This window comes from Streptosporangium amethystogenes, from assembly GCF_000721075.1.
Lineage (GTDB): Bacteria > Actinomycetota > Actinomycetes > Streptosporangiales > Streptosporangiaceae > Streptosporangium > Streptosporangium amethystogenes.
Genome location: NZ_JOEQ01000009.1, coordinates 57,207 through 169,134, shown reverse-complemented (window position 1 = coordinate 169,134; position 111,928 = coordinate 57,207). Strand labels below are relative to the sequence as shown.

Annotated in this window: 110 protein-coding genes, 1 tRNA gene and 1 riboswitch (1 of these 112 running past the window's edge); of the genes, 61 read left to right on the top strand and 50 right to left on the bottom strand. The window is 69.5% G+C overall.

Annotated features, from left to right (window positions below; genetic code table 11):
- Positions 1-88: 88 nt before the first annotated feature.
- Positions 89-508 carry a PepSY domain-containing protein gene (locus IG98_RS46905; RefSeq protein WP_051752148.1) on the top strand — a complete coding sequence of 140 codons (420 nt, stop codon included), beginning with the start codon at positions 89-91 and terminating at the stop codon, positions 506-508.
- 112 nt (positions 509-620) lie between these two features.
- Here IG98_RS46905 and IG98_RS0115700 read toward each other — a convergent pair whose 3' ends face one another.
- The gene (locus IG98_RS0115700; RefSeq protein ID WP_030912131.1) at positions 621-1,283 is read right to left on the bottom strand and encodes a hypothetical protein; all 663 of its coding nucleotides are present in this window, start codon (positions 1,281-1,283) and stop codon (positions 621-623) included.
- Between the two features lie 126 nt (positions 1,284-1,409).
- Here IG98_RS0115700 and IG98_RS0115695 point away from each other — a divergent pair, with 126 nt between their 5' ends.
- Both IG98_RS0115695 and IG98_RS0115690 read left to right on the top strand, forming a co-directional pair.
- On the top strand, positions 1,410-1,622 hold the full coding sequence (locus IG98_RS0115695; RefSeq protein ID WP_030912128.1) for a hypothetical protein: 213 nt from the start codon (positions 1,410-1,412) through the stop codon (positions 1,620-1,622).
- Positions 1,623-1,755: 133 nt separating this feature from the next.
- Positions 1,756-2,028 carry a hypothetical protein gene (locus tag IG98_RS0115690; RefSeq protein ID WP_245651578.1) on the top strand — a complete coding sequence of 91 codons (273 nt, stop codon included), beginning with the start codon at positions 1,756-1,758 and terminating at the stop codon, positions 2,026-2,028.
- 214 nt (positions 2,029-2,242) lie between these two features.
- Here IG98_RS0115690 and IG98_RS0115685 read toward each other — a convergent pair whose 3' ends face one another.
- Positions 2,243-2,872 carry a nucleoside/nucleotide kinase family protein gene (locus tag IG98_RS0115685; RefSeq protein ID WP_030912122.1) on the bottom strand — a complete coding sequence of 210 codons (630 nt, stop codon included), beginning with the start codon at positions 2,870-2,872 and terminating at the stop codon, positions 2,243-2,245.
- A gap of 294 nt (positions 2,873-3,166) precedes the next feature.
- Here IG98_RS0115685 and IG98_RS50540 point away from each other — a divergent pair, with 294 nt between their 5' ends.
- On the top strand, positions 3,167-3,559 hold the full coding sequence (locus IG98_RS50540) for an isoamylase early set domain-containing protein (protein ID WP_051752146.1): 393 nt from the start codon (positions 3,167-3,169) through the stop codon (positions 3,557-3,559).
- A 147-nt stretch (positions 3,560-3,706) separates the two neighbouring features.
- Here the strand turns inward: IG98_RS50540 and IG98_RS0115675 are convergent, their stop codons facing one another.
- Complete coding sequence (locus tag IG98_RS0115675; RefSeq protein WP_030912116.1) at positions 3,707-4,819, bottom strand: acetate/propionate family kinase; 1,113 nt, start codon at positions 4,817-4,819, stop codon at positions 3,707-3,709.
- A gap of 206 nt (positions 4,820-5,025) precedes the next feature.
- Here IG98_RS0115675 and IG98_RS0115670 point away from each other — a divergent pair, with 206 nt between their 5' ends.
- On the top strand, positions 5,026-5,394 hold the full coding sequence (locus tag IG98_RS0115670; protein ID WP_037970398.1) for an STAS domain-containing protein: 369 nt from the start codon (positions 5,026-5,028) through the stop codon (positions 5,392-5,394).
- Between the two features lie 53 nt (positions 5,395-5,447).
- Here IG98_RS0115670 and IG98_RS0115665 read toward each other — a convergent pair whose 3' ends face one another.
- Entirely contained in the window at positions 5,448-5,666 is a 219-nt protein-coding gene (locus IG98_RS0115665) for an EF-hand domain-containing protein (protein ID WP_030912110.1), read from the bottom strand.
- A gap of 156 nt (positions 5,667-5,822) precedes the next feature.
- On the opposite strand from IG98_RS0115665, the gene IG98_RS0115660 reads away from it, so the two are divergent.
- From IG98_RS0115660 to IG98_RS0115645, 4 genes are all read left to right on the top strand, one after another.
- A complete protein-coding gene (locus tag IG98_RS0115660) occupies positions 5,823-6,305 on the top strand; it encodes a GNAT family N-acetyltransferase (protein ID WP_030912106.1) in 483 nt (160 codons plus the stop codon).
- Positions 6,306-6,665: 360 nt separating this feature from the next.
- A complete protein-coding gene (locus IG98_RS0115655) occupies positions 6,666-7,679 on the top strand; it encodes a lytic polysaccharide monooxygenase auxiliary activity family 9 protein (protein WP_051752144.1) in 1,014 nt (337 codons plus the stop codon).
- Between the two features lie 110 nt (positions 7,680-7,789).
- On the top strand, positions 7,790-8,299 hold the full coding sequence (locus IG98_RS0115650; RefSeq protein WP_030912100.1) for a cellulose binding domain-containing protein: 510 nt from the start codon (positions 7,790-7,792) through the stop codon (positions 8,297-8,299).
- A 298-nt stretch (positions 8,300-8,597) separates the two neighbouring features.
- A complete protein-coding gene (locus IG98_RS0115645) occupies positions 8,598-10,976 on the top strand; it encodes a Tex family protein (protein ID WP_030912097.1) in 2,379 nt (792 codons plus the stop codon).
- 108 nt (positions 10,977-11,084) lie between these two features.
- On the opposite strand, the gene IG98_RS0115640 is transcribed toward IG98_RS0115645, so the two are convergent.
- The 3 genes from IG98_RS0115640 to IG98_RS0115630 all read right to left on the bottom strand — a co-directional run bounded on the left by IG98_RS0115640 (position 11,085) and on the right by IG98_RS0115630 (position 14,223).
- A complete protein-coding gene (locus IG98_RS0115640) occupies positions 11,085-12,527 on the bottom strand; it encodes a WGR domain-containing protein (protein ID WP_030912094.1) in 1,443 nt (480 codons plus the stop codon).
- Between the two features lie 141 nt (positions 12,528-12,668).
- The gene (locus IG98_RS0115635) at positions 12,669-13,319 is read right to left on the bottom strand and encodes a DUF998 domain-containing protein (RefSeq protein ID WP_084195373.1); all 651 of its coding nucleotides are present in this window, start codon (positions 13,317-13,319) and stop codon (positions 12,669-12,671) included.
- Positions 13,320-13,548: 229 nt separating this feature from the next.
- Entirely contained in the window at positions 13,549-14,223 is a 675-nt protein-coding gene (locus tag IG98_RS0115630; protein ID WP_030912089.1) for a hypothetical protein, read from the bottom strand.
- 135 nt (positions 14,224-14,358) lie between these two features.
- Here IG98_RS0115630 and IG98_RS0115625 point away from each other — a divergent pair, with 135 nt between their 5' ends.
- Together IG98_RS0115625 and IG98_RS0115620 are read left to right on the top strand one after the other, a co-directional pair.
- Positions 14,359-15,522 (top strand): sensor histidine kinase, encoded by a 1,164-nt coding sequence (locus IG98_RS0115625; RefSeq protein WP_051752142.1) that lies wholly within the window; start codon positions 14,359-14,361, stop codon positions 15,520-15,522.
- 25 nt (positions 15,523-15,547) lie between these two features.
- Entirely contained in the window at positions 15,548-16,198 is a 651-nt protein-coding gene (locus IG98_RS0115620; RefSeq protein ID WP_030912082.1) for a response regulator, read from the top strand.
- Here IG98_RS0115620 and IG98_RS0115615 read toward each other — a convergent pair.
- From IG98_RS0115615 to IG98_RS0115585, 7 genes are all read right to left on the bottom strand, one after another.
- The gene (locus tag IG98_RS0115615) at positions 16,192-16,635 is read right to left on the bottom strand and encodes a peptidase associated/transthyretin-like domain-containing protein (protein ID WP_030912079.1); all 444 of its coding nucleotides are present in this window, start codon (positions 16,633-16,635) and stop codon (positions 16,192-16,194) included. The two genes, IG98_RS0115620 and IG98_RS0115615, sit on opposite strands and share 7 nt — an antisense overlap.
- Positions 16,635-17,315 (bottom strand): protocatechuate 3,4-dioxygenase subunit beta, encoded by a 681-nt coding sequence (gene pcaH / locus IG98_RS0115610; RefSeq protein WP_030912076.1) that lies wholly within the window; start codon positions 17,313-17,315, stop codon positions 16,635-16,637. Before pcaH ends, IG98_RS0115615 begins: the two co-directional genes overlap by 1 nt.
- Entirely contained in the window at positions 17,312-18,487 is a 1,176-nt protein-coding gene (locus tag IG98_RS0115605) for a 4-hydroxybenzoate 3-monooxygenase (protein ID WP_030912073.1), read from the bottom strand. The genes pcaH and IG98_RS0115605 overlap by 4 nt, the downstream gene beginning before the upstream one ends.
- A gap of 62 nt (positions 18,488-18,549) precedes the next feature.
- Positions 18,550-19,296, bottom strand: coding sequence for an IclR family transcriptional regulator (locus IG98_RS0115600; protein WP_030912070.1), 747 nt, complete (start codon positions 19,294-19,296; stop codon positions 18,550-18,552).
- Between the two features lie 24 nt (positions 19,297-19,320).
- Positions 19,321-19,764: a hypothetical protein gene (locus tag IG98_RS0115595; protein WP_030912067.1), complete on the bottom strand. Its 444-nt coding sequence runs from the start codon at positions 19,762-19,764 to the stop codon at positions 19,321-19,323.
- 23 nt (positions 19,765-19,787) lie between these two features.
- Positions 19,788-20,693 carry a phosphotransferase enzyme family protein gene (locus IG98_RS0115590; RefSeq protein WP_063766221.1) on the bottom strand — a complete coding sequence of 302 codons (906 nt, stop codon included), beginning with the start codon at positions 20,691-20,693 and terminating at the stop codon, positions 19,788-19,790.
- On the bottom strand, positions 20,693-22,141 hold the full coding sequence (locus IG98_RS0115585; RefSeq protein WP_030912061.1) for a helix-turn-helix domain-containing protein: 1,449 nt from the start codon (positions 22,139-22,141) through the stop codon (positions 20,693-20,695). The genes IG98_RS0115590 and IG98_RS0115585 overlap by 1 nt, the downstream gene beginning before the upstream one ends.
- Before the next feature lie 232 nt (positions 22,142-22,373).
- Between IG98_RS0115585 and IG98_RS0115580 the strand changes: the two genes are divergently transcribed.
- Both IG98_RS0115580 and IG98_RS0115575 read left to right on the top strand, forming a co-directional pair.
- Positions 22,374-22,658 (top strand): hypothetical protein, encoded by a 285-nt coding sequence (locus tag IG98_RS0115580; RefSeq protein WP_030912059.1) that lies wholly within the window; start codon positions 22,374-22,376, stop codon positions 22,656-22,658.
- 267 nt (positions 22,659-22,925) lie between these two features.
- Positions 22,926-23,654, top strand: coding sequence for a glycosyltransferase family 2 protein (locus tag IG98_RS0115575; RefSeq protein WP_030912056.1), 729 nt, complete (start codon positions 22,926-22,928; stop codon positions 23,652-23,654).
- Positions 23,655-23,892: 238 nt separating this feature from the next.
- Here IG98_RS0115575 and IG98_RS0115570 read toward each other — a convergent pair whose 3' ends face one another.
- Positions 23,893-24,477 (bottom strand): HD domain-containing protein, encoded by a 585-nt coding sequence (locus IG98_RS0115570; protein ID WP_030912053.1) that lies wholly within the window; start codon positions 24,475-24,477, stop codon positions 23,893-23,895.
- Positions 24,478-24,708: 231 nt separating this feature from the next.
- On the opposite strand from IG98_RS0115570, the gene IG98_RS0115565 reads away from it, so the two are divergent.
- On the top strand, positions 24,709-25,599 hold the full coding sequence (locus IG98_RS0115565; RefSeq protein ID WP_030912050.1) for a nucleoside hydrolase: 891 nt from the start codon (positions 24,709-24,711) through the stop codon (positions 25,597-25,599).
- Positions 25,600-25,636: 37 nt separating this feature from the next.
- Here IG98_RS0115565 and IG98_RS0115560 read toward each other — a convergent pair whose 3' ends face one another.
- Together IG98_RS0115560 and IG98_RS0115555 are read right to left on the bottom strand one after the other, a co-directional pair.
- Positions 25,637-26,002 (bottom strand): STAS domain-containing protein, encoded by a 366-nt coding sequence (locus IG98_RS0115560; RefSeq protein ID WP_084195372.1) that lies wholly within the window; start codon positions 26,000-26,002, stop codon positions 25,637-25,639.
- A 99-nt stretch (positions 26,003-26,101) separates the two neighbouring features.
- On the bottom strand, positions 26,102-26,476 hold the full coding sequence (locus IG98_RS0115555) for an STAS domain-containing protein (protein ID WP_051752139.1): 375 nt from the start codon (positions 26,474-26,476) through the stop codon (positions 26,102-26,104).
- A 99-nt stretch (positions 26,477-26,575) separates the two neighbouring features.
- Here IG98_RS0115555 and IG98_RS0115550 point away from each other — a divergent pair, with 99 nt between their 5' ends.
- On the top strand, positions 26,576-27,808 hold the full coding sequence (locus tag IG98_RS0115550) for a RodZ family helix-turn-helix domain-containing protein (protein WP_030912042.1): 1,233 nt from the start codon (positions 26,576-26,578) through the stop codon (positions 27,806-27,808).
- Positions 27,809-28,142: 334 nt separating this feature from the next.
- Here IG98_RS0115550 and IG98_RS0115545 read toward each other — a convergent pair whose 3' ends face one another.
- Positions 28,143-29,483 (bottom strand): APC family permease, encoded by a 1,341-nt coding sequence (locus IG98_RS0115545; RefSeq protein ID WP_030912040.1) that lies wholly within the window; start codon positions 29,481-29,483, stop codon positions 28,143-28,145.
- Between the two features lie 133 nt (positions 29,484-29,616).
- Here IG98_RS0115545 and IG98_RS0115540 point away from each other — a divergent pair, with 133 nt between their 5' ends.
- Positions 29,617-30,012, top strand: a complete 396-nt coding sequence (locus tag IG98_RS0115540) for a hypothetical protein (RefSeq protein WP_030912037.1) — start codon at positions 29,617-29,619, stop codon at positions 30,010-30,012.
- A 208-nt stretch (positions 30,013-30,220) separates the two neighbouring features.
- On the opposite strand, the gene IG98_RS0115535 is transcribed toward IG98_RS0115540, so the two are convergent.
- The gene (locus IG98_RS0115535; RefSeq protein ID WP_030912034.1) at positions 30,221-31,345 is read right to left on the bottom strand and encodes a glycosyltransferase family 4 protein; all 1,125 of its coding nucleotides are present in this window, start codon (positions 31,343-31,345) and stop codon (positions 30,221-30,223) included.
- Between the two features lie 45 nt (positions 31,346-31,390).
- Here IG98_RS0115535 and IG98_RS0115530 point away from each other — a divergent pair, with 45 nt between their 5' ends.
- Genes IG98_RS0115530 through IG98_RS0115520 form a run of 3 tightly spaced genes read left to right on the top strand, consistent with a single transcriptional unit; the run spans position 31,391 to position 36,760 of the window.
- The gene (locus IG98_RS0115530; protein ID WP_051752137.1) at positions 31,391-32,239 is read left to right on the top strand and encodes a PIG-L deacetylase family protein; all 849 of its coding nucleotides are present in this window, start codon (positions 31,391-31,393) and stop codon (positions 32,237-32,239) included.
- 34 nt (positions 32,240-32,273) lie between these two features.
- The gene (locus tag IG98_RS0115525; protein WP_030912027.1) at positions 32,274-33,335 is read left to right on the top strand and encodes a lysylphosphatidylglycerol synthase transmembrane domain-containing protein; all 1,062 of its coding nucleotides are present in this window, start codon (positions 32,274-32,276) and stop codon (positions 33,333-33,335) included.
- Positions 33,336-33,388: 53 nt separating this feature from the next.
- Entirely contained in the window at positions 33,389-36,760 is a 3,372-nt protein-coding gene (locus IG98_RS0115520) for an ATP-binding protein (protein WP_030912023.1), read from the top strand.
- 6 nt (positions 36,761-36,766) lie between these two features.
- Here the strand turns inward: IG98_RS0115520 and IG98_RS0115515 are convergent, their stop codons facing one another.
- Positions 36,767-37,315: a hypothetical protein gene (locus IG98_RS0115515; protein ID WP_157594351.1), complete on the bottom strand. Its 549-nt coding sequence runs from the start codon at positions 37,313-37,315 to the stop codon at positions 36,767-36,769.
- 155 nt (positions 37,316-37,470) lie between these two features.
- Between IG98_RS0115515 and IG98_RS0115510 the strand changes: the two genes are divergently transcribed.
- The 3 genes from IG98_RS0115510 to IG98_RS0115500 all read left to right on the top strand — a co-directional run bounded on the left by IG98_RS0115510 (position 37,471) and on the right by IG98_RS0115500 (position 39,778).
- Positions 37,471-38,013 (top strand): DedA family protein, encoded by a 543-nt coding sequence (locus IG98_RS0115510; RefSeq protein ID WP_030912017.1) that lies wholly within the window; start codon positions 37,471-37,473, stop codon positions 38,011-38,013.
- A 205-nt stretch (positions 38,014-38,218) separates the two neighbouring features.
- Positions 38,219-39,157: a D-alanyl-D-alanine carboxypeptidase family protein gene (locus tag IG98_RS0115505; RefSeq protein WP_245651577.1), complete on the top strand. Its 939-nt coding sequence runs from the start codon at positions 38,219-38,221 to the stop codon at positions 39,155-39,157.
- A gap of 132 nt (positions 39,158-39,289) precedes the next feature.
- Complete coding sequence (locus IG98_RS0115500) at positions 39,290-39,778, top strand: RidA family protein (protein WP_211263990.1); 489 nt, start codon at positions 39,290-39,292, stop codon at positions 39,776-39,778.
- Positions 39,779-39,781: 3 nt separating this feature from the next.
- Here the strand turns inward: IG98_RS0115500 and IG98_RS0115495 are convergent, their stop codons facing one another.
- Together IG98_RS0115495 and IG98_RS0115490 are read right to left on the bottom strand one after the other, a co-directional pair.
- On the bottom strand, positions 39,782-40,657 hold the full coding sequence (locus tag IG98_RS0115495; protein WP_030912008.1) for a TrmH family RNA methyltransferase: 876 nt from the start codon (positions 40,655-40,657) through the stop codon (positions 39,782-39,784).
- Entirely contained in the window at positions 40,650-41,459 is an 810-nt protein-coding gene (locus IG98_RS0115490) for a DUF4184 family protein (RefSeq protein ID WP_245651576.1), read from the bottom strand. The genes IG98_RS0115495 and IG98_RS0115490 overlap by 8 nt, the downstream gene beginning before the upstream one ends.
- 166 nt (positions 41,460-41,625) lie before the next feature.
- Here IG98_RS0115490 and IG98_RS0115485 point away from each other — a divergent pair, with 166 nt between their 5' ends.
- From IG98_RS0115485 to IG98_RS0115440, 9 genes are all read left to right on the top strand, one after another.
- Positions 41,626-42,252 carry a cation diffusion facilitator family transporter gene (locus IG98_RS0115485; protein ID WP_063766225.1) on the top strand — a complete coding sequence of 209 codons (627 nt, stop codon included), beginning with the start codon at positions 41,626-41,628 and terminating at the stop codon, positions 42,250-42,252.
- 211 nt (positions 42,253-42,463) lie between these two features.
- Positions 42,464-44,245, top strand: coding sequence for a substrate-binding and VWA domain-containing protein (locus IG98_RS0115480; protein ID WP_245651575.1), 1,782 nt, complete (start codon positions 42,464-42,466; stop codon positions 44,243-44,245).
- A gap of 190 nt (positions 44,246-44,435) precedes the next feature.
- Positions 44,436-46,178, top strand: a complete 1,743-nt coding sequence (locus IG98_RS0115475; RefSeq protein ID WP_169750119.1) for a sigma-70 family RNA polymerase sigma factor — start codon at positions 44,436-44,438, stop codon at positions 46,176-46,178.
- A 521-nt stretch (positions 46,179-46,699) separates the two neighbouring features.
- On the top strand, positions 46,700-47,827 hold the full coding sequence (locus tag IG98_RS0115465) for a GNAT family N-acetyltransferase (protein WP_030911991.1): 1,128 nt from the start codon (positions 46,700-46,702) through the stop codon (positions 47,825-47,827).
- A gap of 153 nt (positions 47,828-47,980) precedes the next feature.
- Positions 47,981-48,811, top strand: a complete 831-nt coding sequence (locus IG98_RS0115460; RefSeq protein ID WP_030911988.1) for a glycosyltransferase family 2 protein — start codon at positions 47,981-47,983, stop codon at positions 48,809-48,811.
- A 2-nt stretch (positions 48,812-48,813) separates the two neighbouring features.
- A complete protein-coding gene (locus tag IG98_RS0115455) occupies positions 48,814-49,755 on the top strand; it encodes a glycosyltransferase family 2 protein (RefSeq protein ID WP_030911985.1) in 942 nt (313 codons plus the stop codon).
- A complete protein-coding gene (locus IG98_RS0115450) occupies positions 49,752-50,555 on the top strand; it encodes a polysaccharide deacetylase family protein (RefSeq protein ID WP_030911982.1) in 804 nt (267 codons plus the stop codon). The genes IG98_RS0115455 and IG98_RS0115450 overlap by 4 nt, the downstream gene beginning before the upstream one ends.
- Positions 50,556-50,813: 258 nt before the next feature.
- Complete coding sequence (locus tag IG98_RS0115445; protein WP_051752136.1) at positions 50,814-53,639, top strand: hypothetical protein; 2,826 nt, start codon at positions 50,814-50,816, stop codon at positions 53,637-53,639.
- 95 nt (positions 53,640-53,734) lie between these two features.
- Positions 53,735-54,964 (top strand): DUF418 domain-containing protein, encoded by a 1,230-nt coding sequence (locus IG98_RS0115440; protein ID WP_051752134.1) that lies wholly within the window; start codon positions 53,735-53,737, stop codon positions 54,962-54,964.
- A 2-nt stretch (positions 54,965-54,966) separates the two neighbouring features.
- On the opposite strand, the gene IG98_RS0115435 is transcribed toward IG98_RS0115440, so the two are convergent.
- Both IG98_RS0115435 and IG98_RS0115430 read right to left on the bottom strand, forming a co-directional pair.
- The gene (locus tag IG98_RS0115435; protein ID WP_245651574.1) at positions 54,967-56,217 is read right to left on the bottom strand and encodes a GH39 family glycosyl hydrolase; all 1,251 of its coding nucleotides are present in this window, start codon (positions 56,215-56,217) and stop codon (positions 54,967-54,969) included.
- A 363-nt stretch (positions 56,218-56,580) separates the two neighbouring features.
- On the bottom strand, positions 56,581-57,606 hold the full coding sequence (locus IG98_RS0115430) for a phosphotransferase family protein (protein WP_030911971.1): 1,026 nt from the start codon (positions 57,604-57,606) through the stop codon (positions 56,581-56,583).
- Positions 57,607-57,804: 198 nt separating this feature from the next.
- On the opposite strand from IG98_RS0115430, the gene IG98_RS0115425 reads away from it, so the two are divergent.
- Entirely contained in the window at positions 57,805-58,893 is a 1,089-nt protein-coding gene (locus IG98_RS0115425; RefSeq protein WP_030911968.1) for a GNAT family N-acetyltransferase, read from the top strand.
- Here the strand turns inward: IG98_RS0115425 and pdxR are convergent.
- Positions 58,847-60,322 (bottom strand): MocR-like pyridoxine biosynthesis transcription factor PdxR, encoded by a 1,476-nt coding sequence (gene pdxR / locus IG98_RS0115420; protein WP_245651573.1) that lies wholly within the window; start codon positions 60,320-60,322, stop codon positions 58,847-58,849. The two genes, IG98_RS0115425 and pdxR, sit on opposite strands and share 47 nt — an antisense overlap.
- 67 nt (positions 60,323-60,389) lie before the next feature.
- On the opposite strand from pdxR, the gene IG98_RS0115415 reads away from it, so the two are divergent.
- The 7 genes from IG98_RS0115415 (at position 60,390) to IG98_RS0115385 (ending at position 66,691) form a co-directional block, all read left to right on the top strand.
- A complete protein-coding gene (locus tag IG98_RS0115415) occupies positions 60,390-61,034 on the top strand; it encodes a pyridoxamine 5'-phosphate oxidase family protein (protein WP_030911964.1) in 645 nt (214 codons plus the stop codon).
- A 206-nt stretch (positions 61,035-61,240) separates the two neighbouring features.
- Positions 61,241-62,911, top strand: a complete 1,671-nt coding sequence (locus IG98_RS0115410) for a serine/threonine-protein kinase (RefSeq protein WP_030911962.1) — start codon at positions 61,241-61,243, stop codon at positions 62,909-62,911.
- Positions 62,912-62,930: 19 nt separating this feature from the next.
- Positions 62,931-64,349: a protein kinase family protein gene (locus IG98_RS0115405; protein WP_030911960.1), complete on the top strand. Its 1,419-nt coding sequence runs from the start codon at positions 62,931-62,933 to the stop codon at positions 64,347-64,349.
- Between the two features lie 55 nt (positions 64,350-64,404).
- Complete coding sequence (locus IG98_RS50535; protein ID WP_030911958.1) at positions 64,405-65,508, top strand: DUF2510 domain-containing protein; 1,104 nt, start codon at positions 64,405-64,407, stop codon at positions 65,506-65,508.
- A gap of 21 nt (positions 65,509-65,529) precedes the next feature.
- On the top strand, positions 65,530-66,132 hold the full coding sequence (orn, locus tag IG98_RS0115395; RefSeq protein ID WP_030911956.1) for an oligoribonuclease: 603 nt from the start codon (positions 65,530-65,532) through the stop codon (positions 66,130-66,132).
- 76 nt (positions 66,133-66,208) lie between these two features.
- A tRNA-His gene (locus IG98_RS0115390) sits at positions 66,209-66,284 on the top strand.
- 152 nt (positions 66,285-66,436) lie between these two features.
- The gene (locus IG98_RS0115385) at positions 66,437-66,691 is read left to right on the top strand and encodes a helix-turn-helix domain-containing protein (protein ID WP_051752132.1); all 255 of its coding nucleotides are present in this window, start codon (positions 66,437-66,439) and stop codon (positions 66,689-66,691) included.
- Here IG98_RS0115385 and lat read toward each other — a convergent pair.
- From lat to trhA, 3 genes are all read right to left on the bottom strand, one after another.
- Positions 66,633-68,039, bottom strand: a complete 1,407-nt coding sequence (lat, locus tag IG98_RS0115380; RefSeq protein WP_084195370.1) for an L-lysine 6-transaminase — start codon at positions 68,037-68,039, stop codon at positions 66,633-66,635. The genes IG98_RS0115385 and lat overlap by 59 nt on opposite strands.
- 239 nt (positions 68,040-68,278) lie before the next feature.
- Positions 68,279-68,659: a PPOX class F420-dependent oxidoreductase gene (locus IG98_RS0115375; RefSeq protein WP_030911950.1), complete on the bottom strand. Its 381-nt coding sequence runs from the start codon at positions 68,657-68,659 to the stop codon at positions 68,279-68,281.
- A 10-nt stretch (positions 68,660-68,669) separates the two neighbouring features.
- Positions 68,670-69,338, bottom strand: a complete 669-nt coding sequence (trhA, locus tag IG98_RS0115370; protein ID WP_030911948.1) for a PAQR family membrane homeostasis protein TrhA — start codon at positions 69,336-69,338, stop codon at positions 68,670-68,672.
- A gap of 157 nt (positions 69,339-69,495) precedes the next feature.
- On the opposite strand from trhA, the gene IG98_RS0115365 reads away from it, so the two are divergent.
- Positions 69,496-70,344 (top strand): spermidine synthase, encoded by an 849-nt coding sequence (locus tag IG98_RS0115365; RefSeq protein WP_030911945.1) that lies wholly within the window; start codon positions 69,496-69,498, stop codon positions 70,342-70,344.
- Positions 70,345-70,421: 77 nt separating this feature from the next.
- Positions 70,422-71,408 carry a pirin family protein gene (locus IG98_RS0115360; protein WP_030911942.1) on the top strand — a complete coding sequence of 329 codons (987 nt, stop codon included), beginning with the start codon at positions 70,422-70,424 and terminating at the stop codon, positions 71,406-71,408.
- 20 nt (positions 71,409-71,428) lie between these two features.
- On the opposite strand, the gene IG98_RS0115355 is transcribed toward IG98_RS0115360, so the two are convergent.
- The 6 genes from IG98_RS0115355 to ngcE form a co-directional block, all read right to left on the bottom strand.
- Positions 71,429-71,998 (bottom strand): superoxide dismutase family protein, encoded by a 570-nt coding sequence (locus tag IG98_RS0115355; RefSeq protein ID WP_051752130.1) that lies wholly within the window; start codon positions 71,996-71,998, stop codon positions 71,429-71,431.
- 150 nt (positions 71,999-72,148) lie between these two features.
- The gene (locus IG98_RS0115350) at positions 72,149-72,439 is read right to left on the bottom strand and encodes a 4a-hydroxytetrahydrobiopterin dehydratase (RefSeq protein WP_030911936.1); all 291 of its coding nucleotides are present in this window, start codon (positions 72,437-72,439) and stop codon (positions 72,149-72,151) included.
- The gene (locus IG98_RS0115345; protein WP_030911933.1) at positions 72,426-73,028 is read right to left on the bottom strand and encodes a hypothetical protein; all 603 of its coding nucleotides are present in this window, start codon (positions 73,026-73,028) and stop codon (positions 72,426-72,428) included. Before IG98_RS0115345 ends, IG98_RS0115350 begins: the two co-directional genes overlap by 14 nt.
- Positions 73,029-73,136: 108 nt before the next feature.
- On the bottom strand, positions 73,137-74,015 hold the full coding sequence (locus tag IG98_RS0115340; protein ID WP_030911930.1) for a carbohydrate ABC transporter permease: 879 nt from the start codon (positions 74,013-74,015) through the stop codon (positions 73,137-73,139).
- A complete protein-coding gene (locus tag IG98_RS0115335) occupies positions 74,015-74,926 on the bottom strand; it encodes a carbohydrate ABC transporter permease (protein ID WP_030911927.1) in 912 nt (303 codons plus the stop codon). Before IG98_RS0115335 ends, IG98_RS0115340 begins: the two co-directional genes overlap by 1 nt.
- 6 nt (positions 74,927-74,932) lie before the next feature.
- The gene (gene ngcE, locus IG98_RS0115330; protein WP_030911924.1) at positions 74,933-76,387 is read right to left on the bottom strand and encodes an N-acetylglucosamine/diacetylchitobiose ABC transporter substrate-binding protein; all 1,455 of its coding nucleotides are present in this window, start codon (positions 76,385-76,387) and stop codon (positions 74,933-74,935) included.
- A 332-nt stretch (positions 76,388-76,719) separates the two neighbouring features.
- On the opposite strand from ngcE, the gene IG98_RS0115325 reads away from it, so the two are divergent.
- From IG98_RS0115325 to IG98_RS0115300, 6 genes are all read left to right on the top strand, one after another.
- Positions 76,720-77,367: a class II aldolase/adducin family protein gene (locus IG98_RS0115325; RefSeq protein WP_030911922.1), complete on the top strand. Its 648-nt coding sequence runs from the start codon at positions 76,720-76,722 to the stop codon at positions 77,365-77,367.
- 68 nt (positions 77,368-77,435) lie between these two features.
- A complete protein-coding gene (locus IG98_RS0115320; protein ID WP_030911919.1) occupies positions 77,436-78,656 on the top strand; it encodes a DUF4032 domain-containing protein in 1,221 nt (406 codons plus the stop codon).
- Between the two features lie 144 nt (positions 78,657-78,800).
- Positions 78,801-79,181, top strand: a complete 381-nt coding sequence (locus tag IG98_RS0115315) for a hypothetical protein (RefSeq protein ID WP_030911916.1) — start codon at positions 78,801-78,803, stop codon at positions 79,179-79,181.
- A gap of 4 nt (positions 79,182-79,185) precedes the next feature.
- Entirely contained in the window at positions 79,186-80,064 is an 879-nt protein-coding gene (locus tag IG98_RS0115310; protein WP_051752128.1) for a MarR family transcriptional regulator, read from the top strand.
- Between the two features lie 61 nt (positions 80,065-80,125).
- Positions 80,126-80,512: a roadblock/LC7 domain-containing protein gene (locus tag IG98_RS0115305; RefSeq protein ID WP_030911909.1), complete on the top strand. Its 387-nt coding sequence runs from the start codon at positions 80,126-80,128 to the stop codon at positions 80,510-80,512.
- A gap of 12 nt (positions 80,513-80,524) precedes the next feature.
- Entirely contained in the window at positions 80,525-80,896 is a 372-nt protein-coding gene (locus tag IG98_RS0115300) for a hypothetical protein (RefSeq protein ID WP_030911906.1), read from the top strand.
- A 100-nt stretch (positions 80,897-80,996) separates the two neighbouring features.
- Here the strand turns inward: IG98_RS0115300 and IG98_RS46895 are convergent, their stop codons facing one another.
- Together IG98_RS46895 and IG98_RS0115290 are read right to left on the bottom strand one after the other, a co-directional pair.
- Positions 80,997-81,764, bottom strand: a complete 768-nt coding sequence (locus tag IG98_RS46895) for a hypothetical protein (protein ID WP_245651572.1) — start codon at positions 81,762-81,764, stop codon at positions 80,997-80,999.
- Between the two features lie 232 nt (positions 81,765-81,996).
- Positions 81,997-82,148, bottom strand: a riboswitch (cyclic di-AMP (ydaO/yuaA leader).
- A gap of 394 nt (positions 82,149-82,542) precedes the next feature.
- Positions 82,543-83,343, bottom strand: a complete 801-nt coding sequence (locus IG98_RS0115290) for a DUF4253 domain-containing protein (RefSeq protein ID WP_245651571.1) — start codon at positions 83,341-83,343, stop codon at positions 82,543-82,545.
- A gap of 405 nt (positions 83,344-83,748) precedes the next feature.
- Here IG98_RS0115290 and IG98_RS0115285 point away from each other — a divergent pair, with 405 nt between their 5' ends.
- Positions 83,749-84,693, top strand: coding sequence for a sugar kinase (locus IG98_RS0115285; protein WP_030911897.1), 945 nt, complete (start codon positions 83,749-83,751; stop codon positions 84,691-84,693).
- Between the two features lie 33 nt (positions 84,694-84,726).
- Here IG98_RS0115285 and IG98_RS0115280 read toward each other — a convergent pair whose 3' ends face one another.
- Both IG98_RS0115280 and IG98_RS0115275 read right to left on the bottom strand, forming a co-directional pair.
- On the bottom strand, positions 84,727-87,729 hold the full coding sequence (locus IG98_RS0115280; protein ID WP_030911894.1) for a DUF6493 family protein: 3,003 nt from the start codon (positions 87,727-87,729) through the stop codon (positions 84,727-84,729).
- 255 nt (positions 87,730-87,984) lie between these two features.
- A complete protein-coding gene (locus IG98_RS0115275; RefSeq protein ID WP_030911891.1) occupies positions 87,985-88,302 on the bottom strand; it encodes a hypothetical protein in 318 nt (105 codons plus the stop codon).
- Between the two features lie 276 nt (positions 88,303-88,578).
- On the opposite strand from IG98_RS0115275, the gene IG98_RS0115270 reads away from it, so the two are divergent.
- Positions 88,579-88,962: a DUF427 domain-containing protein gene (locus IG98_RS0115270; protein ID WP_030911888.1), complete on the top strand. Its 384-nt coding sequence runs from the start codon at positions 88,579-88,581 to the stop codon at positions 88,960-88,962.
- A 117-nt stretch (positions 88,963-89,079) separates the two neighbouring features.
- Here the strand turns inward: IG98_RS0115270 and IG98_RS0115265 are convergent, their stop codons facing one another.
- A complete protein-coding gene (locus IG98_RS0115265) occupies positions 89,080-89,532 on the bottom strand; it encodes an NUDIX domain-containing protein (RefSeq protein WP_030911885.1) in 453 nt (150 codons plus the stop codon).
- Between the two features lie 224 nt (positions 89,533-89,756).
- On the opposite strand from IG98_RS0115265, the gene IG98_RS0115260 reads away from it, so the two are divergent.
- The gene (locus IG98_RS0115260) at positions 89,757-90,194 is read left to right on the top strand and encodes a Fur family transcriptional regulator (RefSeq protein ID WP_030911883.1); all 438 of its coding nucleotides are present in this window, start codon (positions 89,757-89,759) and stop codon (positions 90,192-90,194) included.
- 32 nt (positions 90,195-90,226) lie between these two features.
- A complete protein-coding gene (katG, locus tag IG98_RS0115255) occupies positions 90,227-92,458 on the top strand; it encodes a catalase/peroxidase HPI (protein WP_030911880.1) in 2,232 nt (743 codons plus the stop codon).
- A 231-nt stretch (positions 92,459-92,689) separates the two neighbouring features.
- Here katG and IG98_RS0115250 read toward each other — a convergent pair whose 3' ends face one another.
- Positions 92,690-93,346, bottom strand: a complete 657-nt coding sequence (locus tag IG98_RS0115250; RefSeq protein WP_030911877.1) for a glycosyl hydrolase family 28-related protein — start codon at positions 93,344-93,346, stop codon at positions 92,690-92,692.
- Between the two features lie 311 nt (positions 93,347-93,657).
- Between IG98_RS0115250 and IG98_RS0115245 the strand changes: the two genes are divergently transcribed.
- Both IG98_RS0115245 and IG98_RS0115240 read left to right on the top strand, forming a co-directional pair.
- Positions 93,658-94,185: a GNAT family N-acetyltransferase gene (locus IG98_RS0115245; RefSeq protein WP_030911874.1), complete on the top strand. Its 528-nt coding sequence runs from the start codon at positions 93,658-93,660 to the stop codon at positions 94,183-94,185.
- A 205-nt stretch (positions 94,186-94,390) separates the two neighbouring features.
- The gene (locus tag IG98_RS0115240) at positions 94,391-95,329 is read left to right on the top strand and encodes a tyrosine-type recombinase/integrase (RefSeq protein WP_030911871.1); all 939 of its coding nucleotides are present in this window, start codon (positions 94,391-94,393) and stop codon (positions 95,327-95,329) included.
- A gap of 36 nt (positions 95,330-95,365) precedes the next feature.
- On the opposite strand, the gene IG98_RS0115235 is transcribed toward IG98_RS0115240, so the two are convergent.
- On the bottom strand, positions 95,366-95,689 hold the full coding sequence (locus IG98_RS0115235) for a cyclophilin-like fold protein (protein WP_030911867.1): 324 nt from the start codon (positions 95,687-95,689) through the stop codon (positions 95,366-95,368).
- 98 nt (positions 95,690-95,787) lie between these two features.
- Here IG98_RS0115235 and IG98_RS0115230 point away from each other — a divergent pair, with 98 nt between their 5' ends.
- Complete coding sequence (locus IG98_RS0115230) at positions 95,788-96,942, top strand: alpha/beta hydrolase (protein WP_245651570.1); 1,155 nt, start codon at positions 95,788-95,790, stop codon at positions 96,940-96,942.
- On the opposite strand, the gene IG98_RS54280 is transcribed toward IG98_RS0115230, so the two are convergent.
- On the bottom strand, positions 96,876-97,310 hold the full coding sequence (locus tag IG98_RS54280; protein ID WP_169750118.1) for an MmyB family transcriptional regulator: 435 nt from the start codon (positions 97,308-97,310) through the stop codon (positions 96,876-96,878). The two genes, IG98_RS0115230 and IG98_RS54280, sit on opposite strands and share 67 nt — an antisense overlap.
- Positions 97,311-97,387: 77 nt before the next feature.
- On the opposite strand from IG98_RS54280, the gene IG98_RS0115225 reads away from it, so the two are divergent.
- From IG98_RS0115225 to IG98_RS0115205, 5 genes are all read left to right on the top strand, one after another.
- The gene (locus IG98_RS0115225) at positions 97,388-97,789 is read left to right on the top strand and encodes a (R)-mandelonitrile lyase (protein WP_030911861.1); all 402 of its coding nucleotides are present in this window, start codon (positions 97,388-97,390) and stop codon (positions 97,787-97,789) included.
- Positions 97,790-97,856: 67 nt separating this feature from the next.
- A complete protein-coding gene (locus IG98_RS0115220; protein ID WP_030911858.1) occupies positions 97,857-98,879 on the top strand; it encodes a zinc-dependent alcohol dehydrogenase family protein in 1,023 nt (340 codons plus the stop codon).
- Positions 98,880-98,895: 16 nt separating this feature from the next.
- Positions 98,896-99,417 carry a cyclophilin-like fold protein gene (locus tag IG98_RS53330; protein ID WP_245651568.1) on the top strand — a complete coding sequence of 174 codons (522 nt, stop codon included), beginning with the start codon at positions 98,896-98,898 and terminating at the stop codon, positions 99,415-99,417.
- Positions 99,350-100,057 carry an SDR family NAD(P)-dependent oxidoreductase gene (locus IG98_RS0115210; RefSeq protein WP_245651582.1) on the top strand — a complete coding sequence of 236 codons (708 nt, stop codon included), beginning with the start codon at positions 99,350-99,352 and terminating at the stop codon, positions 100,055-100,057. The genes IG98_RS53330 and IG98_RS0115210 overlap by 68 nt, the downstream gene beginning before the upstream one ends.
- A 165-nt stretch (positions 100,058-100,222) precedes the next feature.
- The gene (locus IG98_RS0115205) at positions 100,223-101,659 is read left to right on the top strand and encodes an ATP-binding protein (protein ID WP_030911847.1); all 1,437 of its coding nucleotides are present in this window, start codon (positions 100,223-100,225) and stop codon (positions 101,657-101,659) included.
- Between the two features lie 112 nt (positions 101,660-101,771).
- Here the strand turns inward: IG98_RS0115205 and IG98_RS0115200 are convergent, their stop codons facing one another.
- The 6 genes from IG98_RS0115200 to IG98_RS44925 form a co-directional block, all read right to left on the bottom strand.
- Positions 101,772-102,194: a VOC family protein gene (locus IG98_RS0115200; RefSeq protein ID WP_030911844.1), complete on the bottom strand. Its 423-nt coding sequence runs from the start codon at positions 102,192-102,194 to the stop codon at positions 101,772-101,774.
- A gap of 290 nt (positions 102,195-102,484) precedes the next feature.
- Positions 102,485-103,423, bottom strand: coding sequence for a MerR family transcriptional regulator (locus IG98_RS0115195; RefSeq protein WP_030911841.1), 939 nt, complete (start codon positions 103,421-103,423; stop codon positions 102,485-102,487).
- A 225-nt stretch (positions 103,424-103,648) separates the two neighbouring features.
- Complete coding sequence (locus IG98_RS53325; RefSeq protein WP_245651581.1) at positions 103,649-103,939, bottom strand: MerR family transcriptional regulator; 291 nt, start codon at positions 103,937-103,939, stop codon at positions 103,649-103,651.
- Between the two features lie 1,094 nt (positions 103,940-105,033).
- The gene (locus tag IG98_RS0115185) at positions 105,034-105,240 is read right to left on the bottom strand and encodes a DUF397 domain-containing protein (RefSeq protein ID WP_030911835.1); all 207 of its coding nucleotides are present in this window, start codon (positions 105,238-105,240) and stop codon (positions 105,034-105,036) included.
- Between the two features lie 45 nt (positions 105,241-105,285).
- Positions 105,286-105,492: a DUF397 domain-containing protein gene (locus IG98_RS0115180; RefSeq protein ID WP_030911832.1), complete on the bottom strand. Its 207-nt coding sequence runs from the start codon at positions 105,490-105,492 to the stop codon at positions 105,286-105,288.
- Positions 105,483-106,310: a helix-turn-helix domain-containing protein gene (locus IG98_RS44925; protein ID WP_037970390.1), complete on the bottom strand. Its 828-nt coding sequence runs from the start codon at positions 106,308-106,310 to the stop codon at positions 105,483-105,485. The genes IG98_RS0115180 and IG98_RS44925 overlap by 10 nt, the downstream gene beginning before the upstream one ends.
- Before the next feature lie 292 nt (positions 106,311-106,602).
- On the opposite strand from IG98_RS44925, the gene IG98_RS0115170 reads away from it, so the two are divergent.
- Complete coding sequence (locus tag IG98_RS0115170; protein WP_030911829.1) at positions 106,603-106,893, top strand: hypothetical protein; 291 nt, start codon at positions 106,603-106,605, stop codon at positions 106,891-106,893.
- 176 nt (positions 106,894-107,069) lie between these two features.
- The gene (locus tag IG98_RS48685) at positions 107,070-107,510 is read left to right on the top strand and encodes an ATP-binding protein (RefSeq protein ID WP_051752125.1); all 441 of its coding nucleotides are present in this window, start codon (positions 107,070-107,072) and stop codon (positions 107,508-107,510) included.
- A gap of 49 nt (positions 107,511-107,559) precedes the next feature.
- Here IG98_RS48685 and IG98_RS0115160 read toward each other — a convergent pair whose 3' ends face one another.
- Positions 107,560-109,848, bottom strand: a complete 2,289-nt coding sequence (locus IG98_RS0115160) for a hypothetical protein (RefSeq protein ID WP_030911822.1) — start codon at positions 109,846-109,848, stop codon at positions 107,560-107,562.
- 14 nt (positions 109,849-109,862) lie between these two features.
- Positions 109,863-111,928, bottom strand: the 3' portion of a protein-coding gene (locus IG98_RS46890) for a calcium-binding protein (RefSeq protein ID WP_157594349.1). Its footprint extends 7,456 nt past the window's final position; 2,066 of the gene's 9,522 nt are visible here — the last part of the coding sequence; its start codon lies beyond the right edge, outside the window — the gene reads right to left on this strand; it ends in the stop codon at positions 109,863-109,865.

Here is a 111,928-nt window from a genome sequence, read left to right as displayed (position 1 = left end):
CCATGCGCTGAACCGACCGGCGGACCTTAACCTGCTTTTAGGGTTGGCGCAGCGTGCCGCTAATGGGGCGCCGGGCAAGCTCGGGGACATGCGAAACATTACGAAACTCACCATCGCCGCCACCGGACTTCTCGCCGTCATCGCCGGAGGCGGCGCGGTCGCCTCCGCCGGAACCCTGACCCCCACCCCTGCCCCCAGCGACACCGCGACGACGCCCGACACCGAGAGCACCCCCGCGCCCGGCGAGGCGGAGGCCAAGATCTCGCGGGACGAGGCCGTCAGGATCGCCCAGGAGAAGGTGCCCGGCGCCAAGCTCGTCGAGGTCGAGTTCGACGGCGACGAGACTCCCGCCAACTGGGAGGTCGAACTCCGCGAAGGCGATGTCGAGTACGACTTCGACGTCGACGCCACCACCGGCGCGATCCTGGAGCAGGACCAGGAGGCCGTGGACGCCGACGACAGCACCACCGACGACAAGGACGACAAGGACGACCACGACGATGACTGAGCGTGAGAAGCCCGTGGCGCCCCGGTGCCACGGGCTCCCCCACCGAAGGGCCGCGGGGCACGGTCCTCGACACCCCGCCTGCCCGTGAGGGCGGCTACGGAGAACGCGACCGTCAGCGCCGCCGCACCCGGTAGACCAGCGCCGCGAGGGCGGTGACCCCCAGGAGCCCCGCGACCAGGTACGAGGGCCGCCACCAGGAGCCGCGCTCCACGACCGCCACGGTGGTCATACCGGCGGCTGGACCCCCCGCGGGCGCCGCCGCCGGGGTGGCGGCGGGCGTGGCCGGAGTGCCGGAGACGAGATCGCCCAGGGGGACGGCCGGCGGCCGGATCGCCCCCCAGTGCTCCTGCGGCGGCTGGCCGGCGATCGACTGCCTGAACTCGCTGGGAACCGGGGCGATCTCCAGCCCTCCCGGCACGCTGAGGGTGCCGATCCGGTAGGGCGCGAACCAGCCCTGGATGGCCTCCACCTCCCATGTTCCCTTAGGCAGCGAGATCGCGGCGGCGTAGTGGGCGGGCTCCGTCAACTCCACCCCGACGAACTTGAGGCTCTTCTTCCCGTCCGTGAACCTCAGCGCGACCTCGCCCAGGTCGTCGCCCAGGTACGGGTGGGTGCCGTGCTGAAGCAGCCAGAAGCCGAGCGTGTACGTCGTGTCCGGGTCCGTCTTCGCGGGAACCGGGTCCATCACGGTGATCGCCCAGCCTCCGGCCCGCGCCGGTGCGGCCAGGGTCAGCAGGGGGACGATGAACGCCAGGAGGATAAGGATTCGTCTCATGCGGGAGGTACACCGGCCGGACCGGTCAGGTTCCCGTCACCGGGCGGGCGCGAGATCGGAGCGGTGGGCCCGGCGAAGACGGACACGGCCGGGAGTCGAGGCCGAAAGCAGGGGTATGGACAGCAGATGAGCCTTCAGGAAGAACTGCGGCAGGTCGAAGAGGATCTGGAGAGACTGCGTAACGAGGTCACCGAGATGCGCAGGCAGGTCGGAGAGCTCGGCCCCACCGACCCCGTCGAACGATCAATGATGATCAACCAGGCCGACGAGCAGGAGATCCTCGTCAGCGAGCTCGATGCCAGGCGCGAAGACCTCCTCAAGCGCCTCGGCAAGGAGTGAACGGCACGACGGGGCCCTGGCGATAAGAGACCTCTGCCTGCGGTTCGTCACATTTGGTTATCTCTGATTTCCCAGGGTAACCATAACAGCGAACCACCATCAGGGGGATGAAATGATCAGTACGCTTCACAAAATGGGCGTGAAGTCCAACGCGATGTACATCGCCGGAATCGCCTCGGTCGGCCTGTCCTTCGCGGCGTGGCTGGCATCGAGCTCGGCGGAGAAGGCGGGCATCGACCGGGCGGACCGGTGGGGGATCTTCATCGGTGAGTGGGCACCCACCTTCTTCGGGATCGGGATCGCGCTGCGCATGGAGGAGACCCGCGACGAGATGCGGCCGGCGGAGCAGGAGATGCTGCACGGCACGTATTCCGAGGGCAGAATGCCCTCGCGCGCGGGTGTCTAGGTCCTGTCCCGCGGGTCTTGCCGTGGCGAGGATCGGTCAGGTGGCGCCTCGCGGGGCGGCGGAGGGAGTCGCGGTGTGCCGCGGTGACCGACGGCAACGCGGCGAGGCATCACCAGACCGTGCCGTTGGATGATCGAAGGCGGGGCGTGTCCACCAGGACGCGCCCCGCCTTCGTGCCCGGTCCTCATTCCCGCTCCGCCCGCCGGAGGACGGGTCACGGCGCTGTGACCAGTGCCGGATGTCTCGGGTCGTCGACGCGGACGACCAGGTCGGCGACCCGCCCCGGCGCGACCTCCGCCTCGTAGCGCGCGTAGGCGGGCAGCGTCCAGCGCTCCTCGTCCGGGGTGCGCCGGGCGAGCGCGCCCGGCGAGAGCCTCAGGTGCACGGTCAGGTCGAACGGCAGTCCCCTGCCCAGCAGCAGGGGACCGGCCAGCAGCAGCACCCCACCTGGGGCGACGGTGACGTAGGGGGCGCGGGTGGCCCGATCGATCGTGCTGTCCCACAACGTGGGCAGCACCTTCCCCGACCGGCCGGGAGCGAGCGGCCCCAGAACCTCGCGGGCCAGCCCTTTGTAGTCGAACCAGTCGGTGTAGAAGGAGTCAGGATCGGTCCTGCCGTACTCGAAACGGAGCGAGGCCGGACGCAGGAAGTCGGCGGAGAGGACACGGAGCACCTCCCGGCCGCGGAGCCGGAGCGGGTCGACCAGCGCGTCGGCGAGATCCCCGGGCCGGGCCGCCGGTGCTCCGTCGAGCGCGACGCGCACCCAGGAGTCGCGGGGCTCCGCGTCCACCCGGTCCGCGACTTCCTCCACCAGTGACGACGGAGAGATCGGCGTTATGTCCACTCCACCATCCTGGCCGACACCCGACCTGTCTCCGACCGTGGATCGGCCGACAGCCATGCCCGGGTCAAGGTCGGACGTGATGCCGATCAAAAGTCGGCTTGCCCGGGTTGTCCTGCCGCTACGGGCGGTAACGATCCATATGGGATCGACGGCTCGGCCGTGACCGAGCGTCGGCCTCCCGGTCGCGCCACGTCCCTGTCGGCGTGACCCGGTAGTTGGCGTGATCTTCACGTCTTTCCGCAACCGAGATCACGGCACGTTACGCACGGAGACAGCGATGTCAGGAGGATTTCAGTGATCAAGCGCGGTAAGCCGACCAAGAACGGCCAGGTCAAGCTGACTTTCACCATAGCGGAGGGCCCGGCCAGGGGAGGGGTTTCACTGGTCGGCGACTTCAACGGCTGGGACCCCTACGCCCACCCCATGCAACGCAAGGAGAACGGCACCTACCAGGTGAGCCTGACCGTCCCCGCACGGCAGCCCATCCGTTTCCGCTATCTCGCGGACGGCGGCGTGTGGTTCGACGACGCCGACGCCGATCATCACGACGAGCACGGTGGCCGGATCAACCCGGTGGACGTCCAGGAGGCGCCGGAAGGAATCACCTCGGCGCCCAGTGTCGGCAAGCCGATGCGGCAGACGCTCACGGCGGGGCAGCCGGTCACGAACTCGGTATCCGCCTCGTAAGGTCTGGCAACCACGCATGTAACGGAGTCCCGCTCATGGGACGGACCGTTGCGCCGTCTCCGCGATCATCGGGGCGACCTGCCCCTTCCCGTCCCCGCGAGGGCGCGAAAAGGCAGGCCGCTCCGCCCGCGGACGGTGACCGGGTTCTCACGGATGACCGCCGAGCACGCCGAGGGTGTCGCGGGCGAGTTGAAGCTCCTCTCTCGGGCGGATCCCCAGTACGGGCACGGCCGCACCGGGTGCGCTGACCATCCCGTCTACGTCAAGGTCGGTGCGGGCGGGCGGCTCGACCCCGAGCAGCGCGAGCCCGCGGCAGACGGCTTCGCGGACCTCCGGCTGATCCCAGCCGATCTCCCCGGTGAAGACGAGCGCGTCCAGCCGGTCCAGGCTCGTCGTGGCCGCGGCGATCTCCCGGCTCACCCGGTACGCGAACACCTCCAGGGCCAGGGCCGCGGCGGGGTCGCCGGAGGCGACCAGTTCCCGGGTGTCGCCCGACTTCCCGTCCGAGAGTCCGAGCAGCCCCGACCGGTGTTCCAGGCCGTCGCGCAGTTCGTCGAGCGTGAGCCGGGAATCGGACAGCAGCCAGAGCAGCATGCCGGGGTCGACACTCCCCGAACGCGTGCTCATCGGCACTCCCTCCAGCGGGGTGAAGCCCATCGAGGTGTCCACGCTGCGGCCCTCGCGCACCGCGCACACCGAGGAGCCTCCGCCGAGGTGGGTCAGGACGACCTGGAGTGCGCGAACGGGCCGGTCAAGCAGTTCCGCGGCCCGCCCCAGCGCCCAGGCGTAGGACAGGCCGTGGAAGCCGTAACGGCGCAGGCCGTACCGGCTCCGCCACTGCGCGGGCAGCGCGTAGGTGGCGGCGCGGTCCGGGAGCGCGGCGTGGAAGGCGGTGTCGGGGCAGAGCACATGCGGAACGCCGGGCAGCCGGCGCCGGGCGGCCTCGACGAGCGCGAGCGCGGGCGGCACGTGCAGCGGGGCCAGGTCCGCGTACTTTCCCACCGCGTCCAGCACGTCGTCATCGACGACCGTCGGCCTCCGTACGGCCTCGCCGCCGTGTACCAGCCGGTGGCCGACCGCGGCGAGGTCGCCGTCCGGGGCGTCCGCGAGGAAGTCCCCGATCGTCCGCTCCGCCGACCCGGTGTCGGGACTCCGCTCACTGTGCTCGGTGCGCAGGACCTCGCCGTCGCGGACCAGGTGAAGCTGGAGGCTCGACGATCCCGCGTTGACGGTGAGCACTGCCAGGCCGGTGGTTCCCATTTTCCCGGCCTGCCCGGGAGCGGGACGGGCAAACGACACCTCCCGAGCCGGTCCACTTCGCGTCGGGCGCCGTCCTGACATCCGGCGGTTCACAGTCACCCGTTGAACTGTCACAAGCCACGGGCGTACGGTGGTGTCAATGGCACCAGTCCTTGCACGGCTCCCGACAGGGCGCTGTCTCCAACTGCCGTAGACAGCGGGGCGATATGACTCGGCTTTCCGTCACCGTGGACGCGCGTCCGCAGTTCTCCGTAGTGACCCTGGTCGGCGATCTGGACAAATCATCGGCTCCGCTGCTGGAGGAGAGGATCGCGGAGTTCATGAGGCGGGGCCATGTCTGCCTGGTCGTCGACACGACGGGGCTGGAATTCTGCGACTCCACGGGCATCTGGGTGCTGCTGACGAGCCTGCGGCGTGCCTACGAACGGAAGGGCTGGCTGCGTCTCGTCGGCGTGCATGGATTCCTCGGCCGCCTGCTCGATCTGACCAAACTGCGAGACGCGTTTCCCATCGCCCCCACGGTCGAGGAGTCGGTGCGTGAACTCTCCGGTGGGAGCGTCATCGTCTCCCGGTGATCGGCCCCGTGGAGCCGGGCACGCCCGCTCTCCGAGAAGAGCGGGCGGGCGGATCAGTCGCGGTAGACCAGGCGGACGAACTCCTCAAACGAGAAACGGCCGTCGCCGTCGGAGTCAGCGACCCGGTTCAGCGACCCGATGGCCTCCGCGGGCAGGTCAGGGAAGTGCCCGCGGAACTCCGCCTCCGTGATGAATCCGTCACCGTCGGCATCGATGGCCGCGAACGCCTGCCTGAGTTCCGCCAACCGCTCCTCCGTGGGCTCTGTCGACATGGTGACCCGCCTCTCTCAACAACCCGCACTTCGATCAGCAGCCAACTTACGGGAGGAGCCGCTCACACAGCTACACCGCCACATATGTCATGTTTTATTACCAAAAATCCGCTTTGCTGGCGCGGTCCCTCCGCACCCCGCACCTAGACTGCGAGCATGATTCGCCCCGCAACACCGGATGACATTCCGATGATCATCGACATGATCCACGGCCTCGCGGAGTACGAGAAGGCCCCGGATCAGGTCAAGAACACCCCGGACCTGCTCCGTGAGGCGCTTTTCCGTCCCTCCCCCAGCGTGTTCTGCCATATGGCCACCGACGGGGACAGCACCACGGGGTTCGCGATCTGGTTCGTCTCCTACTCGACCTGGACCGGCACGCACGGGGTCTACCTCGAAGATCTCTTCGTCCGCCCCGAGCACCGGCGTGGCGGGTACGGCAGGGAACTGCTCACCGAACTGGCCCGCATCTGCGTGGAGCGCGGCTACGACCGGTTCGAGTGGTCGGTGCTCGACTGGAACGCCCCCGCCATCGACTTCTACCGGTCGCTCGGCGCGGAACCACAGGACGAGTGGGACAGGTACCGGCTCGCGGGCCCCGCGCTGGAGAAGCTCGCCGCGACGGAGAGAAAGCGGTAGTCACACCGGGTCCGTCATCGCCGTCAAGACCGGCCGGAACATCGTTCCGGCCGGTCTTGACGTTTTTCGCGTGGCATTCCCCACGCCACCGGAAGCCCTCGCGTGAAAACCTCGACGGAACATGCTCAGGCTGTGAACCTTTCATCTCGCAAAACCGCCCTCAACCCCTCCGACCTGCCACGACATCCTCTTATCCGACCCCGGGAAAGGCACTTCGTTTACACCCCTGGATCGACGACCTAGAGTCCGTCTCGCGTGAGCGCCTCACCGCCATTGATCATCTACTCGTCACCCCTCGAAAGGGAGGGTAATGCTGTGAGTAAATGGCGAAGTATGGCTGTCGCCAGTGTGGCCACATTAATGACCGCACTGCTCGCCGTCGTCCTCATTCCCCAGTCGGCCTCGGCGCACGGCGCCATGATGACGCCTGGCAGCCGGACCTTTTTCTGCTGGCAGGACGGCCTGTCCCCGCAGGGGAACATCGTGCCCATCAACCCGGCCTGCTCGGCGGCGGTGGCCCAGAGCGGGGCCAACTCGCTCTACAACTGGTTCAGTGTGCTGCGCTCCGACGGCGCCGGGCGGACCCAGGGGTTCATCCCGGACGGACAGGCGTGCAGCGGCGGCAACCCCGGCTACAGCGGGTATGACCTGCCGAGCGCCGACTGGCCGGTGACGCACCTGACCTCGGGCGCGCAGATCCAGTTCAAGTACAACAAGTGGGCCGCCCACCCCGGCTGGTTCTACCTCTACATCACCAAGGACGGCTGGAACCCCAACCGGGCACTGACCTGGGGTGACCTGGAGAGCACGCCCTTCCACACCGCCGACCACCCGCAGAGCGTCGGCTCGCCGGGCACCAACGACGCCCACTACTACTGGAACGCCACACTGCCCTCGAACAAGACGGGCCGCCACATCATCTATTCGGTGTGGAAGCGCTCCGACAGTGCCGAGACGTTCTACAACTGCTCCGACGTGGTCTTCGACGGCGGCAACGGCGAGGTGACCGGCGTCGGCCGGACGGGCTCCACCCCCCAGCCGACCGTGACGCCGACCACGACACCGCCGCCGGGGAACGCCGCGTGCACCGCCTCCTACAAGACCGTCAGCTCCTGGTCGGGCGGCTTCCAGGCCGAGGTGACCGTGAGCAACCCGGGTTCCGCCGCCATCAACGGCTGGACCGCGACGTGGACGCTCGGCAGCGGCAGCACCATAAACAGCCTGTGGAACGGCACGCACACCACATCGGGGTCCACGGTCACGGCCAAGAACGCCGACTGGAACCGCACGATAGCCGCCGGAGGCTCGACCACCTTCGGGTTCACCGCCTCGGGCACCAGCGGCTCCCCGACCGTCACCTGTACCAGCCCATAACGGGATGTGGTCCCGCCGATGCCCGACGGGCACCGGCGGGACCACACGCGTTTCCCCGTCTCACCCCGCCATGTCCGTACCGGGCCCGTGTCCTCGCGGAAGGGACTCCCGTGCCGCCCACCACGAAGATCGCGCAACTGCTGGGTCTCGTCTCGCTCGGCGCGGCGGTGGCCCTGATCGCGGTGGCCTGCGCAGGCCGGACGCCGGAGGGCGGGCACACCGCGGCGCACCTCCCCTCCCCGATCCTCCGGCAGGCCACCTCGGCGCCACCGCCTTCCCCGGCCGTCCGGCGGAACGCCCCGGCCGCGCTCCCGGCCGCGGCGAAGTGCCGGGCGACGGTCACCCTGGTGGAGACGTGGCCCGGCGGCTACCGGGGCGCCGCGACGATCACCAACGACGGCGAGCAGCCGCTGGGCGGCTGGTATATCCAGTGGATGCTGCCGCGGGGGGCGACTCTCACCCAGGCGTGGAACGGCACCCACATGCAGGGCGGCCCCGTCGCGATGATCCACGCCTTGGGCGACAAGCCACCGCTGCGGCCGGGAGCGACCGCCACCGACATCGGCTTCGTGGGAGCCGCCGCCACACCCCCGACCTTCACCGAGATCACCTGCGGTTAGCGGCGCCTCGGGGCGGGCGCCCGCTGCCGGTCGGCTGAGGCCGAACGCATCCGCGAACGTCTCCACCCGGACCTCGAACCGGTGGAGATCGGCTCCCTCGCCGTGCCCCTCGCGCCGGGCGGCGGCGCGCGGCTCACCGCGGCGGGCTCCACCCCGGAAGCACCGACACCGCGGCGTGCCGGACGTCCTTCCCTCTCGACTCTTTCCGGCTCCCGCGTGATTCCCGCCTCCGGCTCTCCGACCCGCCGGGGAGGTGAGGCGGTAGCTTGGGGACCGCCATCAAGAAGGAAGAGAGATCGTGACCACGTCTATTCATCAGCGGATCGCCGAAGAGCTGGGTGTGCGCGAGCGACAGGTGCAGGCGGCGGTGGACCTGCTCGACGGCGGCGCCACCGTGCCGTTCATCGCCCGCTACCGCAAGGAAGCCACCGAGATGCTCGACGACACGCAGCTGCGCACGCTGGAGGAGAGGCTGCGCTATCTGCGGGAGCTGGAGGAGCGGCGCACCGCGATCCTGGAGTCGATCGACGGCCAGGGCAAGCTCGACGACGCCCTGCGGGCACAGATCATGGCGGCCGACTCCAAGGCCCGCCTGGAGGACATCTACCTTCCCTACAAGCCCAAGCGGCGGACCAAGGCACAGATCGCCAGGGAGGCGGGGCTCGAACCGCTCGCCGACGGCCTGCTGGCAGACCCGTCGGTCGACCCGCGGGCCGCGGCGGAGGCGTTCGTCGGCGAGGGGGTGGCCGACGCCGCCGCCGCGCTTGACGGTGCCCGCGCGATCCTGGTCGAGCGGTTCGGCGAGGACGCCGACCTGGTCGGCGAGCTGCGCGAGCGGATGTGGACGAAGGGGCGCCTGGTCGCGGCGGTCCGCGAGGGCAAGGAGACGGAGGGCGCCAAGTTCTCCGACTACTTCGACTTCGCCGAGCCGTTCACCAAGCTGCCCTCGCACCGGATCCTGGCGATGTTCCGGGGGGAGAAGGAGGAGGTCCTCACCCTCACCCTGGAGCCCGAGCCCGAGCCCACCGGCACCTATGAGGGCCGCGTCGCGCACCGCTTCGGCATCGCCGACCAGGGAAGGCCCGCCGACGCGTGGCTGGCCGACACGGTCCGCTGGGCCTGGCGCACCCGCATCCTCGTCCACCTCGGCATCGACCTGCGGACGCGCATGTGGCAGGCCGCCGAGGAGGAGGCGGTCCGCGTGTTCGCCGCGAACCTGCGCGACCTGCTGCTCGCCGCGCCCGCGGGGAGCCGCGCGACCATGGGGCTGGACCCGGGGCTGCGCACCGGTGTGAAGGTCGCGGTGGTCGACGCGACCGGCAAGGTGCTGGCCACCGACACGATCTACCCCCACGAACCACGCCGCCAGTGGGACCAGTCGCTGGCCACCCTCGCCGCGCTGGCGAAGAAGTACGACGTGGAGCTCGTCTCCATCGGCAACGGCACCGCCTCGCGCGAGACCGACAAGCTCGCGGGCGAGCTGGTGAAGCTGGTCCCCGGGCTGACCAAGGTCGTGGTGTCGGAGGCCGGGGCCTCGGTCTACTCCGCCTCGGCGTTCGCCTCGCAGGAACTGCCCGGCATGGACGTGTCGCTGCGCGGCGCCGTGTCGATCGCCCGGCGGCTCCAGGACCCGCTGGCCGAGCTGGTCAAGATCGACCCCAAGTCGATCGGCGTCGGCCAGTACCAGCACGACCTCGCCGAGACCAAGCTCTCCCGCTCCCTCGACGCCGTGGTGGAGGACTGCGTGAACGCGGTCGGCGTCGATGTCAACACCGCCTCGGCACCGCTGCTCACCCGGGTGTCGGGCATCGGCTCCGGGCTCGCCGAGAACATCGTCCAGCACCGCGACGCCAACGGCCCGTTCCGTTCCCGCAAGGCGCTGAAGGACGTGGCCAGGCTCGGCCCGAAGGCGTTCGAGCAGTGCGCGGGCTTCCTGCGCATCCGCGGCGGCGACGACCCGCTCGACACCTCCAGCGTGCACCCGGAGTCCTATCCGGTGGTGCGGCGCATCCTGCAGAGCACCGGCGGTGACATCACCACCCTGATCGGCAACGGTACGGTGCTGCGGGCCCTGCGCCCGGCGGAGTTCGTGGACGACACCTTCGGGCTGCCGACCGTCACCGACATCCTCTCCGAGTTGGAGAAGCCGGGCCGTGACCCGCGCCCGGCCTTCAAGACGGCGACCTTCAAGGAGGGCGTGGAGAAGCTCTCCGACCTCACCCCCGGCATGCTGCTGGAGGGTGTGGTCACCAACGTGGCGGCCTTCGGCGCCTTCGTCGACGTCGGCGTGCACCAGGACGGCCTGGTGCACGTGTCGGCGCTGTCGCACAACTTCGTCAAGGACCCGCGCGAGGTGGTCAAGCCCGGTGACATCGTCAGGGTGAAGGTGCTCGACGTCGACATCCCCCGCAAGCGCATCTCGCTCACCCTGCGCCTGGATGACGACATCAAGCCGTCCAGCCCGCGAGGAGCGCGCGACCAGCGCGACCAGCGCGACCAGCAGGGCGGTGGCGGTCAGCGCCAGGGCGAAGGCGGCCGGCGGGGTGGCGGGCAGAGCGGCGGGCAGGGACGTGGTGACCGGCAGGACCGTGGGGGCCGGCAGCGCAACGCGCCGAGCGGCGCGATGGCCGACGCCCTGCGCCGCGCCGGGCTCGACGGCTCCGGTGGTCGCCCCTGACCCGGACCGGGGTGGTCCGGACACCGGTTAGGAGTCCCTCGATGCCGGCGGCTTCCGGGAGGAAGCCGCCGGCACCGCACGCGACCATGACGAGGACAGGCCCCGTGGTCAGAGCAGGCGCCTGATGTCGCCGTAGGCCCGGTAGAAACCGCCCCGCTCGGAGAAACGGACGCCCTCGACGAGGTAGCGGGCCCCGGCCTCGCGCACCCCCTTGGGGAACTGCACGTTCCGCCGCACGTCGTAGCCCTCGCTGACCACCCGAACCCGGAGCCGCTCGCCATCGCGGAAGCACTCCACCACCACGCCCTCGCCGGTGTGCGAGACCGTGTCGAGCACCACGGTCTCCAGTTCGACGGTGGGCTCCACCACCGCCAGCCCGGCGGACGCCTTGACGTCGACGGACTCGGGGAGGCTGCCCCCCTGGGCCGCCCTGATCGCCTCCTCGCTCACGTCGATGCAGGCCAGGGTGCCGTCGGTGGTCACGATGTAGAGGCGGTCGTCGAGGTACTGCATGGAGAAGGCGGAGCCGCAGCCGGTGGCCAGCTTCCACAGACGCTCGCCGCCCTGGTCGAAGCAGTAGATCGAGGAGTGGTTGTCACCGGCGAAGACGTAGCGGCCTTCGGGGGCGGTGGCGCAGGAGAAGACCGTGGCGTCGCAGCGGTAGACCGCCTGGCTGACACCGTCCGACTTGCGCAGCCGGTGCACGGCGCCGCGCGAGGTGCCGGCGTAGACCGAACCGGTCTCCTGCCAGCCGAACAGCACCGCGCCGTTGATGGGCGTCTCCCAGACCGGCGCCCCGTCCGCGGCGTCATAGCGGGCCACCCCGGTGGAGTGCCCGTGGTAGACGGCCTCGTCGTCGCAGCGGACCATCCAGGCCGAGTTGCCCCCGCCCTTGCGCGCCCACTGGAACTCGTCCTCGTGGTCGATCGTGGTGATCCGCCCAGCACGGTCGGAGACACCCAGCACGCCGTCGTGGATGTCCAGCCAGTAGATGTCGACGTCCTCGGCGATCTCGTACGCGACCCTCGGGACCTTGCCGCCGAGATCGTAGACCTTGCCGTCGTCGGCGCCCGCGTAGATCCAGAAGTCGTCGCCGACGATGCACTTGACCCCGTCGGGGAGCCGGAAACGGCCGGTGACGGTGCCACCGTGGGTGACGGTGTAGACGTCACCGTTCTGGTTGCCGACCCAGCAGCGCTCGGAGTCGACGAAGATGCCGAACGCCGCCGCACCGCTGGCGAAGCGCCAGAGCACCGGCGCCTGGGTGGCGGTGGAGCGGGCGCTCTCCACGCTGCGCCTGGTGACCGTGCGGCGCTGGCGCACCCCCTGCACTGCGGGGGCGTAACCCCTGCGGATCTTCTCGTTGATCTTCTTCGCGGCGGCCGCCTCGGCCTTCGCGACGCTGGCGAAGGCCGAGGCCTTGGACTGGCCGGATTCACCGATACGGCCGTACCTGATCGTCACCTGGGTTCCGTCGAGCACCACCTCGTAGAACTTGTGCGAGCTCCCACCGTCCTCGGACAGTTCCAGGTACGTGCTCCGCGCGGTCATGCTCCACCCTCTCCGTTGATCGTCGCTTCCGGAGCGTAGGGCAGCCATACGACAAATAACGAAAAGTCAGGAAAAGTAGTGGCGAGGGCTGTCGACCAGCAGCCGGACCGTACGTGTTCCGCACGCTCCGGCATCCCCGGATCACAAGGAAGTCAGCCGCGGGCGGCGGGTACGTCCGCACCCGGTTCCGGCCATCAGGCCCAGCATGGCCAGCACCGCCACCTCGAAGCCCACCACCAGCCGCTGCGTCACCCCGGCGGGGATGTCCTCGCCCGCCAGGTCCACGCCGACCATCCGCACCACGTACGGGAGGACCACCAGGACCAGCACGCCCAGGGAGGCCAGACTGAGCAACCGGATCGCGCGGGCGTACGGGCCGGCCGCGTGCCGCCTGGCCAGGAGCAGTCCGGCGACCGGCATCGTCAGGAAGGCCACGAACGCCGCGTACCTGTGGATGCCACCGGACATCGACAGCGGCACGCCCGGCTCGTCGGTGGGGAAGGCGCCGATCAGCAGCATGCACAGGCCCCAGATTCCGACCAGCAGGGCCGCCGCGCGGTCCTCGTCCCGCCGGGCCAGAACTGCCCCGATGATCGTCGCGGCGACGGCGAAGAGCGTGAGCGACAGGGGCAGCAGCCAGCCGTCCGCCTCGAACGCGTACTCGCTGATCACCGTGTGCACCGGGTCGAGACCGGTGACCACATGCAGCCCGAACATTGTGGCCGCCCCGGCGCCGATCGCCGCGTAACCGCCGAAGACCATCGCAGATCCCGTGAACGCCTGACTTCCCATGCCTCAACGATGGCGACGATCAAGATCCCGGAATATCGGAGAGAGCCCCCTGACGTCCCTGAGCGGTCCCGTAGGGACCTCGGAGCCAGGTAGTGCCGTCCTCCCGGGGGCGGCCCCCGCGCCACCTCCCTGACCTGCGCGAAAACCCGCGACGGTAGGGCGGTCCTCATCAGGGTCGCCCCCGGGGTGAAGCCCGCCTCCCGCGGACGCGCCGCCCGTCGGGAAGCGGTCACGCACCGACCTGCGCGCGGGCCGGGTTCCACTCCTCGTCGCTCATCCGGATCATCGCCACGCCCACGGCGCCGAAGACGACCAGCAGGAGAAGCGGCCCCGAGTAGCCGAGCAGCGGATTCCAGAGCCGCGCGCCGACCAGCCAGACCACCAGCCCGACGAACACGCCGGCCGGAAACCACCACCCGGCCCGCCCCGCGCGGGCGTACGCCACGGCCACCAGGACCAGACCGAGGAAGGAGCCGGCCATGCCCGGGATCTGCCAGGCGACGATCAGCGCGGGCTGGGCGGCGTCCCGCAGGATCTTCGTGGCCGTCTCCACCGGGAGCTGCTGGTAGAGCACGATGTCGAAGAAGTCGGAGATCATCAGCGAGGAGAAGTTGATCAGACCGAGCACGGTGACCACCCCGGCCAGGTGGGCGAGGACGACCCCCCTGCGCCGGACGAGGTGGACCATGCCGATCACGCCGGGCACCCAGAACACCCAGGCGTAGTGCAGGAGCGTCGCGCTGACCCCGGTGGCCCCGGGGTTTTCGGCATAGCCGAGGGTGTCCTCGACTCCGAACTCCAGGGGGTCGACGATCATGCCCAGCAGCAGGCAGAGGGGGGCGAGGATCAGGCTGACGCCCGCGGCCCCGCGACGGAACGCGTCAGGATTGGCAAGAGTGAACATGGCTCGGAAACTACGGACCGGATCCCTAGCCGTCATCAAGGCCCGCCTTGACCCGCAATCCCCCCAAAGATGGATGTCAACCGCCCTCGCCGCCCCTTACCCTCGCGTCATGCCGCACCCCCCTCCCCCCGCGTCATGAGCCGCCGTTTCCCGCCCACCGCCGTCGACTGGCTGATCGCGGCGGCCATGGCCGTGTTCGGGCTCGCCGAGGAGCTCGGCGAGCGCACATCGGCCTTCGACCACGAGCAGTCCCCGTGGTGGCTGGTCGCGGTCCTGGCCACGGCGGCACTGGTACTCGTACGGCGCCGTGCCCCGTTCACAGTCCTGACCGTCTACTCGCTGGCGAGCGCGGTGAGCTTCGCGTACTTCGGCGACCTCGCCGCCGCCTGGCAGTTCTACACCCAGCTCATCCTGCTGTTCACCCTGGTCAGCGAGGCTCCCCCGCGAGATCCCAGGACCGTGGGCGGGCTCGTGGTCACCGGGCTCTTCATCGGGTCGATGATGCTGGCCGTCGACCAGCACTTCGGCCCGGGAGACATGGCGGTTGCCGTGGTGATGGCCTCGATCGCCGGCGGCACCGGCCTCGCCGTGTGGTGGCACCGGCAGGTCGCGATCCAGGCGCGAGAACGCGGCGAGCTGCTCGCCCGCAAGGCCGTGACCGACGAGCGCACCCGGATCGCCCGCGAGCTGCACGACGTGGTCGCCCACAGTGTCAGCGTCATGGTCATGCAGGCCGGCGCGGCCAGGCTGATGCTCCGCCCCGACCAGCTGGTCGAGCGCGAGACGCTGACCGTGGTGGAGGAGGCCGGCCGCGAGGCGGTCGAGGAGCTCCGTCGCATGCTCGGCCTGCTGCGCACCGACTCCAGCGAGGACGGGCTGGCCCCGCAACCCAGCCTGGCCCGGTTGGAGGACCTGGTGGAGCAGGTACGCGCCGCCGGGCTGGAGGTGGAGCTGACCGTGCGGGGCGAGGCTCGGCCGCTCCCGGCCGGGCTGGAGCTGTCGGCCTACCGGATCATCCAGGAGGCGCTGACCAACACGCTCAAGCACACGGGCCCGGCACGCGTCACGGTCACCGTCTCCCATCTGCCTCGCACGCTCAGCCTGGAGGTCGTCGACGACGGCCCCAGAAACGGCCGCGTCGGCCCCCAGGGCGCCGGGCACGGCCTGATCGGCATGCGGGAGCGGGTCGCGCTCTTCCACGGGCGGCTCGCCACCGGGCCACTGCCGGACGGCGGTTACAGCGTCAGCGCCTCGTTCCCGCTGGCGATGCGGGTCACCGGGGAGAAACCCGCAGGCTGAGCGGGAGACCGTGAAGGAGAGCCGAATGACCATCACCGTCGTACTGGCCGACGACCAGACCATGATCCGCCGTGGGCTCCGGCTCGTCATCGGCACCCAGCCGGACATCCGGGTGATCGGCGAGGCCGCGGACGGGCGCGAGGCCGTGGAGACGGCCAGGCGCCTCGGGCCCGACCTGGTGCTGCTCGACATCTCGATGCCCCGGCTGTCCGGCATCGCCGCGGCCCGCGAACTGCTGGCCGACCAGGCCCCGCCGAAGATCCTCATCCTGACGACGTACGACACCGACGAGAACCTCGACGGGGCCCTGCGCGTGGGGGTGAGCGGCTTCCTGCTCAAGACCTCGCCGCCCGAGCGGCTGTTCACCGCGATCCGCACGGCGGCGCGGGGCCTGGGCGCGCTCGACCCCGCCGTCACCACCCGGGTCATGGCGGGCTACGTGGGCACCCCTCCCCTCCCGCGGACCGTCACCCGGCGGGAGCGGGAGGTCCTCACCCTGATCGGCCGCGGCCTGAACAACTCGGAGATCGCCGCCACCCTGTTCGTCGCGGAGTCCACGGTCGGCACCCACATCAACCGCCTGCTGTCCAAGCTCGCCCTGCGCGACCGCGCCGAGGCGGTCAGGTACGCCTACGAGCACGGCCTGGTCCGCCCCGGTGAGCACCGGGGTCAGTAGGCGAAGAACACCGTCTCGCCGTCACCCTGGAGGCGGACGTCGAACCGGTAGGCCCGCTCCCCCTCCGGCGCCGCGACGAGCGTGCGCCGGCGCGCCGGATCCACCTCGGCGGGGAACGGTGCCTCCGCGGTGAGGTAGACCCGGGTCCAGACCGGCTTGAGCAGGCCGCGCGCGAAGATCAGCAGAGGAAGGTAGTCGGCGGGCCTGGCCGTGCGGAAGCGGTAGGAGCCGTCGGCCCCGGTCTCGCAGCGGCCGAACAGCCCCGGCTGGCAGATCTCCAGCAGCGCGTCCGACACCGGCTCGCCCGCGCCGTCCAGCAACCTGCCGCGCAGCTCGATCACGTCCGGATGGTCCTCCGGTACGACGAGGGGTCCCTCGTCGTACGGCAGGGCGAACCCGAAGTACGGCCCCACGGTCTGCGACGGGGTCTGCGACATCACTCCTCCTCAAAGGGGGTCGCGCCCAGCACGACGTCCCAGCGGTAGCCGAGCGCCCACTCGGGCTCGGTGACATCCAGGTCGAAGGCGGAGACGAGCCGTTCGCGGTCCTTGGGCTCCGGGACCGACAGGAAGATCGGGTCGTAGGCGAACAGCGGGTCGCCGGGGAAGTACATCTGGGTGATCAGGCGCTGGGTGAAGGCGGTGCCGAACACCGAGAAGTGGATGTGCGCCGGACGCCAGGCGTTGGGGTGGTTACGCCAGGGGTAGGACCCCGGCTTGATCGTGACAAACCGGTAGCGGCCCTCGGCGTCGGTCAGGCAGCGGCCGAACCCGGTGAAGTTGGGATCGAGCGGAGCCGGGTGCCGGTCCACCGGATGGGCGTACCTGCCGGTGGCGTTCGCCTGCCAGACCTCCAGCAGCGTGTTCGGCACCGCCCGGCCCCGGCTGTCGAGGACCTGGCCCGTGACGATGATGCGCTCGCCGATCGGCTCGCCCGCGTGCTGCCTGGTCAGGTCGTGGTCCAGCGGCCCGACCGGCCGGTGACCGTAGACCGGGTCGAGCAGCTCCGCCGACTCCGGATCGAGGGCGGGTCGCACCGGCGGGTACGAGGGGGCGCGAAGCAGGGTGCTGAGATAGCCGGGGGTGAGGTGGTGCGGGTGCGGATCTGTGAGGGTCACGGACGGACTCCGAAGTCGAAGGGCAGGCCGACGTAGTTCTCCGCGAGCGTGGTCGCGGCGGCCTCTGAGGAGGTGACGTAGTCGAGATGCGCGGTCTGCAGGCGCCGCCCGTAGGGGTCGTCGGCGTCGAAGGTGTGCAGCAGCGTGGTCATCCACCAGGAGAAGTGCTGGGCGCGCCAGACCCGTTTCAGGCAGTTGTCGGAGTAGGCGTCCAGCCGGTCGCCGGAGCCCGTCGCGTAGAACTCGGCCAGGGCCTCGGTCAGCATCCGGACGTCCGCGACCGCCAGGTTGAGTCCCTTGGCCCCGGTGGGCGGCACGATGTGGGCGGCGTCCCCGGCGAGATAGAGGTTGCCGTGGCGCATGGGCTCGGCGACGAACGAGCGCATCGCCGACATGTCCCTGGAGATGATCGGCCCCTCGGCCAGCGTGAAACCGGGGACCGTCTCCAGACGTGCCCGCAGCTCGGCCCAGATCCGCTCGTCCGGCCAGTCGTCGAGCGCGGCGTCCGGGGGAACCTGGAGGTAGAAGCGGCTGATCTCCTCAGAGCGCATGCTGTGCAGCGCGAAGCCCCGCTCGGTGTGGGAGTAGATCAGCTCCTTGGCCGACGGAGGGACCCGCGCGAGGACGCCGAGCCAGGCGAAGGGATAGTCCCGTTGGAAGACCGTCAGGACGCCCTCGGGGATCGACCGCCGCGAGACGCCGTGGAAGCCGTCGCACCCGGCGATGACGTCGCAGTCGAGGCGCTCACCCTGGAAGGTGAGGTAGGGGTCCCTCTCCAACGAGTGCAGGGCGACATCCGGGACGTCGAAGAGAATCCTCCCTCCGTCGGCCAGTCTGCGGGCGACGAGGTCCTTGACGACCTCCTGCTGCCCGTAGACGGTGATGGCCCGGCCGGGAACGAGCTTCTCGAAGGGGATGCGGTGCCCGGCCCCGCCGTACCGCAGCTCGATGCCGTGGTGCGGCAGCCCCTCGGCGCGCATCCGGTCGCCGACGCCCGCCTCGTTGAGCACGTCCACCGTGCCCTGCTCCAGCACCCCGGCACGCACCCGCTGCTCGATGTGGTGCCTGCTCCGTGCCTCAAGGACCACCGAGTCGATGCCCCGCAGGTGGAGCAGATGGGAGAGCAGCAGCCCGGCGGGGCCCGCCCCGACGATCCCGACCTGAGTTCGCATGCGTCGAGCATTCCGTACCGTCCACCCCCGCACGCGCCACTCTTCCGTTCAGCGGAAATCTTTCAGCTCCGCAGGGCGGCGAGATCCCGGGAGAGGGCTCCGGCCGCGGTCAGCACGGCGGGTGCCAGCCGGCGCGGGTCGGCGTTGTGCCGCCAAGCCACCAGTGACAGCGCCGCCACCACCCGGCCGGCCGCCCCCCGTACCGGCACCGCGACCGAACAGGCGCCCACCGACATCTCCTCCTGCGTGCAGGCGATCCCGGTCCGGCGGACCTCCTCCAGCTCGTTACGGAGCCGCGTGGGGTCCACCACCGTGTTGGGCGCGTGCGGGGTGAGCTCCCCGGCGAGCACCCGCTCCACCGTCTCCGGGTCCGCGAAGGCCAGCAGGACCTTGCCGACCCCGGTCGCGTGCAGCGGCAGCCCTCCGGCCACCCGTGAGACGATCGGCACGGAGGCGGGTCCGCGCAGTCGCTCCAGGTACAGCGCCCGGTCGTCACGGAGCACCGCGAGCTGCACGTTCTCGCGGGTCGCGGCGTAGAGGTCCTCCATGTACGGCAGGGCGAGCTCGCGCAGCTCCCGCGGTTCCGCCGCCTGGGCACCGATCCGCCACAGCAGCATTCCGACCCGGTAGGAGCCGTCGGGGAGCCGCTCCACGAAGCCGCCCGCCACCAGCTCCCCGACCAGCCGGTGGCCGGTGGCCGGAGGCAGCTCGGCCCGGCGGCAGATCTCGGTGAGCGTCAGCCGCACGTCTCCCGGCAGGAACGCGCCGAGGATCGCCATCACCTTCCCGGTGACCGTGGGCGCTCTCACGCGTCCCGCTCCGGCCGCCGAGACCTAGGGAGCGGAACCCAGGCGGGCGGCCAGGATCCCGGCGCGGGCGAGCTGCACCTCGCGAGCCTTCTTCGCGGCGAAGCCCAGCATCGGCCTGACCCAGGCGTGCACCACGAGGATGTCCTCAACCTCGGTGCCCCCGTTCTTCTCGCTGAGGGTGAACCGGTAGTCCAGGCGCACCCCGCCGGGACTGTCGACCTCGCCCTCGACGGTACGCGGCGTGTTCCGCAACGTCACCTTGATCATGTTGTCGTACTTGACGACACCGAGGAACCTGAAGCGTTCCACCGAGGTGTAGCGGATCTCGGCCTCCCCCTGTTCGATGTCCTTGACCGCGACCACCATGGGCGAGAGCCCTATGTAGCTCTGCGGCTGACTCAGGTGGGCACGGAGCGCCTCCGGGGTGTTACGAACGTGAAAAGTATTGCGAAGCGTGACTTTCGGCATGCTCTGTCCCCGCTTGAAGATCTTTATTGGGAGACACTAGCGGGTTCCGCCATGTACCAGCGAGCATGTTGTTCACCTCGGGTGAGGGAATCGAGCCTGCGAGGCAACTCGCGTCGGGAGAAGGGATCCGCGGCGGCGTTGCGGATGTGGATGCCCACCGCGTAGATGTCCCTGACCTCCATGAGGGTGGAGTATCCCGGCCAGGAACGCAGATCGCTGCCGTACGCGTCGGCGAACGCGTCCACGTCGGCGGCGGTCAGCCCGAAGCGCCGCTGGCCGTGGTAGGTGTGGACCAGGTCCCACTCGCGGGGGCCGACCGCGACGCCGTCCCAGTCGCAGAGCACCACATGGCCGTCCGTGCAGCGCAGCAGGTTGTCGATCCAGGCGTCACCGTGCAGCAGCACGGGCTCGTCCTCCACGCCGAGGTCCAGCCAGCGCTCTGTCAGCTCCGCGATGCGGTCGCGCAGCCAGGCCCGCTGGCCGGGGGTGAGCTCTTCGGAGCGGTCCACCGCGCGGCGCACCTCGCACAGCGGGTCGACGAACCGCCGCAGCGCCATCGGCGGCACCGGCAGCAGGTGCAGGCTGCGCAGGATCTCACCCAGCTCCGTGGTGGTGGGGCGGCCGCTGGCCGGCACGTAGTGCCAGAACGTGACGACCCTGCCCTCGTGCACCACGGGCTGCTCGGAGATCTCATCGGCCGGGCGCACCGCGGGGAACCCCTGCTCGGCGAGCCAGCGGGCCACCGCGAGGACCAGCGGCAGCCGGGTCAGCGCGTTGGGCGCAGTGGCGATCCTGACCACGATCTCGCTGCGCAGCTTGAAGACGGCGTTGCTGCGCACCCGCAGCAACTCCGCGTCCCGGTGATCGATGCCGAGATCCTCGCAGACCTCTCGCAGGACGGTGAAGGCCTCCTCGGCGAGCGACCCCATCAGCTGACCGGAGCCGCGCCGATGACCAGGTCGTTCAGACGGCGCACCGCCGCCACCCGGTGCCTGGTCTGCGGCACCTCCGACAGCAGCGCCCTCGCACGGTTGAGCACGATGGAGGTGCGGTGCTCCGGCGGAACCTGAAGCAGTGCCTTCTCCGCCAGATGGCAGGCGTCGTCGACCTTGCCGTCGCGGACCAGGTGCGCCGCCTGGTCGAGCAGGATCAGCACAGGGTCGATGGCGTACGGTTCCGAAGGGCTGGTGGGCCCCGGCTTCCAGTCGACATCCTCACCCAGCTCGATCAGGGTGCCGATCCGGTAGAACTGCAGCCGCCGCTCGGAGAAGCGGAAGGCCAGGTGGTCGTGGCCCTCGGGGGGCATCCTGGCGAAGATCCGCTCCGCCTCGGCCAGCGCGACCCTGGCCGCCTTGTGCTCGCCCATCCGGGCCAGTGCCCGTGCCTCGGCCGCCGCGCCGAGCGCCGCCGGGGAACTGGGTGCGCTCCCCGCGAGCATCCTGGCCTCGCGCGCCAGCCGCACGGTCTCGGCCAGGTCTCCGTAGTAGTACGGCAGCATCGCCTGCTGTGCCCGGACGAGGGCGCGCAGCCGCACGTCACCCATGTCGTCGGAGGCGTTGCGCGCGGTGCCGTACCAGGCGTGGGCCTGGCGGGTGTCGCCGAGCTTCATCAGCGCGTCGGCCGACAGCAGCGCCAGCATGACCGTGGCGTTGAGCAGGCGGCGCTGGGCCATCGCGGGCTGACGGGTCAGGGAGAGCGTCCTGACGTCCGACAGCTCCAGCATGAGCCGGTAGAGCATCGGCACCGGCGCGCTGCTGATGTACTCGCGCCGGTAACGCATCACCTGCTCGTCGAGCCGGTCGAGCTGCTCCTCGGAGACGGTGGAGATGGCGAGCGTACGGTCCAGATCCTGACGGGTCCGCTCCACCTCGGCCAGTAGCCGGCCCGTCATCACGGACCGCGAGCCGAGCAGAGCCTGGTGGAACAGTGCCCGTCGCTCGATGTCGTCTTCGGACCGTTCCCGCTCCTCGGCCTGGTAGGGCGAGCGTCCCTCGCCGCCGGAGACGACCACGACCTTGGCGCCTCCGCCGTCCTCGCAGTAGTCTCCGGCCAGGCCCAACCTGACGGCGTTCGCGCGGTACAGTCGGGCCAGCAGATCGATGGTCTGCGGGCGCGGTCTGGCCCGGTTGTTCTCCCAGGCGTTGAGCAGGTCGATGCTGGCCCGCGCCTCGCCCAGGTTCTGGTGCTCACAGAGCTCCTCCAGCTCCTGGACGGACTGCCTGGCCGACCATCCCCTGGCCAGGCGGTGCGCCTTGAGCAGGCTCACCCCGCAGCAGCCGTGAATGGCCTGCGCGGTCTGCCAGTGGGTCCACTGCCTGGACGCCGCCTGCTCGCGCCAGCGACGCGCACACGCGGGTGAGTGCTCACCTCGGGCCACGGCGTCCCTCTCCCGGTCGCTGTTTACGCAACATTAACAAGGGCGCACCACAGCGTAAACGCGTCCGTGCACCGGATTCCCTTTATTCGCGGTTTCTCCACGGAACATCCATGACTTTCCGGTCTATTCCACTGATCCGGAGGGGGTTTGCGGAAGGACCGATTGCCTCAAGTGCCACGAAACCGCACTCTGCAAAGAAGCAAGTCACGAGTGTCCGCCAGGAGTGATCCGGATGATGGCAGAACGCGGCGAGGCCGTCGACCACCTGCGTCGGTTGGCAGCCCAGTTGGAGGCGCACGCCTTCCAGGTACGTCTGAGGTCGGCGGCGGGGCTTTATCCAAGGCTCCATGTGATCAACCCGATGGCCCCCGCCAGGACCGAGGACGTGCTAGCCGCCCATGAGGACGACGGCGAGTGGTGGTTCTGGTTGTCCTGGGCCGGTCGCATCGGCCACGCCGAGGACGTCGCCACGGCCGCGGAGCGTGTGGCCAGTGTTCTTCATGTGATACGGAGATAGGTGATTCTTGGGGCTGACATGGGTAACACCCGGTGATCCAGCCCAGAATGGAGCGGCATCGTGAAAAGGATCCTGGTCGTGCAACGCCCCCGTCCCCCCCGCAGGCCGGTACCGCTCGACCTGCGCAGCCCCTCGGGTCGTACGCTCCCTTTCTGACCGTCGGCGAAGAGACCCTCTTTGCACCCCCGGGGGTGGGGCCTTCCACCCCAGACGGACTTGCAAGGGGCTTTCAAGCGTTCTGCAGGCGGTTCGGTAGACCTTATGCGCATGAACAGCGCCCCTTTCGCCTTCAGTGTCAGTGTGGTCGTCCCCGCCATGAACGAGGCTGAGAACCTCCCCCACGTCTTCGCGACCCTGCCGTCCTGGATCGACGAGGTGATCCTGGTCGACGGCAACTCCATCGACGACACGGTGGCCGTGGCCAAGGCCCTCCGGCCCGGGCTGCGCGTCGTCAGGCAGACCGGAAAAGGCAAGGGCAACGCTCTCACCGAGGGCTTCGCCGCCGCGACCGGTGACATCATCGTCATGATCGACGCCGACGGGTCGACCGACGGCAAGGAGATCCACGCCTTCGTGACCGCGCTGGTCGAGGGCGCCGACTTCGCCAAGGGCTCACGCTGCGCCCCCGGCGGAGGATCCGACGACATCAGCCCGATCCGCTCGCTCGGCAACACGGTGCTGACCAAGATGACCAACCGGCTGTACGGCACCCGCTACACCGACCTGTGCTACGGCTACAACGCCTTCTGGGCCCGCCACCTCGACGCGCTCGACCTCGACTGCGACGGTTTCGAGATCGAGACACTGATGAACATCCGCGCCGCCCAGGCCGGACTCGTCATCCGCGAGGTTCCCAGCCACGAACGCAGCCGGATCCACGGCGTCAGCAACCTGCACGCCGTCCGCGACGGCCTTCGGGTGCTCCGCACCATCCTCCGCGAGCGCGAGGGCCGCGTCGGCGACATCCGGCTCCGCCGGGAACAGGTCGCCGCCTGACCCCCTCGGTCAGCGAGATCGGGAGAAATCAACATCACCGAGCACCGTCGCCTCGAAGGCGACATCTCCGGCTCCAGACACTTCCTTCTCGCCGCCCCCGGCCGGGATGGCGAGAAGGCGTTCCCCCGGCCCGAGGGCCGGAGCACCGGCCCCTACTCCGCGGGAACACCCGCCTCGCCCTTCCTCAAGACTGTGGACACGCCCGGCGCACCCCCCGCCCGAGGCCGTCCGGCGAGCGTCAGGTGTCCCGCTCCCCGTTGAGCACGCGTGCCACCCACTCAAGCGATCCCGTGCCGAGTGCTTCGTCCGCGAGGCGTTTGGCGGACGGCGTCTTCAGCGCGGCGAGAGAGCTGTCGATCCATGGCTGCACGTTCTGATGCCCCTGCTCGCGGTACTCGATCGCCTGGATCAGGCACTCCAGCTTGTCCGCGTCACGGGCGCAGACGGCTTCGAGGCTGGTCTTCTCCTCGTACTCACCGACCGCGCCGCTCACCATCTCCGCCACGGGCTCGGGGAGACCGCGCACCTGGTCTGCGGTGACCTCCTCGTTCCGTGCCGCCTTCAGGTAGGGCTTGGCAAGGTAGGGAATGTCGGTGACCCGCGTCTCCTGCGTGTCGTGGAACAGGCTCATGAAGGCCGCCCGCTCGGGGTTGCCGCCTTCCAACGCGGTGATCACGCTTGCGATGACCGCCGTCCGGAAGGAATGGTCGGCGATGCTTTCCGGATCCCGTACTCCCGCGACCAGCCAGCCCGTGCGCCGGTAGCGCTTGAGCAACCCGATCTCATACAGCAGGCCGGCCAGCCTCGACGGTTCCTCGGCCATGGAAGCCCCTCTCCCCCCTCGGTGGATCACACTCGGAGGTTGAACTCCTACCCGGTCTGAACGCCGGGGATTCTTCCCGCCGCACCGGCTGAGCGGCGCGGAGTTGACGCTTCACGACATGGGGGACAACCACCCAGCGGCGTGGTCGCGATAAATGACTCGCGTCGTCTCCTCGCGGGTTCATACGATCAGTGGACTTTTCACCACAAAGCGGGAAGGTCGCGAGACGCGATGCTGGATCTGTTGTTCGATCTGGAAACCCAGGATCCCGACGATGTGCTGACCCTGTGCCTGGTCGCGACCCATCCGGCGGTACGGCTGCGCGCCGTCACCGTCACCCCGGGGTCACCGGCCCAGGTCGGACTGGTCCGGCGTGTGCTCGGGCTGGCCGGCCGGGACGACGTCCCGGTGGGCGCCAGTGATCCCGGCACCGGCAAGGACCATGTGTCCGCCTTCCATCACCGCTGGCTCGGCGCTCCCGGGCCGGCTCTGCCGGACGCCCCGCCCGGCGCCCTGATCGCCCGGACCCTGGAGCGCCATCCCCGGGCCACGCTTCTCACCGGCGGGCCGCTGCACAACCTCCGGCGCTTTCTCGACGAGCAGGCGGGGGTGAGGCTGAGCCGGTGGGTGGCCCAGGGCGGGTTCGCCGGTGACAACGTCGTACCGCCCGAGCACCGGCTGCCGAAGTTCGACGGCCGTACCGCGTGCCCGACGTTCAACTTCAACGGCGCCCCCGGGGCGGCCCGGCTCGCACTGTCGTCCGGTGACCGGATCGCCCGGCGCGAACTGGTGTCCAAGAACGTCACCCACGGAGTTCGCTACGACCGGGAGTTCCACGAGCGGCTGCGGCCGTACCGGGACCGCACGGCCGGACTCGCCCTGGTGTTCTCGGGCATGGAGCACTACCTGCGCAAGAAGCCGGGGGGGAAGCTGTTGCACGACCCCACCGCGGCCTGCGTGGCCATTGACCACACCATCGCCGGCTGGGCGGAGGTCGAGATGGTCCGGGAGGAGGGCGGCGCGTGGGGCGCGCGGCCGGCCGCCGACAGCCAGACGTTCATCACGACCGCACTCGATCACGAGCGGCTCTTCGAGACCTTTGTCGGCGAGGGCACCGTTTGATCTCGCACCGTGGCCGCGTGTCGTGCGGAACCTCGCCTCAGGCCGCTTCCAGCGCCTCGGCCACGGAGGGGAACATCTCGAACACCTGGGTCAGGCCGGCCAGGTTGAGCCGCCGGGCGAGGTTGCCCTGAACGCCGGTGAGGATGACCCGCACTCCCTCGCTCAGGCCGTGGTGGCGAACCTGGAGCAGTTCGCCGATCCCCGAGGAGTCACAGAAGGTCAGGGCCGACAGATCGAGGATGAGAAGCTGCGAGGGCAGGGCACTCCACGCCCTTCCCATCTCCTCCCGTAGCACCCGCGTGTGGTAGTGATCGAGCTCCCCGCTCGCCCGCACGACGAGCACGGTGCCGTGCAACCCTGAGGTGGCGGTGAAAGCAGGCCCCGCCTCATTTCCCACGAACATGACCAATCTTCTGACCTACCTTGTCCCGAGCAACACAACTGTCTCATACACCGTGAACCACCCCGGCAGATCACGGAGCACGCCGGCCTCGCCGGTCGTTCACGTCGTTCCGGGAAACACCTTCTTCGCCTCCTCGACCGTACGGCGGGTGTCGAACAGCTCCGCCACCCCAAGGCGGCTCAGCCGGTTCCTCATCGCGGCGGAGAGGCCGACGAGGACGAGCGAGCCCGTCAGGCGGCGGACGCGGGTGAGGGCGTACATCAGCACGCCGTACCCGGTGGAGTCACAGAAGGTGACCTCGGTGAGGTCGATCACCAGGCGCGGGTGATCGGTCGCCCGCAGGGCGACGTCGGCCTGCTCCTTCAACAGGGGCGCGGACCCGTAGTCCAGTGCCCCCGCCGCGTACAGGGTTGTGAAGTGACGGTGCCTGTCGGCTCGGATGTGGAATCCCGCACCGTCTTCGCCCCTCAACATCGGTATCCCCTCCTGACTATGTGCCAGGTGCCCCCGAACAGACGCTTCCAATCCTGGCGGGCACGGCCAACCGGTAGTGATATAAGGAACAATGACGACATGCTGAAACCGCGCCCGATGGCGGTCATGGTCATCGGAACGCTCCTGATCGCCGCGTGCGGCGCGGGCCGGACGGCGCCCGAACCCGATCCGACGCCGGATCGTACGAACTCCCAGAGCCTGACGCCACCGGCCACCTCCTCTCCCGATACCGAGTCCCGGAATCCCACGGCGACTCCCCCGGCGAACGCGGTGATCGCCGCGTCCGCCGAATGGGCGGTGGAGACAGGAGGCTCGAAACTGTCGGGCGCCACGGCACTGCTCGACGTGGCGGCGACCGGCCCCCGGGACGCCTGGGCCGTGGGATACCAGGACAGCGCGGAGGATCGGGAGGGCACGCCCGCGGTCCTCCGCTGGGACGGGAGTCGCTGGCGGCAGGTGCCCCTGGACGAGGTCGACGCCTACCACCTGGAGGCGGTCAGTGCGGGCGGTCCCGACGACGTGTGGGTGGCGGGCAACGGCTCAAGCCCGTTCGCCGCGCACTGGAACGGGCGGGCGTGGAGCACGCACCGGCCCTTCGGGGTGGCCGAGGACTACCGGCTGGCGGATGTCGCGACGAGCGGCGGCACCGCGTGGTTCGTCGCCAACGGCCCCTCGGGGGCCGTCGTCGTGGAATGGCGGGACGGCGAGTTCCACAACGCGCTGAACATCGAGAAGAGCATCCTTGAGGCGGTCACCTTCAGGGAGGGGCATGTCTGGGTGACGGGGACGGGCGAGAGCGGTGCCCCGCTGGTCTGGCACGGTGTGGATGGATCGTGGGAGCGGACGGAGACACCCCAGATCCCCGGTGGCAGGCTCAACCGGGTCTGGCAGGTCTCTCCGACAGAGGTGTGGGCGGTCGGGCGGATCTCCACCGCCCCGGACGCGCGGCCGGACCTGAAAGGCGCGCAGCCACTGGTCATCCGCTGGGACGGGAGCCGCTGGACCCGGGCCGAGGTGCCGGTCTCGCGCGGTGTCCTGCACGGCGTCACCGCCTTCGGACCCGGCGACCTGTGGATCAGCGGCGTCGACGCCGACCACCCGGGGCAGGTGCTCATCCTGCGCTTCGACGGCACCGCCTGGTCACGCGAGTACGGTCCGCTGTTCCGTGCCTACACCGCCACCCAGCAGTACGACGAGACCGACGACGTCGGCGGCACCGGTCTGGCCCGGGTGCCGGGCACCGACACGCTGTGGGCGGTGGGCGCGGTCGGCATCGGCGACGACGAGAGAGCCTTCGTGCTCCGCCGCTGAGTCCTCCCCGGATCCTCCCGCGCGATCACGAGGTCGCCGACTTGGAACAGACGGTGCCTCTGCCGGAAACACGAGCCCCGTACTCTACCGACACAACGCGCCTTAGACCCCAAACCGCCATGGCTGACCTCATCAACCACACAACCGGGATGTCGACACCATACCTCCGCCTCCATCCGGTCCGCGCTCGGCGAAAAAATCTGCGAAAAAGTCAGTCAGCTGGCGTAGTCTCTCTCGAACTCCAACAAAGAGGGAGTAGGACATGAAAAAGGCCCTAATCCTCCAAAAGCCCAGGCCGCCTCGGAAGCCCGCCCCTCTCGACCTCCGCACCCCCTTAGGACGAGCTCTGCCCTTCTGACAGGAAGAGCCGGTTGACGAACCAGAGGATCATCCCGATCGCGAGCAGGACCCCCGCTCGGATGTAGACGTCCGCCCCCCTGCCGGTGACCGGCAGCGCCAGGACGAGACAGACCAGCGCCCCCAGGGCGGGCATCCAGCTCGGCGCCCGGAAGTGCTCGTGGTCCACCTGCTCCCTACGCAGGACCAGCACCGCCACGTTGACGATCATGAAGACACAGAGCAGCAGGAGCACCGTGGTGTCGGCCAGGTTGCCCACGTCGCCGGTGGCCACCAGCACCGCCGCGACCCCCACGGTGAAGACGATGGCCACCCATGGAGTGGATCTCGTCGAATGGACCGACGCGAAGATTCGCGGCACGATCCCCTCCCGCGCCATGCCGTAGACCAGGCGCGAGGCCATGAGCATGTTGATCAACGCGGTGTTGCCCACCGCGAGCAGCGCGATCAGAGCGAACAACTTGGGCGGGAACGCCAGCCCGGCGACCTTGACCACCTCGAGCAACGGGCCGGACGAGGTGGTCAGCGTCCTGGTGTCGACCAGCATGGTCGCCGTGAACGCGACCCCCAGGTAGATGATCGCCGCGGCGGCCAGGCCGCCGAAGAGCGCCCGGGGAAAGTCCCGCTGCGGGTTCTTGGCCTCCTCGGCGAGGTTGACCGAGTCCTCGAAACCGAGCAGCGCGTAGAAGGCGAGTGCCGTGCCTCCCAGAACACCGAGGAAGGCGCCGTTGACCGGGTGGAACTCCAGGGCGCGGGACGGTTCACCGTCACCGGACAGCAGCGCGTAGATGCCGATCGCGATGATGACCAGCAGGCCGAACGCCTCGATGATCGTCAGCACCACGTTGACCTTGATGGACTCGGAGATGCCGGCGAAGTTCACCAGGGCGACCAGGCCGAGGAAGATGAACGCGCCGACGACGACCGGCAGCGTGACGAACTCCGCGAGGTAGTTGCCACCAAAGGCCCGCGCCGCGGCACTCGCCGAGGTGATCCCGCTCATCATCACCGCGAATGCCACAATAAAGGTAACAAAGGGGATATTGAACGCTTTATTCACATAAAGCGCAGCACCTGCGGCCTGTGGATATTTACCGACGAGTTCGGCGTAGGCGGTCGCCGTCAGCGCCGCCAGCAGGAAGGCGACGAGGAAGGGCAGCCACAGGGCTCCCCCGACATAGCCCGCGACCTTCCCGACCAGCGCGTAGATCCCCGCGCCAAGGATGTCGCCCACCACGAACAGAAGCAGAACCCTGCGTCCGATGACGCGCTTGAGCGAGCGCTGACCGGAACCGGATTCGACGATCACCTCAGCCATACCCCGCTCTTACCCACCGCGAGGGTGGAATCACACCAGGTAACTTGAGTCACTTCTGTAAGCATGATGAAAGTGGCGCGCAAGTCCCCATGCCTACTGTGTTCCTTGTCACGAAATGCAATGAAAGGCAGAAATGTTCCGCGCCCTTTCCTCCCGCCGTATCGTCGTCGCCGCCGCGGGCGCCGCTCTCATATCGATGACCGCCGCCTGCGGCGGGTCGTCCACCAACGACGCGATCTGCGCCGAGGCCGCGTGGTCGAAGCCCTTCGCGGACTACACCGCCTCCGCCACGGCGAGCGCCGGTGACCTCGGCAAGTTCAACGACGCCGTCGCCAAGCTCGCCGCCGACCTCAAGGCCCTGGCGGACACCGCGGACGGCGACCTGGCCGCCGCGCTCACCGACCTCTCCACGTCGTTCGGGTCGTTCAAGATCGACGCGAACGACCCGGCCGCCGCGGCCACGGCCGCCGGGACGTTCGGAACGAAGATCCAGGAGGCAAGCACCAAGCTCGTCGCCGCCTGCTCGTAACCGGACCCGTGCCTCCTGGTGACAGGAGGCACTCCCGGTACGGTCGCCGCTCCGCCTGCGGGGGGCAGTGCGGCGCGGCGACCGTACCGAACATCCCCCAAGGCCCCTGCCACCGCACGGCAGGGGCCTCGCCGTCTCACCCGCCCCCGGCCCAGCCTGTGCGATCCCGGGTGCGGGGTGCTCTCCCGCCCGCACGGGGCCGGCCCCGTCAGGCCCCGCGGGCGCGAGCCTGCTCGTAACAGCGTTCGAAGCCTTCGAGCACCGCGGGCCAGGAACTGTGGACGGGCTCGGTCTCCCGGTTGTTCGCCGCGATCGCCTGGCGCAGCTCACGGTCGCGCACCAGCCTGGCCACCGACGCGACCAGGTCGTCGAAGCTCCGCCCGAGCAACCCCTCCTTGCCCTGCCGGACGAAGTCGGCCACCCCGCTCTGCGCGCGCGCCACCACCGGCACCCCCGCCGACCTGGCCTCCAGCGCCGCCAGCCCGAAGGACTCGCGGGGCGCGGGAGCGACGAACACGTCCGTCGCGGCGAGCAGTTCGCGGATCTGGTCGCGGCTGTAGCGGCCGGGAAGCGAGACCCAGCCGGTCATCCCGTTGGCCCTCAGGTAACGCTCCATCTGCGATCGGGCCGGGCCGTCCCCGACGACCGTGGCCCGCATCGGGATCTCCCGAGGCACCAGGGCACGGGCCTCCCGCAGCAGCCGCAGCAGCCGGATCGGCTGCTTTCTGGGCGCCAGCCGCCCCACCGCGACGACATGCACCGGGGCGGAGGGCGCGGAGTCCACAGCGACGGAATCCCCGGAAAGGGGCACGGCGCGCCAGCCGGAGACGTCCAGTCCGTTGGAGACCACGTGCACCGGCACGCCGGGACCGGCCACCGCGCGGATCGGCAGGGCGGCCGCCTCGCTCACCGCGGTGCCCACCAGCCCCCAGCGGTGCCATCCGAACAGCAGCCGCAGCCCTCGGTAGAGCGCCCTGGTGACCGGGTCCCACATGCTGTGCACCGTGACGACCAGGGGCAGCCCCGCCCGCGTCGCCGCCCGCACGCCCATCCAGGCGAACGGCGAGACCGCGCCGGTGTGCACGTGCACCACCTCGGGACGCCGCGCTTTCACCAGACGGAGCAGGTGTCCCACCCCGAACGGGTGGACCGGCAGGTCGAAGGGGAGTCCCGCGACGATCCTGTGCACTCCGGGAAGAGGCTCCCCCGGGGTGGCGGTCGCCACCTCGACATGGTGACCCGCCTCCCGCTGCATCCGGATCAGATCGGCGACCTGCACCTCGATCCCACCGAGGCGCGGCAGGTAACAGTCACTGATGTGGAGGATCCTCACGATGCCAGCGTAGACCCGCGTGAGATCATGCCTGCGTGCCCCCCGATGGCACATCCAGCCCTCGCGAACGGAGTCAGCCTGATCAGCAACGTCAAGACAGCGGTGTTCTTTCATGCCCATCCCGACGACGAGGCCCTGCTGACCGCGGGCACCATGGCGATGCTCGCCGCCGAGGGACACCGGGTGGTGCTCGTCGTGGCGACCTCGGGTGAGCGAGGCCAGGCCGACCTCGAACCCGGCGAGGCACTGGGCGCCGCCCGGATGGCCGAGCTGTACGCGTCGGCGGCCGCGCTCGGCTGCGCCCGGGTGGTGAACCTCGGCTACGGGGACTCCGGGCTGGCCCCCGGCGGCGGGATCGCCGACGACCGGCCGGACAACGCCTTCATCGACGCCGACGCGGAGGAGGCCGCCCGGCGGCTGGCCGCCATCCTCACCGAGGAGAGGGCCGACCTGCTGACGACCTACGATCCGGCGGGAGGCTACGGGCACCCCGACCACGTCCAGGTGCACCGGGTCGGCGGCCGGGCCGCCGAGATCGCGAAAACCCCGATCGTGCTGGAGGCCACGGTCAACCGTGACCCTCTGCTGCGGGGGCTGCGGCTCGTCCGGAGGTTCTACCCGCAGCTCGACATCCGTGCCTTCGAGCGGGCCTACTCCCCCGGCGAGGTGATCACCCATCGGGTCGGCGTGCGGCGCTTCGCCCGCCAGAAGCGGGCGAGCATGGCCGCCCACGCCTCCCAGGCCACCGGCGCCGACACCCGCACGCTCGGAGTCATGCTCAAGATCCCCCAACCCCTCTACCGTCTGGTCTTCGGCACCGAGTGGTACGTCAGGCGGGACGTCCCCCTGGGCTCCCGCCTGAGGCACCCGTTCGAAATTCCTCCCCGAGGATGAGTCCGGAAGCGGCACACTGGGGCAGGGGTGTTACGTGAAGAGCAGATTGCTCCAGATTGGATTGTCGGTCGCGTCGCTGGCGCTGGCCGCCACGCTTGTGCTCTTCCTGCCCCAGATAGTGGCGACCCTGACGGGCAAGCACGTCTCCTGGTCACAGATCGGCGCCCAGTTCGCCGGGCTGGGTCTCGGAGAGGTCGCGCTGATGGCCGGCGTCTGGCTGCTCAGCCTGCTGGCCTACACCTTCGTGCTGACCGCCTCCCTGCCCGGCCTGACCCACCTGCAGGCCCTGACGCTGAACGCGGGCGGCAGCGCGGTGAGCAACCTGCTCCCCTTCGGCGGCGCGGCCGGGGTGGCGATGACGTTCGCGATGACCAAAGGATGGGGTTTTTCCGTCCGGGCCGTCGTGGTCTCCACGCTGACCAGCGGCATCTGGAACACCCTCTTCCGGTTCCTGCTGCCCGCGGCGGGAATCGTGGCCCTGCTGTTCAGCGGGCAACCACTCAGCCCCGCGGTGGCCAGTGCCGGCTGGGCGGGTGCGATGTCCATCCTGGTGCTGGTCGCCGTGGTGACCGTCGCGCTCTACTGGGACCGCGCCGCGGACCTCCTGGGTCGGGTCCTCGACGCCCTCGCCCGCCTGCTCCCCCAGCGGATCCGCCCCGGCCGCCACACCGCCTCCGAGGCGCTGGCCAAGCTGCGGGCCGACACCTCCGAGATCGTGCGGAATCGCTGGGCCGGGCTGACCCTGGGCATGATCTTCTTCCTTGGTTTCCAGTGGCTGATCCTGGTCGTCTGCCTGCACGCGACCGGCGCCTACCCGGGTCTGGCCCAGTCGATCGCCGCCTTCGCCCTGTCCCGGGTGCTGACCACGGCCTTGGTGACTCCCAGCGGTACGGGGATAATGGAGGCGGGAACCATCGGCGCGCTGGTCTTCTTCGGTGCGCCGCTGGACTCCGCCACCGCCGCCGCACTGCTTTTCGGGTTCTGGACCTACACTGTCGAAATCCCCTTCGGTGGACTGGCCCTCGGCGCGTGGTCGTTCCTGCGTCGGCGTGAGAACACCGCACCGGCCCCTGAAAAGGAGTCGATCAGCCGCTAGATTGGGAAATACCTTGTGTGCGATTGGAAGGCCCACATAGCGTGGCGGCTGACATGGTGGCGTTCCGAGTTCTCGGCCCGGTCGAGGCGCATTCCGGTGAGGACCAGCTCGATCTGGGCGGGCTCCGTCAGCGTGCGGTCCTGGCGCGCCTGCTCGTCGCGCGCGGACAGGTCGTTCCCGTCGACTCCCTGCTGTACGACCTGTGGGACGACGACGCGGCCAAGGGCGCACAGTCGGGCCTCCAGGTCTACATCTCCCGGCTGCGCCGGGTGCTGGAGCCCGGCCGGCCGCGCGGAGGTCCCAACCGGCTGCTGGTGACCGTGGCCTCGGGCTACGCGCTGCGCGCCGCCCCCGAGCAGGTCGACGCGCTCCGCTTCGAGACGCTGGTCCGCACCGCCGGAGAGCACCTGGAGGGCGACGACCCCGCCTCCGCGCGGCCTCGCCTGGAGAAGGCCCTGGGCCTGTGGCGCGGCACCCCGTACTCCGACTTCGCCGACCAGCCGTGGGCCGAGGCCGAGGTCAACCGGCTCGCCGAGCTGCGTCTGGTGGCCCGTGAGCGGCACGCCGACAGCGGCCTGCGGATGGGCATGCCCGCGGAGGCGGTGCCCGACCTGGAGGCGCTGACCACCGAGCACCCGCTCCGCGAGGAGGGCTGGCGGCTGCTGGCCCTGGGCCTGTACCGCTGCGGACGGCAGGGTGAAGCGCTGGCGGCGCTGCGCAGGGCGCGCACGATCCTCTCCGAGGAGCTCGGGATCGACCCCGGCCCGGCGCTGCGCAAGCTGGAGTCCGACATCCTGTCCCAGGACCCGGGCCTGCAGCTCGCCACCCCGCCGCCGGCCAGGCAGCGCCAGCAGGTGACCGCCGACACCTGGCCGCCCAGGCCGACGGTGGCCCAGGTGGAGCTTCCCCCGCTGGAGCCCGAGCCGTTCGTCGGCCGCGACGCGGAGCTGAGCAGGCTGACCACCGCCGCGGCCAGGACCGGCCGTTTCACGGTCGCGATCATCAGCGGTGACGCGGGCGCGGGCAAGACCACCCTGGTCCGCCAGCTCAACAGGCGGCTGTCCGACGACGGGTGGGGCATCTCCTCCGGGGCCTGCCCCGACAGCAGTGCCACACCCCCCGGCTGGGCCTGGGTCGAGATCCTGCGCACCCTGGTGAGCGCGGCCGGTCCCGGTGAGTACGCCGCGCTGCTGGCCCCGCTGCTGGACGACGCGGCCCCCGAGCCCGACGACGACCAGGCCTCCGGCGGATTCAGGCTGCACCGGGCGGTGGGCGGCTACCTCGCCGCCGTCGCCAAGGAGACGCCGATCCTGCTGACCCTGGAGGACCTGCACTGGGCCGACGACCAGACGCTGGCGCTGCTCCGCGCGCTGCCGAGCCTGCTGGCCACCAGCCGGGTGCTGCTGGTGCTGACCTGCCGCGACAGCGAGCTGAGTGACCAGCAGGCCGACGTGCTGGCCGCGCTGGCCAGGCTTGGTCCCGTCCGGGTCGGTCTCACCGGACTCGACACCAAGGCGGTGGCCGAGCTGGTCCGGGCGACCTGCGTGCGCGAGGTGGACGAGGACGCGGTCAACAGCATCGTCGAGCGCACCGGCGGCAACCCCTTCTTCGTCCGCGAGACGGTGCGCCTGCTCGACGCCGAAGCGGTGAGCGACCGCGCGACGGCCGCCGAGGTGATCTCCGGTGTGCCGTCGGGCGTCCGTGACGTGCTGCGGAGGCGGATCTCCCGGCTGCCCGCGACCGCCCAGCAGATCTTGCTGCAGGCCGCGGTGATCGGCCGCGATGTCGACGTGGACGTGCTGGTCGACGTCTCCGGCGACGAGGACGCCGTGGTCGACGCGGTGGAGGCGGCGCTGCTCGCCGGGCTGGTCACCGAGCCGGGCCCCGGCATGCTCCGATTCGACCACGATCTGGTCCGCGACACGCTCTACTCCGACGCCTCCCGCCTGCGCCGCTCCCGGATGCACGCCGCGGTGGCCGCGGTGATCGAGCGCAGGAATCCCGGTGACGTGGCCGCGCTGGCCCACCACTACGACTCGGCGGGCACCAGCGAGACCGCCATCAAGGCGGTGCACTACGCCCAGCTCGCCGCCGAGCAGGCCGAGCGCCGTTTCGCCCACCGCGAGGCCGCCACCCTATGGGAGCGGGCCATCGCCGCCTTCGACAGGTCGGGCATCACCCACACCCCCGACAGCACCAGGGAGCGCCTGCTGCTGACCCTGCGGCTGATCAAGGCATTGGCGCTCTGCGGCGACATGGCCGCGGCCCGCAGGCGGCGACGTGAGGCGATGGACGCCGCGCTGCCGCTGGGCAACCTGGAGCTCACCGCCCGGGTGGCCGCCTCGCTGGCGGTGCCGCACAAGGGCATGGCCCGCGACTTCACCCGTACCGCCTGGGAGATCGTCGACGTCGCCGAGCAGGCGCTGGTCGAGTTGCCCGCCGGTGAGCAGTCGCTGCGGGCGAGCCTGCTGGCCACGCTCGCCCTGGAGTTGGAGGGGTCGGCCACCCCCCGGGGCGAGCAGGCCTCACTGGAGGCCGAGGAGCTGGCCAGACGGTCCGGTGACCCCGCCCTGCTCGCGACCGCGCTGAGCGGGCGACTGCGCCAGTCGTACGGCATCACGCCGGTGGGCGAGCGCGAGGTCATCGGCAGGGAACTGCTGGAGGTCGGCAGGGCGACCGGGCAGATCTCGGTGCAGGCACTGGCCCACCTCGTGCTGATGGAGTGCGCGGCCGCCTCGGGCGCGTTCGCCGAGGCCGACGCGCACGTGGCCGCCACCGAGAAGCTGTCCAGGCAGTACGGCCTGTCCGCGCCGGCCGCCGTGGTCGCCTGGTACGCCGGGCAGCGCCTGATGATCGCCGGTGACTTCGCCGGGGCGGAGCGCGCCTACCGCGACGCCGCCCGGCTGACCGCCAGGGCCGGCATGCTGGAGGGCCGCCAGGACCTGCCGCTGATCACCACGTTCTGCCTGAACCTGGTCAACGGGCAGGCCGCCGAGATGGTCGAGCCGCTGGCCGAGGCGCACCAGCGCGGGGCCAAATGGACACTCGACGCCTATGCGGTGGCCCTCGCCTCCGCGGGTCATCATCGCGACGCGAGGGCCGTCATCGCGGTGAAGACGCCGGTGCGCCCGGACTTTCTCTACGAGCTGGCGATGATCTGGCGGGCCCTGGCGGGCATGCTGCTGGACGACCGGGAGCGGATGATCGAGGCGTACGACACGCTGAAGCCGTTCGCCGACCGGATCGCGGGCGCCGGCACCGGCGTGGTGGCGCTCTGGCCGGTCGCCCTGACCCTGGGCGACCTGGCGTTGCGGCTGGGCTTCACCGACGCGGTGCGGCCACACTACGAGAACGCCCTCGCGGTGGCCGAGCGGGTCGGCGTGAGCCGGTGGGTGGAGGCGGCGCGGCGCTCCCTCGGCGGCTGACGGACCTCAGCAGGCGACCATGAACTTCTCGCTGCGCAGCGGGGCGTCGCCGGGGACCGAGAGCACGACGCGATACCAGCCGGGGTTGTTGACGATCCTGGGCTGCCACTCGACGATCTGGGCCTCGCCGGTGAAGCCGGAGCCGGTGCCCAGGTAGGCGTGCCAGCGGTGGGTCTTCGAGCTCCAGCGCTCCAGACGCCAGCCGTAGGAGACGGTGGCCCGGGGGTCGTCGTCACCGACCACGCTCTGGACCCGGTAGGGCCTGTCACAGGGGCCGAGCGCGTCGATCTCGCTGACGGTGACCTCACCGGCCACCGGAGCCTGCTCCGTGGTGGCCGGCATCGACTGCGCGGAGAGCACCACGGTCCGCACCGGTGCCCCCGTCGCCGTACCGGCCGTGCTCGCCGTACCGGCCGGGGTCCGGGCACCGGTGCCGTACGCGGTCTCCACCCCTAGGTAGGCTCCGGTAAAGGCGAGGGTGGCGACGAGCAGCTTGGCGACACTCGCGGTTCCACTCGCCACCACCGGCGCCACACTGCCACGTGAACCCATCACAGACACCCTCCTCCGTTACCCCCAGGTGTATGCCAGGGTGGTTGCTCTGGAGTTGACGTCCGCTTGCAGTCCGTGTGCCTGAGGGGCTCCGCCATAACGGATGAGGTAAGCCTGCCCTAATATCAAGTCAAGCAGGCGGAACTATCATGGCGGTGATGTTCAGAGTGCGATCTGTTGCGGCGGGTATCCCTGACCCGGCTTCCGCGGCCTTCCTGGGCATGCCCCTGTGGCTCTGGGTGATCGTCGGCGGCGTGGCCCTGTTCGGCGCGTTCCAGGTCTACTACTGGGTCGGCCACGTCCTGGGCTCCAGGCTCTACGCCTCCCGGCTGGGCGTCAAGATCGGCCAGGAGAACATCCTGCGGGTCGAGAAGGTCGTCGGGAAATGGGGCGCGCTCGCCGTCTACGCCTGCTTCTGGGTGCCGGGGCTGCGCCACACGCTGCCCTGGGTGGCCGGGGTGCTGCGGATCTCCTATCCCTGGTACGTCGTGGCCAGCGCGCTCGGCTGCCTGACCTGGGTACCGGTGACGTCCTTCGGCCTGTACTCGGTGATCTGGGGCTGGCTGGAGCTGGCCGTGCGGTCGCCGCTGCTGGCGGGCCTGGTGGCGGTGGCGGCGGTCGCGGTGATCGCCTGGTTCGTCCGCCGGCGCCGGCGCCGAGTCGCCCGCAGCGAGGCGGACAGCCCGGCCGCCGCTCCCTGATTCCCCGTCCGCTCCGGGGCCTCCGTCCGCCGGGCAGCGAGGCGCGACGAAACGACCAGTGGTTCACCACCTCCGGGCCGTTCGACGCGCCGGCACCCGAGAGCCGCCCCGCCCGGTTTCGCCCACCCGACGCCAATGTCAACTTTTCCATAGCCAAACAGCCAACTTCCGCATATCGACGGCGACCTCTGCCAGCATGGCTCGCATGCATCACGGGGGAATCCGCCTCATCACCCGCGCGGCGCTGGTCGCCACGGCCACCCTGATCACCGCGTCGCCGACGCCGGCCCTGGCCATCGGGCCCCCGGCATCCGCCCTGATCACCGAGACGGCCGCACCGGTTCTCAGCAGCGCGCCCGCCGGGCAAGGGCGTGTCTCCGTGCCCTCGGCGCCGGGACGGGCCGCGTACCTGTACGACACGGGCACCGGAGCGGTCCACCTGAGCAAGCAGGCCGGCAAGCGGATGCCGGTGGCCAGCCTGACCAAGGTCATGACGGCGTACGTCGTGCTCAGGGAGGCGAGGCTGGACGACACCGTCACGATCCAGGCGGCGGACGTGCGGCACGCGGCCTCGAACGGCGCGACCCACGCCTCCCTGCGCGCCGGGGAGCGGTTGACCGTCAGGGACCTGCTCTACGCGGTCATGCTCCCCTCGGCCGCGGACGCCTCCCACGCCCTGGCCCGCGTCTACGGGCCGGGCAACGCGAGGTTCGTGGCGAAGATGAACGCCACCGCCCGCTCCATGGGCCTGGTCGACACCTCCTACGCCAGCGCCGACGGCCTGCCGAAACCGGCCCCCGGCCATTCCACGGCCCTGGACCAGGCGAAGCTGGCCGAGATCGCGCTGCGCGACCCGGTGCTGCGGACCATCGCCTCCAGCAGGCGCCACGTGGTGGCCAGGTCCAAGGTCCATCGGGCGCACTCCTGGACCAACTCCAACAAGCTGCTCGGCAAGGCGCCCGGGGTCCTGGGCCTCAAGACCGGCTACACCAGCGCCGCCGGATACTGCCTGTCGTTCGCCGCCGACCGCGACGGCCACCGCCTCGTCGGCGTCATCCTCGGCGAGTCCAGTGCCGACCGGCGCTTCCAGACCGCGACGCGGCTCCTGGACTGGGCGAGCGAGCAGACGCCGTCCGAGCTGTGATCAGGCGAGGTCGGAGCCCCGAGAGGGAGTTCTGTTAGCCTCCGTCCGTTCCGAACCCGGCCGCTTCACCGCGCGCACCGCGAGGACACGAAGGATTGGACGTACCAACCCCGGTTGCCTACGGTTTGCCGCATGACAGAACGGTTCGCGATCCTGAGCGGTTCGACCTTCGAGGAGCAGATCGGGTACGCGCGGGCGGTGGTCGACGGCGACCGGGTGCACGTGTCCGGAACGACCGGCTTCGACTACGCGACCATGACGATCTCCGACGACGTGGTCGAGCAGGCCGGGCAGTGCCTGCGCAACATCGAGGCGGCACTGAGCGAGGCGGGCTGCTCGTTCGCCGACGTCGTCCGGGTGCGCTACCTGCTGCCCGACCGCGAGGACTTCGAGCCCTGCTGGCCGACCCTGCGCGACCGCTTCGGCGGGGTCCGTCCCGCGGCGACGATGCTCGTGTGCGGCCTCGCCGACCCCCGCATGAAGATCGAGATCGAGGTGGACGCGCGCCGCCCCGCGGCACCGGCCGCCGTTGAGGCGGACGACGCCGTACACGATGAAAGGCGTGAGAGGCCCCCCGCCGGGTCACTCGAGACCTCACGCCCCATGGAGCCGGGCCGGTAGAGCTCAGCCCGCGCGCATCAGGCCGTGGCAGGCGATGGCGGCGGCGGCGACCACGTTGAGGGAGTCGACGCCGAGACCCATGGCCGTCGGGCTCATCGGGATGCAGACCGGCTCGTCGGCCTCACGCAACCAGCGGGAGGAGAGCCCGTCCCCTTCCGAACCGAGCAGCAGCGCCACCCGATCGGCCATGGCGACCTTGTCCAGAGGCGTGGCGGACTGGTCGGGGGTGAGGGCCAGCGTCTGGAAGCCCACCTCGCGCAGCCCGGCCAGGCCCGCGTACCAGTCGGTCATCCGCGCGTACGGGATCGCGAAGACCGCGCCCATGGAGACCTTCACCGATCTTCTGTACAGCGGGTCGGCGCAGCGCGGCGAGAGGACGACCGCCTCGACTCCCAGCGCGGCGGCGCAGCGGAAGATGGCGCCGACGTTGCCGTGGTCGACGAGGTCCTCCAGGACCAGGACGCGCCGGGGCCCGGCCCCCTCGGGACCCGGGGTCTCCGCACCCACCCGTCCGAGATCACGACCGGTGGCCCGGCCGGACAGGATCTCCTCGACGGAGGGCAGTGGGAGACGTTCCATCGCGGCGAGGGCGCCCCGGTGGACCTGGAAGCCGGTGACACCCTCCACGACGGCGTCGTCCACGATGTGGACCCGGCCTTCGAGGGTGTCGAGGAGGTCCGCGAGGGGCTCGGCCCAGCGGGGGGTGAGCAGCACGGAACGTACGGGGTAGCCCGCCGCGACGGCGCGGCGGATGACCTTCTCCCCCTCGGCTATGAAGAGGCCGTGCTCGGCCTCCAGGCTCTTGCGCAGTTCGACGTCACGCAGATTGGCGTAGTCGGCCAACTGGTCGGCCAGGTGGGGGTCGATGGCTTCAGGCACCCTCGAATACTGCCATGACCCGCCTGAGCTGCCATATCAGCGCGTGGACGAGGAGCATGGCGGAGCAGCCGACGACCACTCCCGCGCCCAGCCTCGTCACGAGTTCCGCCATGCCACGTGGCGGGAAGGCGATGGGCCAGGCGATCGCGCCCAGCAGGATGGACAGGGCGGTGGCCAGGAACACGGCCAGCCGCCCGCGGGCCGGGATGATCAGCCGCTCGGGCACCGGCCGGGGCTCCATCCTGGACAGGCCGCGCCAGGCCCACCAGAGCACGACCGTCAGGCCGACCACCGTGGAGGTGTACTGCAGCAGGCGGAACAGCGGAAGCACGTCCGCCACGCGGGTGTCCAGCCAGCTCCAGCCCCACATGGTGGAGCTGTAGGAGTGGGTGAAGGAGTCCCAGAGCTTGTGGGTGAGGGCGCCCACCGCGCCTCCGGCGATCACGGCGGGCAACCGCCGCACCCCGTACATGCCGGGGGTCAGGGCCGCGGCGCGCCCGGCGAGGCCGGGGGGCAGGAGCGCGGTCAACGGGTCGCGGAGCACCAGGTGGAAGACCGCCAGCAGCACGACCACGGCGAGCGGGTCGATTGTGAGGACGCCCTTGTAGGAGTGCCAGATCATGTAGTCGGGCAGGAACGGGAAGAAGATCGGCAGATCGGGCACCATGGCCCCCAGGGCGAGCGCCCAGGGATCGAGCAGGCGGCGCATCCGCTCCGAGGAGATCAGCGGCAGCACGGCGGCCACATGACTTGGCGTGAACGGCACGGGTTTCCCTCCGACGATCCACTGGGGCAGATCCATCTTGTGACACGAACACAGCGCGCGGGCACGCCTCCGTGCGGCCGGGGCTTGGCCGAGGGGGCGCGGAGGAGTCGGCGCGATGGGGAGCCTTGCCACTTCCCAACATGCGGACACTCTGTGACGGCTAGATTACCGAACGCCGTTGATCGGGGATCCGGAGGTTGTCGTGACCGACCAGACTGTGCCGGCGCCCAGCGTCGAGTGGCTGCGCGACGCCCGCAGGGCCCGCCTGCTCTCCGCGGTCACCCTCCTCTGGCTGGGCGCGGAGAGCGTGCTCGGCATCGCCGCAGGGCTGGGAGCGCACTCCGTCGCCCTCATCGGCTGGGGCACGTCGGCCCTGGTGGAGGCGGCGGCCAGCCTGATCGTGGTCTGGCGGTTCACCGGTTCGAGGACCGGTTCCCCGCACGCCGAGGAGCGGGCGCGCAAAGCGGTGGCGGTCAGCTTCTGGCTACTGGCTCCCTACCTGGTGCTGCATGTGGCGCACGACCTGGACGCGGGCCACCGGCCTCTGCCGAGCCTGCTCGGAATCGCTGTGACGGCGACCAGCGCGATCGGCATGCCGTTTCTGGGGGTGGCCAAGCGGCGGCTGGCCATCCGGCTGCGCTCGGCGGCGACCGCCGGCGAGGGGACACAGAACCTGATGTGCGCACTGCTCGCCACGGGGGTGCTGGCCGGGCTGGCACTGAACACCGCCGGGTGGTGGTGGATGGATCCCGCCATGGCGGTGCTGCTGGCGGCGGTGGCGGCACGGGAGGGGCACAGGGCGTGGCACGGGCACTCCTGCCGGCACTGACCACACGCACCGACCACACGCACCGACATCGGCGATCACCAGCCGACCCACCGGAACACAGCGTGTCACTGTAAACACATATAGTGATAACAGCACTAAAAGGGGTGTTTTGCCACAGTAACCGTTCCAAGTACAGTTCCGTGAATATTGCGGACAACCTCCCGATAGGGTGACCCGCTAGCTTCCTGACATCGACATCGAAGAGGGAAACGTGGGACGTCACCGTACGGATGAACTCGAGGACGGCTACCCCTCCTACAAGGAGGCGAAGCCCAGGCGGAGGCGTGGGGGACGCGGCAAGGTGCTGGTCCCGCTGGCCGGTTCCGTCGCCCTCGCGGTGCTGCTCGGTGTGGCCGCGTTCGTGGTCATCAACCGCGACCGCGGGTGCGCGGGTGACACCCTGCCGTTGCGGATCACTGCCTCGCCGGACATCCAGCCCGCCCTGTCCCAGATCGCCGAGCGCTTCAACAAGGCGGCCCACGAGGTCGAGGGCAGGTGCACCACCGTCGCGGTGACCAAGGGCGCCTCGGCGGCCGTGGCCTCCTCCCTGGGCGGGGCCGGCGGCAAGGCCGCCCCGATGGATCTGTGGATCCCGGACTCGGGACTGTGGGTGGTGAACCTGCGGGCGAGGAACCAGGACATGCCGGAGGCAGGCGCGTCCATCGCGCACTCCCCCATCGTCATGGTGGCCTCGGGCTCGGTGATACCGAACCTGAAGAAGAGCTTCGGCGAGGCCAGTTGGGGCGGCATGATCAACGCCGCCAACGTGGCCAACGTCGACGGCCCCGGCCGCAAGGTGCGCGTGCTGGTGCTGGACCCCTCGCTCAATGCCGCCGGACTCGGCGCGCTGCTGGCCGCCGCCGGGGTGGCCACGGCCTCGGGCGCGGGTGAGGAGCAACTGGTCGGCGCGCTCAAGAACCTGTCGGGATCGACCTCGACGGTGCGCGACCAGGACGCGCTGCTGTCCAGCCTCGGGGTCAAGGGCAGCAAGGCCCCGCTGGGCATCGCCTCGGAGCAGGGTGTCTGGGCGTTCAACAAGGTCAAGAAGCCCGAGGTTCCCGCCGTGCCGCTCTATCCGGCCGAGGGGACCATCAACCTCGACTACCCGGTGGTGATCACCGCCAAGGACGCCGCCGTGCGCAAGGCCGCCGAGGCGTTCCAGAAGGAGCTCGGCAGCGAGTCCTCCAGGAAGACCCTGCAGGATCAGGGCTTCCGCACCCCGGACGGCAAGGGCGGAAAGGCGATCTCCGGCTCCGCGGGCTTCCAGGCCAAGGCACCGCAGGCGATCGAGCCGCCCGATGCCAAGACCGTCGCGAAGATGTCACAGACCTGGTCACGGATCAAGCTCGGCACCAGGCTCGTCACCCTGCTGGACGTCTCGGGAACCATGGCCCTGCCGGTGCCGGGCACCGGCCTGACCCGGATGCAGGCGATCAGCAGGATCGCCGTCGAGGGCATGAAGCTCTTCCCGGCCAAGAGCGAGATGGGGCTGTGGGAGTTCTCCACGCACCTCGACGGCCAGGGGGTCGACTACCGTGAGACGGTCCCGGTCGGCCCGCTCACCGAGGACATGAACGGCGTGCTGCGCAGGGACGTGATCAACCAGAAGCTGATCGGGGCCCAGGCCAAGGCGACCGGCGACACCGGGCTCAACGACACCCTCGCCGCCGCCTACCGGCAGATGACCGACGAGTACCAGAGCGACAAGATCAACACGGTGCTGGTCCTCACCGACGGGGCGGGCAACGACGACCCGGACGGAGGGATCAGCAACCAGCAGATCCTGAAGCGGCTGAAGGAGCAGTTCAACCCGGAGAAGCCGGTCAGCATTCTGATCATCGCGTTCGGCCCCGACGCCCCCAAGGGCAAGCGCCAGATGGACGCCCTGGCCAAGGCGACCGGCGGTGACGCGTACATCGCCAAGGACGTCCTGGAGGTCAGGAAGTTCTTCCTTGAGGGCATGAAGCGCCGGCTCTGCGCTCCCAACTGCTGATCCTCCGTCGCGTACGGCTGGTGTCACATTGGCACCAGCCGTACCAATTTCCCCAGGTCATACCAGGTCGGCATGATATTGACCCATCTGGTCAACCGGTTGCGGGGAGGTGACGTCCTACGCGTGTGGGGCCTGGAACGGGCGAGCGACGAAGCCCGTGAACGAGCCCGTCCCGCGGGGAGGAATGTCCGTGCCCGGATGGCCGACCGTCGGCCGAACCGACGATCAACAACTCGTTGAGACGCTGCGGCGCGCCGACACGACGGCGCCCGCGAGCCTCTACGACTCCTATGCCGAGCGTCTCCACGACTATGCCCACTCGCTGCTGGGCGACCGCGAGAGCGCCGCGGGCGCCGTACACGACGCCCTGGTCACGGCCCAGGGCCACGTGGACCGCCTGCGCGACCCCGGCCGTCTGCGCGCGTGGCTGTACGCCCTCGTACGGGTCCGGTGCGCGGGCGCGGAGCTCGGCGGCCCACGGGGGGCGGCGGCGCCTCTCGACGTCCATGACGACCCGGGCGAGCGGGAGCTGGCAGCTCTGGTCCACGAGGCGATGGCGGAGCTGGGCGGCCAGGAACGCGAGGTGCTGGAGCTTTCACTCCGTCACGATCTCGGCGGCGGCGAGGTCGGCGCGGTGCTCGGGCTGACCTCCAGGCAGGTGGCGGCGAGGCTCTGCCGGGCCCGCGACCACCTGGAGAACGCGGCGGCCGCCGTGGTGCTCGCCAAGGTCGGCCGGGCACACTGCCCCGACCTGTCGGCGATGGTCGACTCGTGGGAGGGCCCCCTCACCACGATCCTGCGCAGACGGCTGTCGGCCCACATCGGCCGCTGCGAGGTATGCGTGGAACGCAGGGACCGGCATGTCTCGGCCGGGCGGCTGCTGGACCTGGTGCCATTGGCCTACCCGCCGCTCTCGTTGCGCCGCCGGGTGATCGAGACCTGCCTGAACCCGGAACTGCGCGAGGAGCGCGCCTCCGTCGTCGCCCGGGGCGACCACTTCGACAGGACCGGTTTCCCCGCGGAGGGGCAACGGTCACCGGGCCGTCGGCGTGCGGGGAGGAAGGAGTCGGCCGGCGGGCGGGCGCGCGACCAGAGGGGCCGTGGGACCGTACAGGCGGCCTCCCCTACGGGGAACGCCGCGGGCGCCCGGTCCCGGCGCACGGCGACGCCACCGGACGGTGTGGGGCGGCGTACGGAGGTGCTGCCGGCGCAGCGGCGGAGGCAGCGGAGGCGCCGGGGGCCCGTGCTGCTGCTGGCGGCGGCGTGTGTGCTGGCGGCCACCGGGGCGGTGGTCGCGGTGGGCGGGCCGGACCTGGCCGGCGGGGCGTTGGGGAACGCCCAGGCCGCACCGGGTACGGAACCCGCGCTGATCACGCTGGAGCCCGGCCCGGAGCCGACGCCCGACCTGCCGGAGGAGCCGGAGAGCGCGGGCCCGGAGACGGAGAGCGCGCCGACCCCCACTCCGCGAAGGACCCGGGCGACCGGGACGCCCGTCCCCGCCCCCACCGCGACGCGGCCGGCACCGACCCGCAGGTCCTCGGCGGGACCGGCCCGCACCACCACCCCGCCTCCCGCGGCAGGGCGGCTGACCGTCTCGTGCCCGTCGGACATCGGAGAGGGCGCCGGGCAGATTCAGCTCGCGGCCCGCAACGCCGCGCTCTCCTGGTCGGCGACCACCTCCGGCGGGCTCGACGTGCATCCCGCCCAGGGGCGGCTGAAGGCGGGGGCGAGGGCCGTGATATGGGTCACAGCCAGGGATCCCTCGGAGAGCGGCGCGGGACGGGTCGCGTTCAGGTCCGCCGGAGGCAACACCGGATGTGCGATTTCCTGGGAGAACCCGGAGACGGACGCCTCCGCGCCTCCCCCGGATCCGGCCCCCGACCCGACCCCTGACCCCTCCGCCGGGGCGAGTTCCGAGGGGGAGACCGGCTGATTCCCGCATCTCGTTTTACCTAACACCGAGACTTCTCCCAGGAATCCGGTAAACCATGGACTGGTGTCGAGCGTCGGCATTGACGTCCATGCTGAGTGATTGATCACATGAAGACGCGATCAGTCACGTCATTACCAACCGGGAGTTTCGGAGATGTCGATCAACCGCAGAGTGCTCAAATGGGCGCTCACCTTCGCATGTGTCGCGGGGGCCGTGATCGCCTTGGTGGACATCGACACTCCGTTACGCCTGGTTCTCACTCCTCTGTTCCTGTTGGCGGTTCCGGGCTTCGCAGTGGTAGGACTGTTGCGTGATCGTGACCCTCTTGCGGCACTATCAGTGGGGGCAGCGGCAAGCCTGGTGGTGAACGTTCTCCTGGCCGCTGCCATGCTCACTTTTGACGCATGGTCGCCTCGTGCTGGAGTTGCGACGATCGCGGTGCTCGGCGGTTTCATATACGTACTACGCGTGTTGTATCGGGGGAGCGGGAGCTTGCAGACCGAACAGGGGGTCAGGTCAAGGTGAACATCGTCATCGTTCGCCCGGGAGACCTCGGGGAGTCCGAGATCTCGCGATGGCGGGAATTACAGGTAGCCGACCCGTCGCTGGACAACCCCTTCCTCTCCGTGGAGTTCACGCTCGCCATGGGGCGCCTGCGTGACTACGTCCGCGTCGCGGTCATCCAGGACGACGGCAAGATCGTGGGCTTCTTCCCCTACGAACGGCACAGCTTCGGGATCGGCAAGCCGCTCGGCGGCTTCCTGACCACCTGCCACGGACTGATCTCGGTCCCCGGGCTCGATCTGGACGTCCGTACCCTGCTGCGCGCCTGCAGGCTCTCGGTCTTCGACTTCGACCACCTGGTCCCCGGCCAGCCGACGTTCGCGGCGTACGAGTCCGACGTGCGACCGGCGCCGGTGATGGACCTCAGCGTGGGCTTCGAGACCTACATCGAGCAGGTGAAGGCGAACTCGCCGAAGAACCTCAAGACCGTCCGCTACAAGGAGCGCAAGCTCGGCCGCGAGCAGGGCGAGATCCGCTTCGAGTGGGACTCGTCCGACCTCGGCACGCTCCGCACGCTCACCAACTGGAAGTCCGACCAGTACCGCAGGACGGGCCGCGTCGACCGCTTCGCCCAGCCGTGGATCGTCCAGTTGCTCGACGAGATGCACGCCGAGAAGTCCGAGAGCTTCGGGGGTGTCCTGACCATGGTCTACGCCGGAGACAGGCCCGTCGCCGGGCACTTCGGTCTCCGTACCGCGACGACCCTGGTGGGCTGGTTTCCCGCCTACGACACCGAGTTCGCACGCTACTCCCCCGGCATCATGCACCACCTGCACATGGCCGAGCACGCTGCCGGCTCAGGGCTGCGGCAGGTCGACATGGGCAAGGGTGGGCGCGAGTACAAGAGCTGGCTGAAGAGCGGTGACCTCTTCGTCGCGGAAGGCCGCGTCTCGCGTCCCTCCCCAGCGGCCGCCGTCCACTGGATTGGCCGTACCCCGGTCAACAAAGCACGAACGATCGTTACGGACCGCCCGCATTTGTACAGACTTGCCGACCGGGTGCTGAAGGGGTTCGGCCGTATGCGCTCCCCCGCGCAGAACCAATCCAGCCCCCCGGCCGTCAAGGAACCATGGGGAGTGGGTTAGACCGCTCCCGTCATCGCATCCCACTCGCCAGGACCCTCGCATGCAACCCTCATCGCATTTGCCATTTCCCCCGATCCCTCCGATCGCCTATGGCCCCGGGTCCGTCCGCCAGTCGCCCCTGGCGACAGACCGCCCGGAAGGACATCCGCCATCATGAGCCCCGAAGTCGCCAAGCACTACAACAACAAGCCACCCCTGAGGGCGGTGCCGCCCATCGAGCGGTTCACCCCCATCACCCCCAATGTGGCGATCTCCCCGACCGTCAGCGTCGTCGTACCGGCCATGAACGAGGCGGAGAACCTTCCGCACGTCTTCGCGACGCTGCCGCAGTGGATCGACGAGATCGTCCTGGTGGACGGCAACTCGGTGGACGACACCGTCGCCGTGGCCAGGAAGCTGCGCCCCAACGTCCGCGTGGTCCACCAGACCGGCAAGGGCAAGGGCAACGCGCTCTCGGCCGGATTCGCCGCCTGCACCGGCGACATCATCGTGATGATCGACGCCGACGGGTCCACGGACGGCCGCGAGATCATCCAGTTCGTGGGCGCGCTGGTCACCGGAGCCGACTTCGTCAAGGGGTCGCGCTACGCGTCCGGCGGCGGCAGCGACGACCTGACGTTCATCCGCAAGTTCGGCAACAAGTCGCTGACCGCACTGGTCAACAGGATGTACGGCACCAGCTACAGCGACCTGTGCTACGGCTACAACGCCTTCTGGGCCCGCCACCTGGACGTGCTCAACCTCGACTGCGACGGCTTCGAGATCGAGACCCTGATGAACGTCCGCGCCGCCAAGGCCGGGCTCAAGGTTCACGAGGTGCCCAGCCACGAGCGCTGCCGCATTCACGGCGAGAGCAACCTGCACGCCGTCCGCGACGGCATCCGGGTGCTGAAGACCATCATCCGTGAGTGGCGGAGCAACCCGGCTCCCGTGGTGCACGAGCCGGCCACCTCCGCCCGCGCGGCGGACCAGGGCGCCGCGTAGCCATGAGAAGCAGTGTCGTCATCTGCGTCTACACCGAGGAACGCTGGGAGGACATCCGAGCGGCCATCGAGTCGGTCGAGAACCAGAGCCGTCGGCCACACGAGATCATCCTGGTCGTCGACTACAACCCGGACCTCCATCTGAAGCTGAAGAAGGAGTACTCCGGCGCGATCGTGGTGGAGAACGCTCAGGAGAAAGGGCTGTCCGGTGGCAAGAACACCGGCGCGGCGACCGCCTCTGGCGACATCGTGGCATACCTGGACGACGACGCCGTCGCGGAACCTGGCTGGCTGGAAGCGCTGGAGGAGGGCTTCCAGGACCCGACCATCGTGGGGGTGGGCGGGCTGACCAGGCCGCTGTGGGGCACCGGGCACCGGCCCGGCTGGTATCCCTACGAGTTCGACTGGACCGTGGGCTGCAGCTATCGCGGCATGCCCACCCAGCGGGCGCGGATCCGCAACGTCATGGGCGGCAACGCGGCCTTCCGCAGGGAGGCCGTACAGGAGGTCGGTGGGTTCCACACCGGCATCGGCCGCAGCGTGCAGGGGCGCAAGCCACGCCCGCTGGGCTGCGAGGAGACCGAGTTCTGCATCCGGCTCTCGCAACGGATGCCCGGCTCGGGAATGCTGTTCGAACCCGCCGCGGTGATCGGCCACAAGGTGCCGCCCGTGCGCGCCACCTTCGCCTACTTCCGCTCGCGGTGTTACGCGGAGGGCCTGTCCAAGGCGCTGGTCACCCAGAGCGTGGGGGCGGGCGACGGGCTGTCGAGCGAGCGGGCACACGCGATGAAGGCGCTGCCGCTGGGCGCGTTGCGCGGGATCGGCGAGGCATTGCGAGGTGATCTGTCCGGCCTCGGCAGGGCCGGCGCGATCGTCGTCGGCCTCGCCTGGACCACCTGGGGTTATGTCATCGGTTCCCTTCGACTGAAGCGGGTGCGTTCATGATCCGCGTACCGATCCTGATGTACCACTCGGTCTCCGACCGGCCCAACGCCGAGACGAAGCCGCTGGCGGTACGCCCCTCTGCCTTCGCCGAGCAACTGGCCTACCTGAAGGAGAACCGGTTCACGCCGCTGACGGTGGCCGATCTGGTCGCCTCGCTGCACAAGAACAACGGCCGCTCCATCCCGGAGCGGCCGGTGGTGGTGACCTTCGACGACGGGTACGCCGACTTCCACAGCGAGGCGCTGCCCCTGCTCGAACGCTACGACTTCCCCGCGACCGTCTTCCTGACCAGCGGGTGGGTCAGCGACGCGGGCAAGGACGCGGCGGGCAGGCCGCTGGACACGATGCTGTCGTGGAGCCAGGCGCGCGAGGCCGCCTCGTGCGGCATCGAGATCGGCGGGCACAGCCACAGCCATCCCCAACTCGACCAGCTTCCGGACGACGAGCTCCGCCAAGAGCTGCGGCGCAACAAGGCCCTGCTCGAAGACAAGATCGGCTCCCTGGTCTCGACGATGGCCTACCCGTACGGCTACTCCAGCGTGCGGGTGCGGCGCGAGGTCAGGCGGGCCGGCTACTGGGCCGCCTGCGCGGTGAACAACGCCATCGCCGCCGACCGGCACGACGTGCTCGCGCTACCGCGCCTGACCGTCGCCGAGGGCACGTCGATGAGAATGTTCAGCCGGGCCGTCGAGGGAAACCAGGTCCCGCTGATCTACATGAGAGAACGGATGCTGACGAAGGGGTACGCCGTCGTCAGGCGCACGAGATACGGCCTGCGCCGGGTGCGCGGCCAGGTGTGAGCGACCGGTGTCCGCCCCCGGGGAGGACACCGGCCCGCAGGCCGGTGTCCTCCCCGGGGCGCTGGGTCCTCTCCGGTGCCCTCTCGCGGGGGCCAGGGCGGCCGGACAGGTGCCGCCGGACGGGAGTCCGGTCGCGGTATTGCTCTTCAACGGTCTACGCAAAACAGCCGAACATGACGTATCTTCCTGTTCGCTCGTCGCGCCCCGGTCCGCGTAGCCGCCATGATGTTAGACGTGAGGCAACGGGCAGGTAATGACGTGACGACGACACCGGCGGCGGAGACTGCCGAGGTCGGGGAGACCGATCCCACCCACCCCGCGCCTTCGGACGGAACGCGGGCCGGGTCCGACAGCGGGCCCACCGGCACGGCGCCCTCCGAGGCTCCCGAGGTTCCGGACGAGGCGTCCGACGGTGGGGTTCCCGATCCCGTCGCACCGGTTGACGGCTGTGACGGCGGCGACAGGGCATCGGACGACGCCGACGACGCGCCGGACGCTCCGGCTGCGCCACCGGGGGTGATCTCCGACCAGGCCTCCGATACCTCCGACGGCGGCGACGACGACGTGGAGGCCACCGCCGTCATCCGGCTTCCCGCACGCCCGATCTCACCGCCCACGGCAGACGATCCCGAGGCCGGGGAGGCCTCCGACGGCGAGATCGACACCACGACGGAGATGCGTCTGCCCTCGGCACCGCTCCGCCCGACGCCGGAATCCACGGAGCCGAAGTCCACGGAGCCGGAACGTAGGGAGCCGGAACGCGCGGGCCCGGGACTCGCGGGACCGGTGGTCACGGAAGGCGGGACAGCGGAGCGGAGACCGCGGGGAAGGGCCGTCGCGGCGTCCAGCCCGCTTCCAGGAGCCCCTGAGACCGCCTCGGAGGCCATGGCTCCAGCGGATCGTCGGAGCCCGGAGAAGGCGACTCCGGCCGCTGCCAGGCCGTCGCGGATGACGACGGTGATGCGATCGGCCGCGGTGTGGCTGCCACCGCTGCTCACGATCGAGGGCCTGATCATGTACGTGCTGGCCGTGCGCGTGGCGCCTGGCCCGCTGCGGGGCGTCGACGTGACCAAGATCGACGCCCTGGGCCTGATCTCGGCCATGCCCATGACCGCGTTCGCCGCGATCCTGCTGATGCTCGTCGCGTTCTTCGTCACCATCGCGCAGAACACCGACCGCAAGTTCCTGCTGCTCTTCCAGATCGCGGCGATCACCTTCGCCCTGCACGGGGCGTCGGCCCTGATCTCGGACGAGGCCAGGTTCCCCACCGCCTACGTGCACGCCGGCTTCGTGGAGTACATCAACCGCACCGGCGAGTCGTCCGCGATCCTCGACGCCCGTCTCGCCTGGCCCGGGTTCTTCGCGCTGGTGGCGTTCGTCACCAAGGCCGCCGGCGTCACCGACCTGTCGATGATCATGCGGTGGACGCCGCTGCTGTCGAACCTGCTGTACCTGCTGCCGTTCGTGCTGATCCTGCGCCAGGTGGTCGCCACCACCCGGGCCCGCTGGTTCGCCGCGCTGCTGTTCGTCATCGTCCAGTGGATCGGCCAGGACTACTTCTCCTCCCAGGGCTTCACGTACGCGATCTACCTGGCCTTCGTGGCGATCGTGCTGCGCTGGTTCGGCAAGGTCGAGCCCCGCGACAAACCGATGCCGGCCAAGGGGCGCGTCCGGCGACTGCTGGCCCGCCTGGACGGACTGACCCCCGGCGAACTCCCCCACTCGACCGGGGTCTACGACCGAGTGATCATGCTGATCGTGCTGATCGGCCTGTTCGGCACCGCGACCGCCTCGCACCAGATCACCCCGTTCATGATGCTCGGCGCGCTGAGCGGCCTGATCCTGCTCCGGCGCACCTCGCTCAGCTGGGCGCTGCCGTTCTTCCTGGGCCTGATCGTGCTGTCGTGGATCAGCTACCAGACGGTCACCTTCTGGAGCGGGCACATCGACCAGCTCTTCGGCGGACTGGGCCGGATCCTGCAGAACCTGCAGAGCAACACCGGTGACCGGATCGACGGCAGCGACCCCAGGCACGCGCTCGTCCTGATGGCCCGCCTCGGCATCTGCGGCGTCATCCTGGCACTGGCCGCCATCGGCCTGCTGCGCCGTGTGCGGCGCGGCGTCGGCGACCGCGCGGCCCTGCTCCTGCTCTGCATTCCGGTGCTCGCGCTCGGGCTGCAGAGCTACGGTGGCGAGATCGGCCTGCGAATCTACCTGTTCGCCCTGCCCGGCGCGTGCATCCTGGCCGCCTACGCCTTCTTCCCGAACCTTCCCGCCGGCACCGAGGACGCGCCGGAGGAGACGGTGCCGATCCGCAGACGCAACATCCGGTTCAACCCGGAGCTGACCCGCCGGATCTCGCTGCTGCTGGCCGCCGGGTGCGCCATGGCGCTGGCGATGGTGTTCCTGGTCGCCCGGTACGGCAACGAGCAGTTCGAGCGGGTCTCGGCGAGCGAGGTCGCGGCGATGCACTACATCTACGACCACGACGAACCCAGTGCCCGCGTCCTCTACCTGTCCCCGGTGATCGGTCCGGAGGTCACCCCCATCATCCCGTGGGGTGAACGGGACTTCGACAAGATCTCCTATGAGCAGGCGCTGGTGAACCCGGACCCGGCCCATATCTCCCCGGTGATCGACAAGCTTCGCGCGTCACCGCCCAACACCTACCTGGTGGCGACCCGCGCGCAGGCCGGATACCTGCAGCTCAACCACGGCTACCCCGATGACTGGGCGCCGCGGTTCCGCGCCACGCTGGATGCCAGCAAGGAGCTCAAACGGGTGTTCAACGGCGAGGACGCGGCCGTCTACACGCTGAAGTCCTTCCCCGAGGGCACCGAGATTCCCGAGCGCGGGGTGCCGCTCGGTGGCAGCGACCCGACCTCGCCGTGGACACCCGTCGGCCTGGTGGCGCTGGGTGTCACGTGGATCGCGCTCTTCACCTACCAGGTGTTCCTGCTGCGTGGCCGGGAGCAGAGGAGCAGGGCGAGGAGGCGCATCCTGTTCATCGCGGTGCCCGCCTTCGTGCTGGCCCTCGCGGTGATCGCGGAGCGCTTCGTCGTCATCGGCTACCAACTTCAATAAAAGACAAACCCTCCTGGCCGACGGCTTCCCCGCGCCATACTGAGCACCGTTTGCCAGGAGACACCTGTCTCATAGCCTGGTCGAAGGACGGTTGGATGTTCACAGGGGAACCCCTTGGCCGGGCGGGAACCTCCACCCAGACCTCGGGACGGCGGATCGCGGCGGTCGACGCGTTGCGCGGTTTCGCGCTGCTGGGCATCGTGGTGGTCAACATCACCTACCTCGCCTCCGGATACCGGATGGCGGGGCTGGCGACGCCGTCGTTCTCCGCGCCGCTCGACTGGGAGGTGCGCTGGGTCGTCTCGCTGTTCTTCGAGAACAAGTTCTATCTGCTGTTCGCCTTCCTGTTCGGCTACAGCTTCACCCTCCAACTCGACTCGGCCCACGCCTCCGCGACGGCGTTCGTCCCCAGGTTCCTGCGTCGCCTGGGAGGGTTGTTCCTGCTCGGCCTCGCCCACGGCGTCCTGCTGTTCCCCGGTGACATCCTGGCCACCTACGCGGTGGTGGGTCTGGTCCTGCTGACGGTGCGGCGGATCACCCCGCGCGCCGCGATGATCTCCGCGGTCGCGTTGACCGTCGCGCTGGCGGTGGGGATGCTGTTGCTGGCCTTACTGGCGACGCTGGGCGCCGACGCCTCAAGGACCGTCTCCGAGAGCGCCGCCCAGGCCGCCATGTCCGACCGCGCCCTGCACGGCTCCGCATCCATGATCATCAACGAGCACCTGCACAAACTGGCCAGGATCTTCGTGCTGCGGGTCTTCTTCCAGGGGCCCACGGTGCTCGCCGCCTGCCTGGTCGGGCTGGCACTGGGCAAGATGCGCCTGCTGGGGGATCTGTCCGGGCACACGGTGACGCTGCGGCGGTTGCAGTGGGCGGGGTTCACCATCGGCCTCGCCGGGGCCGTGGTCTACACACACGCGACCTGGTCGGGCGGCGGGCACGCCTACCACATGGTCGGCCAGTCGGTGAACCTGGTCACCGCGCCGCTGCTGGCCGCCGCCTACGCCGCCACCCTGCTGCGCCTGCTCCCCACGGCACCTCGCCTGGCCGGGATGCTCGCGCCTCCCGGCAGGGTGGCGCTGACGAACTACCTGGGGCAGTCGCTGATCAGCTCACTGATCTTCACCGGCTACGGGATGAGCCTGGTCGACCAGCTCAGCCCGTTGTCCGTGGTGTCAATCGGCATCGCCATCTTCACCGTCCAGGCCGGGTGGAGCCGGTGGTGGCTGAGCCGCCATCAGTACGGGCCGGTGGAGTGGCTGCTGCGCTGGTTCACCAACTGGCGCAGACCCTCCCGCCCCCCGGCCCGCCCCAAACGCGCCTAGCCTCACCCCTGGGCGCCGGTGCGCTCGCTCCACCTGACCTCGTACGGCTTCAGCTCGAACTGCTTGCCGTCCACGGTGGTGCTCGCGACCGCGTCGGTGGTGTTGACCATCACGAGCTGACGCTCCTGGGCGAGGACCCGCACCTTCTCGTTGGAGGAGGTGACCGTCTCCAGTTCGGTCCCGTGGGGGAACCACTTGGTGAAGCCGCTCAGGATGCCCGCCATCGGCATCTCCGCACCGGTGCTCGGGTGCCACAGGCAGCCCAGGCAGACCTGGTCGTCGCCGGTGGACTTGCGCTGGGGGTTCCAGTAGAGCGAGGTGGTGGCGCCACTGGTGGCGAACTCCATCATCGCGGCGGTCTGCACCGCGATGCGGCGGTCCTCGCTCCAGTTCCTGCTGTCCGGCTCGACATACCACTCGGCCCACCAGACCGGCAGGTCGCCGCTCTTCTGCCGCAGCCAGGTGGTGAGGGCTCCGAACTTGCCCAGGGCGGTGAACTCGTCGGGGTAGGCGCCGGCCTCCCTGGTGACCGAGGCCCCGTCGACGACGATGAAGTCGGCGCCCTTCTTCTTCGCGATCCAGTACTCGACCGCCTCCAGGTCACGCTGGACGACGCTGCCCCACGGCCCCTGGATCTCCGCCCCCTGTTCGGGAGCGGTGGTGCTGCCGACCGACACGTACGGCCCGCCGACCTTGATGTCCTTGTCGACGGCCTTCAGCGCGTCGTAGACCTTGTTGTAGAGCTCGGTGTAGCCCTCGATGTCCCAGCGGTTCTGGGCGTTGTTCCAGAAACCCTTCAGCTCGTTCCAGACCATGTAGTGCTTGACCGTGGGGTAACGCCTGGCGACCGTCGCGGCGAGCTTGGCGTAGTCGTCGAAGTGCTCGCGCCGGGGCGCCGCCTCCAGTTGCGTCCAGTCGGTCCGGCCGGAGGTGCCGCCCTTCATCCAGTCGGGCGCGCAGCAGAGCGTGATGATCGGGACGGCCTGGGAGCTGGACATGAATTTGACGCGGCGGTCGAGGTCACGGAAGTCGTTCTTGCCGGGCGCGGGCTCGGGGTTGCCCGCGCCCCAGCCCATGATGTGCTGGTTCTGCAGCATCGGGACCCGGCCGAGCATGTGGGAGGCGGCCTCGGTGACCTCGCCGCTCTCGTTGTCGGCGCTGAACTCGGTGTGGGTGATGCCCCAGCGTGGCCAGCTCTGGACCGCGGGTGGTTCCTCCAACGTCGGCGCCGCCTGCGGAGGAGGAATTGTCATGCGCTGTCCGCGGGGAATATCCGGTTTGGCGGCGTAGGCGATGATGCCGACCACCAACACCACCGTTACCGCCATCGCCCCCAGTGCGACCGGCCAGGCCGGGCGCCGTCGCTGGTGCCGTCCGTTAGTCGGTATCACCGATTCCTCTATCCTCGCAGATCAACGAATGTAGCGTTCCACAGCGACAACGGACGTGGCGGTGAGCTGAGCTGGTTCACAGACAAGCGTTACCGGTCGCGTCGCCAGCGTATCCATGGCGACTTGCATGACGGTTGAAACCCAGAAGTAGTTCCCGTCACGCCCGTGGTTCGTGCGGCACCCACGGCACGGGGCCGAAACCGGCCGGGGACCGCGATCCCGGGTTCAGCCCTCCAGGACCCGCAGCGCCCGGTCGACGAGGGTGGGAACGGCGGCGCCGATGTGCTCGAAGCCCTCACCGACGGTCTTGCCCTGCTTGAACCTGGCGTGGATGCCCTCCACGATGACAGCGAGCTTGTAGTTGCCGAAGGCCAGATAGAAGTCCAGGTCGGACAGGTCGGCGCCGGAGACCTTGGCGTAGTGCGCGGCGAACTCGCGGGCGGTGAGGAAGCCGGGGGCCACGGTGACGCCCGCCGCGACCGGGATCGAGGCGCGCTCGGTGTCGCCGGGATCCTGCCAGTAGGTGAGGGTGAGTCCGAGGTCCGCCAGGGGATCGCCGAGCGTGGACATCTCCCAGTCGACGACGGCGAGGATGTCGGGGTCCGGGGAGATGCGCACGAGCGTGTTGTCGAGCCGGTAGTCACCGTGGACCAGCGTCGAGGCCGAGCGCGCGGGCAGGCGCTCGCGCAGCAGGGCCACCAGACGGTCGTAGGCGGGCAACTCGCCGGTCTTCGACCGCTCCCACTGCTGTCCCCAGCGCTCCAGCTGGCGGGCCATGTATCCCTCGGGGCGCCCGAAGTCCCCCAGGCCCGCCTTCTCGTAGTCGATCGCGTGGATCTCGGCGAGCACCTCGGCCAGCCGCTCCGACAGCCTCCGGGTCTGCTCGGGGGTGAGGTCCCGGGTGTCCTCCTGGCTCCGCACCGCCGCGCCGTCCACATGCGCCATGAGGTAGAACGGCGCCCCGATCACGTCCTGGTCGTCACAGAAGGCGACCGGCTCCGGCACCGGGACCGAGGTCGGCGCGAGCGCCGAGATCACCCGCCACTCGCGCCCCATGTCGTGGGCGGTCGGCAGCACGTGGCCCAGCGGCGGCCGGCGCAGCACCAGGCGGCGCTCGGGGGTCTCGACGACGTACGTCAGATTGGACCTGCCACCGGCGATCAGGGAGACCCCGGTGGGCTCGCCGGCACCGGGGACGTTGGCCGCGATCCATTCGACGAGGCGGGGCCAGTCGATGCCAGGGGTGCTCATGGCCCCCATTAGAACGCCACTCGGGTGGGTGGCGCCAGCCGGAGCCTCACAATGAGATCCCGAAACGTTGCCTTCCCCACTGCAGGGAGATCCCTTCCGTACTTTATCGTTACATTACGTCTCTACCAGCATGCTTGGGCTTTGCGACATCCTGCACAGGATGACGTAAGGGGACCCCGCACATCCCAGTAGGAGCTCATGCGCGTCTCAGTCGTTCAACCCCGTGATCTCGGACCGGTCGACATCGACCGCTGGAGAACCCTCCAGGGTGCCGACGCCGCCTTCGACAGCCCGTTCCTGTCGCCGGAGTTCACAGTCACCGTAGGTGCCCTGCAGGAACGCGTCCGGGTCGCGGTGCTGCACGAAGGACAGGACGTGGTGGGGTTCTTCCCCTTCGAACGCCATCCGATGGGTATCGGCATGCCTGTGGCCGCGGGCCTGACCGACGCGCAGGGGCTGGTCCACGCCAAGGACGTGGAGATCGACGCGCAGAGCCTGATCAGGGCTTGCGGCCTGGCCGTCTACGAGTTCGACCACCTGATCGCCGGGCAGCCGCTGCTCCAGCCGGGGCACAGCAGGCACCCCTCACCGATCATCGATCTCCGTGACGGCTTCGAGTCGTACATCGAGACGATCAAGGTGACCTCCGGCAAGACCTACCGCTCGACGGCGTACAAGAGCCGCAAGCTCCAGCGTGACGCCGGGCCGCTCCGGCACGACTACGCCACCACCGACCTGGCGCCGCTGCGCGCGCTGCTCGGCTGGAAGACCGAGCAGTACCGGCGCACCGGCCGCAACGACAGGTTCGCCCGGCCGTGGATCGTGGAGCTGGTCGAACGGTTCCTCGCCACCGACACCGAGCACTTCGGCGGGGTCCTCGACATGGTGTACCTGGACGACCGGCCGGTCGCCGGGCACTTCGGCCTGCGCACCGGGACCACGCTCGCGGGCTGGTTCCCCGCCTACGACACCGCCTTCGCGAAGTACTCCCCCGGCCTGATCCACCACCTGGCCATGGCCGAGAAGGCCGCCGAGGCCGGGATCCAGGTCATCGACATGGGCCGCGGGGAGAAGGAGTACAAGGAGAAGCTGAAGAACGGCGAGTACGAGGTCTCGGAGGGCCGGGTCGCCCGGCTGAGCCCCGGCGCCGGAGTCCACTGGATGCTGCGGGTGCCGGTGCGCAAGGCACGTGGCACGGTCCTGGCCAACCCGCTCCTGCGCACCACCGCCGATCGCGCGCTCAAGACGTACGGCCGCCTGCGAACGTCCCTGCAGTCCTCCTCCTGAGGAGGGTTCGCGGCGGTGTGGGAACGGTCCTTTCTCGCCCGATCAGCTCGGCGACCACCGAGACGCCCCGCCTGACGTCCGCCTGCGACGCGGATCCGTAGCCGATCACCAGGCCGTGCCGCAGTTGCGGCCCATGGTAGTGGCGGGTCATCGAGTCGAGCAGCACGCCACGGGCGCGGGCGGCCTCGACCAGCGGCGTGACCGCGTGCCCCGCGAGCTCCACCATGATGTGCAGGCCCGCGGTGTCACCGGTGACCCTGGAGCCAAGGATGTCGACGATCACGGCCCGGCGGCGCGCGTACTCCAGCCGCATCCGGCGCAGGTGCCGGTCCAGGTCCCCCCTCTCACAGAGCACCGCCACCGCCTGCTGGGCCGGGCCGCCGGTACGGTCGGCCAGGCCGTCCCTGGTCAGGGCGATGGCTTCGATGAGGCTCGGCCGGGCGACCAGCCAGCCGACGCCGATGTCCGGCGTCAGGGCCTTGCTCAGGCTGCCCAGCAGCACCACCCGCCCGGGATCGAGGCCGTGCAGGGCGGGCAGCGGCGCGACGTCGTAGCGGAACTCGGCGTCGTAGTCGTCCTCCACCAGGATCGCACCGGTGCGGCGGGCCCAGGCGAGAAGGCGCTCCCTGCGCGGGATGGGCAGGCGGCCCCCGAGGGGGTACTGGTGGGCCGGAGTGGTGTAGAGGACACGCAGGTCATCCGGGAGACGGTCGACGACGACCCCGTCCTCGTCGACCGGGCAGGGCACGATCTCCGCTCCCCTTCCGGCGAAGACGTTCCTGGCGACGCGGTAGCCGGGTTCCTCGACGCCGGCCCGGTCACCGGGCCGCAGGAGAGTGGCGGCGACCAGGTCGAGCCCGTTGCCGGTGCCCCGGGTGACCATGACGTTCTCCGGCCCGACGGGGATCGCCCTGGTCCTGCGCAGGTGCTCGGCCAGGGCCGTACGAAGCCTGGGCAGGCCGCGGAGGTCGGGGTCGCTCGCCGGCGGCAGGTCGGCCGCTCCGCGCCAGGCCCTGCGCCAGGCCGCCCTGTCGTAGTCGTGCACCCACGGCCGCCCGGGACGCAGGTCGATCACCTGCCCTTCGTCCCCTGACCGGGCGTACCCGCCCGGAGGGGTGACGGAAGGTGGAGGGAGGGGGCCGCGAGCGCGCTCGCTTCCGGGAGGGAACACCATGTCGGCCACATAGGTGCCGGAGCCGTGGCGTCCTTCGAGCCAGCCTTCCGCGTACAGCTGCTGGTAGGCCTCGGTGACGACGGTACGGCTGACCGCCAGCTGGCCGGCGAGGGCACGGGTGGAGGGCAGTCGCTCGCCGGAGGCGAGGGTGCCGTCCCGCATGGCGGCCCTGAGACGGTCGCCGAGCTGGACGGCGAGTGCCGTACCGGATTCGCGGTCCACCGAAACGGGCAGGTCGACAGCGAGGCGCGGCAAGGTGGTCTCCTGTAAGTGCATGAAAGTGGACATGTTCTCGGTATCCACTTATCTCTAGGCTAGTGCCATGCTCTCTACGACTCCCCGCACCACCCTCGGCCGCTCGAAGAACAGGGGCCTGACCTCTCGCGAGGATCTGTACGCGGTGCTGGACGCCGGACTGGTCTGTCACCTGGGCGTCGTGGTCGACGGTTTCCCCATGGTCGTCCCCACCGGTTACGGCCGGATCGGCGACACCCTCTACCTGCACGGCTCCACCGGCGCCACCTCCCTGCGGAACGCGGACGAGGTCTGCGTCACGGTGACCCACCTGGACGGCGTCGTGCTGGCCCGCTCGGCCTTCAACCACTCGCTCAACTACCGCTGCGCCATGGTCTACGGCCACGTCCGCCGGGTGGCGGGCGGCGAGGAGCACCTGGCCGGGCTGCGGGCGATCACCGAGCAGCTGGCCCCCGGCCAGTGGGACGCCAGCCGCGCGCCCACCGGAAAGGAGCTCGCCGCGACCACGGTGCTCGCCCTCTCCCTCGCCGAGGCGTCGGTGAAGGTCCGCCAGGGCCCGCCGATCGACGAGGAGGAGGACTACGAGCTGCCGATCTGGGCGGGGGTCCTGCCGCTCCACCAGGTCTGGGGAGCCCCCGAGCCCGATCCCGCGATGACCGGTGACCTGGCCGTTCCCGCGCACATCGCGTCGCGCACCATGCCCGTTCGTTAAGTCTCCGCGGCGCGCCCGTCCGCGCGAGACCTTACCGCTCGTACCGATCAACCCATGACTCCGCCGCTCCCAGAAGGGAGCGGCTTCTCGCTGGGCCGCTTATGGAGTGAGACTGATTCGCGATTGATGCGCGAAATGCGTTTCTCTATGACTAGGCTACGGTCCGTCTGTTATGGGTGGGGGCCCAGACAACTGAGGAGACCGTTATGTACGGCACGCCATCGGCCTGGCGAGTCCCCGGATACACCGAGATCCGCGAGCTGGGCACCGGCGCGGCGGGGCGCGTGGTGATGGCGCGGCATGATGCCGACGGTGTCCTGGTAGCGATCAAGTACCTGTCCGACGAGCTCAGGGGCGACGTCGGCTTCGTGGCGCGCTTCCGACACGAGGCCAGGGTGCTCAACACCCTGAACAGCCCGCACTCCGTCCGGCTCTACGACTACGTCGAGACCGGCGACGGCGCGGCCATCGTGATGGAACTGATCAACGGCGTCGCCCTGCGCGCGCTGCTGCGCTCGGAGGGGCCGACCGGCCCGGAGGCGGCGCTGCTCGTGCTCAAGGGCTCGCTCATGGGGCTGGCCGCCGCGCACTCGGCGGGCGTGGTGCACCGCGACTTCAAGCCCGAGAACGTGATGGTGGAGGCGGACGGGAAGAGCAAGCTCGTCGACTTCGGCATCGCGCTCCGCTCCGGCGACGGCGACGCCCCCGCGGGCACTCCCCCCTACATGGCACCCGAGCAGTGGGTGGGCGGACCGGCCGGGCCCTCCACGGACGTCTACGCCGCCACCGTCGTGTTCTTCGAGTGCCTGACCGGCGCCCGCCCCTTCCGGGCCACGAACATCGCCGCGCTGGCCCGCCAGCACCAGGTCATGCCGCCGCCGGTCGAGGAGGTGCCCCCGGCCCTGCAAGGGCTGGTGGAGCGCGGCCTGGCCAAGCACGCCACCGACCGGCCGCCGACCGCCTCCGCGTTCCTCACCGAGTTGGAGGCCGTGGCCGCCGACGCCTACGGCCCCGACTGGCAGGAGCGCGGCCGCCGCCGCCTGGCGGGGATCGTCGGGCTGCTGGCCGAGCTGTTCCCGCTGGACGCGCCCGCCCCTGCGGCCGACACCTCGCTGGCCACGACCGACCTCGGCGGCGAGGGGGGAGTGACCTCCTCGCTCGGCAAGCTGAGCGTCAAGATCCTCATTGGCGTCGGCTGCATCGCGGTGATCGGCGGGCTGATCGCGGTGCTGGTCGGATCGAACAGCAGCACGACGATCCAGCCGCAGAGTTCCACCGTCACCAAGGATCCGACCCCCTCGGACCCGCTGGAGACGGTGATCCCCGGGGACGACGGCGACGAGCTCGACGACCCTGACGAGCCCGCGGAGGCGTCGCCGACCGCGGGCGCGCCCTCCGCGACCCCCACGCCGAGCAACACCGCCTCGGGCCTTCCCCCCGCGCCGACCGCCACGACGCCCTCCAAGACTCCCAAGGCGTCCGCGACGCCCACCAGGAAACCGACCGCGCGACCGACGAGAAAGCCGACCGGGGAGGCGTCCGAACCCCCCTCCCCCGAGGAGAGCTCCACGCTCAGCGATCCCGGCAAACCGAATACCCCCACGACCAGGCCGCCGTCCCCGACGGCGACGGCGACCTCGACCCAGCCGTCGGCCTCCCCAACCCAGACACAGCCGACCACGTCCTCGCCCACCGGGACAGAGCCCGGGGAAACCTCGACCCCCGAGGGAACCCCTCGGCTCACCAGCTCGCCCCTGCCTCCCGTCGGGACGGCCCCTTCGGCGTTCCTCGCGCTGGGTCTGGTGACAAGCGGTGCCGTGCCGTTCACACTGGCCGTCAAGCGCGGCATGGTGGGACGGCACAGGAAACGCCGCTGACCAGGGAGCAGGCAGAATCATGGACACTGACCGGGGCGGCGTCGCCGGATTCCGGTTGACCGGCCGCACCTGGGCCGGCGACCTGGGAATCTGGTCGTCGGCCGTCGCGGCCGACGGACGGCGGGGAAGCACACTCAGGTTCGACCCGAGACTGGTCGCCGATCCCTCGGCCCGGGAGAGGCTGATCGCGGCCGTGGTCGCCGACCGCAGGCTCACACAGAGCGGCCTGACCGGGCTGGTCCCGATCGCCGACCTCATCACGGCCCAGGACGAGGTCTGGCTGCTCACCGCAGAACCGGCGGCACCGACGGTGCGCGACCTGCTGTCCGGCGCCCCTGGCTCACCCGGGCCCGACGCGGGCAGCGCGGCCACGGTCCTGGTGGAGACGGCGCGGACGCTGCTGGCCGTCCACTCCTCCGGGCTCATCCACGGTGAGCTTCACCCGGGCACCGTGGTGATCGCTCCGGACGGGTCGGCGCTGCTCGCCGAGCGGGGCCTGCTCGACGCGCTGCTCGGCCGCCCGCCCGCGCCGGAGCGGGACGTGGCCGCCTGGGCGTCACTCGCCAGGGGGCTGGCCGCCACCTGGGCCTCGGCCGACCGGGAAGCCGCGGAACTGCTGGAACGGGCGGCGGCGACGGCCTCCATCCGGGGGCTCGCCGCCGCGCGCGACACCCTGCTCACCGGGCGTGACGTGCTGCCCTCCGGGTTCACCACCCGCGACAGACTCGCGGAGACCCTGCACCGATGGTCGGCGCATGAGGCGCCCGGCCGGGGAGTGCCCCCGCCGCCCGTGCCGGCCGCCCCCGACGAGGGGGAGATCGTCACGCTGCTCCACGTTCCGAGAACCGGCGAGCAGCGAACCCTGGAGGCCGGCGGGCACCGGCCCGAGGACGTGGTCCTGCGGTTCGGCCCCGGGGTGCCCGCCGAGACCACGGCCGCCCGGATCTGGCGGGCCGGCCGGGACCAGCAGCAGACCGAGCCGCCCTCCGACAGGCTCAGGACCGCCGCGGCCCCCCATGCTCGGCGGCGTCGCGGTCGTACGATCCTCTCCTCGGCGATCCTCGCGCTGATGGTGGTGGGAGCGCTGGCGCTCTGGCTGTTCCGCGGCTCGTCGGCACCGCTTGAGGTGACGAAGGTGGACGTCAGCGCCCCCAGGAAGACCCAGGGCTGCGACACGACGGTGAAGATCACCGGTGTCCTGTACACCAACGGCGCGGGCGGGGAGGTCAGCTACCAGTGGAAGCGGAGCGACCGCAAGGAGCCGATCGTGCAGACCGACCAGATCTCGTCCGGAGCGGCTTCGCACAAGGTGAGCCTGGACTGGACGGTCAAGGGCGAGGGAAGTTTCAAGGGGACCGTCATCCTGTCGCTGCTCTCGCCGGCCCCCGAGGGCAAGAAGATCCAGGACAGGGCCACCTTCACCTACAAATGTTCATGAGTGATCCGCAAGGTCCACAATGCAGTACAAAGCCGTTCTTACTACTCTGACGGCCATGACCACGCAGACCCCCTCCGGCTGGTACCCCGATCCCTACGGCTCACCGCTGTTGCGGTGGTGGGACGGCCACCAGTGGACCGATGCCACCCATCAGGCGGATGTGCCAGGGCAGGGCATGCCCCAGGGATCGCAGACCGGCCCCTTCTCCTCCCAGCCTCCCCCCGTGGAGCAGGGTGCCTGGCAGGCGGCGCCGCCTCCCTCGCGGGAAGAGCCCGTGGGAACGGGCCCGACTGGCCAGTGGAACCAGCAGACCGTACAGCAGGGACCGGCGGGCACGCGACAGCCGAACGGCAACACCGCGCAGATGCCCCTCCCGCCGTACGGCGTCCACCCGTCCGGGCCGCCGCCGCGCAAGAGCGGTCCGCTCCCGTGGATCCTCGGCGGTGGCGGCGCGCTGGTCCTGATCGTCGTGATCGTGGTCGCCGCGATGTATCTGATCAACCCCGACGGCAGGAACGAGGCCGGCGAGCCCGTCACACCCCGTACGCCGCCTCCCTCGGCGAGCCGGGACCCCAGCCGGGAGCCGACCCCCGAGGCGACGCCCTCGCAGAGCCCGCTGCCCCAGCCGGTGGACGGGCGCATCACCGACCCCGTGACCGGTCTGTCCTACCAGATCCCCGCGGGGCCTTGGCAGGTGCCTCCCAGCGCCGGCGGCGGGCTCGGGTTCACCTGGAACAGCGGGGCCGTCGCCACCGCCCACGAGAACTTCGACGGCAAGGGCGGCAACTGGGTCGGCAACGTGCTGACCGGCGAGCTTCCCGACCAGTACGGCTACCAGGGTGCCGCGAGCATGCGTTCGGTCGCCACGACGTTGCTGCAGGTCATCGAGCCCAACTTCTACAGCCCCCCGCACCGCCGGAAGATCGTCGAGGACAAGGCGGTCAAGGTGAGCGGCAAGGACGCCTGGCTGTTCGTCTTCGACCTGGACTTCTCCGAGCAGTCCGAGGCCAACGGCTGGAAGTGGAAGCGGGAGCGGGCCGCGTTCCTGATCGTCGACCGGGGTGAGGGCAGCCGAGCGGCGCTGGCCTACATCACCGTGCCCGACAATCTCGGCATCTCAACGGTGGACAAGGTGATCAAGTCATTCAAGCTCTCGTAACGGAGTACTACCCTGAAGGCTATGAGTGACCTGCTGGTCTGGATCGACTGTGAGATGACCGGGCTTGACCTTGGCCGTGACGCGCTCGTCGAGGTGGCCTGCGTGGTCACCGACGGCGAGCTGAACCAGCTTGACGAAGGTGTGGACGTGGTCATCAAACCCCCGCCCGAGTCCGTCGAGCAGATGTCGGAGGTGGTGCGCGAGATGCACACCGCCTCCGGTCTGCTGGACGCGCTGAGTGAGGGCGTCACGCTGGCCGAGGCCGAGTCCATGGTGCTCGAGTACATCAAGGGGCACATCAAGGAGCCGAAGAAGGCTCCGCTGTGCGGCAACTCCATCTCCACCGACCGGTCGTTCCTCTCCCGGGACATGACCGCCGTGGACGCCTTCCTGCACTATCGGATGATCGACGTCTCCTCGGTGAAGGAGTTGGCCCGGCGCTGGTACCCACGGGTCTACTTCGCCTCGCCCGAGAAGCAGGGCGGCCACCGCGCGCTGGCCGACATCGTCGAGAGCATCCGGGAGTTGCGCTACTACCGCGCGGCGGTCTTCGTGCCCCAGCCGGGACCCGACTCCGCCACCGCCAGGGAACTGGCCGAGACCGTGTCCGCGCGAAAACCCTGACCGGCTCGCGGGAAACCCGGTACGAAACGACTCCCAAAGACCGCTACACTTTTCATGTGCTGCTACGGCGGCGATGGTGGGCGTAGCTCAGTTGGCAGAGCGCTAGGTTGTGGTCCTAGATGCCGGGGGTTCAAGTCCCCTCGCTCACCCCAAGAGAACGGCCGGTCCCTCGGGACCGGTCGTTCTGCATTTCCACTCCCCTTACCCACCAAAAGTGGATATTGCGGGTTATGCTCGCAGCTATCGCTACGCCGTAGGATCGGGGGTTTCGGCGACCTGACCGTGTTGCAACCACGGAGGCCGGATGAAAGTCGACGATGCCACGTTCGACGCGGAACCCACAGCCGTGACGGGCTTGAGCAGGCGCGAGACCGAGGTCATGGAACTGATCGCGACGGGTCGTTCCAATGGGCAGATCGCCCAGCACCTATTTCTGAGCGAGAAGACCGTGAAGAACCATGTGAACCGGATATACGCCAAGCTGGGGGTCGACTCGCGGGTCACCGCGATCGATCTGTGGCTGGAACGGGCCGCGCGCGAGGACCCTCAGCACTGCTGAACGGCGACACGACGTCTCCGGACCGCTTCGGAGCCGTCGGGCCCGACCGAGCGGGGCGCCTCGGGCGGCGGGAGACCTCCAGGGCGCGGGTGATGGCGGACGTGCCCTCCCCCAGTTCCTCGGAGGTGATCGAGAGCGCCGGGCGCAACCGTACCGAGCGCTCGCCGCAGGGCAGGACCAGCACGCCCTCGTCCTCCCTGAGCGTGGCCACCAACAGGTCGCGCCGCGCGGCGTCCGGCAGGTCGAACGCGCACATCAGGCCGCGTCCCCGGGCGTTCTCCACCAGGCCGGGGAAGCCTGCCTGGATCTCCAGCAGCGCCTTGAGGAGCTCGGCGCCGAGCCTGCCCGCGCGCGGGATCAGTCCGTCGCGCTCCACGATCTCCAGTATCCGGCGGGAGCGGACCATGTCGACCAGCCCTCCGCCCCAGGTCGAGTTGATCCTGCCACTGATCCGGAACACGTTGTCCGGCACCTCGTCGACCCTGCGGCCCGCCATGATCCCGCCCACCTGGACCTTCTTGGCGAAGGCCACCACATCGGGACTCAGGCCAAGCTGCTGGTAGGCCCAGGGGGTGCCCGTGGTCCCGGCACCGGTCTGCACCTCGTCCATGACGAGGAGGGCCTCGTGCTCGTGGCAGAGCCGTTCCATCGCGAGCAGGAACTCCGCCCGCATGTGGTTGTCGCCCCCCTCCCCCTGGATGGGCTCGGCGATGAAGCAGGCGATGTCATGGGGATGACGCTCGAAGGCGGCCCGCGCCGCGGCCAGGGATCTCTCCTCGGCCGCCTCGACGTCGCCGAGGTGGATCGCGGGCACCTCGATCCTGGGCCAGTCGAACTTCGGGAACCGGTCGGTCTTGATCGGGTCGGTGTTGGTCAGCGAGAGCGTGTAGCCGCTGCGCCCGTGGAAGGCGCGGGTGAGATGGAGCACCTTGCCGCCGAGCTCGGGTGAGCGCCCCCGTGAGGCGTTGAGACGGCTCTTCCAGTCGAAGGCGCACTTCAGCGCGTTCTCCACGGCGAGGGCTCCGCCCTCCACGAAGAACAGGTGCGGCAGCTCGGGATCACCGAGCACCCTGGCGAACGTGTCGGCGAAGTCGGCGAGGTGGGAGGTGTAGAGGTCGGAGTTGGCGGGCTTGTTCGCGGCGACGCGGCCGAGTAGCGCCAGGAACTCGGGGTCGTCGTCGAACGGGTTCACCCCGAGCGGGGCCGAGGCGAAGAAGCTGTAGAAGTCCAGGTAGCTTCGGCCGGTGCGGGCGTCGACGAGCCGGGAACCTCGGCTCCGTTCGAGGTCCAGCACCAGCCGGTAGCCGTCGACGAGCAGATGACGAGCGAGACGGGCGTGCACGTCCATGTCCCCTCCACGGTGATCCGAAGAGATGATCCCCCGCCATTGACACATCTACACGGAGAGATTACGCGCTGGAAGCGATTCTTGTGAAGATTTTTCGGTTTACCGGCACCCGGGGCATGAATGCCCGGGCGCCGGGACCGTGCGGCCCGAGCCCCTCTCGATGACCGTCTCCCTTCCCGGGGACCGCTCCTTCCGAGACCACAGATCAGTCAAATCAACCTGCCGCGGGTCGGGCCAGGTCAGCTCGACGGAGAGATACGGATTCCCACGGTGCCGCCGGCCCCCCGGCGGAACCTGCTGCCGATCATGAGCAGCCGGGCGAGGAGCCCGTACTTCGCGACGATCAGCCCCCGGACCCACTCGCTCTCCTCGGCCGGCAACTCCCGCGCGACGCCCCTGACCCCCTGTCCTCGCGTGTTGCCCCGCGCGTCGCACGCCGCCACGACGACCTCCGGATTGTTCCGGATCCTCTTGGCCTTGCCGGAGGAGCCGGCGGTCCAGACCAGCAGGGAGTCACCGTCGGGGGCGACCCACACCGGCGTCGGCACCGCGGCGCCGCTCTTCTTGAAAGTGGTCACGGACACGTACTTCTCGGTGCCCAGATCCTGGATTCGCGTCATGCACGGCACGTTACGCCGCCGCGTAGACCACCAGGGAGACCGCCACATACTGCACCAGGTAGGCGGCGACGGTGAAGGCGTGGAAGACCTCGTGGAAGCCGAACCACCGGGGGGAGGGGTCTGGCCGCTTCATGGCGTACACGACGCCGCCCGCCGTGTAGAGCACCCCGCCGAGGAAGACCAGGGCCACCGCGACCACGCCCGCGCCCCGCACGAGCTGCGGCAGCACGAAGACGGCGGTCCAGCCGAGGCCGATGTAGAGGGCGGTCGAGAGCCACCGGGGGGCGTTGACCCACAGCACCCGGAAGAGCACCCCGGCGATCGCGCCCGTCCAGATCACGCCGAGCACCACCGCGTCGGCCGGAGCGTCCAGGGCGAGCAGCGCGAACGGGGTGTAGGTGCCCGCGATGATCAGGTAGATGTTGGCGTGGTCGAGCCGGTGGAGCACCGCCTCCGTACGCGGGGAGAGCACCCCCCGGTGGTAGGTGGCCGAGATTCCGAAGAGCAGGCCGGAGGTGATCGCGTAGACCGCGGCGGCGATCCTCGCCTGCGGGGTGGGCCCCAGCGCCACCAGGACGAATCCCGCGACGAGCGCCACGGGGAGCGCCCCGGCGTGCAACCAGCCGCGGAGGCGGGGCTTGACGGACTCGGCGAGCGTTTCTGCGACGGTCGTGGCCATAAACCTACGGTATCGTAAGTTACGTCATCGTAGGTTGTGATCCCTCCTACACGTCGCGGCCGTGGGCCGGCGTCTCCTCCAGCCGGGATCCGCCGTAGTGGAAACGGGGCATATGGTTTCTCTCCGGGTTCACGTCGTGGAAAAGAGGATCCAGCTGATGGGCAGGCGGGAAGCGCGGGAGCCGATGCCGGGCCGGTATCCGGTGACCTTCGGCGAGGTGGACCTCCTGCAGGACCTCGACCGGCCCTCCGGCTGGGTGGTCTCCAAGGACGGCGTGCCGCAGTCGTACGTCGACCTCGACGACGCCACCTACCTCGACTTCGAGTACGTCCAGCTGATGGCCGACGTCGTCGACCTGCTCGCCGAGGGCCCGCTGGACGCGGTGCACGTGGGCGGTTGCGCCTGCACCCTGCCCCGCTACGTCGCGGCGACCCGTCCCGGGTCCCGGCAGATCGTCGCCGAGCCCGACGAGGGACTCGTCCAGCTCGTCAGGGACCAACTCCGGCTGAAGTCGGTGCCCCGGCTCAAGGTCAGGGTCCTCGACGGCCGCACCGCCACCGCCGGGCTCGGGGACGACTCGGCCGACCTGCTCGTGCTGGACGCCTTCAGCGGCGCAACGATGCCGATCGAGCTGGCCACCTGCGAGTACATGGGGGACGTCGCCCGCGTCCTGCGCACCACCGGCACCGTGCTGATCAACGTCGGCGACGGCAAGGGGCTGGCCTTCACCCGCCGGGTGCTCGCCACCGTCCGCGAGACCTTCCCCCAGGTGGCACTGCTCGCCGAGCCGGGCATCCTGCGGGGCCGCCGCTTCGGCAACCTCATCGTCGCCGCCTCCCGGCTGCCGCTCCCCGTCTCCGACCTGACCCGCAGGGCCGCGGGCGGCCTCACCCAGGCCCGCTGCGTGTACGGCGAGGACGTCGTCAGGTTCATCGCCGGAGCCCGCCCGCTGCACGACGGCGACGCCGTGGTCACCCCGGTCCCCCCGCCCGCGGTCTTCGGCTGACCCGATCTCGTCCGCCATGGAATAGTTGAAACATCAACTGAGTTGTCGCCTGCGAACATCGCAGGAAGGAAACCACAATGCCGGCCGTGACCGTAGAGAACCCGCTGACCCTGCCCCGCCTGCCGCAGCCGCTGAACGCGGTCCGCGAGCGCCAGGTGCTGGCGATCACCACAGCCCCGAGCGGATTCGAGGGAGAGGGCTTCCCGGTCCGCAAGGCACTCGCGACGATCAAGCCCCAGTATCTCGACCCGTTCATCATGATGGACCAGATGGGCGAGGTCGACTACGCGCCGGGCGAGCCCAAGGGCACCCCCTGGCACCCGCACCGGGGCTTCGAGACCGTCACCTACATGATCGACGGCGTGATGGACCACGCCGACTCACATGGCGGCGGCGGCACGATCTCCGACGGCGACACCCAGTGGATGACGGCCGGCGGCGGGATCCTGCACAAGGAGGCTCCCCCGGAGTGGCTGGTCACCAAGGGCGGCCTGTTCCACGGGATCCAGCTCTGGGTCAACCTCCCCGGCAGGGAGAAGATGGTCGCGCCGAAGTACCAGGACATCGGCAGGACCAACGTCGTCCTGCTCAGCAGCCACGACGGCGGGGCGCTGGTCCGCCTGATCGCGGGCGAGGTCGGCGAGTTCACCGGCCCCGGCTCCACCAGGACGCCGATCACCCTGCTGCACGCCTCGCTGAGCCCGGGCTCCCAGCTGACGCTCCCCTGGCGCAAGGATTTCAACGCTCTCGCGTACGTCCTGTCGGGTCACGGCACCGCGGGCGGCGACCGGCAGCCGATCGAGTCGGGCCAGCTGGCCGTCTTCGACGGCTTCGGCGGCCTTCCGGGGCTGGGCACCGACGGCGAGACCATCACGCTGTCGGCGGCCGGCGCCCAGGAGAGCCGGAGTCCCAACATGGAGGTCATCGTGCTCGGCGGGCGCCCGATCGGCGAGCCGGTCGCGCACTACGGGCCGTTCGTGATGAACACCCAGGCGGAGCTCGTCAAGGCGTTCGAGGACTACCAGGCGGGCCGCCTCGGCACCATCCCCGCGGGCCACGCCTGACCGCGGATCACACCGACGCCCTAGGACTGGACGAGCGTGACGCAGGCGACGCGGGGGCCGGCACTGCCGGCCTCGGCGCCGGCGGTGCGGGTCGGCTCGGCGTGGATCACCAACGATCTGGGCAGCCGGCCCGCGACGAACGCCCAGTCCCGGGTGGTGGTGGCGGTGGCCTCCCCCCGGGCGTCGGTGGTGAAGTCGAGCCAGACCTCGTTCTGGGCACTGGCATGGGCGTGGGCGTGCTGGTAGTGCGGCCCGGCGTCCTCGGGCTTGAAACCACACGGGTTGACATGCAGGTGCGCCCCGTAGGTGCGTCCCGGAAGCATGCCGGTGACGGTGATCGTGGAGGTGGCGAGCACCGCCCCCGACTCCGCGGTGACCCGGGCGGTGGCTCCCGGCGGCACCAGCGTGGCGTCGTAGGCGATGGCGGAGGCACGAGGCTCGGGAGCGGAGAACACCCCGCCCCCGGTAAGGCGGATCCCGACGGTGCTTGAGGCGGCGGCCGGGCCGTGCCCGGTGGGATGGGTGTCGGCGGCCCGCTCGCCACAGCCGGCGCAGAGCAGGGCGACGGCGAGAACTCCCAGAATGCGCATCCACGATCTCCTTGGCGGGCCGGAACAGTGCAGCGCCCACCATAATCAGTAATCGCGTGATCACACTGGGTATTGACCGCTTCCGGTCGCCGCCTTCGCTCCCGGCTGGGAGCGAAGGCGGCGACCGGAAGCCGACCCCCGCGGGGGCGTTCAGGCGTTGGCGGCGGCTATCTCGTCGATGCGGGCGGCCAGGGTGAAGTCCATCTCGGTCAGCCCGCCGGCGTCGTGCGTGCTGAGCGCGAGGTGGAGAGTGCGCCAGCGGATGTCGATGTCGGGGTGGTGGTTGAGCTTCTCGGCCTCGACCGCGATCTCGTCCACGATGCGGATCGCGGTCGGGAAGTCGGCGGCGGTGATCTTCCGGCGGATCTCGTCTCCCTCGCGCCGCCATTCGGGCAGGCCGGTGAGCCGGTCGTGCACCGCAGAGTCGTCAAGCAGGTTCATCCTCCCAGGAGATCACGTTCCCGGCGAGGACACCAAACCTGGGCAGGCTCCCGGCGCGCCGGGCCATGGCCATGATGCCCTGGGCCATGGCGGTGGCGTGGCTGGTCCCCTCCAGGAGGGGCTCCAGGTCGGGCAGCAGATCGGGCAGCCGGGACAGGCTCCAGTCGTGCCAGCCGGACAGGCGGGTGCCGCCGCTGTCAGGGTCCTCGGCGCGGTAGGCGGCCAGGATCGGGCACTCCCGGTGAATGCGGAGCAGCCATCTCTCGATGTCGGCGTTGAGCGCGGCTATCCGGGAAGGCGCGGCGTACAGCCAGCCGTCGTCGCCGATCCGGTCGGACTCATCGCCGAGGGCGGGGTAGGAGCGGGCCACCGTGCCGTGCAGGAACAGGCCGCTGGCCACCATGAGCTGACGCCCCTCGCACCAGTCGAGCGCCCCGCACAGGGGCGCCGGGACGGTGTCGACGATGACCGCGCGCTGGGAGGTCGTGGGCTGCCGGGCGAAGCGGACGTGCACCTCGGCCCACATGTAATAACTCGCCTCCCCCGCTCCGAAGAAGGGGAAGGGGAAGTCCTGGTCGGGGTGGGCCATGGGTCGGGTTTCTCCGTGGAGAGGGGACAGGAGTCGTTCCGAATATGAACGACTCCTGACGACGACCTCGGGATTACTCGCCGGAGCCCGTAATTTGACCGGATCCGGTCATTTGACCGCGCCGGAGGTGAGACCCGACTGGATCTGGCGCTGGAAGATGATGTAGACGATCATGACCGGAATGATGGCCATGCTCAGCGCGGCGAACAGGCCGGGCCAGTCGGCCTCGTAACCGGCGCTGGTGGAGATGTTGGCGACGCCCTGGGTGATCAGCCACTTGTCCTCGACGTTGCCCGACAGCAGCACGATCGGCAGGAGGTACTGGTTCCACTGGCCCAGGATGTTGAAGATCGTGATGCTGATCAGCCCCGGCCTGGCCATCGGCACCATGATCTGGAAGAACGTCCGGGTGTGCGAGCAGCCGTCCATCATCGCCGCCTCGGCCACCGAGGTGGGCAGTGTCTTGAAGAACGCCGACAGGAAGAAGACGGTGAACGGCAGCGAGTAGGCGATGTAGACCAGGATCACGCCGAGGTGGGTGTCGATCAGGCCCAGGTTCTTCACCACGAAGAAGAGCGGGACCAGCGCGAGGAAGACCGGGAAGGTCATCCCCGACACGAACAGGAAGTAGATCGCCCGGTTGCCGGGGAAGCTGTAGCGCGCCAGCACGTACGCGGCCATCGAGCCGAGCAGCATGGTGCCGGCCGTGCTGCACGCCACCACGAAGACGGTGTTCAGCATGTACTGCCCGATGTGCGCCTTCGCCCAGGCCCGGCCCCAGGCCTCCCAGCCGAAGGAGGAGGGCAGCGTGATGGCGTCCCCGAAGATCTCGGCGTTGGTCTTGAAGGAGGCCAGGAAGGTCCAGAGGATCGGGCCGACGATCAGGATCGCCCAGACCAGCAGCGCGAGGTGGGAGAGCACCCCGAAGGGGCCGAGCGAGCTCCTGCTCCGCCTGGCGTGCGCGGGGGTGGCAGGGTCTGTGGCCATCAGAACTCGATCCTCTCGCGCCGGGTCACGCGCAGGGTGAGGGCCGCGAACGTGATGGTCATGAAGAACAGCGCCACGCCCATCGCCGACGCGTAGCCGAACTTGGAGAAGTTGAACGCCGTGCGCCAGATCTCCATCGGGAGCACCGTCGTGGCGTTGTCGGGCCCGCCACGGTCGACCGAGAGGACCTGCACCAGGGCGAAGGCGTCGAAGGCGGCGATGCCGAGATAGACCCAGGCGACCTGCATGGTGTCCCAGAGCAGCGGGATCGTGATCCTGAAGAACAGGGTGAACCTGCCCGCGCCGTCGAGGGCGGCGGCCTCGAACACGTCCTTGGGGATGGAGGACATGCCCGCCGAGAACAGCACCACGTAGAAGCCGACGGCCTGCCAGACCATCACACCGATGATGGCCAGCAGGGCGATGTCGGGATCGATGAGCCAGCCGACCGGCTCGATGCCGACCTTGCCGAGCAGGCCGTTGATCACCCCGGTCCCGTCCGGGCGATAGATCGCCTGGAAGAGCACGCCGACGATGGCGACCGCCAGGACCTGGGGCATGAAGAAGATCACCCGGTAGACCTTCGAGCCCCAGATCCCGGTCATCCGACCGCCCCGCTGTCCCCCGCTCAGGTTGAGCAGGAAGGAGAAGAACAGGGCGATCACGATGGTGACCAGCGGCATGACAAGCAGCAGAACACCGTGGTGACGCACCGCAGCCCAGAAGATCTCGTCGTCAAGGAGCCTGCTGAAGTTCTCCAGGCCGATGAACTGAGGGTTCGCCGAGATGCCCTTCCAGTTGGTCACCGCGATGTAGAAAGCCTGGATGTACGGGCTGACCACGAAGACCACGTAGAGGAGCACCGGCGCGGCGAGAAAGCCGACGATGAACGGATACCTGCCGTGCCGCATCGGGGGCTACACCGTCCGGTTCTGCTTGGTGACGGACGAGTCGGCCTTGGTCTTGTCAGCGGCCTTCTGCATCTTCTCGCAGAACTCGTCGGCGGAGATACGGCCGAACATGAGCGCGTTGGTCTGCTTGCGCAGCTCGGTCTCGAACTCCTTGTACCAGTTCTCGAAGCTGCTGAAGGTGACGATGTTCTGGCCGGCGGCGGTCTGCGCGGCGCTGAGGCTGGCGTTGCCCGGCGACAGCTTCAGGCCGTCGGCGGCACCGGCCACCACGGTGATGTTGCCCGACTTCTCGGTGAATCCCCTCGCGCCCGCCTTGGAGAGCATGATGCGCAGGTACTCCAGGCCGCCCTTGGGGTTCTTGGCCTTGGCCGGGACGATGTAGGCCTCGCCGGCTGCGGCGCGGATGGCCTCGAACGGCATCTTGTCGGCCGCGGTGACGCTGGGGGTGGGCGACAGCGCGTACTTGAAGCCCTCGGGGGTCTGCTCCTTCTGCTCGTTCTCCAGCCAGGAGCCGGAGGGGTAGAGGGCGACCTTGCCCTGGTTCTGACGGAGCTGCACCTCGGTGTGGATCAGGCCCTCGAAGGACTTGTCCATGTATTTGGCGATCTCGGCCCAGGCCGCGGCGGACTGCTTCATGGCGTCGCGCTGCCAGACACCGTCGACCAGGTTGTCGACGTCGAGCAGGATCTGGTTGCCCTCGATCTTCGCGGCGGAGATGAGGATCATCCAGTACGCGTAGTAGGCGGCGTTCTTGCCCGCGTACGCGAACGGGGTGATCCCGGCGGCCTTGGCCTTCTCGGCGAATGCCTTGAACTCCTCGAAGGTCTTCGGCGGGGTCCAGCCGTTCTTCTCGAACAGCGCTGAGTCGTACCAGAGGCCGTACGCGGAGAAGACGTAGTTCATCAGGTACGGCTTGCCGTTGATGAGGCCCGACTCCACGGTGCCCGGCGCGACCAGGTCACGGACCTTCTTGCTCGGGTCGTCGATCGAGGGGGCGTCCCACAGCTCGGTGAGTTCAAGGAGCTGGCCCTCCTGCTGCAGGGCGCCGTTGTCCATCAGGTCGGTACCGGAGTTGGCGATCACGTCGGGAACGTCGCCGCCGGCGAACCTCGGCTGCAGGGTCTGTGCGATCTGCTGGGTGGCGACGTGCTTGACCTGCGCCTGGGCGAACGCCTTCTTGTACAGCGGCTCGTGCACCTCGGTGGCGTAACTGTCACCGAGGCCGCCCTTGAAGATGACGACCTCAAGCGGCGCGTCGGCGGCGACGCCGAACGGGTTCGCCGCGGAGATCGTGCCACCCGCGGAGGGGGCCGCGGAGGTGCTGGCCGCCGGAGTCGTGCCACCGGTGGCGCAGGCACTGAGCAGCCCGGCGCCCGGGCCGACGATCAGAGCGCTCATGCCGATCCGGCGGAGCAGCTGCCGCCGGGTGATGTCTCCGGGCGTACCGGCCGAGTTTGACATGCAACCCTCCTGAACGGGGGATCAATTAGGAAAGTTTCCTAAACGTTTGCCCGAAGGTACGTATCCGCGGAGTCCAGCGTCAAGACTTCCCGGCCGGTCTAGACCGAGCCGTGATGTCCTCGCGACCTATCCGCTAGCTACCAAACGCCAAGGAGGTGCAATTCAATGACAGAACGGCACACAGTGGCCGATATTTCCCCGGAACCATTGACACGACCATCGCCGGGGAGATAAAGGAACCATGCTCACCGGCAGCCGAGGGGGCGAAAACCGGTCTAGACCAGATAATGAGGGTTTGCCGCCCGGTACCGCAAGCCCCTACTTTTGACGGCATGTTGCTGGCCGAGCAGCGCCGCCTGCTGTGTGAGTACGGCCGCCGAGCCGCCACGACCGGACTGGTCGTCGGAACCGCGGGAAATCTCAGCGTGCGCGCGGGCGAACTCGTCGCCGTGACGCCCAGTGGGGTCTCCCTCGACCGGCTGGAACCCGAGGCCTGCCCGATCGTCGACGTCGAGGGCCACCTCGTCGAGGGCGATCTGCAGCCGTCCTCGGAGACCCCCATGCACCTGGCGGTCTATACGACCACCGACGCCGGCGCGATCGTGCACACCCACTCCGTCTTCGGCACCGTGGTCGCCACGACCATGAGCGAGTTGCCGCCCATCCACTACAACGCCCTGCTGCTCGGCGGGACCGTCCGCGTCGCCGAATACGCCACCTACGGCACGCCCGAGCTCGCCGCCTCCGTCCGGGCCGCGCTGGCGGACAGGCGCGCGGCACTGCTGGCCAACCACGGCGGGGTCACGATCGGCGGCGACCTGGACGGGGCCTTCGAGGCGACCCGGCTGCTGGAGTGGCTCTGCGAGGTCTACGTGCGGGCCAAGGGCATCGGCGAGCCCCGCGTGCTCACCGAGGAACAGCTCGCCGCGGTGGTCCGGCGCGCCTTCGAGCCACCCACGTTCCCGCGCCGCGGGCACTGACCGCGACACGACCGCCCTCTGCCCGTACGCCCCCGCTCCGTACGCCCCCCTTCGCGAGGACTGACCCGATGCCTCTTCAGCTCACCGGCGCCCCGAGCGATCCGGACCTCATCCGCCTGCCCTGGGACGTCCCGCTGGAGGACTGGCCCGAGCACCGCCTGGTCTCCCTGCCGCGCGGCATCTCCCGGCACGTGGTGCGCTTCACCCGCCTGGCGGGCAAGGTCTATGCGATCAAGGAGATCAGCGAGTACTACGCCAAGCGCGAGTACCGCCTGCTGTGGGACCTGAGCCGGATGGACACCCCGTCGGTCGAGCCGGTGGCGGTGGTCACCGGACGGACCGACGCCGCCGGTGAGCCGCTCGACTCGGCGCTCATCACCCAGCACCTGCAGTTCTCCCTGCCCTACCGGGCGGTCATGTCCGGGACGGTCCGCCCCGAGACGCTCAACCGGCTGCTCGACGCCCTGGCCGTACTGCTGGTACGGCTGCACCTCGGTGGCTTCTACTGGGGCGACTGCTCACTGTCGAACGTCCTGTTCCGCCGGGACGCGGGCTCCTTCGCCGCCTACCTCGTCGACGCCGAGACCGGCGAGCTGCATCCCATGATCAGTGAGGGCCAGCGGCTGTACGACATCGAGGTGGCGCACACCAACATCTTCGGCGAGATGCTCGACCTGGAGGCGGGCGGGTTGCTGCACTCCTCCATCGACCCCGAACAGGTCGCCGACTCCATCTGCGAGCGCTACCACCGCCTCTGGGGCGAACTCACCTCCGACGACATCATCGAGGAGGTCGACTGGCACATGATCGACCAGCGGATCCGCCGGCTGAACTCGCTGGGCTTCGACGTCGCCGAGATGATGGTCCGCCGCAAGGCCGGCACCGGGCGGCTGATCGTCCGTCCCAAGGTGGTGGACGCCGGGCACCACCAGCGCAGGCTGCTGCGGCTCACCGGCCTGGACGTGGAGGAGAACCAGGCCAGGCGGCTCCTCAACGACCTCGACTGCTTCCGCGTGTCGTACGGCCTGCGCCACGAGGACGAGGCGATCGTGGCCCACCGCTGGCTGGCCGAGGTCTTCCAGCCCACGGTGGAGGCCGTCCCGCAGAATCTGCGCGGCAAGCTGGAGCCCGCCCAGTTCTTCCACGAGGTGCTCGACCACCGCTGGTTCCTGTCGGAGGAGGCCGGGAACGACGTCGGCCTGCCCGCCGCGGTGAATTCCTATGTGAAGAACATTCTTGTTTTCAAGCCGGACGAAAAGGCGATTATCACCGACCAGCCAACGGGTTGATTTCTACCCGGGGTGTATATCTTCCTACTCGGTTGGTGAATCCTACACTTTTTCCTATCAAAGCCCTGGCTGGAAAGGACGAATCCCGAGAGCTTTCCCTACGCTGACCGGGCGACGCCTGAAGTCGCCGGCAAGGGAGAGCACGTGCTCGGAATCGAAGACTGCCTCACTGAGGTAATGGCCATCCCCGGCGCCCTGGACGCGATCCTCATCGATCAGACCAGCGGGACGGTCGTGGCGACCGGCGGCGCGAGCCGCCACGGTGACGTGGAGCGATCGGCCGCGGGACTGAGCGAGACCCTGCGCGCGACGCTGGACGGACTCGCCGTCACCGCACCGGGCGGCACGGTCCGGATCGACGACATGATCATAACCACGGACGGTGGCCACCATTTGCTGCGGCCGTTGGAAACGCTTTTCGACGGCCCCCTGGTCATTTATGTCAGGCTCGACCTTGAACGGTCGAACCTGGCACTGGCCCGCCACCGCCTCCAGGCCCTTTCCGGCCGCCTGATATCGACGTGAAGCCGTGCCGAGCGTCGAGATCATCCTCAGCGGGCTCGCCGGTGATCGCGCCACCGGCTCGCTCCGCCTCGGCAAGGCGGGCGCCATCTATCTCACCGACGGCCGCGTGACCTACGCCGAGAGCGCGACGACCCCCCGGCTGGAGGACCTGCTGGCGGCCTGCCGCGGGATCTCCGCCCACGCCGTACGACAGGCCAGGCAGGCCGCGACCGAGGATCTGCGGGGCGGCGAGCCGCCGGTCGCCGTCCCGCAGATCCTCGGAGGCGACCGGCTCCTCGCCCAGGGGCTGCTCACCAGGGGCGAGCTGGAGTTCTGTGTGCTGAGCACGGTGCTCGACGCCAGCTACTTCCTGCTGGAGTCGACCGGTCACCGGCCCAGGTTCCGGCGGGGAGAGCGGCACTGGCTCGGACCGCAGTGGTACTTCGACGCGGCCGGCCTGCTCCGGGAGTGCAAGCGGAGGAAGGCGCAGTTGGAACAGACCTGGCCGTCCGCGGAGCTGGACACGCTCCCGGTCATCCCGCGAAGGCGCATCGCCGCCCAGCGGGTGGTGCTGAGCTCACTGCAGTGGGAGGTGCTGGTCGGTGCCGACTCCACGGCGACCCCGGCCGACCTGGCACGCAGGCTGGGCCGCCCGGCGTACTCGGTGCTGCTCGCCGTACGGCAACTCGCCTCCCGTGGGCTGCTGCGCGTCCCGGAACCCGACGCGGCCGCCGCACCCACCGCGCAGGACCCGCTGCCGAGACGGACGAGGGGTGCCTCGGAGATCCCGGCCGCCGGAACGGGCTCCCTGGCGACGCCTGCGCCGCTCCCCGGAGCCACCGGGGACCCGACCGACGTCAACCTGCTCATCCGGCTCAGGAACGCATTGGAGGCACTGACTTGAACCTGGTTCGATGCCGCCGATAAGGCTGCGGACACTGAAGCTGATCGGAAGGAGGGTGCCGGTGGAACTGCGTGAGGAGATACGCCAGGAGTTGGCGCTGCTGCGAGAACGCATCCCCGACGTGGACGGGAGCATCGTGTGCAGCGTCGACGGCCTGACCCTGGCCGGCGATCTGGGCCGTGACACCGCCGCCGAGCAGACCGGCGCGCTTTCCTCCGCGCTCCTGGCCCTCAGCCGCCGGATGACGGGCATGGCCGGCAAGGGCGCCTTCGAGGAGACGCTGATCTCCGGCACCAACGGCTACGCGGCCTGCTACGCCGCCGGACCCAAGATCGTCCTCACAGTCCTGGCACGCCCGGGGACCAATCTCGGACTGCTCCGGCTGGAGGGCCGCAAGACGGCGGCCAGGTTGGCCGCCATCACCTCGCGTATCTCGATAACCCAGTGATCGGAGACAGAAATGGGCAACATGGACATCTCTCTCAAGGAGATGATGGCGATCGACGGTGCCATCGGCGCGGTCATCGTCGACTACAACAGCGGGATGGCGCTGGGCGCGCTCGGCGGATCCAAGGATCTCGACCTCCAGGTGGCGGCCGCGGGTAACACCGAGGTCGTCAAGGCCAAGATGCGGACCATGGAGTCGCTCGGCCTCAAGGACGGCATCGAGGACATCCTCATCACGCTCGGCACTCAGTACCACGTGATCCGCCCGCTCTCCGGCCGGAGCGGCAAAGGCCTGTTCATCTACATGGCCCTCGACCGGAACCGGGCCAACCTCGCGCTCGCGCGGCACATCCTGCGCGGCATCGAGGAGAAGCTCGAGATCTGATCCTGCCGAGGCCCGTGCCCTTCCGGAAGGGCACGGGCCTCGGCAGGAGTTCACCGCCCGGACGTCACCGGGGCGGTGAGCTCGTCGATCGCGCCGGGCCTCAGCTCTCCTCGGCGGCGATGATCGCACCGGGCGCGACGAGGGGCTCAGACATGATCTTGGGCTTGGCGAACGTCTGGATCGCCTGCCCGGTCTTCACGGACTTCTTGGACTGCTCGGCCTTGACCAGGGCCGTCTGCGGAGGCTTCGCCGGGTTCGCGTCCCGGTAACGCCAGGCACCGGTGGAGAACGCCACGGGGTGGTTCTTCTTGCCCACGCCGTTCCCCCACTTGGTGACCACGTACTTGACGTCGATGTGGCCCATGCCGCCGTTGCCGTCCACCCCGAGCGTGCCGGGGTTGAACCGGCCACCGGTCAGGTCGGCGAAGGTCTTGGCGTCGAGGTCGATCATGACGCCCGCGTTGGAGGGCACGCCGGGACCGCGGTCACCGACGAAGAACTTGGCCTTCTTGCCCTTGTAGACGACGTAGCCCTCGGTGAGCAGGGGCCAGCTCGGGCTGGCGATCATGCCCTTCTGCATCGGCTTGCCACTGGCCGGCAGACCGGTGTCGCCCGCCCGGCCAGAGGAGTCGTCCCAGAAGTAGGAGGCCCTGGTCGAGCCCTGGAGGAGAACGGCCTTGTTGGCGACCGCCTCGGTGTCCGTGCCGGGGGAGGCGGGGGCGGCGACGGCGGGGGAGGCGGGCAGCGCGGCGACGACGCCGCCGGAGACGAGCACGCTCGCGCCGACAAGGGCGGCGGTGGTGAGACGGTTCTTGTACGAGAGGTTCTTGATCAGGCCGTTCTCGGGCAGGTCAAAAGGGAGGCGCATGGGAAAGGGGCTCTTTCACGAGGGAACGGGGCAGCCAGGTGCGACACGGCAAGGGGTGCACTGGCGGGGACGCGCTCTTCGGAAAAACGGCGTGACGAGATCAGCAGATCGCTACGCGGAGCACGGTCCAGGTGCCGCGCTCAGGCGCGGCGACGGAGATACGCGGAAAGTTCAGGTGGTCGGTACGGGCAGGGCGGGCACCGACGCGGTGACGCGGTGATCCATGAGGGGGATCTCCTCTCCAGCTCGTCTACCGGGTTAGCTGACGGGTTCGGGCGATGGAGTTGCCCTACCGCCGCACATTCGCGGCGGATTCACCCCAGGAAAGTGGTTCCCCGGTTCCCTGGACCTTGGGGGCCCGGTGGGATTCGACGTCGGCCGGCCGCTCCCTCTTGTGAAGGGCAGGTCGCCAACCGATATGCGTGGACACTACCCGCCAAAATCGGACAAAGCAAAGCAAATGCCATGAAAACCCCAGAAGATCTACCTGCAAGCTTCAAGAAAACCCCATTGGAGACCCCGTCCCACCAACAGCCGCCCTACCGGCGAGAACATCTTGCCGATCTCGGGTTTCACCCCCCCGAAGCCCCGTATCCGAGGCCTTTCCGCACCCGTGAGGAGCCCGGTCGCGCGGGGGTTGTCCACACCCCGTACCCGAAGTCCTTTCACGCCCGGAGAGACCACCTCCGAGGTAGATCACCACCAAAGATCCACATTGCTGGAATCCGCGCTTCCCGAGGAGGCACTCCCTCGACGAGGGGAACACCCGGGGGCGAACTCAGTCCCACCAGAACGACCAGGCGTTCCTGCCCTTGATCTGCTCGGCGTAGTCGATGAGGCTCCCCGCGCCCTGGATGATGCTGTCCGGACAGAACGTCCAGTGCTCGGCGGCGACGTGCAGGGCGTGCTCCGAGGTCGTCGGGGGCGCGGCGACGCTGAGGTCGAGGGTGTTGAACCCCATCCCGACCACTCGCACCCCGAACCTGTCCTCCCAGCTCCGTACCACCGCCGCGAGCGGAACCATCCACTCGTTGTGGTTCAGGGCGCCCTGCCAGCCCATCACGGCGAGGGCGTCGGCCCCGCGCTCGACCGCGACGAGCCCGAGCGGGGTCCGGCGCTCGGCCACCAGGCCGGCGTACCAGTCGGCGACCACGCCGGGATCGGCGGCGAGCCTTCCCGCCGGGGCCGGACCCGGACATTCGACTCCGAAGGGGTCGAGGATTTCGAGCTGGTCGACGTGTGCCTTGGCGATCCAGTCGGACCAGACCTCGGCCATGAAGGCGGCGGCGTGGTAGTTGTCGATCTCGACGGCGGTGTCCGGGGCGATCTGGCCGGCCGACCAGGGCTGCACCGAGTCCTCCAGCAGCACCGGCCACAGGCCGGAGTGCTCGTGCTGCGCCCGCAGCCGCGCCCAGTACTCGCCGGAGACCGCCACCTCGCTGAGCCAGAACGCCGGACGGCGACGGAATGAGAGCTGAGCGTAACCGGGGTCGGGCCACACCACGTCACCCGGTGGCAGGTCCACCGAGAGCCTCCGGCCCTCGCCCCCGCTGCTCCCGTCGGCCTGGTCAGCGAACAACTGGCCCAGAACTGGCGGAAGCCTCCCATCCTCGCAATCGCTCATTCCTACCGATCCGATCCTGACCACGGACCAATTTTGGCCTGTCAACCATCCCGAGGGACAGTTCTGCCCTGGTGCAGGCAAAAATTATCGGTACGGAAGAGAACGGAGCCTGGCGGGTCTCACCCCTTCTCCGCTCCGTGAACATCGCGCCACACGGAGGCCCGGGAAACCGGACCCGGCCGGTCTCTCTCCTTTTCCACTCCGCGAACGTTGTGCCGCACAGTGGCCATCGGCGACCGTGCTCGCCTATTTTGCCCTTGATCGCCACTATGGGGACACGCCGGTCGACCGGGTCTCCACCCGCTGATCGGTCGAGCCGGGCACGGCCCGCCCACCGACCTACGAGGAGACGTTTTTTCGATGACCGACCTGGTGACGCTCGGCGAGAGCATGGCGCTGTTCAGCGCGCGGCGTACCGGCCCGCTCAGGCACGCCCGCGACTTCGGGCTCGGCGTGGGTGGCGCGGAGTCCAACGTGGCCATCGGTGTCTGCCGTCTCGGCGGGCGCGCGGCCTGGATCGGCAGGGTGGGCGCCGACGAGTTCGGTGAACTGCTCCGCTCGACGCTGGCCGGCGAGGGCGTCGACGTACGAGGGATGCTGGTCGATCCCGAGGCGCCCACCGGCTTGATGATCAAGAGCAGGCGCACGTCCGAGGTGGTCGACGTGCGCTACTACCGCGCGGCGAGCGCCGGGTCCCGGCTCCGCCCCGCCGATCTGGACGTCTCGCTGATCCGCTCGGCACGCGTGCTGCACGTCACCGGCATCACCCTCGCGCTGTCGGCGTCGGCCGCCGAGGCGGTGCGGGCCGCGATCGCCGAGGCCCGTGACGCGGGCGTGACCGTGTCGATGGACATCAACTACCGCCGGGCCCTGTGGACGCCCGCCGAGGCGTCCGCCGCGCTGCGCGAGACCGTCGCCGCCGTGGACGTCCTGTTCGCCACCGAGGCCGAGGCCGGGCTGATCGTCGAGGGTGACGACCCGCTCCCCCTGGCCCGTGCCCTGTCGGATCTGGGCCCGCGCCACGTCCTCATCAAGCGCGGCGCCCTCGGCGCGATCGAGCTCTCCGACGGCGCCGTACGGCACGCGGAGCCGCACCGGGTCGCCGAGCTCGATCCGGTGGGCGCCGGGGACGCCTTCGCCGCCGGCTGGATCGCCGAGACCCTCGCCGGGGCGACCTCCGAGCGGCGCCTCGCCACCGCCTCCGCCGCCGGGGCCTTCGCGGTGACCGCCGACGGCGACTGGGAGAGCCTCCCCCGCCGCGCCGACCTCGACCTGCTCCGCCCGTCCGACGGGGTCAGCCGCTGACCGTTGCCGATCGAGAACGCCGCCGTCCGGCTGTCACGGCGCGGAGAGCAGGTCGCGCAGGCCGCGGCACTCGCGGATGACCTGGGTGGAGCCCTTGCGCCCGGCGACCGCCGTGACCTCGGGGATCTCGCCGGTCGCCTTCACCCGCCGGGCCACCTGCCGGGCGAAGGCGAGGAAATCGACCAGCTCCCTGGGGGGCCGCCCGCCCGAGACGGCCAGCAGGCCGGGCAGGGCGGCGGCGATCATGGCCCACGCCTCGCGGTGGGTGCCCACGCAGACGGCGTCCTCCATGATCGTCCGAAACGTGGAGATCGAGAGCCAGGACCGGCGTACCCGCTCCCCGAACTCCGTGCCCATCTGGGCGGCGGGCAGGTCCCCGGTGGCCAGGAGGTACCGTACGGCCCGGCGCCGGTACACCGACATGCTCAGGGCGAGCCGTTCCACCAGCAGCAGGGCGGTCGCCTGCCCGACCGGTCCCTGCGCGCAGGCGAGATCGGTGAGCCGCGGCCCGTCGACGAGGCCACCGGTCCAGTCGCTGCGGAACCGGAGCGGGACCATGTGCGCGGCGATCACCTCGCGGTGGGACGGCATGACCCCCGGCCACCAGCCGATCAACTTGCCGTGATGGCCGCGTCCCTTCTCCAGGAACCGGGGCGGCGAGACCAGGAGTTCGGCGATCAGCGACGTCGCGGCACGGACCGTCCGCTCACCGGCCGACGTTCCCGCCTCCTCGTCCGCACGGTCGCCCGGGGTGATGTCGCCCGGGGTGATGTCGCTCGGCATGATGGAGGCCACCGCCAGGGTCTGCCACGCCTGGAGAGCCTCCTTCGGCTCGCGCTCGTCGAGCCAGTGCCCGGCAGGATCCTCCGCGAGCATCCACCCCGGCTCCGCGCCGGGAGAGCAGAACCGGCGGACGGTCACCACCGGATCGGGCAACCCGCTCCCCGCCAGCCGGCGAGCGGTCTCGCGCCCGGCCGCCGAGGTCAGCACGGCGGCCCGGGTCACCGTACCGGAGTCGGTGGTCCTGGGCAGCCGGAGCAGCGCCTGCGCCAGATCGGCCGGGAGCGGCTCCACACCCGCCCGCTCCAGCTCCTCGATCCGGGCGACCAGTTCCACGGGGTCGAGGTGGCCGGTGGAGAGGGTGGGCGTGGCCAGCAGCAGCGGCGGCAGGACGCCCTCCTTGAGAGCGACGAGGATCTCCGCGTGACGGCGCAGCACGAGCCACTCCGGCGCGCAGACCTCATCCCTGCCGGGAAGCCTCGTCCACGGTGACTCCGGTCGCACGTCGGCGGGGAGACCGAACCCGGTCTCCAGGTGCTCCGCGCCGGGATCGACGAACTCCGCCACGATCGCGGCGCCCCAGCACTCGGGACTCGTCCAGCTGCCGTGCGCCGGCGGCCTCTCGGAGTGTGCCGCCAGCGCGTCCCGGAGCCCATCGGGATCTCCGGCGGCGAGGCGTACGAACCCTCCGAGAAACCCCTCGGCCTCGGCCCAGTCCTTCTTCCCGAACAGGGCGGCCACCTGCTGGGGCGTCCGCGGCACCGGGAACGCCGTGGCGGGCGGCGGCGCGGGAAGCGTGTCGGGGACGAAGGGCTCCTCCGGCTCGGGCTCGGGCTCGGGTTCCTCCTGGAGATCTCCGCCGAAGGCCCCGACCAGCCTGTTGGACAGGTCGGCGGGAAGCCGACCGGCCGCATCCCGTACGGTCTCGGCGCCGAGCGGGCCGAAGGCCGCCGCGTGCCCGACCAGCAGGCGCACGACCCGCTCCTGGACGGCGGGCGCCTCGTGGCCGAGCGCCAACGCCAGGGCCGGCGACAGTTCGTCGGCCCGTTCCGGCTCCCGCCGGAGGAACCGGTCCAGCCAGGCCAGCCCGGACCGGACCAGTCCGCTCTCCGCGCGGAACAGCAGGCCGGACAGGGCCTCGCTCACGTCGTCGGGGTCGAGGTCGTTCGCATTGTCCCTGGGGAGGGAGTCCAGGTGGCGCAGGTGCCTGAGCGACAGTTCGGCCACCGGCCCCGGCGCCACCGGCAGCAGCCGCAGGTAGTCACCGGCGCGGGAGGCCACCTCGGCGGGAGACGGTTCGAGCAGTTCGTGCAGGCGGGCGAAGAACCGCAGGTCGGTCGCGCCGCCCCCGCGCAGGAACCGGCCCACGCAGCCCTCCAGCAACGCCTCCCGGCTCACCCTTCCCTCGGCGGCCAGGGTGCGCAGCGCGCCCAGCCACGACTTGGCGGCGAGCGGGTCGGCCCGCTCCTCGCGCAGCTCGCGGCCCACCCCCTGCGCCTGGAAGAGTCTGGGCAGCAGCACGTCGAGCAGCGGGTCCTCACGCAGCCGCTCCGTGGTCGGCGGCGTGCCGGCCCAGGCGACCACGAGCGGGTCGTGCTCGGGCGGCGTCACGCCGGTGCGGCCCAGCAGTGCCAGGGTGAGCGGCAGGTTCCGGTCGCGTGGATCGCCCTCCCAGCGCTCGCGCCGGACGCGCACCCGGAGCGCGAGCCGTACGGCGAGATCGGCCTGCCATCCGGCGGGGCGCGCGGCGACCGCCTGGAGCACCGGCTCGACGAGGTCGTCGGACCGCCCACGGCATTCGAAGTCGCGCCGGTTGAGCCAGGCGACCACGGCCGCCGCACCGGGGAGCGTGCCCGCCCCCGCGACCAGCATCGGGTCGATCCAGGCATCGCCATCGAACGGGGGCGGAAACGCTCTGTGGTACTCCCGATTGTTCTTGGGACCCTCCCAGGTGCCCTCCATGTCGCCGCCCCAGCCGAGGGTCTCCGCCCACCGGTGGTGGATCTCGTGCTCGGGCACCCCGCGTTCGCGGGCGAACCGCTTGTACGCCTCCCCTCGGGCCAGCCGGAACCGGTTGTACTCCTCCCCGTACTCACGCAGCCGCCGTTCCACCTCCCGGCGGGCCCCCTGGATGTGACCCGGTAGCTCCCGGGCCACCTTTCTCCGCCCGGCGTCGTCAAGGGCGGCGACCCTGGTCGCGACCTTGAAAGCATCGCCGGTGCCGATGAGGTCGCGGACCTCTTCCCACACGGTCATGACGGCATCTCCCGAGAACCGGTCCGGATCGCCCGGACGTAAGCGTGCGGCGCCTTCGCCATGAGGGACATTAGGCAGCACCCCGGACAGAAACCGGCCGTTGGAGCTCCGGCGGACAGAAGATCAGTCGCTGGGCGGACACCGCCTCCCCCCGGAGGCGGACGCGCTCCGGACGGAGGGGCGTCCCGGTTACCCGTCGCCCGTTTCCCGGGAGTCGATCGCACCGGCGGCTGTGGGCCGCATCGCACGCCGGGCCTACGGTTCGAACAGCACCAGAGGATGCCGCCGGGCCAGCTCCAGCACCACGCGGCACACCTCTCCGGCGCGTGGGAAGACCGCGTCCATCAGCACGAACTCCTCCCCCACGATCAGCGGTGCGGACCATGGCGAGACCGCGTAGTTCTCGGCGGTCAGGTCCGGGAAGAGCGAGGTCAGCTCCTCGTAGAAGGCCGCCGTCTCCGGGCGCGGCTCACCGGGCACGGCGTCGCTCCGGCTCCAGACGAGATACCTGTGAAGCGCCTCCTGCGCGGTGATCGGTTCGGCCCCGAGCCAGACTCCGAGTTCAAAACTCACGCCACGTCCTCGCACTCGCCCCGGTCATCCGGCTGTCGGATCATATGTGCCCGACGGACGCCCGGTACTCCTCCCCGGAGTCGGACCGTCGCGGCTTTCGGCGTGGGATCGCCCTTCCCACCGGCCGGTGAGGCGCCCGCGACTTCCCGTATGGAGGAAGGCCGGTCGGCGACCTGGCGGAGCCGGCCCGGTCGCGCCGGATCCCGCCGGTCGACGGCGGCGGTGCGGGCCCAAGGCACCGGCAGACTATCTTTGGAAAAAAAGGGGGGTCCCGCCATGACCGACAAGCCCATCCTGCAGCCCGGCCCCGATCACCCGATCACGATCGAGGCGACCCCGGCCCGGGTCGTCGTCTCGGTGGCCGGCCGGGTGGTCGCCGACTCTCAGCGGGCGCTGACCCTGCGTGAGGCGACATACCCGCCGGTGCAGTACATCCCGATCGCCGATGTCGACCGCTCGCTGCTGGAGCGGACCGGCACCGCCACCTACTGCCCGTACAAGGGCGCCGCGAGCTACTACACCGTCACGGTGGACGGGAAGCGGTCGGTGGACGCGGTGTGGTTCTACGAGTCGCCGCACCCGGCCGTCGCCGAGATCAAGGATCACGTCGCCTTCTATCCCGACCGGGTCGACTCCATCGTCGAAGAGACGACCGGCTGAGACCCGGGGACACCCGTCCCGCCGAGGGCACGACCGGCCGACCACGAGCTTCCGAATTCCGTCGTGGTCGGCGTCGTCGATCGGGGTGACCGCCCGGCGCCGGGCACCGCATGGAGGCTAGGGACGCCTGCGGTGGACGAGAAGGCGGTGCGACTCCTGCATCTCCTCCGGCAGTTCGTCCGGCGCGAACCATCTCGCCTCCAGGATCTCGAAATCGTCGATTTCGAGCGTGCCACCGGCGAACTCGGCCTCGTACGCCACCTCCAGGCGCAGCTTGTAGCCGCTCTTCAGCCGGACGAGCTCTCCGACGCGGACCTTCAGCCCGGTCTCCTCCCGCACCTCGCGGCAGACCGTGTCCTCGAAGGTCTCCGAGCTGTTCGCGCAGCCGGTCGGCAGCCCCCACTGCCTGCCCTCCGGCCAGAAGCGGTGCTTCAGCAGAAGCACGTTGCCGTCCGCGTCACGTACGACCCCGGTCACCCCGACCGTGAACTTGGCGTGCCGGAGCCAGAGGATGCGCCACTGGAGCGAGCCGTTGACGAGCCTCCAGAGCCGGACGATCAGCTTCTTCACTATGGGTCCATCCGCGGGTCGGCGCCTGTCTGAAGATCGGACGCTACCGGGGAACGGCGGCATGGCACCTTGGTTTCGGCTTTTGACGCCTCTCGGCGGCGGGGCACACCGCGTCCGGCGCCGCCCTGCCGCGATGATCGTGATCACCCCGGGTCCGCACGACACTAGACTTGGATTGTTCGTTCTCTTGTATCGTTCGTGTTTATGACGGTAGATTTGGCGCCATGACCGCACCCAGGACTCCGAACACCGCCGAGGAACTGCGCGGGGCAGGCCTGCGGGTGACGGCCGCCCGCGTCGCGCTGCTCGAAACCGTCCGGGACGGTGACCACCTCGGCGTCGAGGCGATCGCCTCCGGGGTGCGCGATCGCGTGGGCCATATCTCCCTTCAAGCTGTGTACGAGGCCCTGCACGCGCTCACCGCGGCGGGACTCGTACGCCGCATCGAACCGGGCGACAGCCCGGCCCTGTTCGAGGGACGCGTCGGAGACAACCACCACCATGTCGTGTGCCGATCGTGCGGCGCCGTCGCCGACGTCGACTGCGCGGCCGGGGAGGCGCCCTGTCTGACCGCGTCCAACGACCACGGCTTCTCGATCGACGAGGCCGAGGTCATCTACTGGGGCCTGTGCCCCGACTGTTCCACCGCTCGTAGTTCCTGAGCACAGTGATCTTCTTACTTCAGAAGGATTCCATGTCTGAGAACCATGACGCAATCGTCGTAGACGCGAAGACGGACGGCGAAGGTGGCTGCCCGGTCGCGCACCAGCGCGCCCCGCACCCGACTCAGGGTGGCGGAAACCACCAGTGGTGGCCGGAGCGGCTCAACCTGAAGATCCTCGCCAAGAACCCCGCCGTCTCCAACCCGCTCGGCGAGGAGTTCGACTACGCCGAGGCGTTCAAGAGCCTCGACCTCGCGGTCGTGAAACAGGACATCGCGGAGGTGCTGAAGACCTCGCAGGACTGGTGGCCGGCCGACTACGGCAACTACGGCCCGTTCATGGTCCGGATGGCCTGGCACAGCGCGGGCACCTACCGGATCAGCGACGGCCGCGGCGGCGCCGGGGCCGGCCAGCAGCGCTTCGCGCCGCTCAACAGCTGGCCGGACAATGTGAACCTCGACAAGGCCCGCCGTCTGCTCTGGCCGGTCAAGAAGAAGTACGGCCAGAAGCTCTCCTGGGCCGACCTCATGATCCTCGCCGGCAACGTCGCCCTGGAGACGATGGGTTTCAAGACCTTCGGCTTCGCCGGCGGTCGCGCGGACGTCTGGGAGCCTGACGAGGACGTCTACTGGGGTCCCGAGTCCACCTGGCTCGACGACCAGCGCTACACCGGCGACCGGGAGCTGGAGAACCCCCTCGGCGCGGTCCAGATGGGCCTCATCTACGTCAACCCGGAGGGCCCGAACGGCAACCCGGACCCGCTCGCCTCGGCTCGCGACATCCGCGAGACGTTCCGCCGGATGGCGATGAACGACGAGGAGACGGTCGCCCTGATCGCCGGCGGTCACACCTTCGGCAAGACCCACGGCGCGGGCCCGGCGGACCACGTCGGCGTCGACCCCGAGGCCGCGCCCATCGAGCAGCAGGGTCTCGGCTGGAAGAACACCTACGGCACCGGCAAGGGTGGCGACACGATCGGCAGCGGTCTGGAGGTCACCTGGACCTCGACGCCGACGAAGTGGTCCAACAACTTCTTCTGGAACCTGTTCGGCTACGACTGGGAGCTGACCAAGAGCCCGGCCGGCGCGCACCAGTGGCGGCCGAAGCACGGCGCCGGTCAGGACTCGGTGCCCGACGCCCACGACCCGTCGAAGCGTCACGCGCCGGCCATGCTGACCAGCGACCTCGCACTCCGGTTCGACCCGATCTACGGCCCGATCTCGCGGCGTTTCTACGAGAACCCCGACGAGTTCGCGGATGCCTTCGCCCGCGCGTGGTTCAAGCTGACCCACCGCGACATGGGCCCGGTCGCGCGCTACCTCGGCCCGGAGGTCCCGGCCGAGACGCTGCTGTGGCAGGACCCCCTCCCCGCGGTGACGCACGAGCTCGTCGACGCCGCGGACATCGCCTCCCTCAAGGAGCGGATCCTCGCCTCGGGCCTGTCGGTGTCCCAGCTGGTGTTCGCCGCGTGGGCGTCGGCCTCGTCCTTCCGCGGCAGCGACAAGCGCGGCGGCGCCAACGGTGCGCGCATCCGTCTTGAGCCGCAGAACGGCTGGGAGGTCAACGACCCCGACCAGCTCGCGACGGTGCTGCGCACCCTGGAGGGGATCCAGGCGGAGTTCAACGCCGCGCAGAGCGGCGGCAAGCAGGTCTCGCTCGCCGACCTGATCGTGCTCGCCGGTGCCGCTGCCGTCGAGCGGGCCGCCAAGGACGCCGGCTTCGACGTCCAGGTCCCCTTCACGCCGGGCCGCGTGGACGCGACGCAGGAGCAGACCGACGTGGAGTCGTTCGCCGCGATGGAGCCGTCCGCCGACGGGTTCCGCAACCACCTCGGCAAGGGCAACCGGCTGCCGGCCGAGTTCCTGCTGCTCGACCGGGCGAACCTGCTGACCCTGAGCGCCCCGGAGATGACGGTCCTCGTCGGTGGCCTCCGCGTCCTGGGCGCGAACCACCAGCAGTCGTCGCTCGGCGTCCTCACCGCGACCCCCGGATCCCTGACCAACGACTTCTTCGTCAACCTGCTCGACATGGGCACGACGTGGAAGGCGACGTCCGAGGACGCGAACACCTTCGAGGGTCGCGACACCGCCACCGGCGAGGTCAGGTGGACCGGCAGCCGCGCCGACCTCGTCTTCGGGTCGAACTCCGAGCTGCGCGCGCTCGCGGAGGTCTACGCGAGCGACGACGCGAAGGAGAAGTTCGTGACCGACTTCGTCGCGGCGTGGGACAAGGTGATGAACCTGGACCGGTTCGACCTCGTCTGATCATGTGACGTCCAGGTCGGCCCGCGCGGGCCGACCTGGACGTCCTCCGCTACGTCGAGAGGACGATGGTCAAGCAGGAGGGCTGCGAACCATGTCCGGGAAACGATGACGTTCCCGCTCTATGACAGTCGCCGTGAACGGAATGGGATTTGACGCGCTCCCCGGTCTGAAGGCCGGGGATTCAGCCCGTGCCGCGCGTTCACGCGGCACCTGTAGCAGGATGCGAGTGGGTCAGCCGGCGATGCCGATGACCCGGTCCCAGGCGCCCTTCCATTCGATGTTCTGGTAGACGAAGTACTGGTTCTGGCCGTTGCCGTACTCGGGATACTGAGAGTTGGCGTCGATGGTGTCGACCGACCAGTAGTACGCGAAGCGGTTGTTGGGGTTGGTGGACTGGAAGGCCATGTCCTGGAAGTAGGCGTACCGCAACCGGACGGCGGCCGTGATCAGGTTGTTCTCGCGAGGGTCGCTGTTGGCGGTGAAGCCGGTGGCGAAGTTGATGGTGGTCACCCGCGGACCGGCGCCGCGGAAGCGCAGACCGAAGATCTGGTCGGATTTTCCGCCGGTGGGCGACCACATCAGGGTGTCCTTCTTGGTCACCTTGTACGTGCCCGGCGGGAAGTAGATCTCCTTCTTCACTACGCCATTGGTCCGGCCGGCGATCGCTGCGGTGACCGCGGCCTTGATGGCGTCGGAGTCATCGGTGACGCCGTCCCCCTTGGCGCCGTAATCCTTGACATCCACGATGAACACCGACGGGTCGGTGTTGGCAGCGGCCGGTTCGGCGGCCCACAGCGACATCGCACCCACGCCGGTGGCGGCCAGGCCTCCCACCAGCGCGCGGCGGCTGAACCTGCCGCCGTGCTCGTCCCTTTCGTTTTCGGACATGCTGACATCGCTCCTTGACTGAGGGGTTCATGATCGCGACCAAAGCTAGACCCCGCCCATTTGATCGGCAACCCCCAATATGCATTTACGGACAAACCGATTCCGAGTGCCGCATTGAGTGGGTTTATGACAAACAGGTATACAAACTGACAAATATCTGAAACAGGCGCTACATTCGTAGGTCTTGAGGGAGAGGGACACCGCGTCGTCGATGGTGGCCGACCGGTGCCCGGGTCTCGGGACACCGGGGCGACGACACTCCCCCGGAAAACCGGTCGCCTCTCCGAGCTTGAGCGCCCTAGCGTGGCGGGATGTCCGAACTGCATACCGATCGCCTCCTGCTCCGCCACTGGCGGGAGTCCGACCTGGATCCCTGGGCGGCGCTGAACGCCGATCCCGAGGTTCGAGAACACTTCCCGGACCTGCTGACACGTGAGCAGAGTGCCGCTTCGATCGCGCGCTTCCAGGCCGGACTCGACCGGCGGGGCCATGGGTGGTGGGCGGTGGAGGTCCTGGCGACCGGTGCGTTCATCGGCTTCACCGGCCTGGATCCGGCGGACGAGGGCATGCCGTTCACCGGGGTGGAGATCGGCTGGCGGCTGGCTCGCTCGGCGTGGGGCCACGGCTATGCCACCGAGGCCGCCCTGGCCTGTCTGGACTTCGGTTTCAAGACCCTGGAACTACCGGAGATCGTCGCCATCACGACCACCACCAACCTGCGCTCCCAGGCGGTGATGCGCCGGATCGGCATGACCCGCGACCCGGCCGCTGACTTCGACCACCCGAACGTGCCCGCCGGGCCGCTACGCCGGCACGTGCTGTACCGGATTCACCGGTGAACAGCCCGTACGGCACCCGGTGGACACCTTCGGAGTCGGGCCGCGAGGAGTCTGGGTGCAGAAATTAGCGGTAGCAACGATCATGGACAACTACCGCAGATAGTGAATGATTATCTGCGGTAGCGTGGATGCTGTCCTGGGAGAACACCCCGCCCTGGCGGCGGTGACTCCATACGCTTATCTGCGATAGACCCCGAAGGGGCTCATGGCGAACGTGCACCGCCTCCGTCCGGCAGCCGACGCGCCCGCGATCGGCGTCGCCGCGGCGGCGTTCCTGGGGACCATCGCCGTTGCCAACACCGCCAAGGCCTACGCCATCGCGCTGCGTGCCCTGACCGCCGAGTTCGGCGAGCAGGCTCCGCTGGCCGAACTCGAGGGAGAAGCAGGCGCCGACCAGGTGGCCGCCTGGTTCACCGGCCGCTGGGGCGGCGCGGCCGCCGCGACCTTCAACGCCCGCCTGGACGCGCTCGGCTCGGCTTGCGCGTGGTGGCGCGACCAGCACTGGCTGGCCGGTGACCCGTTGCGCCGCATCCGCCGCCGCGTCCGCGCCCCCGACCGCACCCGCACTCTGGCCCGCGCCGATGTCGAGACGCTGCTTATCCTGCCGCGCCTGGCCTTGCGCGAGCGCACCCTGTTCCGGCTGCTGTACGAGAGCGCCGCCCGCGCCCAGGAGGCCCTGGCCCTCGACGTCGACGAGCTGGACCTGCGGAACCGGCGGGCACGGGTTCGGCGCAAAGGCGGCGCCGTCGACGTCATCGTGTGGCGCACCGCCACCGCACGGCTGCTGCCCCGCCTGCTGGACGGCCGCCGCACCGGACCGGTCTTCCTCACCGGCCGCCGGGCCCGGGTCGAGCTGCCGCCCGGCGACCTCGACCCTGCCTCCGGCCAGGCCCGGCTGTCCTACCGGCGCGCCGCCGAACTCTTCGAGAACGCCACCACCGACCTGCCCGGCGGGCCCTACACGCTCCACCAGCTCCGCCATTCCGCGCTCACGCACGCCGCCGAAGACGGTGCGAACACCTCCACCCTGCTCGCCTTCTCCGGCCACACCTCGGTCGCCTCGCTGGCGCGTTACGCCCAGGTCTCGCCTGAGGCGCTGGCCCGCTGGCAGGAAGGCCGCGACCCGGCGTCCCGCCGACGCTGAAGCCGGGTTGGTGTTCGGAGGGGAAGGGCCGGGTGGTCAGCCGGCCAGGGTCACGGTGACGTCGCCGCCTTGGAGCTTGGTCAGCTGTTCGGTGGTGGCCTGGTAGGTGCCGAGGTGGATGACCTGGTCGGAGTGGCCGATGCCAGCGGTGTTGTAGTAGAAGCCGATGTTGCCCCACGGCACGAAGTAGATGAGGTCGCCGTCTTCCGGGTCCGATCCCGGAGAGCCGGTGGTGTCGAGCTTGCGCGGGAGGTAGCCGATCTTCTCGCGGCCGCTGAACTCCTCCAGGGTCAGGGTGAGCGGGAGCATCGACAGGAAGTCGCGGGTGGCGGCGTTGTCGGCGCCGATGACCACGTCCACGGAGACGCCGCGCGCGGTGAAGCGGCATCCGATCAGAGGAACCGCTGAATTCCCGTGCCGCCGAAAGCTGTCGGCGCAGACCGCAGGGAGCATCAACGATGAATACGAAGTCTGATACCGCCGGACAGGCGATGACACCGGCATCCGCGGGGCGGACCTTCGCGCGCCGTGGCCTGATCAAGCGGGCCGGCGCCGGTGCCGCCGTCCTCGGTGTGCTTTTCGCAACAGGCTGGACTTCGGCCGTCCAGGCCACCACGCCCTCGGCGTCGATGGCTCATACAACGCCGGACCTGCCGCCTGGGGACACGTCCAACGGTGCGGACAACTTCTACACCAGCGACAAGGTAAAGGTGCAGAAGGTCTCCTTCAAGAACCAGTACCGGATGAATGTCGCGGGCAACCTGTTCGTCCCCAAGAATCTGAATCGCCGCGCGAAGAATCCGGCGATGGTGGTCGGACATCCCATGGGTGCGGTCAAGGAGCAGAGCGCAAACCTGTATGCCACGAAGATGGCCGAGCAGGGGTTCGTCACCATGTCTCTTGATCTGTCGTTCTGGGGCAAGAGTGACGGCCAGCCTCGCAACGCTGTCTCGCCGGACATCTATGCCGAGGACTTCAGTGCCGCGGTGGACTTCCTGCGCACCCGGGCCTTCGTCGACAAGGAGCGGATCGGTGCGATCGGGGCCTGCGGCAGCGGGAGCTTCGTCATCGGTGCAGCCAAGATCGATCCGCGCATCAAAGCCGTCGCGACGGTCAGCATGTACGACATGGGCGCCGCCAACCGCGACGGGCTCAGGCATTCCGTCACCCTCGAGCAGCGGAAGGACATCCTCAAGCAGGCAGCGCAACGGCGCGACGTGGAGTTCGCGGGTGGTCAAACCGCATACACCGGCGGAACGCCTGAACAGATCAATGACAACTCGACTCCGGTCGAGCGTGAGTTCTATGACTTCTACCGCACCGCCAGGGGATACAGCCCGAACACCACGACGCATCCCACGCTCACCAGCAACATCAAGTTCATGAACTTCTACCCGTTCGCCGACATCGAGACGATCTCTCCCCGCCCGATGCTCTTCATCACGGGCGAGAAGGCGCATTCCAGGGAGTTCAGCGAAGAGGCCTACCGGCTTGCCGGTAAAGCCAAGGAACTGGTGATCGTTCCCGGTGTCGGTCACGTGGATCTCTACGATCGCGTCAACCTCATCCCCTTCGACAAGTTGACCACGTTCTTCCGGAACAATCTGAAGTGACCCAAGTGGGAAGACGGGCCAGTACATGGTGCGCTCAGGTGGTTGGCGGCCAGGAGGTCCATGCGGCTGTCGCGGATGATGGCCGGGGCGTCGGTCATGACATCCAGCATCCGCTGCAGCCCGGGGCGCTCCTCGTGGGCGGGCGCCGGGGTCGGCGGTGGGCACTCGCGGCGCAAGCCGGGCTGGCTCCCGGCGGTGGCCGCCGGGAGCCCGGCCTGCTGCAGGGATTCTGGCGCGCCGGCCGGCGAGGAAGTCACCCGCGCGCCGGAGCCGGTTCCTGGAGTGTGCGAGCCCGAAGCGGCCGGCCGACCAGGCAAAGGAACGTCGTGACGGAGGCCATCTTCTGCCGAGGGCGGAGATGACTCCATCCGTTGCCGGAAACAGGGCTCCTGAAGAGGAGCTACGGCCACGCCGCTGAAGACGATCGTCGAAGAGGAACTCCAGGATGCAGCTGATCACCCAGCCGCCGACCAGCAAGGCCCCGGCCGAGATGTTCACCGGGGACGCCTGGTGGGATGTGATCTACCGGGGTGAGGAGCCGTCGCGGGCGCGGGCGAACATGGTCCGCTTCTCGCCCGGCGCCCGTACGGCATGGCACTCTCACGGGCTCGGCCAAAGCCTCCACATCGTGGAGGGCGTCGCGCTGATCCAGGCCCGCGGCGGGAAACTGATCGAAGCGCACCCGGGTGACATCGTGTACACCCCGCCGGGTGAGGAGCACTGGCACGGTGCCGCCCCCGACCATTTCATGATCCACCTCGCGCTGTGGGAGGGCGACGACACCACGTGGCTGGAGCACGTCAGCGACGCCGAGTACGGGGCCGCACGTTCCACCACCCGCCGGTGAGAACCGCCGCTGTGCTTCGTCTGTGCTTCGCCGACCCCACATCCCACCTTCCTAAAAGGAGATCCACATGCGTGGAGTAGTTCTGCACGCCCCGGGCGACATCCGTGTCGAGGAGCGGCCGGATCCGATGATCATCGAGCCCACGGACGCGATCATCCGCGTGACGGCGGCCTGCGTGTGCGGGTCGGACCTGTGGCCCTACCGCGGCGTGGAGAAGCTCGACGGGCCGGTCCCGATGGGGCATGAGTACGTCGGGGTCGTGGAAGAGGTCGGCAGCGAAGTCACCACGATCAAGCCGGGCCAGTTCGTGGTCGGCTCGTTCTGGGCCTCGGACAACACCTGCGAGATCTGCCGGTCGGGCTACCAGAGCGCGTGCGTCCACCGGGTGCTGATGGGCACGATCGGCACCCAGGCCGACTACGCGCGCATCCCGCTCGCCGATGGCACCCTCGTCGCGCCCCCCGGCCTCCCCGAGCCGGACCTGGTCTCGAGCCTGCTGGCCGCCTCCGACGTGCTCGGCACCGGCTGGTTCGGCGCCGTGGCCGCCCAGGCCGGCCCCGGCAAGACCGTCGCCGTCGTCGGGGACGGCGCTGTCGGGCTGTGCGCGATCCTGGCCGCCAAGCAGCTCGGCGCCGAACGCATCATCGCTATGAGCCGCCACGCCTCGCGCCAAGAGCTCGCCCGCCGGTTCGGCGCCACCGACATCGTCACCGAGCGCGGCGACGAGGGCGTGGCCGCGATCAAGGAGCTCACCGGCGGTCTGGGCGCGCACAGTGTCGTCGAGGCGGTCGGCACACAGGAGGCGATGACCCAGGCCATCGGTTCCACCCGCCCCGGCGGGCACATGGGGTTCGTCGGCGTCTCCCACGACGTCTCGCTGCCCGGCGACGAGCTGTTCTTCTCCCTCGTGCACCTGCACGGCGGACCCGCGCCCGTCCGCCAGTACCTGCCGGAACTGATCGACCTCATCTACAGCCGGCGGATCGACCCCGGCCAGATCTTCGACCTCACCCTCCCGCTCGACCAGGCCGCCGAGGCCTACCGCGCCATGGACGAACGCCGCGCCGTCAAGGCGCTCCTGCTGCCCTGACCACGAAAGAGCCACCATGCCACGCCTGCGCTTCTCCACCACGGACGCGGAGATCATCGTCACCACGGACGACAACCCCACCGCCCGGGACCTGCTCGCCCAGCTGCCGCTCACCCTTGCCTTCACCGACTTCGCCGGCAAGGAGAAGATCAGCACCCTGCCGCAGCGCCTGGCCACCGAAGGCTCCCCGGGGAGCGCGACCCGCGACGGCGCCCTCATCTACTACGCCCCGTGGGGCAACCTCGGCTTCATCTACCGCGCCGACGGCAAGCATGACGACGACGTCATCACCCTCGGCCACATCGAATCCGGCAAAGACCAGCTGGAGCGCCTCGAACGCAACCCCGTCCACGTCGAACTTCTCAATCCCCAGCTGTCCGACCCGACCATTTCCGCCAGGAGAGCACGCGATGAACCCCACCTACGACTTCGCCGGTCAGGTCGCCTTCGTCACCGGAGCCAGCTCCGGGATGGGGCTGGCCGCCGCCCGCGCCTTCGCCGAGTCCGGCGCGGCCGTCGCCCTCACCGACATCAATGAGACCGCTCTGAACCTCGCCGCCAAAGACCTGGCTGACGCCGGCCACCAGGTGCTCGCGATCGTGTGCGATGTCACCGACGAGGACCAGGTCGCCGCGGCCGTCGACCGTACCGTCGCGACCTTCGGCCGCCTTGACATGGCCTACAACAACGCCGGCATCCAGATCCCGCCCAGCGACGCCGCCGACGAGGCCATCGAGGTCTTCGACCGCGTCAACGCCATCAACCTGCGCGGCGTCTGGGCCTCCATGAAGCACGAACTACGGCACATGCGCGCCCAGGGCAGCGGCGCCATCGTCAACTGCTCCTCCCTCGGCGGCCTGGTCGGCATCCCCGGACGCGCCTCGTACCACGCCTCCAAGCACGGCGTCATCGGCCTGACCACCAGCGCCGCCCTCGAATACGCCCCACGCGGCGTGCGCATCAACGCCGTCTGCCCGGGCACCATCGACACCCCGATGGTCACCGACATGATCGCCAAAGGCGAGCTCGACCAGGCCGAGGCTGAGACCAACCAGCCCATCAACCGGCTCGGCACCGCCGAGGAGATCGCCCAGGCGGTCCTGTGGCTGTGCAGCCCTGGGGCGAGCTTTGTCGTCGGCGTCGCCCTGCCCGTCGACGGCGGCTACGTCGCCCGCTGACGACTGAGCCCGGATCGGTGCGTCATGACGACGGGGTTCGGGTGCTGTCGTGGAATTCGCCGTCCCTGTTGGGAGCTTTTGTTCCGCTGCTCATCTGCCACGCCAGGCGACGGCATCAATGTAGACTTCATCTAAGTAAGATTGATTATTACTAAGGTGGGATCGATGAAGTTCACCGGCAGGGCCTTCGATCTCGATCAACTCGACGCGCAGTTGCGGCTCGCGACAGAGGGCAGGGGAGGGACGCGCGGCCGGGCAGTGATCATCACTGGCCGCAGGCGAGTGGGCAAGTCCCGCCTGGTGCAGGAGTTCTGTGATCGTTCCGGTCTGCCGTACGTCGTCTTCCAGGCGACGAGAGGCCGTAGTCCGGTCGCGGAACGTAATGACTTCGCCGAGACCGTCGCCTGCTCCGGACTCGCAGGCGCCGAGTTCCTCCAGGGCGCCACGCCGCAGGACTGGAACCACGCCCTCCGGTCGCTGGCGCTGGCCGCAGGTGACGAGACCCCGTGCATCGTGGTTCTCGACGAGGTTCCGTGGCTGATCGAGCAGGACGGGGAGTTCGAGGGCGCCCTGCAGACGGCCTGGGACAGGTATCTCTCAGCCCGGCCGATCCTGTTGATCCTGGTCGGAAGCGACCTGTCGGTGATGGAATCCCTGCAGGAGTACGGCCGCCCCTTCTTCGGCCGGGCCGCTCACATGACGCTGAGGCCTCTTGCTCTTCAGGACGTCGCCGACATGACGGGGTTGCCCGCCGCCGACGCCGTGGACGCGCTGCTCATCACCGGCGGCTTCCCCGAGGTGGTCCGTTCATGGGAGCGCGGCATGTCCAGGATCGACTTCCTGCGCGACAGTCTCGCCAACCCGCTCTCACCTCTTCTCGCCGCCGGCGAGTTGTCCCTGCTCGGAGAATTTCCGTCGGCGACCTACGCCCGGACCGTGCTGGAGGCCATTGGAACCGGAGAACGCACCTTCAGCACGATCGCCGCCAATGTGGGAGGAACGACACCGTTGCCGTCCGGCACCCTGGCACCGATCCTCGCGAACCTGATCGCCAAGCGCGTGGTGGCGACCGACCTCCCGCTCTCCGACCGGCCCGACACCAAGAACAAGCGGTACCGGGTGGCCGACCACTATCTCCGGTTCTGGCTGGCGTTCCTGCAGCGGGCCATCGCCGACAGCGCAAGAGGCCGACCGGATCTGGCGTTGCGACGGATCGAACGTTCCTGGACAACCTGGCGAGGTCGCGCGGTGGAGCCACTCGTACGTGACTGCCTGGTCAGAATGCTTCCGGACGACGCATGGCCGGACACCGAGGCCGTGGGCGGATGGTGGAATCGGCAGAACAATCCTGAGATCGATCTCGTGGGCGCGGACCGGGAACCCGTCGCGAGCAGGGTCCACTTCGTCGGATCGATCAAATGGCTCGACGCCCGGCCGTTCGACCGCCACGACTATGACGCGCTGGTCCAGGGCTCCGCAGCCGTTCCCGGGGTGACCGCGCAGACGCCGAAAGTGGCGGTGTCGAGGTCGGGATACGAACCGGGACTTCCACTGGCCACGGCCTGGACACCGGAAGACCTGCTGGCGGCCTGGCAGCGCTAGTGCGACCGCTTAGGTCCACCGGGTCGTGGCAGGCCGTACGGCTTGCGCTGTTTGATGCCCGCCTCCACTGTCGGTACCGGCAGATGGAGGGCGCATACCGAGGTCGGCTGGATCAGCCGTTGTACGGGGCGGTGACGTCCAGGACCCAGGTGACGCCGAATCGGTCGGTGAGCATGCCGTACAGCGGCGCCCACTGCGCGGGCTCCAGCGGACGCACGATGGCCGAGCCCTCGGCGAGCCTGCCCCACAGGGCGCTGATCTCCTCGGCGTCGTCACCGCGTACGGAGACGAAGAACGGGTTCTCGCCCTGGTTCCAGGGCAGCTGCGAGGGCACGTCGTAGGCCATGACGTGAAAGCCGTTGTCGCCGGCCGCCTCGCCCCACATCACCCAGTCCGCCTCGCTCTCGTTCTGCACGTTGCCGGCGTCCTTGTAGGTGACGGTGACGGTACGTCCGCCGAAGACGGACCGGTAGAAGTCCAGCGCCTCACGTGCGGTGCCCCGGAAATTCAGGTGGGTGGTGGTCGTGACGGACATGACCTGCTCCTTGCTTCGATGTGACGAATATGGCGACCGCCGTGACCAGGGGCTATGCCTCCCGAACGGCTCGCACGCCACTATGACCGAGGTAAAGGACAGGTTGTGTCCTTTACTGCGGTCACGCGTAAACCGTCCTCCCGGCTGCTCACGCTGCTCGGCGGTTCCCAGATCCAGGCGTGGGCGTTGAGTCGAGCGGCGACGACGGCGCGGGTGATCTCGGTGGCGCAGGAACGTAGGCCCTCGTTCAGGGACGCAGCACCATGCCTGGTTCCGGTCGAGCCGCGCCGCTAGCCCGGTATCCGGGCACGCAATGCCTGGATGAACCAGTCGAGTACTCCCGTCAGGCTTTCCGGGGCCGGCCAGCCGTTGATCACTGCGAGCAGCCGAAGGTACAGCTCCCGGCGAGGGTCGTTCGCGCCCTCCAGCCGGGCCAGCAGCCGGCGCCGCAGGTCGACGTCGTCCACACAGCCGAAGACCTGCGCGTACTCAGCCGTGACCGCCGCGACGACCGGATCGGCCTGGGGTGAGACCGGGTCGATGCCGGCTGCCAGGGCCGGGCCGACCTGGTCACGGACCATCGCGGCGGAGTCGCGGCGCAGGACCGTGGTGTCACCCTGGGCACGCTCGGCCGCATGCTGCTCGACCATGCGCCGCATGACCGCGCGAAAATCCGGGTCCTGGGACAGTTCGGCCAACTCCATCCACGCCTCGACCTGCTCGGCCTCGGGATTGTCGGGCAGTTCGGGGGTCATCGAGCGCTTGATCCCCGCGAATCCGGCGTCGGCGTCCAGACCGCCGAAGGCGGTGTCGAGGAAATCACCGATCAGACGTCGACGTTCGTCCTCGGAAAGCCTGGCCAGCTGGTGCATGAGATCCATCTCCTCAGGGGTGGACCCGCGCCTGGCCACCGCCGTCAGCACCGCGCGCCGCAGGCGTAGCACCCGGATCTGCGCCGCCAGTGCTTCGGCGTGCGCTGCGGCGACCTCGGGAAGCGAGATCTCCCGGTTCACGACCCTCCGGATCGTGGGAAGGTCCAGTCCCAGGTCACGCAGCGTCCGCAGCAGGTCCAAGCGTGCGACGGCGTCGAGGCCGTAGAGGCGGTGACCGGCCGGGTTGCGGTCGGTCGGCGGCACGATCCCGCGGTCGGAGTAGAACCGAATGGCCTTGACCGTCAGCCCGGTCCGCCGGGCCAGATCACCGATCGAGTAGAGCGTGTCACCGTTCATGCCCTCACCCTCGCGCCTCCCCCTACGGGAGACGCAAACCCGTTCGCCGGCCGGACGGAACCGGTCGACTCACCGGCCAAGCTCCCCTGCGTCGGCGCCTCGTGGAAGGGTGCCGTTCGATTCCCGACAGCCGACGGACAGGGCTGCCCTGCCTGTGCGAGGCAGGGCAGCCGTGGAACTGTCGCGGTGACGACGCCGGGGCGACGAGGAGCGATCCACCGGCCCTCATGCCGAGCGGCGGTCCGCGCTGTCGGATCGTCGGTCGCGGACCTGCTGGAGTTCGGCGTTGATGCGCAGGGCTTCGGCGAGCTGGTCTTCCAAGATGATGATGCGGCAGGCGGCCTCCAGGGCGGTGCCCTGGTCGACCAGTTCACGTGCGCGGGCAGCCAGGCGTAGCTGGTAGCGCGAGTAGCGGCGGTGACCGCCCTCGGAGCGCTGCGGCTCGATCAGTCTGGCGGTGCCCAGGTTGCGCAGGAACGCCGGGGTGACGCCGAGGATCTCGGCGGCACGGCCCATGCTGTAGGCGGGATAGTCCTCATCGTCGAACCGGTGACCGGAGATGTCACTCGGTGTGGCGGGGAGCCCGTCGGCCCTTCCCGCGGTGTCGGCTCTGTCGGCCGTTTCAGCCTTGTCGGCGGTGTCGCGGAGCCGGGGCTCTGAGCGGACGGCCGACGCCATCAGTGTTCGATCCATACAGCCTTCCCATAATGCCAACAGGGGCCCCGGCGCCATGATGCGCCGGGGCCCGCGAGGTTCAACACCATCTACCGGCCCTGGGGCCGACCTGTTTCTTCCGCATTGGCCGCCCGATGGGGGCGGGGATGCGGGGATCGCGTATGCGTGACCGTAGACCACCTTCCAATCTGTGGGACTGCGGTACCCGTGTGGCGGAACATCAGCCGACAACGGGCGATCCTGATGGCGTTCAACACTCCTTTCGCTATCTCTTGCTTCCTTGACCTCATGCATCACGTGCCGCAGCTGCGCGTCCACGGCTGGAACCCTTCGCCTGCGCTGGTCCCGGCACGTCCGACGTTGGTACTTCTTCACTGCGTTGGCAGCGCGTCCACGGTCGAGACCCTTCAACTACTTCGGTCCCGGCACGTCCGACCTTCTGCCCGTCTTTCTGCGTCGTCTACTGCTATCCACACTCGTCCGGGCAGTTCGTCGTGATGCCTACGTCCTGCTCTGCCCTCGTGGATCCGTTCCTTGCGATGTCAGAAACTCTACCCCCACCCAACACTGATGTCTACTCCGGTCACTACAGATTTTCGGTTCCGGAGAAGTGAGGACTGAGCTTTCATGCCCTGAGGAGCAGGTCAGCGGCGAGACACGGCCCAGGCGTGGATGGTCTGGGCGGTCTCGTCGGTGAGGTCGGAGTCGGACAGCTCGTCGAGAGCGATCCACCGGCAGGACTCGTGCTCGCCGGACAGGACGATGGGGTTCGCCTCGCCGGAAAGGGCGGCAGCGCGAGGTCGAGTCGCCGGATGGTCGCGAGCACGACCTCCACAGACCCCCCGACCGGTTGACCGATCGGGGGCCCGAAATAACGAAAGGGACGAAGTGCTATCCCTATTAAGGAGCGGCCGAAAATAGGTTGATCCCGGCAATCAGCTCAGGTGGTCGAAGTCTCCTACCTTCACGCCGCCGACGAAGGACCGCCACTGGGCGGGGGTGAAGAGCAGCTTGGCGCCGTCGGGGTCCTTGCTGTCACGAACCGCGACCGCACCGGGCAGGTTGGCGGCGACCTCGACACACTGAGCGCCGTTGTCTCCGGAGAGCGACGACTTCCGCCATACAGCGGCACTCAGATCCATTCCCGATCTCCTTCCGGTGGACGGTCTTCGGACTTTCCGAGGAGGTCAGATCAGGCGGTCGAAGTCGCCGGACTTGATGCCACCGACGAAGGACCGCCACTGGGCGGGGGTGAAGAGCAGCTTCGCGCCATCGGGGTCCTTGCTGTCGCGGACCGCAACCGTACCGGGCAGATTGGCAGCGACCTCAACACACTGGCCACCATTCGGACCAGAAAGCGATGACTTGCGCCACACTGCATTACTCAGGTCCATCCCTGCCTCGCTTCCTCGATCATTTTGAGGGACATGTGTTCAGGATAAGCCCATCGTCGTATCGCCTCATACTGACTTTTGACGGAAACTACGAATTCGTACTCGGTAGTAACCTGCCCCTGAACCGAGGAATCCGCATGGATGGTGTCCGGCTGGCCGCCCGGTAGTTCGGCGATCATGAAAGCGCCAGACATACCCGCTATGCACTGCGGATCGACAACTTGTATGGAGATGGTCGGTCGCTTAGCCATCTCCAGCAGGTGATCAAACTGTTCGCGCATTACTTCTATGCTTCCAACCCTGCGATGCAGCACTCCTTCGTCGATAAGAGCTGTGAACAGGGGGGAATCTTCTTTATCGAGGACTTCTCTGCGTTGCATACGCGCCTGCACACGCTCCTCCAACTCGTCAGGAGCGATCCTGGCGCTATAGCTGAGCACGTGCCGAGCGTAGGACTCGATCTGGAGGAGGCCAGGGACGAGCAGCGGATCCCATGAACGCATGGTGATGGCGAATGGCTCGACCTCCTTGGTCCAGCTCATGAACCAGACCGGGCCTCCATGGCGGGCGACGATGTACTCGCGCAGGTCCACAAAGTACGTACTGCCGTCGGTGCCGAAGAGGGCATCCAGGCGCTCGGCGTCGGACTTGGACGGAGTGCGGGTGGCACTCTCCAGGCGGCTTATCTGGGTCTGGGTGCAGCCGAGGCGTCTGCCCACGGCGCTCTGGGAGAGCTGGGCGGCCTCGCGCAGACGGCGCATCTCGGCGCCGAAGCGCGCACGGGGGGAGCCCGGGTCCGGGGGGATCTCGTCGCTCATCGCATTCCTCCTGAAATAGAGAAAAACGGATTTTTTGTTATAGCGGCGATTCCAGGCCCTGGTATGAGGAAACCCTCACCCGACATTCCAGAGCATCCACCGGGGTGCCAATCCAGCCATGAATCCACCTGCCACGCGGGCAATCTAATCACACGTCTTCTCGGTTCGACAGGACGAAAAAGAAAGCATCCTCATACCTTTAAATCAGGGACGAGAACGAGTGATGAACGATCAGAACGGTGACCTTTCGCGCCTTGGTCGCACTCGCCGGGGGCATCCGGAGGACCGGAGCGTGACGGCGGTCGAGCGGCGCGCGCGATTTGTTCATCTGACCCGGCTCAGCTGGGATCTGCACGGTCTCGGGGTGTGCACCTCGCTGATCCTTCCGGTGGCCGGGCAGCCGATTCTGGAGATCCGGTCGGCGACGGGCACGGCACTGGTCAGGATCACGGTCGTCCGGCGCTACTGCGGCTGGGCGTTCGTCTGGCGGCCCTGGTGGGCGCGGCTCTGGCAGCGCGGGGAATGGGTCTGGGCGGAGGCCGACAACGCGGCCGACATGATCATGTCGGCGGTGACCGCATGAGATCCGAGCGGGAGGCAACAGAGAAAGAGGACGGCTGCCTCGGCCACCACGGCAACGGAGCCTCGAAAACGCCGGGGGAAGAGGAAGACTGCCCCGAACGCCACGGTGACAGGGTTCCGAAAAAGCCAGGGGAAGAAGACAGCCACCTCGGACATCGCGGTGACGGGACTTCGACGATGCTCGGGGAGGACGACGAACCTCCCACGATGCCGGGGGCGGGTGGGCCGTACAGCGCGTGGCGGAAGGTCTTTCCCGGGCGGGTGGCGGCCGTATCGGAGGTGCGGAGCTGGGCACGGGACCTGCTGGCCGGCCGGGTGGCGGTCCCGGTGCTCGACGACGTACTGCTCCTGCTGAGCGAACTGGCCGCCAACGCGGTGACCCACTCCGACTCGGGGCGCACAAAGGACGGGCGGATGACCGTCTACCTGGCCCGGACCACCACGATGGTCCACGTGGAGGTCACCGACGACGGCTCCGTCACGAGCGCGCCCGCCGTACGCGTACCGGAGACCAACGACGGCGGGCGGGGGTTGTGGCTGGTCGACCTGCTCGCCGCCGAGTGGGGCTCCCACCACGACGGAGCGAACAGATCAGTCTGGTTTCAGGTCACGGGGTAGTCTCCGCCATCGGCACCCAGGCGGCGCCGCCGTCCGCCGGGGCCGACCCTCAGGAACGGGCCAGGGTGAAGCGCCCGCTCCCGTTCTTCTGGATCACTATCACGGCGTGGGAGCCGGTCACGGTCGGTGTGATGGTGATGCGCTCGGCCATGCCCGGTCCCCGGGCGAAGGCGCCCTTCGCGTCCGCTCTCGGTCTCGCCCACTTGGACGCGCTGGGCGCCATCGTGAAGATGTCGAGATCCTGACCGTCGAGGGGGGTGACGGTGAAACTCACCGGCTTGCCCGTCGTGAGGTCCGCGGTGCGGATCTCGACGATGTCGGCCGATTCCATGGACAGCTCGGTGGAGGTCGCCGGCGCGAGCGAGCCCTCCGACTCGGCGAACTCGACGAGGTAGGAATCGCTGTCGAGCGCGCTCGCGTTGTGGACGTGGGGGAAGTAGTTCTTCGGACCGGATGTGGCGTCGACGGCGACGAAGTCCGGCTTGTCGTTTCCGGTCTGCTTGCTCGAGACCCCGTTCGTGTGCGACTGATCCTTGAAGAGGCTCACGTGGACGTCTCGCGTGGGAGACTCGACCAGGAGCGCAGCCACCACCGACCAGGTGGGCCGTGCGGTGGTGAGGGAGTAGTCGCCGGACGGCAAGGGCGGGCGGTTGAGCTCGACCCTGTCCAGCAGCGGTTCGAAGAACTCTGGATCGATGGTGTTCTGATAGAAGGCGGCCAGCGCCTCATGCTTTCCCGCCGGGGTCGGTATCCCCGCCAGCAGGGCGTTCTTGAACTCGCTGACGGTGTTCGGCCTGCTCGCCGCGACGACGGAGGCGACCTTCTCCGGGCCCTCGGAGGAGAGGTCCCAGTAGACCTCGTTCCTCGGGTCACCGTCGGCGATGTCCATCAGCGCGCCGGCCACCCGGCCCTCGATGTCGGGTCCCGTCGCTCCTCCCCATTCGGGGGTGTCCCAGGTGGCGTTCTCCAGGTCGACCGACGCGTCCAGCGGCCCCCAGCGCCGGTGAGTCTCCCCGTAGGCCTGGACCGCCAACCAGGTGGCCCACCCCTCCGTCCAGGCACATCCCTCCGAGGTCACCTGGTTCATCCAGCGCTGACCGCCGCACGAGGGGGCCGGCGGGTACGCGTCGGCATAGGCGTAGTCCATGATGAAGTGGCCGACCTCGTGGGCCACGGTCATTTTCGCGAGGTGATCCGTCGCGCTCATGATGATGTGGTCGGGCTCGGAGCAGCTCGAAACGCAGTTGTTGAAGACGGCGTACGGGACCGTGAAGTCGGGGGCCCACCTGATCGGTATCGAGCGGCAGGGTGAGGCGCCGGCGACCCAGCAGCCGCCCGGGTTCCCGGTCCAGCCGGTGTACGCCTTCCACGCGGTGTGCGCGGCCGTGAAGATCCGGAACGTGCCCTCGTCCGTGCTACCGGGCGTGGGGAGGTAGTCGACGATCTCCCTGTCGCCCCGCTCGACATCCGGGACGACGGGCGTCTGGAACGTGTAGAGGGCCTTGTTCCTCGGGTCCTGGACCGACCAGTAGTCGTTGAAGGACAGACCCGTCACGTAGACGTCCTGACCACCGCTCTCGTCGCTGTCGTCTCCGTCGAAGCACAGCTCGTAGTCGCCCTGGTCGTCGGTCTCGCCTCTGGCGAGCACGTCGTCACCCCCTTCGGCGTCCCGGTCCATGACGTGCAGCCTGAGCCGGGGAACGCCCTGGACGGTCCCTTCGACCGTCAGGTGCGCGACCGTGCCCTGCACACAGGTGTCCGCCTCCGTCGCGTCCACCGCCGCGTCCACCGCCGCGGGCGTCTCGGAGGGCGGAGGGGCGAGGGTCACGGTCGCGGGTCGCGCCATGCCGAAGAAAGACTTCTCCTTCCCGACGGTGACGTAGGCCAGCGCCTCGTTGCCCGGGCCGGGCCGCCCGTCCGTGACGTGGACGTTGACGGCGGCCGGGCCGGGCGCGGTGGCCGTCACCGTGCCGACGTAACGCGTCTGCTCGTTCTTCCTCATCGGGCCGGTACGGCTCGCACGGTCCAGGTGGCTGCGCCCGATCGTCGCGGGGCCCCGGCTCGTTCCCGAGGGCGGGCTCACCCAACGCAGGTTCTCGGGCAGGTCCATCAGGACCCGCACGTTCGCCGCCTTCTCCTTCGAGGTGACCGTGACGCTCAGCGTGGCGGTCTGCCCCACGGCCGGGGCCCGGTCGAGGGTGGCGGTGACGGCGAAGCAGTCGCCGGGCACGCACCGCTTCGCGGCGGCGGGTTCGGGTCCGGTCTCCGCGTGGGCGATCGCCCCTCCGGCGGAGAGGCCGGTGGCCACGAGCACCACCGCCAGTAGTCGATGCAGCATTGACGAATCCTTTCTCAGCTCGCGCATGCCCACGGCGAGTCGAAATGTCCAGGTGTGGATGGGTAGGCCGAGCCGCTGTCGTTGGCCGGGATCGCCAGTTCCGCGTGCGCGGACGTACCGGGTGTGGTCGCGTCCGCCGCCGCACGGCCGGCGCCCGAACCCCACGCCACCTTGGCGAGGAAGTCCTGCATGGCCGGGGAGTGCTGGCGGACGATGTTGTGGCCGCCGTTGGCCGCGCCGCAGTGACTGAACAGGTTGTACGAGCCGTTCCAGTCGATCATCTTGTCCCCCGGGTTCGGCCCGTTGGCGGTGATGTCGCCCTGCAGCACGTCCCGGCCCGCTCCGCCGTACAACCAGTCGACGCCCTGGTGATGCTGGTCGTCGCCACCCTCGGCGTCGGCCTTGTCGGTCAGCTTGAACCACAGGCACGGGTCCACGCTGGTGGTCGGCGTGTCGGCCGGCCAGCGCCCGGAGGCGCAGTTACCCGGGTAGGAGCCCCGGGGGTTGTAGTCGAGCAGGTCCGAGCCGAGCACGACCGGCTCCGTTCCACCCGCGCCGCCGAACACGTGGTCAACCATCCGATCGCCGGTGCCCCTGGCGCCCGGGCTGAACGTCCCGTTGGAGCTCAGGCAGTCCGGGGTCGCCGCGTCCAGGACGGGGTCGCAGCCCTTGCCGCCCCACAGCACGTCCGCGCCGCCGCCGCCGAAGACCTCGTCGCCGCCGCTGTCTCCGTTGGCCAGGTCGTCGCCGTACCCGGCGTGCAGGCTGTCACGGCCGGGACCGCCTCGCATGGTGTCGTCGCCACCCGAGGTGAGGCCGTCGTGCGGCATGGCCGGATCGGTGGGCGCGCCGGCCCAGACGTCGCCGTCGGCGTCGTGCAGCAGGTCGGCCCGCCGGTCGTAGGTGCCCTCACGGAAACCGGTGTAGCTCTCCTTGGGCGGCGAATTGAGGCTGACCGTGAAGCTCAGCCGTCGCGCGTCCCCCGTGTCGATGCGTTCGTTCACGACACCGCCCCGGTCGCCGAGCATGGCGTCCTCGCCCGCGCCGCCGTCCATCTCGTCGGCGCCGAGTTCGCCGAACAGGTCGTCGTTCCCCGCGCCGCCGGAGATCCGGTCGTCGCCGTCCTGACCCCACAGTCCGTCGTCGCCGTCGTCGCCGTACATCCGGTCCGCGCCGAACGCGCCCGCAGGTTCACACGTCCGCTGCGCCTCGGTGCAGAACCGGGTGGCGGAGCCGGGCAGGTCCGGGTCGTGGGTGCGGCTGCGCGTGGCGTTCGCCGGCACCTGGCCCGCGGCGTACCGCTCGGTGTAGACCCGCTCCGTCGTCCCGGTCAGGGTGCGGACGAGCGAGCCGTTGTCACCGAGCAGCACGTCGTCCGCGCCGCCGCCCTCGATCGCGTCGTCGCCGTCCGGCGCGCCGGGGGCCGAGGATCCGCCGATCAGGTCGTCCTGTCCCGCCTCCGGATCGGTGCCTTCGAGGTCCTGCGCCCCGCCCGCCGTTCCCGGCCAGCCCGGGTCGGGCAGCGGGGTGACGGTGGTCTGCGTGGAGTTCGCCGACAGCGGAAGGTCACCGCGGAGCACGTCGGCTCCGCCGCCTCCCTCCATGTAGTCGCCGTGGCCGCCGCCGGAGAGGAAGTCGTCGCCGTCCTGGCCCCAGAGCACGTCCACTCCCGTGCCGCCGGAGATCCGGTCCTCACCCGCCGCGCCACCCAGCCGCCGCACCGCCCTGGCGGCCATCGGAGCTCCCCGCGACCCGATCCGCACGGTGGCGCGGGTCGGTTTCTCCGCCCCGGCCACCCGGAGGATCTCGGCGTTGTCGCCCAGCACGACGTCGTCGCCCGGCCCGCCGTACAACGCGTCGGCCTGGTCGGCCACACCGGCGAACGAGCCGCCGACCAGATCGTCGTCGCCCTGGTCGCCTTCCACCCAGTCGGTGTCCTGGCCGCCTTCGGCGTAGTCGTCTCCTTCACCGCCGCGCAGCCGGTCGGTGTCCTCCTGCCCAAAGAGGGCGTCGTCGCCCGCGCCGCCGTCCACCACGTCCGCGCCGGAGCCGCCGCCCAGTGGTTGCACCCGGTGGGCGC

Bases quoted from the DNA above. Each gene is read 5' to 3' on its own strand.
- IG98_RS46905 (WP_051752148.1), top strand. From the start codon at position 89: ATGCGAAACATTACGAAACTCACCATCGCCGCCACCGGACTTCTCGCC.
- IG98_RS0115700 (WP_030912131.1), bottom strand. From the start codon at position 1,283: ATGAGACGAATCCTTATCCTCCTGGCGTTCATCGTCCCCCTGCTGACC.
- IG98_RS0115695 (WP_030912128.1), top strand. From the start codon at position 1,410: ATGAGCCTTCAGGAAGAACTGCGGCAGGTCGAAGAGGATCTGGAGAGA.
- IG98_RS0115690 (WP_245651578.1), top strand. From the start codon at position 1,756: ATGGGCGTGAAGTCCAACGCGATGTACATCGCCGGAATCGCCTCGGTC.
- IG98_RS0115675 (WP_030912116.1), bottom strand. From the start codon at position 4,819: ATGGGAACCACCGGCCTGGCAGTGCTCACCGTCAACGCGGGATCGTCG.
- IG98_RS0115670 (WP_037970398.1), top strand. From the start codon at position 5,026: ATGACTCGGCTTTCCGTCACCGTGGACGCGCGTCCGCAGTTCTCCGTA.
- IG98_RS0115665 (WP_030912110.1), bottom strand. From the start codon at position 5,666: ATGTCGACAGAGCCCACGGAGGAGCGGTTGGCGGAACTCAGGCAGGCG.
- IG98_RS0115660 (WP_030912106.1), top strand. From the start codon at position 5,823: ATGATTCGCCCCGCAACACCGGATGACATTCCGATGATCATCGACATG.
- IG98_RS0115655 (WP_051752144.1), top strand. From the start codon at position 6,666: ATGACCGCACTGCTCGCCGTCGTCCTCATTCCCCAGTCGGCCTCGGCG.
- IG98_RS0115640 (WP_030912094.1), bottom strand. From the start codon at position 12,527: ATGACCGCGCGGAGCACGTACCTGGAACTGTCCGAGGACGGTGGGAGC.
- IG98_RS0115635 (WP_084195373.1), bottom strand. From the start codon at position 13,319: ATGGGAAGTCAGGCGTTCACGGGATCTGCGATGGTCTTCGGCGGTTAC.
- IG98_RS0115630 (WP_030912089.1), bottom strand. From the start codon at position 14,223: ATGTTCACTCTTGCCAATCCTGACGCGTTCCGTCGCGGGGCCGCGGGC.
- IG98_RS0115625 (WP_051752142.1), top strand. From the start codon at position 14,359: ATGAGCCGCCGTTTCCCGCCCACCGCCGTCGACTGGCTGATCGCGGCG.
- IG98_RS0115620 (WP_030912082.1), top strand. From the start codon at position 15,548: ATGACCATCACCGTCGTACTGGCCGACGACCAGACCATGATCCGCCGT.
- IG98_RS0115615 (WP_030912079.1), bottom strand. From the start codon at position 16,635: ATGTCGCAGACCCCGTCGCAGACCGTGGGGCCGTACTTCGGGTTCGCC.
- IG98_RS0115605 (WP_030912073.1), bottom strand. From the start codon at position 18,487: ATGCGAACTCAGGTCGGGATCGTCGGGGCGGGCCCCGCCGGGCTGCTG.
- IG98_RS0115595 (WP_030912067.1), bottom strand. From the start codon at position 19,764: ATGCCGAAAGTCACGCTTCGCAATACTTTTCACGTTCGTAACACCCCG.
- IG98_RS0115590 (WP_063766221.1), bottom strand. From the start codon at position 20,693: ATGGGGTCGCTCGCCGAGGAGGCCTTCACCGTCCTGCGAGAGGTCTGC.
- IG98_RS0115580 (WP_030912059.1), top strand. From the start codon at position 22,374: ATGATGGCAGAACGCGGCGAGGCCGTCGACCACCTGCGTCGGTTGGCA.
- IG98_RS0115575 (WP_030912056.1), top strand. From the start codon at position 22,926: ATGAACAGCGCCCCTTTCGCCTTCAGTGTCAGTGTGGTCGTCCCCGCC.
- IG98_RS0115570 (WP_030912053.1), bottom strand. From the start codon at position 24,477: ATGGCCGAGGAACCGTCGAGGCTGGCCGGCCTGCTGTATGAGATCGGG.
- IG98_RS0115565 (WP_030912050.1), top strand. From the start codon at position 24,709: ATGCTGGATCTGTTGTTCGATCTGGAAACCCAGGATCCCGACGATGTG.
- IG98_RS0115560 (WP_084195372.1), bottom strand. From the start codon at position 26,002: ATGTTCGTGGGAAATGAGGCGGGGCCTGCTTTCACCGCCACCTCAGGG.
- IG98_RS0115555 (WP_051752139.1), bottom strand. From the start codon at position 26,476: ATGTTGAGGGGCGAAGACGGTGCGGGATTCCACATCCGAGCCGACAGG.
- IG98_RS0115550 (WP_030912042.1), top strand. From the start codon at position 26,576: ATGCTGAAACCGCGCCCGATGGCGGTCATGGTCATCGGAACGCTCCTG.
- IG98_RS0115545 (WP_030912040.1), bottom strand. From the start codon at position 29,483: ATGGCTGAGGTGATCGTCGAATCCGGTTCCGGTCAGCGCTCGCTCAAG.
- IG98_RS0115540 (WP_030912037.1), top strand. From the start codon at position 29,617: ATGTTCCGCGCCCTTTCCTCCCGCCGTATCGTCGTCGCCGCCGCGGGC.
- IG98_RS0115530 (WP_051752137.1), top strand. From the start codon at position 31,391: ATGGCACATCCAGCCCTCGCGAACGGAGTCAGCCTGATCAGCAACGTC.
- IG98_RS0115520 (WP_030912023.1), top strand. From the start codon at position 33,389: ATGGTGGCGTTCCGAGTTCTCGGCCCGGTCGAGGCGCATTCCGGTGAG.
- IG98_RS0115510 (WP_030912017.1), top strand. From the start codon at position 37,471: ATGTTCAGAGTGCGATCTGTTGCGGCGGGTATCCCTGACCCGGCTTCC.
- IG98_RS0115505 (WP_245651577.1), top strand. From the start codon at position 38,219: ATGCATCACGGGGGAATCCGCCTCATCACCCGCGCGGCGCTGGTCGCC.
- IG98_RS0115500 (WP_211263990.1), top strand. From the start codon at position 39,290: ATGACAGAACGGTTCGCGATCCTGAGCGGTTCGACCTTCGAGGAGCAG.
- IG98_RS0115490 (WP_245651576.1), bottom strand. From the start codon at position 41,459: ATGGATCTGCCCCAGTGGATCGTCGGAGGGAAACCCGTGCCGTTCACG.
- IG98_RS0115460 (WP_030911988.1), top strand. From the start codon at position 47,981: ATGAGCCCCGAAGTCGCCAAGCACTACAACAACAAGCCACCCCTGAGG.
- IG98_RS0115455 (WP_030911985.1), top strand. From the start codon at position 48,814: ATGAGAAGCAGTGTCGTCATCTGCGTCTACACCGAGGAACGCTGGGAG.
- IG98_RS0115450 (WP_030911982.1), top strand. From the start codon at position 49,752: ATGATCCGCGTACCGATCCTGATGTACCACTCGGTCTCCGACCGGCCC.
- IG98_RS0115440 (WP_051752134.1), top strand. From the start codon at position 53,735: ATGTTCACAGGGGAACCCCTTGGCCGGGCGGGAACCTCCACCCAGACC.
- IG98_RS0115435 (WP_245651574.1), bottom strand. From the start codon at position 56,217: ATGACAATTCCTCCTCCGCAGGCGGCGCCGACGTTGGAGGAACCACCC.
- IG98_RS0115430 (WP_030911971.1), bottom strand. From the start codon at position 57,606: ATGAGCACCCCTGGCATCGACTGGCCCCGCCTCGTCGAATGGATCGCG.
- IG98_RS0115425 (WP_030911968.1), top strand. From the start codon at position 57,805: ATGCGCGTCTCAGTCGTTCAACCCCGTGATCTCGGACCGGTCGACATC.
- IG98_RS0115415 (WP_030911964.1), top strand. From the start codon at position 60,390: ATGCTCTCTACGACTCCCCGCACCACCCTCGGCCGCTCGAAGAACAGG.
- IG98_RS0115410 (WP_030911962.1), top strand. From the start codon at position 61,241: ATGTACGGCACGCCATCGGCCTGGCGAGTCCCCGGATACACCGAGATC.
- IG98_RS0115405 (WP_030911960.1), top strand. From the start codon at position 62,931: ATGGACACTGACCGGGGCGGCGTCGCCGGATTCCGGTTGACCGGCCGC.
- IG98_RS50535 (WP_030911958.1), top strand. From the start codon at position 64,405: ATGACCACGCAGACCCCCTCCGGCTGGTACCCCGATCCCTACGGCTCA.
- orn (WP_030911956.1), top strand. From the start codon at position 65,530: ATGAGTGACCTGCTGGTCTGGATCGACTGTGAGATGACCGGGCTTGAC.
- IG98_RS0115385 (WP_051752132.1), top strand. From the start codon at position 66,437: ATGAAAGTCGACGATGCCACGTTCGACGCGGAACCCACAGCCGTGACG.
- lat (WP_084195370.1), bottom strand. From the start codon at position 68,039: ATGGACGTGCACGCCCGTCTCGCTCGTCATCTGCTCGTCGACGGCTAC.
- IG98_RS0115375 (WP_030911950.1), bottom strand. From the start codon at position 68,659: ATGACGCGAATCCAGGATCTGGGCACCGAGAAGTACGTGTCCGTGACC.
- trhA (WP_030911948.1), bottom strand. From the start codon at position 69,338: ATGGCCACGACCGTCGCAGAAACGCTCGCCGAGTCCGTCAAGCCCCGC.
- IG98_RS0115365 (WP_030911945.1), top strand. From the start codon at position 69,496: ATGGGCAGGCGGGAAGCGCGGGAGCCGATGCCGGGCCGGTATCCGGTG.
- IG98_RS0115360 (WP_030911942.1), top strand. From the start codon at position 70,422: ATGCCGGCCGTGACCGTAGAGAACCCGCTGACCCTGCCCCGCCTGCCG.
- IG98_RS0115355 (WP_051752130.1), bottom strand. From the start codon at position 71,998: ATGCGCATTCTGGGAGTTCTCGCCGTCGCCCTGCTCTGCGCCGGCTGT.
- IG98_RS0115350 (WP_030911936.1), bottom strand. From the start codon at position 72,439: ATGAACCTGCTTGACGACTCTGCGGTGCACGACCGGCTCACCGGCCTG.
- IG98_RS0115345 (WP_030911933.1), bottom strand. From the start codon at position 73,028: ATGGCCCACCCCGACCAGGACTTCCCCTTCCCCTTCTTCGGAGCGGGG.
- IG98_RS0115340 (WP_030911930.1), bottom strand. From the start codon at position 74,015: ATGGCCACAGACCCTGCCACCCCCGCGCACGCCAGGCGGAGCAGGAGC.
- IG98_RS0115335 (WP_030911927.1), bottom strand. From the start codon at position 74,926: ATGCGGCACGGCAGGTATCCGTTCATCGTCGGCTTTCTCGCCGCGCCG.
- ngcE (WP_030911924.1), bottom strand. From the start codon at position 76,387: ATGTCAAACTCGGCCGGTACGCCCGGAGACATCACCCGGCGGCAGCTG.
- IG98_RS0115325 (WP_030911922.1), top strand. From the start codon at position 76,720: ATGTTGCTGGCCGAGCAGCGCCGCCTGCTGTGTGAGTACGGCCGCCGA.
- IG98_RS0115320 (WP_030911919.1), top strand. From the start codon at position 77,436: ATGCCTCTTCAGCTCACCGGCGCCCCGAGCGATCCGGACCTCATCCGC.
- IG98_RS0115300 (WP_030911906.1), top strand. From the start codon at position 80,525: ATGGGCAACATGGACATCTCTCTCAAGGAGATGATGGCGATCGACGGT.
- IG98_RS46895 (WP_245651572.1), bottom strand. From the start codon at position 81,764: ATGCGCCTCCCTTTTGACCTGCCCGAGAACGGCCTGATCAAGAACCTC.
- IG98_RS0115285 (WP_030911897.1), top strand. From the start codon at position 83,749: ATGACCGACCTGGTGACGCTCGGCGAGAGCATGGCGCTGTTCAGCGCG.
- IG98_RS0115280 (WP_030911894.1), bottom strand. From the start codon at position 87,729: ATGACCGTGTGGGAAGAGGTCCGCGACCTCATCGGCACCGGCGATGCT.
- IG98_RS0115270 (WP_030911888.1), top strand. From the start codon at position 88,579: ATGACCGACAAGCCCATCCTGCAGCCCGGCCCCGATCACCCGATCACG.
- IG98_RS0115260 (WP_030911883.1), top strand. From the start codon at position 89,757: ATGACCGCACCCAGGACTCCGAACACCGCCGAGGAACTGCGCGGGGCA.
- katG (WP_030911880.1), top strand. From the start codon at position 90,227: ATGTCTGAGAACCATGACGCAATCGTCGTAGACGCGAAGACGGACGGC.
- IG98_RS0115250 (WP_030911877.1), bottom strand. From the start codon at position 93,346: ATGTCCGAAAACGAAAGGGACGAGCACGGCGGCAGGTTCAGCCGCCGC.
- IG98_RS0115245 (WP_030911874.1), top strand. From the start codon at position 93,658: ATGTCCGAACTGCATACCGATCGCCTCCTGCTCCGCCACTGGCGGGAG.
- IG98_RS0115240 (WP_030911871.1), top strand. From the start codon at position 94,391: ATGGCGAACGTGCACCGCCTCCGTCCGGCAGCCGACGCGCCCGCGATC.
- IG98_RS0115230 (WP_245651570.1), top strand. From the start codon at position 95,788: ATGAATACGAAGTCTGATACCGCCGGACAGGCGATGACACCGGCATCC.
- IG98_RS54280 (WP_169750118.1), bottom strand. From the start codon at position 97,310: ATGGAGTCATCTCCGCCCTCGGCAGAAGATGGCCTCCGTCACGACGTT.
- IG98_RS0115225 (WP_030911861.1), top strand. From the start codon at position 97,388: ATGCAGCTGATCACCCAGCCGCCGACCAGCAAGGCCCCGGCCGAGATG.
- IG98_RS0115220 (WP_030911858.1), top strand. From the start codon at position 97,857: ATGCGTGGAGTAGTTCTGCACGCCCCGGGCGACATCCGTGTCGAGGAG.
- IG98_RS53330 (WP_245651568.1), top strand. From the start codon at position 98,896: ATGCCACGCCTGCGCTTCTCCACCACGGACGCGGAGATCATCGTCACC.
- IG98_RS0115210 (WP_245651582.1), top strand. From the start codon at position 99,350: ATGGGGCTGGCCGCCGCCCGCGCCTTCGCCGAGTCCGGCGCGGCCGTC.
- IG98_RS0115205 (WP_030911847.1), top strand. From the start codon at position 100,223: ATGAAGTTCACCGGCAGGGCCTTCGATCTCGATCAACTCGACGCGCAG.
- IG98_RS0115200 (WP_030911844.1), bottom strand. From the start codon at position 102,194: ATGTCCGTCACGACCACCACCCACCTGAATTTCCGGGGCACCGCACGT.
- IG98_RS0115195 (WP_030911841.1), bottom strand. From the start codon at position 103,423: ATGAACGGTGACACGCTCTACTCGATCGGTGATCTGGCCCGGCGGACC.
- IG98_RS53325 (WP_245651581.1), bottom strand. From the start codon at position 103,939: ATGGGCCGTGCCGCCGAGATCCTCGGCGTCACCCCGGCGTTCCTGCGC.
- IG98_RS0115185 (WP_030911835.1), bottom strand. From the start codon at position 105,240: ATGGATCTGAGTGCCGCTGTATGGCGGAAGTCGTCGCTCTCCGGAGAC.
- IG98_RS0115180 (WP_030911832.1), bottom strand. From the start codon at position 105,492: ATGGACCTGAGTAATGCAGTGTGGCGCAAGTCATCGCTTTCTGGTCCG.
- IG98_RS44925 (WP_037970390.1), bottom strand. From the start codon at position 106,310: ATGAGCGACGAGATCCCCCCGGACCCGGGCTCCCCCCGTGCGCGCTTC.
- IG98_RS48685 (WP_051752125.1), top strand. From the start codon at position 107,070: ATGCTCGGGGAGGACGACGAACCTCCCACGATGCCGGGGGCGGGTGGG.
- IG98_RS0115160 (WP_030911822.1), bottom strand. From the start codon at position 109,848: ATGCTGCATCGACTACTGGCGGTGGTGCTCGTGGCCACCGGCCTCTCC.